The sequence below is a fragment of the Enterocloster aldenensis genome (assembly GCF_003434055.1).
Taxonomy (GTDB): Bacteria; Bacillota; Clostridia; order Lachnospirales; family Lachnospiraceae; genus Enterocloster; species Enterocloster aldenensis.
The window spans coordinates 1-115,343 of sequence record NZ_QVEX01000010.1 but is presented as its reverse complement, the minus strand read 5'-3'; the positions used below and the strand labels follow the sequence as shown (position 1 = coordinate 115,343).

Here is a 115,343-nt window from a genome sequence, read left to right as displayed (position 1 = left end):
CTTAATAATGTGGAGGAAATCCAGCAGGATTTTGCGGCCCGCTGCCGCCAGTGCAGTACGGTTGGCGGACTGTTCGGGCAGCTGAAACAGATACAGACCAGACTTCTGTCTGAGGCCAGGGACCTCCGCAGCAATGAGGCCGCCCGTCCTATCCGCATTGCCAAACAGTATGTGATGCAGCATTACCAGGAGCCCATTACCCTGGAAACCGTGTGCGAGGACATCGGTTTCAGCGTCAACTATTTCAGCACCCTGTTCAAACGGGAAACCGGGGAGGGATTTGCCAAATACCTTACCAGGGTCAGGATGGAGGAAGCCAAAACCCTTTTAAGGGAAACCAGCCTTCCTGTGGCTGAGATATGCGGGAGGGTGGGATACAGCGACAGGAAGCATTTTACCCATACCTTCCATAAGGACACGGGGCTTAACCCGGCGGAATACAGGAAGCTGTATGGATAGGTCTGGAAGACAGGGGCTGGGGCTGGCGGGATGGGCGGTGCCGGAATGGGAAGTGGCAGGACAGCGGTGCCGGAATGGGGGGTGCCGGAATGGGAAGTGGCAGGACGGCGGTGCCGGAATGGATGGTGCCGGAAGGAGGCATGGGATATGAAACGTTTTGAATATCTGTCAATCCGGGTCATGGCGCTGCTGGCGGCAGCGCTGTGTATCCATCTGTTTCTTATTGCCGTGCTTTTGTTTCTGGCCTTCATGGGCCATGCGCCCTTCTGGCCCGCCATCCTGTCCCTGGTCCTTCTGCTGGGGCTGCTATGGTGGTTTGGCGCCATGATCCTAAAGCCGTACCTTCACATGGAGCGGACCATGCGCCTGTTCCTGGACGGATATACCACGGCGGACCTGACCCATCTGTGCCAGACCGCGCCCACGCCCATGGTCTACCAGATGCTGGCCCATATGATGAAGATCATGGATTCCTCGGAACTGCTTAAGCTGAATAAACGTCAGGCCCAGTATCTGGCCCTGCAGAACCAGATTAACCCGCATTTCCTGTACAACACGCTGGAAAGCATCCGCAGTGAGGCGTTGATTGCCGGGCTTACCGGAGTGGCGGATATGACGGAAGCCCTTGCGGCATTTTTCCGCTATACCATCAGTAAGGTGGAAAACCTGGTGTCCGTGGAGGAAGAACTGGAGAACTGCCAGACCTATTTCAGGATCCAGCAGTACAGGTTCGGCTCACGGCTTGACCTGACCATTGAATGTGACCCGGAGGAGCGGGAAGAAATCTATGGCTGCCGCCTTCCCAAGCTGACCATGCAGCCTATCCTGGAAAACAGCATCATCCATGGAACGGAGTGCAAGATAGGCACAGGCCACCTGACCATCCACCTGGAGCGCAGCGGCAAACGCCTCCTGATCCGCATATCGGATGACGGCGTGGGCATGGATGAGGAGGTCCTGTCAAGGATGAATGAACGGCTGGGCAGGAGCGGACAGGCATTTGCCTCCCAGGGTTCGGAAACCAGGGGAGGAATCGCGCTTGTGAATGTGAACAACCGCATCCATCTGCTGTTTGGGGAGGAATACGGGCTTCATGTGTTCTCCATGCCGGGGGTGGGCACGGATGTGGAGATTAACCTGCCGGCCATTGCCAATGACAGGGAGCTTAAGAATAAAGAGGCTTTAAAATGAGGGAAGAAGTATACCGCATGGAGCGTGTGACGTACTGCGAACAGGGAGTGGCCCTGCTGGAGAATTTCAGCATGGCCATCTGGACAGGGGAGATACTGGGGCTTGTGCCGGCCAACCATTTTGGGTTATCCGCCCTGCTGCGGCTGCTGCGCCAGAACCTGCCCCTGCACTATGGATTTGTTTACTACAAGGAAAGGCTGGTCAATGACTGGCGTTTTCCGTGTACCGGCATGAACCGGGTCAGCACCAACCGGGTCAGCATCATCCAGAATCAGAGCTGCCTGGCAAAAGACCTGACGGTGGCGGATAACATTTTCGTGCTCAGGCCGGGCTTCCGCAAAAGGCTGATGCAGCCCGGGATCCTCCGGGAACAGATAAAGCCCTTCATGGAAGACATCGGTATGGAGATACCCGCAGATGCCTATATAGAAGACCTCAGTACATTTGAACGCTTTGTGGTGGAGCTTTTAAAGGCAGTGGTTGCCGGGAACCATCTGGTGGTGCTGGAGGATATCAGCACCTTCATCAGCGCGGCGGAGCTTGAAAAACTCAGCAGTATCCTGCGCCACTATGCAAAGCAGGGGATGTCGTTCCTTTATGTGGCAGCCCATTTTGAAGAGGCGCAGCAGATATGCGACCGCGCGGCCCTGATGCTCAACGGGCAGATCATAAAATGCTTCGGCGGGGCAGAGAAGCCCCCGGACCCATTTTTCCTGCGGTGCACCGAGGACTTTGACCGCCATGTGCGTGAGCGGATGGCCCGGCAGGACCGGACGGAGACGGGCCAGGACCATATAGTGTTCAGGATGGAAAACCTATACAGCGGGCTGGTGGAAAACCTCAGCTTTTCAGCCTGCAAAGGGGAATGCCTGGTGGTGCAGGATCTGGACAACTGCATGATACAGGAACTGGTATCGGTGCTGTCTGGCGGGACCAGGCAAAAGAGCGGCAGTATATGGATTAACGGGACCCTGTCAGGTGGGCTGAATGACCGCCGGGTGGGCATCATCCAGGAGCTGCCCGTACATACCATGCTGTTTCCCAATATGAGCTATCTGGATAACCTGTGCTTTACGCTGGACCACCGGATGAAGGGTGTGTGGGGAAGGGGGAAGATAAAAAAAAGCCTGCGCAGGGAATACGCAGGTCTTTTAGGGGAAGATGTATTTGACACGCCCATCGAGCGGCTGACCGAACGGCAGAAATATGATTTGATTTACACCCGTATCTTTCTCCAGGACCCGGATATCGTATTCTGCGTCCAGCCTTTTAAAAGTGCGGAGGTATCCCTGCGCATCCATATCATGGAACTCCTGGAGCGTTTCCTGAACCGGGGAATCCCGGTGGTGATCATGGCCGTGAACCTGGCTGATTCCCTGGCCCTGGCCGACCGGCTGCTGCGGGTGGGACGGGGCGGGACCGTGCAGGAGTACTGCAGGGAAGAATTCGCAGCCCTGCCCGTGAATACCCCTTGGCTGTATCTGTATCAGGAGGGGCAGGGCGGGACGGAGTATTGAGGACAGGGATGGGTCATGCCTTTGTCATCATCCCGCTTAATTCGGCCAGGTATCCTGCCCATCTTCGATAGACCGGAAGAAGTGTTTCGTATAAGGCATTGGCGTTTGGATCGGGCATGGAGAGGTCTTCGGTCCGGTGTATGTGCGGGATGCGCCCATATCCATCCCATAGGCCGCATCCGTTGGCTGCCAGGGCCGCGGCGCCAAGGGATGCGGCATTCTGGTCAATGTTGGTTTTCAGGACCGGAAGATTATAGATGTCCGCAAATATCTGGCGCCATATGGCGCTTTTGCTTCCGCCGCCGCAGATGAGCATTTCCCCGGTAATGGTGGTCTGGGTCATCAGGATATCCAGGGTGCAGCGCAGGGACATGGCGATGCCTTCCATGGATGCCCGCACCAGGTCCTCCCTGGTTGTGCTCAGGGATAATCCCATGAACCCGCCTTTCAGGCCTGGAGATGGCTCCTGGGCGCTGCCGCCGGCCAGGGTGGGGTTGAACATGACCCCGTTGCTGCCAGGTGGGACGTTTTCAGCCATACGGTTCATGGCATCATAGGTATCCGTACCATCCCCTAAATCCCGGCACAGGTTGTCACGGATCCAGCGGAAGGAATTGCCGGCGGAGAAGATGGAAACAGCGCATGTATAGTACCCCTTCCTGGCATGGGCAAATACAAAGGGTTTTGTATCCCTGTCCACAATGGGTTTTGTGGAAGTCACGGCAATCCAGCTGGAAGAACCAAGGGAGGTATAGGCAACACCTTCCTTTAACCCGCGTGCGCCCAGGGCCATGCATGTATTGTCAACCGCGCCGCAGGCAACCGGGGTGCCTTCTGCCAGTCCGGTCATACGGGCAGCCTCTGGGGTGACGGTTCCGATGATGGCGTCGCTGGGGCGGATTTCAGGGAACAGTTCCGGCCGGATTCCGGCCGCTTCCATGAATTCCGGCTCATAATCCCATTTTAAGAGGTTAAATACCCCAAATCCCGATGCGTAGGAAGGATCCGTGCACATGGTTCCGGTGAGCATGTAATTGATGAAGTCCTTGGACCCCAGGATTTTGTGGATCTGGCTGTACAGGCCGGGCCGATGCTTCTTCATCCACATCAGCTTTGTGATGGTGTAACACTCAGCCGGGTCCCCGTTGCCGGTGGTCAGGTACCATCTGTCATAATCCAGCTGCGAAAACAGTTCTCCTGCCTCTTCCTTTGCCCGCATGTCACACCAGATGGGCACCTGGTCTGCCAGAAGCCTGCCCATGCTGTCAAGAGGCACTGCCACCAGGCTGTGGCCGGAAAGGGCAACACAGGCAATGTCCGATGCAGATGAGCCGGATGTCAGGAGCAGCTTTTGGGTGGCGGCGCAGACATGGTCCCACCAGTCCATGGGACGCTGCTCCACAAAATGTTCCTGCGGAAAATACGTTTCATACTGGATGAACACGTCGGACAGGGAGGCCCCGTCTTCCGAAAACAGGGAGGCCTTGATGCCTCCGGTCCCCAAGTCATAAGCAATCAGCTTTTTCATATGAAAATCCCCCAATCTTACAGAACAGAATATAAAAAATCATTGGTTATTTTATCTGCCGGATACAGCCCAACCTGTTCCCCTGCCTTTAAAAGCAGGATGCGGTCGCACATGCCGATCAGCTCTGAAAAGTCAGATGAAATCAGTATGATGGAGGCGCCCCGGGCCAGCAGCGCGTTGTATATATTATAAAGCTCGCTTTTAGATGTCAGGTCCAGGTTGCTGGACGGCTCGTCAAATATGTAAAGCCTGGCATCCTGATACAGGGACCGGGCAATCAGCACCTTCTGCATCTCACCCTGGCTTAACTGGTCCACGGGAACACGGCAGGAAGGTTTGCGTATGCTCAGCCTGTCCATGTAATCCCGGGCATACAGGTCCAGGGTATGGTCGGAAATCATATAAAAACGGGCGGCCTTTTGCACGTTGGAAGAGGTGATGTTAAAGGTAAGGTCTTTTCCGGAGAACAGGGAGTGGCCCCCGCAGTCCCCGGGCAGGATGCTGATTGCGCCTGCCCGGTCCAGGGAAGGCGCATATACCAGGCAGCCGGAGGTGATGGGCCGTTCCCTTAAGATGGCATTGATGAGGGTGGTGCGGCCGGAGCCGACTACCCCGGCAATGCCCAGGATTTCCCCTTCCTGCAGGGTAAATGAGACATCCTTGATAATGCCGCTGGATAGGTGTCTGGCTGTCAGCAGCGGCTGTCCTGGCGTCCGTGCAAGCTTTGGATATGAAAAACTCTTCTTAAAGGTCAGGACCCGCCTGACAAAAGCCTCATCCCCCAGTTCTGCCCGGGAGTAGGACTCAGTGATCCGTCCCTGTTCCACCAGGGAAATACAGTCGCAATAGCGGATTACCGTGGAATACTCATGGGAAATAAGGATAATGCAGATGTTCTTCTGCTTCAGCCCCGTCAACAGATTCATGATCCGTTTTGTCTCTAATACGGTGAGGGATGCCGAGAATTCATCCATAATAAGGATCCTGGGCCTGCATAAAAGGATCCGTCCAATCTGAAGCAGGCATTGTTCTCCTTGGGACAGATGGTCCACGGATTGTTCCAGGTTAAGGTCCAGCCCCAGCTCCTTAAGGACCTGACGGCATACTGCTTCCTTCTTTTCCTTGGACGGGTTGAACAGCCGGTTGTGGAAAATAAGCTGCTCAATGCCCAGCAGAAGGTTGTCCATGATGCTTTTACCGGGAAAAAGCTGAAGGGATTCGGTCATGAGATAGATGCCGTTCCTGTGGGCAGAAGATATGCTGTGGATGTCCAGCTTCCTGTCATCCAGCCATATGTCCCCGGATATACGGGGAAGCATGCCCGCCAGGACCTTGGCCAAAGTGGTCTTGCCCTCGCCGTTGCTTCCGATAATGGCAGTAATCTCTCCGGAGGAAGCCTCAAAGTCCATATGGCTTTCCGGAAACGGGCCTGCACAAACATTTGTCATACGAACTACGAATTTATCCATAAACAGTCCTCATGAGGTTTATAAATTTAACGGCTTTAAATCATAGGAGGTAAATGTCCGTATTCCATGTTCAATGTAATACTGGTGGTATTCCTGCGGAATATGGTTGTTGGTCACCACAGTGGACGTATAAGTCAGATCCCCAAGACGGATAAAGGAACGCCGGTCAAATTTCTTGCTGTCAATGCACATGACAGTTTCATTACAGCGGCTTGATATGGCTTTGATGATGTCCAGGGCGTTCATATCCGTCAGGGTATATCCTCCTTCTATGCTGGCTGCATCCACGGAAAAGAAGAATTTGCTCAGATAAATGTGTTCCAGTTCTTTGTTCAGGTCCTCAGGTACCGTATACATGCCGGAGTTCTGCATCCGCCCCCCTAAGAACAGCAGTTGGGCTGATGCATTGCCTCCGAAGATATTGGCAACATAAAAGTTATTGGTCATGATATTCAGGTTCGGGCGCCTGGAAAGCGCCTTTGCGATATAGCTGCTGGTGGTGCCGGGACCAAGGAAAATCCACTCCCGTTCCTTGACTAGCTGGGAGGCGGCCAGGCCCACCTCTTCCTTTTCTTTATCGTACGGGATATTCAGGCTGTCCGTGTGCCCGGACTGGAACTGCTGTTCTGGAAATACCTCTGTATTTAATGTGGCTCCGCCGTGGTAACGTGTGAGGAAGCCGCTTTTTTCTAATTGTTCTAAATCATTCCGGATGGTTACTTCAGTTACATTTAAAAGAGTGCTGAGAGTGGCGACATCTATCTGTTTACGCTCGAAGATGATTTCTTTAATACGGTGTAGACGTTCTGCCTTAAACATTCATGCCCCTCCTTTTCAAATCATTTTTCATTATAAAGATAACATAAGAAAAGAAAAAATTCAACAAAAAAAGAAAAATAAAAACAAAAGAAAACGAAAAATATAAAAAGAAAAAAAAAGAAAAACCCTTGAAAAACGAAAATACATATGCTATAATGACGAAAACGAAGGAAGAAAGAAGAATTTCTTTAACGATTTGGCCAAATCAGTATCGTTTTTGTTAAAAAATTAACTTACCGGGATGCGAGGGGGATATCCGCAGATGTCCGGGGATAATAAGAAAGAGAGGGTTATCATGAAAAAAACATTAGCAGTTCTTATGGCATTGGCAATGGCCGCTTCCATGGCCGGCTGCGGCGCGGGAAGCCAGCCGGCATCAGGAGATACGGGGGCAAAGACGGAGGCGGCATCATCTGACCAGGAGAAATCCGGGACAGGGGACAAGGAAAATCAGGGGACAGAAGGTCAGGATACCGCAGAAGCCGGAAGAAAGTATAGGATTGGTTTTGCCAATGCTTCCATATCAAACAGCTGGCGTGTAAAGATGCGCGACATGCTGGTGGATGAATGCGACCGCCTGGGAGTGGAACTGATAGAGACTGATGCCCACGACGATGCAAATACCCAGAACAGCAATATAGAAGCCATGCTCCAGCAGGACCTGGATGCAATCCTGATTACGCCGTGTGTGGAAGATGCGGCCAATCCCGGTATCGAGGCTGCGTTTGAGACCGGAATCCCGGTTATCATTTTTGACCGCACATGTACCACGGAGGATTACACGCATTTTGTAGGATATTCTGATAAGCAGAATGGGGCGGAGTGCGCAAGGATGCTGGTGGAAGCCCTGACCCAGCGCTATGGGGAACCAAAAGGGAATATCATCGCACTGGACACCATGGCCGGTTCCAGCACGGATAACTTCCAGAAAGAGGGACAGGATTCCGTATTTTCACAGTATCCGGATATTAAGATCATTGCAAGGCAGTATACGGATTTTGAGGTCAGCAAGGGCAAGAGCTTCATGGAAGACTGCCTGGCAAAGTTTGGTCCCGGGGAAATCGATGGATTCATATCACAGGACGGCGGGGTGACCTTGGGCGCCGTGGATGCCATTAAGGAGGCTGGACGCGACCAGGAAGGCATCATTTTCACAAATGCAGATGGCATCAATGGTGTTGTGAAGATGATTAAGGATGGAAGCTGCGTGGGCCTGACCCAGTTCCCGTGTGCGGCCAGCGTGGACGCCCTTCATGTGGCCATTGACTGTATCGAAGGAAAAGGGCCTGAGGAAAAAGATGTGATGATGGATTCCATTGTGGTCACAAAGGACAACGTGGATGAATATCTGATGCCGGACGGGGATGATTATGACTGGACTTATTAGGTAATACGGGATATGACAGGAATATATGAATAATCGCATATACAGGGGGTACATAGATGCAGATTGGATTTTGTGTTGTAAATTATTCGGAAAAGCCGCTGGAGGAAGTCCTTAAGATAGCGGCGGACAATGGTTATGATTGTGTGGAACTGCCATCCTATGTGGGTAATGGACAGGTGGATGCCGAGGATATTTTAAAGAATCACAGGGCTGGGGAACTGAAGAAAATGGTGGAGGGTTATGGCCTGAGGATTGCTTCCCTGAGCAATCATGCGGATTCCCCGCTGATTATGGGACCTTACAGTGACGGGACTGTCTCTTCCTGCAAGGGAACAAGGGAGGAGAAAATCCGTTTCGGCACAGAAAGCATGATACGCTCCGCACAGCTGGCGGCAGAGCTGGGAGTTCCGGCGGTGGTTGCATTTTCAGGCATGGAAAACTACGGACATATCAATGACTGGCCAGAGCCCAATGGATGGAAGTATGAAGAGGAACAGTTTGCGTTAAAATGGGGCAGGGTCATGGATAAGTACAGGGAATATGGTATAAAGGTTGCATTTGAACCGCATCCCAACAACGTGGTTTACGATACCCAGTCAGCCCTGCGCCTTTTGGAGGTGGTGGATAACCACCCGGCATTTGCAATCAACCTGGATCCGGCCAATATCCTGTTCTCAGGGGTGAATATCCAGACATTTGTAGATGAGCTGAGAGGACGGATAGCCCTGGTGCATGCAAAGGACTGTGAGATAGTGTACCACAACCTGGCAAAAGGCGGGCTTAACATGTACATGCAGGACGGGTGGGGACGTCTGGACCGCTCCTTCCGTTTCCGTATACCGGGATGGGGCGATGTGGACTGGAAGCGCCTGATCAGCGAACTGTTCATCACAGGATATGATGGTGTGTTTAATTATGAGCATGAGGATGTTATCATGAGCCGCGGGGATGGCGTGAAGAAAACCATTGAATTCCTGCGTCCGCTGATGATTGACGCGCCCTACGAGGGACGCAGCGACGCGCTGTTCACAAAGTAAAGGAGAAGATTAGAATGAGGAAGATGAGGGCACAGGTTCTTACAAAACCATATCATTATGAATTTTCAGAAGTACCGGTACCGGAGATATCGGACGACGAAGTACTGATTAAGATTAAATACTGCGGGATCTGCGGTTCTGACTGGGGGTCCTATACAGGGAAATATGCGGACGAGGTGGCATGTCTGCCTTTGATAACAGGCCATGAATTTTATGGAACCATTGAGGAGGTGGGAACCAATGCGCAGGGATTAAAGCCCGGGGACAGGGTGACATGTGATATCTGTAAGCCCTGCGGCACCTGCTATCACTGCCGGATTGGGGAACCCCTTCTGTGTACGGATTTTAAGCAGATTGGAATCCATGTGGACGGCGGGTTCGCAGAATATGTAAAGGTTCCGTGGAAGAACGTATACGTGGTGCCGGATGAGGTGTCGGATGAAAAGGCTGCATTTGTAGAACCGCTTACGGCCTGTCTTAACGCATCCAGGAAAATGGACTGTGTCATGGGAAGAAGCGTGGTGGTCATCGGCGCAGGTCTCGGCATCATCCATGCATGCCTTGCAAAGCTGCGGGGCGCAGCGCCGGTGATTGTCATTGATGGCAATCCGGACCGTCTTTTGATGGCCAGGGAAATGGTGGCAGACCATGTCATTAACTTTAAGGAAACCCCGGATGTGGTGGAGGAAGTCATGAAGCTGACCAACGGCGTGGGAGCTGACTTTGTGCTGGAAGCAGTGGGGAACTCCAAAACCTATGAGCAGGCTTTCCAGATGGTCAGGAGAGGCGGGAAGGTGGAGGCATTCGGCATCTGTGCGGATGACGATTATGCCAGCCTGCCCCCGGTGAAATTCGTGCTGGAGGAAAAGAAGGTCAGCGGAAGCTGTGCCGGAATCGGATATGACTGGGGCGATGCATTGACACTGCTTAAATATGACCGCGTGAATCCCATGCCCCTGATTTCCATGATTGTTCCGCTGGAGGAACTGGAGGATGCGGTCAATGAAATCCGCAAGAACCCGAAACTGGTCAAAGTTCTGGTAAGCCCTGAGGCGAAAGAACGGGTCATACTTTATAAATAAGCCTATAAGGGGGACAAAACGAACATGAAAGAAAAAAGTGGATCCGGAATGGTGAAAAGGATACTGAACAATCCGGTCAGTGGTCCGTACATAGCGCTGATTATCCTGTTGGTAATTGCAAGCATCATATCACCTATCTTTCCGACATTTAAAAATATTACCAATATACTGCGGCAGGCCTCCATTGTGGGTGTGGTCAGCATCGGCATGACCATGGTGCTGCTGGTAGGAGGGATTGACCTTTCCGTTACAAGTACCATGGCAATTGCGGCCTGCGTGATGGCAAGGATGATGGAACCGTATGTGGCGGCGGGGGGAACCGGCATCTACATAGGACCTATCCTGCTGGTGTTGTTCTTTGGGTTTGTCATTGGACTGGTTAACGGCAGCATCATTGTATGCAGGGGCGTGGAGGCATTCATCATCACCCTTGGCACGGGCCAGGTACTGAAAGGCCTGAATTACATTTATACCAACGGAGCGCCGGGAGGTTCGGTTTCCAAATTCTGGTCCACCTTTGGTTCCAAGTCCCTGGGAGGAGTCATTCCTTACGCGGTGGTCCTTTATGCAGTCATCATGGTCATATTCATGATCCTGCTTCACAAGACCGTGTTTGGACGTCATATCTATGCCATCGGCAGTAATTCCGAGGCTGCCAGGCTCTCCGGCGTAAAGGTGAAGTTCCATAAAATCATGGCATACGGGCTCTGCGGCCTGACCGCGGCCATTGCAGGCGTAATGCTGGCTGCCAGGGTCCGGGTAGGCGAGCCCAACGGCAGCACGGGGTATGACATGGACGCCATTGCCGCGGTTGTCATCGGAGGCACATCCATGGCAGGAGGGCGCGGTTCCCTGATCTGTACCCTGGCCGGTGTGCTGATCATGGCGGTGATGAATAATATCCTGAACCTGCTGGGAGTGAATCCTTATCTTCAGATAGTAATCAAGGGTCTCATTATTCTGGTGGCGGTTTTGATTCAGAAGAAAAACAAATAATTTGAGGTGAGCATATGAGCGAATACGCATTGGAAATGCTTGACGTTACCAAGACATTTTCCAAAGTGACCGCCTTAAATCATGTGGACCTGAAGGTAAAGGAAGGAGAGATACACGCTCTTATTGGAGAGAATGGCGCAGGAAAATCAACCCTTATGAAGGTTCTGGCTGGTGTTTACCAGGCAGATAGTGGAACTGTACGCATTTTTGGGAAGGATATGCATTTCCATAAGCCTCAGGATGCCATTGATAAGGGGATTGCCGTCATATACCAGGAGCTGAGCCTGATCCCGGATTTAAATGCGGTTGAGAATCTGATGCTTGGACATGAGATTCATAAAAACAAGTTTATTAAAAAGAAAGAGGAAGAAGCATTTGCAAGAAAATGGCTGGACTTTGTAAGCGCGGGCACCATCCCGGATTACCATACGCCGGTAAGGAACTTAAGCGTTGCCCAGCAGCAGATGATAGATATTGCCAAAGCAGTCTCCTATCATGCAAAAATCATTGTCATGGACGAACCCACGGACAGCCTGACCCAGAAAGAGATTGACGTCCTGTTTGAAATTGTCCGGAAGCTGAAACAGGACAACATTACGGTGATTTACATCTCCCACAGGCTGGAAGAACTGTTTGAAATCTGCGACCGGATTACAGTGTTAAGGGACGGTGCATTTGTAGACTGCGCAAACATTGCGGATGTGGATAAGGACTGGCTTATCGGGAAGATGATTGGCCGGGACCTGAAAGACACGTTCCCGCCCCGCCGCAGGGTCCTGCCAGAGGAAGTGGTGTTGGAGGCAAGGGACTTAAGCGGGGAGCATTTCCACAATGTATCCTTTTCCCTTCACAAGGGGGAAATCCTGGGTTTTTCAGGGCTGGTGGGCGCTGGAAGGACTGAGGTCATGCGGGCCATATTCGGGGCGGACAAGGTACATTCAGGGGAGCTTATACTCTTTGGGCAGACCGTGCGCATCACCCACCCCTGCCAGGCCGTGGAACACGGTATGGGGTTTGCCACAGAGGACAGGAAGGCCCAGGGGCTGTTCCTGAATCAGACAATCAAGGATAATATTGCCATTGCCTCACCAAAACGCGTTTCCTCCAACGGATTCATGAAGGCAAAGGAGGAGACAAAGCTGGCAAACCAGTACATGCAGGAACTGAAAATCGCGGCGCCTGATATCTTTAAGGTCTGCAAATTCCTGTCAGGAGGCAACCAGCAGAAGGTGGTCTTATCCAAATGGCTGGCTTCCCAATGCAGGATACTGATTCTGGATGAACCCACCAGGGGAATTGATGTGGGGGCAAAATATGAGATTTACCTGCTGATGGATCAATTGGCAAACTCCGGGGTCAGCATCATCATGATTTCTTCGGAAATGCCTGAAATCATGGCTGTCTCGGACCGGATTATGGTCATGCATGAGGGGACGGTGACAGGTGAACTTTCCTTTGAGGAATATACGGAGGAGGATATCATGAAGCTGGCCAGCGGTGAGAAGCAGTCTGGGCGGGAGTGAAGGATGTTTGGATGAAATCATAAAAAGGAGAATTCATATATGGGATATAAAGAAACATTATTACAGCCGATTAAGATTGGAGGCAGGGAGTGCAGGAACCGCTTTTTTGCGCAGCCCATGGAGTGTGTGGACTCGGATGCAGAGGGCAATCCCACCGACCTGACCTATGAGCGGTATGAGAACCTATACAAAGGCGGGTTCGGCCTGGTGGACCTGGAGGCCATAACAGTAACCAATGAAAGCAGGGCCAGGAAGACACAGCTGGAAATCATGCCGCGCAACGAAAAAGCCCTTGAGAAATTCATACGCAGGCTGAAGGAAATAAATCCGGATGCCATGATAGTGTTCCAGCTGACCCATTCCGGGGAAATCAGCGAGCCTGAATTTTCCAGAAGGGTCTGTGTAAAGCCGGTTTATGGGCTGGAAGGTGACATCCTGACAGAAGAGGAAGTGGACCATATCATGGACCAGTTTACCCTGGCAGCGAAAATCTGCCGGAATGTGGGTGCGGACGGCGTGGACATGAAGCTGTGCCACGGATATCTGGGGTCCCAGATCATCCGCCCCTATAATGACAGGGACTGGAAATACGGGGGCTCTTGGGAGAGGCGTTCCGCATTTGCTTATGATTTGATGGAGCGGATCCAGAAAGCGGTTAATTTTGACAAGAACTTCCTTATCGGATCCAAGATGTCCATGTGGGAAGGCTTCCCGGGAGGATTCGGATCAGCCGGCCCGGATTCACCTCTGATGGACATGACAGAACCCATAGACCTGATTAAGGGGCTGGAGAAGATGGGGGCATCTTATTTTGTTGAATCCTTGGGCAATGTCCACTGCAGCATGAGTTTTATGGAAGCAGCCACCAATGACCCATATTTTTCCTACCTGCACATTTACTTTGCAGACCTTATGAAGAAGGCCCTGAATCCCGGGACCGTGGTCATCGGTTCACATTTTTCCTCCTTCCGCGGAGGGAAGAACAAGCTGCTGTCCATTGAACCGGAGAAATCCTCCCTGTTTGCAATGGGCGCCAGATGTATTGAGGACGGCATGATGGATATGGTGGGCTTGGGACGCCAGTCCTTTGCAGATCCCCTTACCCCGCTAAAGCTGATGGAGGGCCGGGAAGATGAAATCAAATACTGTACCCAGTGCATGAACTGCGAGGAACTGATGATACGCCAGCAGCCGGTGGGATGCGTGGCATTCAACAAGCCATATACACAGAGGTTTGTGGAAATACGCAAGAAGATGGGAAAGCTTACGGAACTGCATACCTAAGGAATGTTATAAAAATTCATATAGAAAGAAAGGCAAAGAAAATGAAAGAGTACAGAAAAGACGTATTAACAGTAAAGGATATCGCTTACATGATGGATCCCAGCGTTTTAAAGCTGGATACCACAATCAGGGATGTTGAGGCCATGGTGGAAGCCTGCAGGAAATATGACTTCGGTTCCTGCTTCTGCTGGCCCTGCTATTATCCTCAGCTGGTGGAGATGTTAAAGGGTACCAACACAGCATTTGGAACCTCCCTTGCATTCCCGTCCGGCCAGGAATCCACAGAAACCAAGGTGTATATGGCCCATGATTTCATGAAGCTGAACCCGGTGGAAAATGATATGGTCATGAATGTGGGGTGGCTGAAGGCCGGATTGTATGACAAGGTCCTGGAGGACATCAAGGCTGTCAGGGAAGCAACCAGGGGGACCTCCCTGAAAGTAATCATCGAAGCAATGGTTCTGACGGATGAGGAGATTGTAAAGGCATGCGAGCTATGTATTGAAGGCGGCGCAGACTATGTCAAGACAGGAACCGGGTTCTCAAAGGAGCCTACCAGCCTCCATCACGTGGAACTGATTAAGGCAACGGTAGGGGACCGTGCAAAGGTAAAGGTTGCAGGGGGCGTCAGGGATTTGGAAACTCTTTTAAAGATGTATAAAAGAGGCGCATGCAGATTCGGCATCGGACTTAGTTCGGCAGTGAAGATTATTGAGGAAGCCATTGCGGTGGGACATGATATTGATATGTCTGAAATTGATTGATGACCGGATTTTCAGTTAAGGAGAATAGGAATATGGGAAAACTTACAGGCAGGACAGCTTTGATCACAGGCGCTTCCCGGGGAATCGGCGAGGGGATTGCCAAGACTTTTGCAAAACACGGGGCCAGGCTGATTCTTTTAGATGTCTCCCCGGAAGCCAAAACATTGGCAGAAGAACTGAAATCCCAGGGATATTCCTGCGCAGCGGTCCAGGCAGATGTGCGTGATGCTTCCCAGGTGGCGGAGGCAGTTGAAGAGGGAATGCATCAGATGGGTGAAATCGACATACTGGTCAACAATGCAGGCGTGTGCAGGCTTGGGAATTTCCTGGAAATGAGTGATGGGGACAGGGATTTTCATATTGATATCAATATAAAAGGGGTATGGAATGTGACAAAGGCCGTGCTTCCCGGTATGGTAAAACGTGGGGATGGAAGGATCGTCATCATGTCTTCCGTAACCGGGGACATGGTAGCGGACCCCGGGGAGACAGCCTATGCCCTTTCTAAAGCAGCACTGGTTGGATTTACCAAGTCCCTTGCAGTGGAGTTTGCCGGTTCCGGCATCCGTGTTAACGCCATCTGCCCAGGATATGTGCGTACCCCCATGGCTGAGAGCATTGCCCGTCAGTCAGATCCTGGGAATCCGGAATCCATCCTGACAGAAATGGCAAAGGCCATCCCCATGAGAAGGCTGGCCGCCCCTGCAGAGGTAGGAGAACTGGCAGCCTTCCTGGCATCGGATGAATCCAGCTATCTGACAGGTACCCAGTCCGTCATTGACGGGGGAAGCACATTGCCGGAAAGCGTCAGCGTGGGTGTATAATATCATGATATTATCAAAGGGTATTGTATTTATAATGGCCCTGTTCCTGATTGCCGGCGGTTTGGATAAAATCGCCGGCAATCGCCTTGGATTAGGGCAGGAATTTGAAAATGGCTTCCACGCCCTGGGGCCGCTGTCCTTAACCATGGCAGGAATCACCAGCCTGTCACCGCTGCTGTCCGGATGGCTGTCCGGCGTGGTGGGGCCTTTGGCTGCAAAAGCAGGGATTAACCCGGCCATGGCCCCGGCCCTCATGATACCGGTTGACACCGGATGTTATCCGCTGGCCCATGCCATGACACCGGATGGGCTGATGGCTGACTTCGCGTCCCTGATAGTGGCGTCCATGCTGGCGGCCAGCGTGACATTCAGCGTTCCGGTGGCACTGTCCATTATCAGAAAAGAAGATTACGGATCCATGGCAATGGGCACCATGGCAGGCCTTATTGCACTGCCCGCCGGCTGTCTGGCCGGAGGCCTTCTGCTGGGACTGCCTGTGGACATGGTATTGCTTAACCTGCTGCCCGTAATCGGGGCAGCCCTGGTACTGGCAGCCGGGTTATTCTGGTTCCCGGATCAGACAATACGCTTTTTTGTATTGTTCGGAAGAGGCGTGGTAGTGGTCATTACCCTGGCACTGATAACAGCCGCCGCACAGGAAATAACCGGGATAACGGTTGTAAAAGGAATGGCACCTTTAAAAGATTCCTTTATAATCCTGGGGAGCATTGCCGTCATGCTGTCCGGCGCCTATCCCATGATGGCGGTCATCCGCAGATATCTGAAGGGACCTCTTGGCAGGGCGGGAAGATACCTGGGGGTTAATGAAACTGCTATGGCAGGATTCCTCTCTACCCTGGCCAACAATGTGCCCATGATGGCAATGGTAAAGGACATGGATGAGCGGGGTAAGGTGCTTAACTTCGCGTTTGCCACCTGCGCGGCATTTACCCTGGGTGACCATCTGGGGTTTTGTTCCGCGGTTGCACCGGAACGGATTGGGGCCATGGTGTGCGGAAAACTGGCAGGAGGCGTGGCGGCGGTGGGGGTGGCTTTATGGCTGGTCAGGGAGAGAAGGGGGAGCTGAGGTTTCCTCCTGGCGCTTCTGTTACTGCTTCTGTATCCATCGTCCATTATCTGTCGTCCATTCGGAATCAGATACTTTTATAATTAGGGAAACCGGTTCTGTCCCGGTTTCTTTTTGTTGTGGTTTAATCCCGGCTGTAGGGAAGCTGACAAAGGCCAGTGATATTCAGGCATTGAGTCATCATGGATATTCTTGCTTTAATTTTAGTATTACATTTGATATAATAAAACATATTGGGATTTGGAGAGGAAAATTGGGATTTATAGAGGTTGGAAGCATGAGAAAAATCAGTTTGTTTATTGCGATGAGCCTAGATGGATACATTGCGGATATCAGGGGCGGTGTTGATTGGCTGGAAGGGCAGGGAAGCAATAATGATGGGATGGATAGCTATTCCAAATTTGTAAAAGACATTGATACAATAATAATGGGGTGGAATACGTATCATCAGATTGTTACTGAACTTTCCCCGGACGAGTGGGTATACAGCGATTTTACAACTTATGTAATTACGCATAACGGGCATGCTTCCTCGGCAAACATCCGATTTACAGATATCAATCCGGTTAATCTGATAAAAAGGTTGAAAAAGGAGCCTGGAAAAGATATTTGGATTTGCGGCGGGGCTAATATTGTTCAGCAGTTAATGAATGAGGATTTAATTGACTGCTATTACATTACTGTAATCCCAACGCTTTTAGGCAATGGGATCCGGCTTTTTGAAAATGGGAAGCATGAAATTCAGCTGAAGCTGATTGACACACAATCATATAATGGTATGGTGGACTTAGTTTATGACCGAAGATAGGAAAGAACCAGTATGTTAGGAGAAAGAATATGAGAAAGGATATGAAAACAATTAGATTATTGTACCCTGATTATGTCAGCGGCGGCCTGGAAACATATTATTTTGGGGCGGAACTGCTGCAGTACATATTGCCGCAGAACGAAAACCAGCCGCTTGTGAAGGTGGATGTCATTCCTCCTAACGGCGGGGAAAAAGAAATAATGAATGGTATTGCTGCCGAAGATGAAGTCATAGCGGGCATTCAGGATGCGCAGGAAAAGCTGGCTACGGAGAAACCTGACCGAATCATCACCATAGGCGGAAACTGTATGGTTTCACTGGCTCCATTTGATTATCTTCACGGCATATATGGAAACGCCGGGATTATATGGATTGATGCCCATCCGGATGTCTCTACGGTAGATGACGGTTATCCCAATGCCCATGCCATGGTGCTGGGGAGCCTGATGGGACATGGCGCTGCACAGCTTTCCTCACATATGTTAAATAAAAAATTCAGGCCCGATGAAATTCTCTATGTCGGTCTGCAGCCGCTTCATGATTACCAAAAGAATTTTCTGGATGAGGCGGGTGTAAAATACAAAGTGCAGGACAAGGATTTTGTTTCGGATGATGAAATCAGGAATTTTATGTGCCGCTTTGACCATATCCTTATTCATTTTGACATTGATGTGCTGGATGAGCATTTTTTCCACTCAACCTATTTTGCCAATCCTGAACTGGTTGGCGATGGTGCAGGCGGCGGCAAGATGACAATTGAGAAACTCTCTCATGTGCTGAAGGTCATCACAGGGAATTCCGACGTGGTCGGATTTACGGTTGCAGAGTATCTGCCATTTGATGAACATAGGCTGCATAAGATGTTTTCTGGAATAAAACTGTTTACGGAGTGACGGTATTCCGGTCTGTCAAACTGGAAATTGAACGTTGCGGGAACAAATATGCATTTCAAATAAGACACAAATTATCCAGAGGAAAAACTAATGTTTATCAGGGCATATTTACAAATCATATCATTTCCGTTTGTGTTTAAGTGTTGGAAATCCCCGGGAAGTCAGCTTCCCCGGGGATTTTTTAATAATCCGGAAAAATGATCCGGTAATATTGGCAGGTTTACTTCGCGGCTTCCGAGAACTGCGTGGTCACAAGATCCTCGTAGGGCACGCGCTGGTTCAGCTCTCCTGCTTCCTGCAGAATATTCTCCAGAAGCTCAAAGCTGTCTTTTTCAAAGACCGTGTTATCCTTCCAGGTATCCTGGTCCTTGTAACGGCCAACAATGATAGCGATTTTGTCCACAGGGGTCTCCTTGAACTGGGGAGCAATGGTTTTGGCTATTTCCTCGGCGGAGTGGGAGTTGACGTAGTCCATGCCTTTCTGGATGGCATTCGTGAACTTCTGGATTAATTCCGGATTATTCTCCATATAACTCTTCCTGGCACAGTATGCGGTATAGGGCACATAACCGGATTCCGTTCCAAGGGATGCCACAACGGTTCCGCTGCCTTCGCTCTCCAGGGTAGTTGCAAACGGCTCAAATTCAACGGTGTAGTCAGCATCGTTGCTGGTAAATGCAGCGGCGGTCAGCCCGAAGTTGATGCTCTGGTCAATCGTAAGGTCTGTTTTGGGGTCAAGACCGTGTTTCTTAAGGATATACTCAAATACCATCTGGGGCATGCCGCCGGCACGTCCTCCAAGGACTTTCTTGCCTTTCAGGTTTTCCCATTTGAAATTATCTTCCGGCTGGCGGCCCACCAGGAAGTTACCGGCGCGCTGGGTCAGCTGGGCAAAGTTCACGGCGTAGTCCTGTGAACCTTCCTGATACACGTAAATGCTGGCTTCTGAACCCATGAAACCAATCTGCGCGTCACCGGAGATAAGGGCGGTCATGACCTTGTCTGCCCCTGCGCCGTTGACCAGGGTCAGGTCAATGCCTTCCTCCTCAAAGTAGCCAAGTTCAATGGCCGCGTACTGTGGGGCGTAGAAGATAGAGTGGGCCACCTCGTTAAGGACCAGGGGCGTGCTGCCGGAGGCAGCCCCGCCCGGAGTTTTTGCACAGCCGGTAAGGGCAGCGGCTGCCATGGCTCCTGCCAGTAGGATGCTTATAAATTTTTTCATAGATACTCCTTGTGTTTGTTGGGGTTTAGTATATTTTATTAGGAGGGACGGGCGGGGGTGAGGGAAAAATTGAAAATGTAAGTATAAACAAGGGTATATATAGGTGAAAAGTGAAATCCTGTGGTATAATGTTGTAAATATATGTATTTGGAGACGTAAATCAAGCTATAGATATTCCTGGTATATGATTTGCCGGATACATTGCAGGGGGAAGGAAAAATGCAGCTTCCATATTCAGAAACAATCGATATTATATATTTAGCCAGATTGTTTGATAAAAAAAGTGAATCATATAAATTATTCTGGTTTCTTGCCATTGTAGACAAGGTCAGTGATGGAAAATCCTATTTGACATATGATGAGTTGATTAACTGGATGGTTGCGGATGCATGGTATATGGTTACGGAATTCAGGCTGAATCTGGGACCGTCAGATACCCTGGAAGCCCTTGTGAAATACATATATCAGGTAAGCGGTCTCAAAACCAATGAAAAAAAGGATGTAATACTCTCTTTTTTAAATGGGTTTAATGATAAAAACGTGGCTGAAATGAAACGGACTATAATACAGAATGTTCCGTACAGACTTCAGGCGCCTTTTACAAAACAGATAACCAATGATATGTGGAAGGGGTCCAGAAAGAAACTGGCAGAGAATTTAAATCGTGAAAAACGTTTAATATATTATTTTACAGAACTGGCCGGAATGAAGACTGCCATCAAGATCCAGCCGGAGTGGTGTGACTATATTAGTAAGAATAAGGAGATATTAAGAGGCTGGGTGCGGTATAATCTGATTATGTATCTGCAAAGACGGAATCCAAATGTGCCGGGAATTGCAGAGAAACTGGATGTTCCGCGAAAAAGGCAGATGAATCTGGTCATCCAATATTGGAAGAAGATTATTGAAATAAAGCCGGTTGATGAAATTTATCTAAACCAGCCGCTTACCAGCCAAAATATTTCCATTGACCATTTTGTTCCATGGTCTTATGTGGCACATAATGAATTTTGGAACCTACATCCAACAACAAAGAGAATTAACAGCAAAAAAGGGAATAACCTGCCGGACTGGGACATATATTTTCCGGCGTTATGTAGAACAGAATATTTTTCTTATAATATGATGTGGGAATATGAAGTGGTTCATGAAGCATTTGAAAAATGCAGGAATGTGCATATCAATAGCGATGAGGTTTATATGAAGCTATATAAACCTGGTCTGAATAAGGAAGAATTTTGCACTAATCTGGAGAATATCATGCTTCCTGTTTATAAGTCTGCCCAGAATGCTGGATTTAAAGGATGGGATTTGAAGAGCAGTTAGTGGATTACGAAGAGAAAAGAGCCATTGGCTAATTAGCAGGATGAGAGGAGCGATAGTAAAGGGATGAATGATTCATTGGAATATTATAATCTGCATGCAAAGGAATTTTTTGATAACACAAGGGATGTTGAATTTACAGAGATGCAGGACCGGTTTCTGAAATATTTGAATCCAGGGGCCAGGATACTTGATTTCGGATGCGGATCAGGCAGGGATACAAAGTATTTTCTGGGCAGAGGCTTTAAGGCAGAAGCAGTGGACGGCTCAGAGGAACTGGTTAAGATAGCAGCGGAGTATACCGGCGCCAATGTCAGGCAGATGTTCTTCCAGGATTTGAATGAAAATGAAACGTACGATGGAATCTGGGCCTGTTCATCGATTTTACATCTCACATACAGTGAGTTGGCTGAGGTGTTTGTGAAAATGGCCCGTGCCCTGGTTCCGCATGGGATTCTGTATACATCGTTTAAATATGGAACGGATGAAAGGGAACGGAACGGGCGTTATTTTACGGATATGACTGAGGATAAGATGAAAGGGCTGTTGGATACTGTGGATGTATTTTCAGTTGAGGATATGTGGGTGACATCTGATGTACGACCGGGGAGAGATGAAGAGAAATGGCTGAACATGATTTTGAGGAAAAAATAAGAGGAGCAGATAATATGCAGTTTGATATCGGGTCCTGTGATGTGATGACAGGGGGAATGGATAAAAACCGTTTCCTTTTGTACCAGTTAAAGCTCAGTATGCTCAAGGCAGGGCATATAGACATCATTGTGTCATTTCTCATGGAGTCAGGTGTGAAGATGATACTGGATGATTTGGAACAGGCTCTGGAACGCGGTGCGAAAATCAGGATACTAACGGGCAATTACCTTGGGATTACGCAGCCCGGGGCATTGTATCTGATAAAGGATAAATTGGGGGACCAGGTGGAACTGCGCTTTTATAATGATAGGGGCCGTTCATTCCACCCCAAAGCTTATATTTTCCGCAATGGAGATTGGGGAGAAATCTATATAGGTTCATCCAATATATCTAAGAGTGCGCTTACATCAGGAATTGAATGGAATTATCATTTTGACAATAGACGTGATGCGTATAATTTCAGACAGTTTTATGATACATTTGAAGATCTGTTTTATAACCATTCCATCATTATAAATGACCAGGTCCTGAAGCAATATTCAAAGGAGTGGAAAAAACCAGCGGTCCAGCGGGATTTGGAACGGTATGACAGTCTTGTCAACGAAACGGACCGTGTGGGAGGATTTGAACCAAGAGGAGCGCAGATTGAAGCCTTGTATGCATTAAAATGCAGCCGCAGGGAAGGAGCGAAGAAGGGTTTGGTCTATGCGGCAACCGGTATAGGAAAGACGTATTTGGCAGCTTTTGATTCCAGGACTTATGAAAACGTCCTGTTTGTGGCGCACAGGGAGGAAATATTAAAACAGGCGGCTGAGAGTTTCCGTAATGTGCGGAATTCGGATGATTATGGATTTTTTACCGGTCAGGAGAAATGCATTGGAAAGTCGGTAATCTTTGCATCGGTATCAAGCCTGGGAAAACCGGCTTATCTGAATGAAAGGTATTTTCCCAGGGATTATTTTGACTATATCGTGATTGATGAATTCCATCATGCGGTGACGGACCAGTATAAACGGATTATGGAATATTTCAGGCCTCAGTTCATGCTGGGACTGACCGCCACACCAGACAGGATGGATGGAAGGAATATATATGAATTATGCGATTATAATGTGCCCTATCAAATAAACTTAAAGGATGCGGTTAATAAAGGCCTGCTGGTACCGTTTCATTATTATGGCATTTTTGATGAGACAGTGGATTATTCCGGGATACATATGGTAAAGGGCAGGTACGCGGAGGAAGAACTGACAAGGGAACTGCTGGTCAACAGACGGTACGATTTAATTTACAACCACTATATGAAATACCGCTCAAGAAAGGCGTTAGGGTTCTGTTGTTCCCGTAAGCATGCGGAGCAGATGGCAAAGGAATTCTGTCTTAGGAATATCCCGGCGGCCGCAGTGTACAGCGATTCAGACGGTGAATACGCGGAGGAGAGGGGCGAAGCCATAAGAAAACTCAGGGATGGTGAGATAAAGGTAATTTTTTCAGTTGACATGTTCAATGAAGGACTTGATATCAGTGAGATTGATATGGTCATGTTCTTAAGACCCACAGAATCACCGGTTGTGTTTTTGCAGCAGCTTGGCCGGGGACTGCGTAAAAGCAGGAATAAGGAGTATCTGAATGTACTGGATTTCATAGGAAATTATGAGAAGGCAGGTTCTGCACCATTCTTGTTAAGCGAAAGGCCATATTCCAGTGCAGAGGCAGAACGGATGCAGCAGCAGGACTTTGAATATCCGGATGAGTGTGTGGTGGATTTTGATATGCGGCTAATTGATCTGTTTCATGAGATGGCGAAGAAAGGGGTTAAGAAGGAAGAACGGGTCAGGGGAGAGTATTTCCGTATTAAAGAGCAGCTGGGCGGAAGGGTACCTACCCGGATGGAACTGTTTACTTATATGGAGGATGAGATTTTTCAGCTGAGTGCAGGCCTGAAGAACAGCCCGTTTAAGCATTATCTGAGATATCTGGACGGGTTGGATGAATTGGGGGATAGGGAGCGTATTATTTTCCGGGGGATTGGGAATGAGTTCCTGGAGTTGCTGGAAACCACCCAGATGTCAAAATCATATAAGATGCCGGTGTTGATGGCCTTTTATAATGATGGGGATATTAAGACGGCAATCAGTGAAGATGATATTTATCGCAGTTATATGGAGTTTTATGGTACGGCAAATAACTGGAAGGATTTAGAGAAAGATAAAGGGACCAGTGATTTTAGGTCATGGGATAAGAAACGCTGTGTCACCGAGGCATTGAAAAATCCGGTAAAGTTTTTGCTGCAGTCCGGTAATGGTTTTTTTGTGCAGCTGGAGGGGGCGGTGCTGGCATTAAATCCGCAGCTTCATGAGGCTGTGGGGCTGGATGGGTTTGCGGAGCAGATGAAGGATGTGATTGAGTACCGGTCGATGGATTATTATAGGAAGCGGTATGAGAATGAATATTTACATCTAACATGAGTAATAGTAAAATTTTATCAGGGGATTTTAAATATGTAAAGCTTTGCGTTATATGTGCTGAAGATTTACAAAGTAATATATAGAAATGAAAGAGGAACTGTCATGCACATCCTAATTGCCGAAGACCATCCGGACCTCCGGAAAATCCTAACTCTTTACCTGCAAAAGGAGGGTTACCAGGTATCCGTTGTATCTAACGGACAAGAAGCCATTACCTATCTGATGGAACGCTGTGGTCTAAAGAAGGAAGCCAAAAATAACTTGGGATTGACCTTTTCGAAATCCCCCTCATCACATGCACCCGCCACCCTCCCCGACCTCCTGATCCTGGACTGGATGATGCCGGTCCAGGATGGCATCCAGACCTGCCGTGAAATCCGGGCCCTGAACCTTCCAATTAAAATCCTGATGCTGACTGCAAAGGGAGAAACAGAGCATGAAATCCTGGGTTTAACCAGCGGGGCAGACGACTATGTGCGTAAGCCATTCGACATCAAGGTGCTTCTTCTGCGTATCAAGAAGCTTTGCCGTCTGGAAGGTATCCTGTGCTGCGGGGACATTTCCCTGAACCAGGAGACCTTTGAGGTAAGGAAAGGCAACATTCCGGTTGTATTGACCAGGACGGAATATGAACTGCTCCGTTATTTCCTGACCAACCAGCGCATCATCCTGACCAGGGAGCAGCTGTTAAACCAGGTATGGGGGATGGACTTTGAGGGCGACAGCCGGACCGTGGATACCCATATCCGCAGGCTTCGCAGGAAAATCGGAGAGGAGTATATAAAGACCCGCATCGGAATCGGCTATGTCATTAGTGACAGGAAGGATTAAATATATAACGAAACTTACAGACAAGTACACGAACCAGTATATGGCCACTTATCCGGTCAGACACAAACAGAAAACCAGATATATGAATAAATTATGGAAAAAGTTCATCTACGGAACAGCGTTGATTATGGCATTCACTCTAATCCTATCCCTTGTAGTGAACTCAAAGATTGTAGGGAAATACTACCTGCGCAGTCAAAAACATTATATCCAGGACATTGGCAGTCAGCTAATCACCCTTTTTGAAAGCGGTACAACGCCTGAAAATGCTGTTAGGATTCTGGAAGAACAGGAAAAGGTCCTGGTTGTATATTCAAGCAACACATCGGACAGTGAAGCCCTCAGCAATGAACTGCGCGAACAGTTCCGGCAAAAGGGGTTAGGTTTCCAGAAGTTCTGGCTTTGGGAACAGGATTACCAGGATGCGGTAGAACACGGCATGAAGCTACGCCTTTATCAGCAGGAAAAACTGAAGTATGGGATTCTGGCTGAGTACATGTTTACAGATAAAGGCATGTTTGCCATTGCCGCGGTGGTTCCCAATACCGAGGAAACTGTTGGCATATTGAATCAGTTCCTGATTATCCTTCTGTCCATTTCATCCGTGGTTGCAGTAGTCCTCATGTATATACTGGTTAGGCACATTACCAACCCATTAAAGGAGATGGAGGAGTTTTCACGCAGGATTTCCGGGCAGGATTACGGCAGCAGGCTGGTAATCCATACTAATGATGAACTGGAGACAGTGGCCGACAGTATGAACCGGATGAGCCAAAGTATTAAGGAATATCAGGATATGCTGCTTGGGAAGAACCGGCAGATGGAGGCGCTGCTGGACAATGTGGCCCATGACCTGAAGACGCCCATCTCGCTGATTGGCACCTATGCGACAGGGATGCAGGATGGGCTGGATGACGGGACATTTTTAGACACCATTATCCGCCAGAATGCGAAAATGGCCCGGCTCACAGAACAGTTAATGGGGTTGTCACGGATTGGGCAGAAGAAATATTCGGAAGAGACCATTGCCCTTGACCGCCTGCTGCAGGACCAGGTTGAGGAACAGAGGATATCTGCCGTTCAGAGAAATCTCGGTATTTCCACATCCATAGAACCGGACCGGTATATCCGGGGAAATGCAGAACTGATTTCAACTATTTTTTCCAACCTGCTGTCCAATGCAATTAAATATGCGGCAGAGTCTGGGCCTGGGATTGAAATACGTCTGTATGGAAATGACGCTGGTTGTCATTTTACCATATCCAACCAGCTGCAGGCAGGGAATCTGGATTTAGACAGAATATGGGAACCATTCTATGTCGGGGAGTCCTCCCGCAATCAAAATCTGTCCGGTACCGGGCTGGGGCTGCCTATTGTAAAAAAGATTGCAGAACAATGCGGTTATGGGATAAATTGTACCGCAGAAGACGGGAGAATAAAAATTACGGTTATTTTTTAAAACCTGGTTTTGTCAAATAAATGTAACATCCCCTTATTATACTGGGTCTGAAGTATAAAAATGATAAGGAGATTGACATGACAAAACCAGGTTTGTTATTCCGGGGGGCATGCATTCTATTTGCGGTATGCCTGACCGGGTGCGGGATTCATAATCCCATTGCAGACAGTAAGGGGACGGATGCGGTGAAGGTATCCGCCGTCCTTCGGGAACAGGAAGAAGATTCTGATTTTGGGAAAGCCATGGGCATGGCATTTGAGTATGAGGTGGATTCGGAAACATTTGCGATTGAACTGTTTACAGCGGATGGTTCAGTGCGCGCAGCTTTACCGCTTCAGGAGAGGGCGGTGGAAGATTACCGGAAAAAGGGCGAGGAAGTCTCATGGCGGTATCAGGAAGATGGGATTGCTGTCTCCGTTAGCCCTGAAGACGATTACCTCAGTGTTATGATTACTTCGGAGACAGACCGTGACAACGCCTTTACATGGCCGGAAATATCTGCGTACAGCTATTATTTCCCATTTGGTGAAGGAAAGCGGGTTCCGGCAGATAATTCGGTCTGGAAGGATTATCTGGCGGGGCAGATAGGCCAACCTGCTTCGTCCTTTCCGGCGGATTTTGCAGGTCAGCTGGAAGAATCCAACACAACAGCCCAGGTCAGTCAGCCTAATCCGGCAGGACAATCCTATCCGGCAGACCAGTCCAATCCTCCTGCCAAGGAATTTTCTGTCCTTGAACAGTTTTCCATGCCTTTTTGGATATCATCCGCTGGAGATTACGCGGTCCTGTTCATAATGGAAGACCCATTCCACACGAAAATAGGTTTCAGACAAAATCCGGATTTGACATTTTCACTGAATAATGAGTTTCCGGCTATTGATACGGACAGGACAAAGCAGTTCCGCATCTATCTTACAGACAATGACCCTGTCTCTGCGGCGAAGCTCTACCGCAAGTATGTGAGGGAAACTGACTGGTTTATCACATTGGAACAAAAGGCAGAATCTAATCCGATGATAAGGAAGCTTTACGGCGCACCATTCATATACCTTTGGGGCGAGCGGCTCATTTCCCCTGAGGACGTGAACTGGCCGGCCTTTCGTACCGCAATAGGGTCGCTGTTCATGAATTACCTTACATCATTTTCATCCCAGGTGGAGAATGGAAATGAAATCAAAGCAGTTTTGGATGAAATCCAATCTCAGGATTATGTTGCGGACTACCAGAAACATCTGGTATGCAGTTATCTCAGCGGAGTATTGAAACTGCCGGAATTCTATTCGCAGCTTTCTTCACTACCTTATGAATCGTTCTACACACCATCCACCGCCCCGCCCGATGCGCCGTCCACTGCACCCTCCGATGCGCCGTCCGCCCTTTGGCATGCATTTACCACATCCTCCCCTGAATTGACAGCGATTCTGGCTCCGGGATATGAAAACCTGAACGAATCCAATCAAATCCAGGTTAACAAATATATCCTGTCCGCAAACCTTCCGGATGTATTCGGCAATCCCTCCAATTGGATGGACCAGAATACGGTGGAACTAATCCGGCAGCTGAAGACGTCCGGCATCAGCCAGGCGTGGATTGGGCTTAACAGCTGGGAACAGGCCTATGCGAAACCGGAACTTGTGGAGGAGGCGGTAGGCCAGGGCTATCTTATTGGCAGCTATGATTCCTATCACTCCATACATGAGCCGGGCAATGAACAGTGGGTTACGGCCAGATTCGGGGATACATCCCTATATGACCGCGCATCGGTGGAGGATAGGGATGGAGGGAAAATAGAGGGATTTAAGGGTGTGGGGCGAAAGCTGAATCCGGTTCTGTCACTTCCTGCTGTACGGGAGCGGATGCTGGAAATCATGGGCAACGGACTTCCTTTTAATTCCTGGTTTATTGACTGTGATGCCACCGGGGAGATTTATGATGATTATGCGCCAGGCCATATTACCACGCAGCAGCAGGACCTGGCGGCCCGGCTGGAGCGGATGGCATATATCCGGGATACCTACGGCATGGTCATCGGTTCTGAGGGAGGCCATGATTTTGCAGCTTCTACCATTGCATTTGCACATGGAATTGAGATGCAGAGTTTTTCGTGGATGGACGATGATATGAAGGAAAACAGGGACAGTGAATATTTTATAGGAAAATATTATAATCCGGACGGTGGGGTGGCGGAGCATTTTTCCAGACGGATTCCTGTAAAAAGCAGGTACCGGACACTGTTCACCGACCTAAGATATGATGTCCCGCTGTACAAACTGGTCTATAATGATTCCGTGATTACCAGCTACCACTGGGATTGGTCAACCTTTAAAATCAAAGACCAGACCGGAACGCGCATGCTGCGGGAAATCCTTTATAATGTTCCGCCCCTTTACCATCTGGATGCCGCCCAGTGGGAAAAATATAAGGATGATATAGTAAGACATAATGCGGTATGGTCTGAATTCAGCCGGAATGCCGTCACACAGGAGATGACTGGTTTTCGATATCTGAAGGAAGACGGTTCCGTGCAGATGACGGAATATGGCGATGGAATACAGGCAGCAGCAAATTTTAATGATGAACCTTTTATTTATGGAAATCAGGAGATTCCGGGTAAGTCGGTTTTAATCAGGATGGATGGGAAGGAAACCGTTTATACACCTAAAACGGCGCCGGATAATGCATAACTACGGAGATGGAGGATTCATAAAGGTAGCGCTGGATGACTTAAAAAGACGGCATTGGATAAATCCAAAAGGCGGTGTCGGATAAATCCAAAAGACGATATAGGATAAATCCAAAAGACAACGCCGGATGACTCATAAAAAACTCCTCATATAACTCATAAAGACAGGACGGAGTTCATCCCATTCGCACAGAATTGTAGTTTCATATAAGTTTCTCCTTTTCATTCCATTGTTTTTGCGGTAAAGTAAATAAAAAAGCACTCCATTGCATGTGTTAAAGTGTTCCTTGTACGTCCGGCTTTATACGTTCAAACCACGATGAAGTGAGACGTGCATGGAGCAGGAAGGAATGTTGAACCACACCAGGGCGCGGGGGAGCGGCAAGAGATAAAGGAGGAGGCTTTATGGCTGGATATATAATGACTCTTAGTGATATTGATTCTCTTACATATTGTGTAAAGACAGGAACATACAGTACTAATCTCGGTACGCCAAAGGGGAATTGGATGACGTATCATGAAGGGACATTTGCTGACTATCTTAGCATGAAACCAGGTGACAGCATCTATTTCTTTATTAAGAGGAAAATATACGGCATTGGAAAGCTGATTGAAATTCATTCGGAGTGCAGGTTCTTAAATTATATTGGTGCGGACAGGCCGGTCGATTATTCAAAGAAAAACTATAAGAAACTGGAACCGTTGTTGGATGAGGGAACTGCCAATAACCGCTGTTTGTGTGTGTTTGAGCCATCACCGCTTTTCTTTTTAAATGGAGTGGATATGGATGATGCATTAAACAGCAATCCGGACAGGTTCCGCATGCTTCGGGCGATGTGGAAGGTTTCTTTTATTAAAGTGGATGATGATGAAAATCAGGCATTGATGGATATTATTTTGAAAAGAAATGAGGAAGACCTGCTTCTTAATAAAAATGCATATCCATTTTCGAAAGTATTACATAATCAGATTAGGGATAAAAATACAGAACAGTACAAGCTGACAGCAGATAACATACTTATGTCATGTGCTAAAGGAAGCAAGATTAATCATGAAATGGCAATTGAAGCCGCGTTGTGTGAAATCCTGTCAGGAGATAACAGTACTCCGATGGGAAAGTGGGACTATATATCCCATCAGGTGGTTGCCTCACCGTTTAAGGCAATTGAGTATATGGATAAGATGGACATATTCGGATACAGGTATATTCCGGGATATAAGACTAAATCCAGGTATCTGGTAGTAGAGATAAAAAAGGGAGAGGCGGCAGATGATGTCATTGGACAGATAATGAAATATGTGGATTGGATTCAGGGAGAATACGCATATGGCGACTATTCCATGATTGAGGCATATGTAGTGGCGTCAGGGTTTTCGGATTCCGTCAGACAGAAGAGGGACCGGGAATGTGTAAGACACTATACAAAAGGCTGCCGGCCTGCCATACCATGTATCTGGTCGTCCGTGAAATTGGTTGAATATGAATTTATTGACAATAAACTCAGTTTGAAAGAAGTATAAAGTGCGTGTAATATAAGTGCTGCTTATTGCATGATTTCGGATGTCCGCTGCCTGTTACCTGTTACCGGACATTCGCTGTTTGATTCCTTCATACTGCTGCGGATGGGATTTCGAATAAAATTATTGTAATAGTCGAGGCGAGTTCCTATGCTGAAAAAACAACACGCCGGGACTTGGGAACAAGGTTGTCTTTATTGACGGGTATCAGGGATTCATCTATCCAAAGAAAGCGTTAATCTGCGAGGTAAGGGATTATATACTGAAGTCCATGGAAAAGAATGAGCAGGGAACGATTATCCGACAGACGGCATTTCAACCGCTGTTTTAGGAAACATGCAGGGGAGGATTCCAGGAACTATCTGACAGATATAGGGATAAAGGGGCCATAAAGCTGTTAAAAAACGGGTTACAAGGAAAATAAGGCGGCTGAGGCTGTGGGGTATAAGAATGTACGCCGGATTAACGAAAATTTTAAAGGGAAATATGAGCAGAGTCCAAGTGAATACAGGGAACACCATGGGAGAAATAGGGTGTAAAGGTACGGGGCGGTTGGGAAAGGCAGCAGGCAGGAGGAGCCTGGGATTTAAAGCCCAAGGATTCGGAGTCCAAAAATGCAGAGTCCAAAAATGCAGAGCCCCAAAATATGGGGCCCAAGAATATGGACTCCTGGGAACCCAAGTACTGCGGCTTTCGGAATCATGTTCCGGTGTTACGCGATGTGGAGCCGGCTTTTCCAATGCCATGCCATCGGGTGTATTCCGTTTCTTCCCCATGTCCGTATTCCTGTTATTGACCGTCCTGTTTTTAACAATCACGCTGTCCGCCTGTTCCGTCCGTACATTACCCTCCGGTGAAGACGGTGCGGTCCATAAAACCTATACCGGACAAGCTGCCAGAACAGAGGAGGCTTCCAGCCAGGTCAGACTCCGTCTGGTCTATTCCGCTGATGATTTGAAATGGAAAAGCGTGGTTGAAGACACGGCAGAGGCATTCATGAAGGCGAATGAGGACATCGAGTTGGAATTGTACTGTATGCCGGAAAATAAGAACCGGCCCTATATTGAGTCCCTGAAAATATTGGCTGCCCAAAAGGAATTCTTTGACATTGTGGAAATGAGGGAGACATCTGCCCTGGCTGCCGCAGGACTTTTGGCGCCGGTTCCGGAGGCTGTTTCTGTCCTGGTGGAGAATCCTGGCACATATGAGGGGGTGTGTTATGGTGTGCCATTGTATGCAACTACGCTGGGAATTATTTACAATAAAGATATATTTAAGGGCCAGGGGCTTCTTGCACCTGACACATTTGAGGATTTCCTCCAAATATGTGAAACGGTAAAGGAGGCGGGGTATGATCCTCTGGCCCTGGGGGCGGCTGATGTGCGTCATATGGAATCCTGGGGGAATTATCTGTTCAGGAATTATATGGTTACAGAAGACGGAAACGTGCAGTGGACCGCGAAACATACCCGGCAGATGCTTGCCGATTACCGGAATCTTGCGGAACAGGGATATATAAACCCGGCATACCGGAATGTATCCGACAGTCAGACAGCCCAGTTGCTGGCATCAGGACAGGCCGCCATGGTGTATGCCGGTCCCTGGATGCTGACCCGGATAGAGGACCTGAATCCGCAGATACATCTGGGATTTTTCTTCCTGCCCGGCAAAGACGGGATTACCTATGCGGTTCAGGAACGCAGGGCAGAATGGGGGATATCCGCGGCCACTGCCCGGGACAAGAACAAGATGGAAGCAGCAAGACGTTTCCTTAAGTTTTATTATTCAGAAGGAATTTATGAAAATGTACTGGAAACCATGAATGGGGATTCGGTGACCGTGCGTCCTGTCCGAGGAATGGATACGCAGGATCAGGCAATCATAAAGGCGGCTTATTCCGCGAATCCGGTCCGAACCGGGGGAGTGACGGATTATGCTGAGGTCCCCGATGGATTTTTTACCTACTTTGCCCAACGGCTGGTGGATACCCTCTGGGGGGAGGAGCGTACGTCCTATCTGGCGGATGACCTGACCCGCAAGTGGGAGAGGGAGGCGCCATGATACGGAGAAAGAATCGTGGTTTTTATCACCTGGCCCTGTCATATATCTGTTTTGGGCTGGTGCCCACGCTGATTGCCGGCGCGGTTCTGTTTCACAGGTTTAAGGGAAACATGGAACAGGCCATACTGGATGATATGGGCCGCATGGTCAGTTACGCGGCACGCAATGCGCAGGAAATGGTGGACGAAAGCAGCAGTCTTACCAGGCGTATGTACGACATTTATACAGAGGATGGCAGACTGCTTTACCAGCTTCTGAAAGATACATCCATGGAAGACCAGGAAAAACGCACCCAGATGGCTTTGTTCCTAGAGGAAATGCTGGAAGGGGACAGCAGAATCCGCACAGCAGCCTTTGTGGATAGGGAGGGCAGGATATATTATGTCACCAGGAACACGCAGAAGGTGCTGGATGAAGACGCTTTCCGGCAGTGGATATCCCAGCAAGGGTACAGCGGGGAGAATTTTTCCGTGTATCCTACCCATGTGGACAGCTATTTCACGGATTCCGGGAACCCGGTCATAACCTTCCGCAGAAGTTACCAGGATCTGACATCCTTTAAGACCATTGGAATCAGCTTGGGAAACCTCTATCTGGACCTGGACCTTGGAAAGCTGGCCTCGGCGCTTCGGGATGTGGGCATGGGAATCCACGAGACATTTTCCATCATCAACGGAAATGGAATCTGCATCTACAGTATGGATGGCCCTGAGATTGGAAAGCCGCTGGAACCAATGATGCCCTGCCTGTCTTCCATGACGGGAATCAGGGGAAGCCTGACCGATGCCGGTCAGTATGTGGTGTATGAACGGATGGAAAGCAGCGGCTGGATTGTGGCGGCCCAGGCCGGTAAAGATGCTGTCATGGGCAGCTTATACACGACCGGACAGTATATCTTAATATTCTTAACCGGTTCATTCCTGGTGCTGGTGTACCTGTTTTCCAGTTTGGCAAAACGCGTCTCAAGGTCAGAGGGGCTGCTGGAACAGGGAATGATGGAGATACAGACAGGCAATCTGGGAAGCCGCATCGACGTGGGGGACAAGGAAGATGGAATCAGTGTCCTGGCTGCCGGATTTAACAACATGGCCCGGGAACTGGAGTCATCTATGAAGAAGGTGTCTGATACCCTGGGGGTCATCCGAATATCAGCCATGAAACATGAGGATAAAGAAACCGCCGGAATCGCAGAAAGCCTGTCCCGACAGATGGAGTACCTGATTGGCAGCTACAGCTGTATGGTTCCGCTGGAAAAGGAAATCGGCAACATACGGGAGTATTTCCACATCATGCAGATACAGTATGAAGACAGAATCCAGCTGGAAGTCAGCGTGGATGAGGATGTGATGGATGCAATCATCGTTAAAATGAGCCTGCAGCCTATTGTGGAAAATGCGGTTCAGCACGGTCTTATGCCCAAGACAGGAGACGGTACCGTGCGTATCGAGGCCCGCCGTAAGGATGAAATCCTGGAGATTACTGTCATGGATGACGGCGTGGGAATGACAGAGGAGATTCTTGCGGCCCTGAAGGACGGCCTGGACCAGGATGAGACGGGCGTACAGACTGGCAGCGGGGAGACACATGGAGGAATCAGGAATGTGCGTGACAGAATATGCAGGAACTTCGGGTCAGGATATGGACTGGAAATCATGAGCACTGAGGGGACGGGTACGGTTGCGGTCTATTGTCTGCCGTTGATACTGGAATAACCCGCACTAAATGCCTTATTGTTTTGCTGGTCTGATTTTCCGATAGCGCAGGAGTGGGAAACCCAGCCTAGAGCCTGCTATGCCTCTGTTTTCACCTGAACACTCAAAACCATTTGTTAAGGTTGTATCAAAGCAATCTTTCTGTTAAAATAAACCCATGGAATAAATTCAGGAATATATCAAACAAACAGGGGAGAAAGAGCAATGGACTATAAGATAATCGTATTGGATTTAGACGGTACTCTGACCAACCGGGACAAAATCATCACGCCCAGGACCAGGGATGCCTTAATGGAGGCCCAGAAAGCAGGAAATATCGTGGTTCTGGCATCCGGACGCCCCACACCCGGCGTGGAGCCGCTGGCAAGGGAACTGGAGATGGACCGCTTTGGCAGTTACATATTGTCCTATAACGGGGGCATGATTACCAATTGTAAGACAGGAGAGACTGTGTTTTCATCCCTTCTTCCGTTGGAAGCCAACGGGAAAATCATAGGCCTGGCAAAAGAGCACCGGGTGGATATCCTGACCTATGAGGGGGAAGAGGTCATCACCAACAACAGGGAATGCCCTTATGCAATCTCTGAATCCAATATTAACCATCTTCCGCTGCGCCAGGTGGATGATATGGAAGCCTATGTGGATTTTCAGGTACCCAAGTTCATCATGCTGGATGATGGGGACTATCTGGTGACTGTGGAACCAAAGGTAAAGGCTGCAATGGGCCGCGACTTCAGCGTATACCGTTCCGAGGAATATTTCCTTGAAATCATGCCAAAGGGCATAGACAAGGCACAGTCCCTGGCCCGTCTCCTGGACATCCTTGGCCTTAAGAAAGAACAGATGATTGCCTGCGGAGACGGATACAATGACCTGACCATGATTAAGTATGCCGGCCTTGGTGTGGCCATGGAAAATGCAGTGCTGCCTGTAAGGAATGCTGCGGATTATATCACTGCTTCCAATAATCATGACGGCGTCGGCCTGGTGGTGGAGAAATTCATGCTGGGACGGGGGTAGGTTGAGGCGTGCGGTGAAATGCCGGGGACATGCAGGCTGCGTATGAACTGTGCTGTAACATGCCAGACACACATCGGTCTACGTCTGATATATGCTGTAATCAGGTACCTGCATGCTGCACACGGTGAAACTTTACATTGAAAAAGTGTTAGGATGTATGGACTTTCAAACTTTAATATGTTAAAATGAGTGGGTATGAGGCATGGGACATGTACGGATGGTATCCAGACATGCCAAAGGCCTGTGTCCCTTTATAGGGGGACATTGATTCCACAACTACATGCGGCGGGGATGAACGTGGACCGCATAAATTATAAGGAGAGAGAACCAGGACATGAACAAAAAGATTAAAACGGATGCAGTGGATCATTTATTTGATGCCATACTGACACTTAAGAATCCAGAGGAGTGTTATAAGTTCTTCGAGGACGTGTGTACGATTAATGAACTTTTGTCACTTTCACAGCGCTATGAGGTTGCCAAGATGCTGAGGGAGGGCAAGACCTATCTGGAGATTGCGGAAAAGACAGGGGCGTCCACGGCAACCATCAGCCGCGTGAACCGTTCGCTGAACTATGGAAGCGACGGGTACGATATGGTGTTTTCAAGGCTTCAGGTAGACAGCATTGTTCCGGAAAAGGAAGACGGCAGATAATGAAATTGGATGCAGGGGATTGTGGGCTGTCCTGTAACCGGCAATGAGCCGCGATATGAATCATGCGGACATATATAAAACGGATATCACGGTATATCAGCCGATATACTGGATATCCGTTTTTTAACTCCTGCTGTCCGGATCCGGCGTCTGTCCTGGCTTACTTCTTCCGCGGCGGCGTTGCCTCCCCGCGCAGCTGGTCTGCAATCATCTCAATCATCTGCGTCTTCAGATAGACATCAAAGGACAGTTCGCATATAAAGGCAAAGAGCTGCAGGTATTCCTTATCTTCTTCATCCACCGATACGTCCTGAAAGGTTTTGCGGGAGCGGGCGAATTTGCCGGTCACGTCTTTCATCAGGCTGCCCATCTCGCCTTTTTCAAGGGTGAATACCTCTGTATAGATATCTTCCAGGGACAGGGGAGAATCCTTGCCGGTAAAGTGTCTCGATGTGATGGGGCGGAACAGCTCCTCAATATCATTAAAGGATAACAGGCTCTTAAAGTAATAAATGAATATCAGCATGAGCATGTGGTCCTTGGAATACTTCTTCTTCACTGGCGGGGGGAGCAGGTTGTTCTTGGCATAATTGTTAATCATGGTCTTGGTCAGGACCTTGTCTTCTGGATGGCGCCGCATGTCCTTTAAATGGCTTTCCATGAAGGTGGTAACCTGGTCCATATATAAATCAATATCAGGTATCTCTTCCGGCTTAACATGGGACAGACTTCCCAGATAGCCCAGCAGATCCCGAACACGTTCTTCATTTGTCTTCATCTGTCAGTCACCTCTGTCTTAGATATCACATTGCTATATCTATTATATAGTATTCAATACTAGATGACAAGGGGCAAATGCCAGAACATGGCAAAATACTTTGACGGTAGCAGAAAACGCCATATTATGTTATATTGTATGTCAGAGGAATTTGCAATCAGATTGAAAGGAATAAGTATGCGGGACGATATTTGCAGGGAAGCAAAACAATTGATACAGAGTGCCATGGAAGGTTATATATCTGGTAATCCGGAGGTACTGGCCAGATTGCTTACATATTGTTCGCCTGATGTGCTTGTGATTGGCACAGGACGGCATGAATTCTATCTTGGTCTGGAGGCTCTGACAGAAGGGATGAGGAAGGACCAGGAGGAAGCGGATGGAATCAGCTTTGTCATCAGGGAAGCGTGGTATGAGGCAAAGCTGATTACGGAAAACAGCTGTGTAGTCTATGGTGAATTTAAGGCCCGGGAAAAAGATACGGACGGGAAGGAAGTCATCATTGACATGGATACAAGGATTACGGCAGGGCTCCACCGGGATGACAGCGGCCGGCTTGTGATTGACAGCCTGCACCAGTCCGTGCCCTATATTTACCAGCAGGAAGGCGAATACTATCCAAAGACCATAGCGGACCAGGCAGCCGCTGCCCTGGAGCGGACCGCCATTCTGGAGCGGACCATCCAGCTGGACTCCCTGACCGGCCTGTACAACAGGAAGTATACGGAAATGCACATAACCAGGCTTTTGACCAATGACCATGAAAGCGGCCTGATGTTCGTCATTGACATGGACGACTTTAAGAAAGTCAACGATACCCATGGCCATCTCAAGGGGGATGAACTGCTGAAGGAAGTAGGGGCAGCTCTTATGGATTTTGTCCCACCCCCCGGCATTGCAGGCAGGATAGGAGGGGATGAGTTCATGATTTTCATGCCAGGTCCCATGGAAAGGGAACAGGGGGAAAATAAAGCCCGCATCCTGATTCAGTCCATCAGCCGGATCCTCCTAAGGATGGGGCTGGACCAAAGCTGTTCCATTGGGATTACACAGATAAGGAAGGACGGCGGGACATTTGACAGGGCCTACCGGAAGGCGGACGAAGCCCTGTACCGTGCCAAGACCAGCGGTAAGAATATGTTCTGCTGGCGGGATGGGGACGGGGAAGAATGGGGATGCAGGAACGGCGAAGAAGGAACCATACCCTAGGGCCTGGTTGAAAATTCATTCCCGCCATCTGCCCTAAGGAATCCACCATAGGTACCCCTTAGGGCAAAGCACGCCCCACTTCGCGGCATATTTGGTCCCAATTCGGTCAACGTAGCCCGCTACGCCGCCCTCATCGGGACCAAATCTCCCACAAAGTGGAACGCACAGCTGACAGAAAGCAATTTTCAAACAGACCCAAGGGTCTTAAGTTGCACAATGAGGCCTGTAATGGTATACTTATACATCTGACAGATTGAATGAAGAAATAAAGGCGGTACATATAATATGAGTATTTACGATACATTAAATCCCATGCAGAAGGAGGCTGTGTTTCACACCGAAGGTCCTCTTTTGATTCTTGCCGGAGCGGGCTCGGGCAAGACCAGGGTGCTGACGCACAGGGTGGCTTACCTGATTGATGAGAAGAATGTGAACCCCTGGAATATACTGGCCATTACATTTACCAACAAGGCGGCAGGGGAAATGAGGGAGCGTGTGGACCAGTTGGTAGGTTTTGGGGCCGAGAGTATCTGGGTGAGCACATTCCATTCCACCTGCGTAAGGATCCTGCGCAGGCACATAGAATGCCTGGGATACACGACCAGCTTTTCCATCTATGACAGCGATGACCAGAAGACATTGATGAAGCAGGTATTTAAGAGCCTGGACGTGGATACCAAGCAGTTTAAGGAGCGCTCCGTGCTGGGCGTGATATCCTCGGCCAAGGATAAGCTGATCATGCCTGAGGAATTCCTACTGAACGCAGGGCAGGATTTCCGCCAGAAAAAGGTGGGGGAGATATACAAGGAGTACCAGAAGCAGTTAAAGAAGAACAATGCCCTGGATTTTGACGATTTGATTGTCAAGACCGTGGAACTGTTCCAGAATAATGCTGAAGTGCTGAATTATTACCAGGAACGGTTCAAGTATATCATGGTGGATGAGTACCAGGACACCAACCAGGCCCAGTTTAAGCTGGTGAACCTGCTTGCGGATAAGTACAGGAATCTCTGTGTGGTAGGTGATGACGACCAGTCCATTTACCGGTTCCGCGGGGCCGATATAGAGAATATCCTGAGCTTTGAGTCAGCATTTCCAGGTGCCAAGGTCATAAAGCTGGAGGAGAATTACCGATCCACCCAGAATATCCTCAATGCGGCCAACGGTGTTATCCGCCATAACCGCGGGAGGAAGGATAAGACCCTGTGGACAGCCAATGGGGAAGGCAGTCTGATTCGGTTCAAGCAGTTTGACATGGCCAGGGAGGAAGCGGATTATGTGGCCAGACAGATACGTGACAGTGAATTTTCCTATCAGGATCAGGCAGTGCTCTACAGGACCAATGCCCAGTCCCGTCTCATAGAGGAACGGTGCATTTTCTATAATGTGCCTTACCGGCTGGTGGGAGGCGTGAACTTCTATCAGCGAAGGGAAATCAAGGACATCCTGGCCTATCTCAAGACAATTGCCAATGGCGTGGATGACCTGGCCGTGCTGCGCATCATCAATGTTCCCAAACGCGGTATCGGCGCAACCACCATGGGCAAGGTGACTGCGTTTGCATCTGAGCACGGCATGAGCCTCTATGGGGCGTTAAAGGAAGCACGTCAGGTTCCGGGGCTGGGCAAGGCTGCCGAGAAAATCCTTAAATTCATAGGGCAGATGGAGAGTTTCAGGGCCAGGGCAGAATCTGAGGATTTTTCCATCCGGGATTTGATAGAAGGAATCATGGATGAAACCGGATACCAGCAGGAACTGGAGGCAGAGGGCGAGATTGAGGCCCAGACGCGCCTTGAGAACATCGAGGAATTGGTGAACAAGGCGGTAAGTTATGAGGAGGACAGCGAACACCCTACTCTGGACGAATTCCTGGAGCAGGTGGCGCTGGTGGCTGATATTGACAGCATGGATGAGTCCGAGGACCGTGTGACCCTAATGACGCTCCACAGCGCCAAAGGCCTGGAATTTCCCAAGGTATACCTGGTGGGTATGGAGGACGGCCTGTTTCCCAGCATGATGTCCATTAATTCAGATGACCGGACTGACTTGGAGGAGGAGAGGCGTCTGTGTTACGTGGGCATCACCAGGGCTAAGAAGGAACTGGTGCTGACCTCGGCCAGACAGCGCATGGTCAACGGCGAGACAAGATACTGCAAGCCAAGCCGGTTCCTTGAGGAAGTGCCGGAAGGACTGTTGGACGAAGAACGCCTGGAGCCGGTGCTTGGAAGCTATGGCAGCCGCGGGAACGGTGCAGGACAGGCAAATGCCTCAGGCTTTGGCAGTACTGCAGACGATGCAGGGCTTCCGTGGAACCAGTCCGCTGCCTCAGGACGGGTAAGCACATTTGGCAAAGGGTATAATGCCTATGCCTCAAAAACATCGCTGCCATTTGACGGTTTTGGCATCGGTCCGGCAGGACAGGGCAGCGGGGCGGGATCTGGTGTCCAAGGAAATGGCTCCGCCGCTGGCAGCAGCATGGGGGCGGGATCTGGCGCAGGTCATGGTATGGGCGCAGGTCATGCCGGAAAGGCTGGTTATGGCGTAGGCGGAGGCTGTACTGGAAAGGCTGGCTATGGCGGAGGCGCTGGTCATGCCGGAACTGGTGGGAAACCGGCTTTTGGCAAGGCATTTACGGTTGAAAAGCCTGCTTCCCTGAATTACAGGGAAGGAGACCGGGTAAAGCATATTAAGTTTGGGGAGGGAACCGTCAAGTCCATAAAGGATGGCGGGAAAGACTATGAAGTAACCGTGGAATTTGATACTGCGGGGCAGAAAAAAATGTTTGCATCCTTTGCAAAATTAAAAAAGGCATAGGACAGCCGGTTAAAAACCCCCAGGATAAAAATTCAAGAAATTGGGATAGTAAAAAAGGGACTTCCATGGTATAATAATTAAAAATATGTATCTGAGCTTTTTGCTTGCATATAAGAAAGGACGTGGACCGGATGAACAGGTTTGACAGAGACAGATTCGATGCAATGGGAAAAGAGGCATTAAGCCGTGTAGAAGAATTGATGAACTCCAGCAGGATCAATGAACTGCTTCACAAAAGAGAGGAAGATGAGAAGAAGAAAAACTGCATCCTTTGGGTGCTGGCCATCATCGGCGCAGTAGCAGCCGTGGCAGGTATCGCATATGCAGTGTACCGCTTCTTTACACCAGATTATCTGGAAGATTTTGAAGACGACTTTGACGATGATTTTGACGATGACTTCTTTGAAGATGAGGAGCCGGAGGAGAAAAAGACTGAGAAGTCCGAATAGAGATTATGGATTTAGGAGGGACCGTCGCTTGGGTGACGGTCCTTTCTTTGAAGGTAGGGAGGCATATGGCGCATTTGGGGGCTGGTTTGGAAGTGGGGGGTTTTTGGTGGGTGGGTGGTGGGTTTGGAAGTGCTAAAAGTGTTTAAAGTGCTTAAATGCCTGAATGTTAAAAATGCTTGAATGTTAAAAATGCTTAAATACCTAAAATGCTTAAATACCTAAAATGCTTGCATACCTAAAATGACTACATGCCTAAAATGCTTGCATCCCTGAAATGATTTCCTTAATCGTGACATCTGGATGTTTATACCGATTCCTCTTTTGGGTGGCCGATTTCCACTGGATTGCTTTTTGTGGACAGCAGTTGATGCATGCAACGCAGTGTTCACATTGATGCCGGAATTCCAATAATCCATTTTTTAAGATAATATTGTGGTTAGGGCATATGTTTTGGCAGATGCCGCATTGTATACATGTATCGTCAACATGGAATCCCTGGTCATGGTTGACCTTCACATCTGTATATATCCGGTAGAACAATTTATCCAGGACAGAATCATGAAAGGGTGCATTACAGATTCCCGCAGCAATTTCATCGGCAGCCAATTCAGCCAGTCCGGCTGCTTCCCTTAACCTTTTTTCTGCAAGATGGACCCTTGGATTATATTCCTCCACGAAATTGGCCACAGCCTTGATTTCCCTGCCATAATTCAGTTTCAATCCCTTGTTTACTAAGAGTCTGTCCACCTGCCCCAATACACCCCCGTGCAGTTCTCCGTAAGTGGGTACTGCAAACATGTAGGGGGAATCCTGGCTTACGCGCAGCTTATCTATGAATTCCCCCACTGTCCTGGGAACACCCCAGAAATACGTTGGGAATACCAGCCCTATTTTATCTGCCGTGCAGAGAATTCCTTTATTTTTTGTCATGGGCAGCATATCTGCCCCCAGCGACTGTGATATGATTGCGGCTGTCTTCAGACTGTTCCCGGTTGCTGAAAAATAGTAAATAACTGTTTTCATATAGGTTCTCCTTTTTCTATACAGGTTGTTTTTAACAATTCCATACCATGAACTAACCTGATTATAACATGGTACACTGAAAATAAAAGTACTTAATTTTTTTGATGTACATTGTTTTGTTGTAGTATTAGCTGTATAATTAACCTGGAATGAGGTGATATGGATGAGAAAAGAAGCGGTTGTACCTGAACGCTGCCAAACAATTGCTGTGATGCAAAGAATCATTGGAGGAAAGTGGAAGCTGGAAATCCTGTATTATATTGGTTTTGAGAATGTCCACCGTTTTGGCGGGCTGCGCCGCCACATAGGAGGGATTTCCGAGTCATCACTGACCACGCAGCTGCGCGAACTGGAAGCGGATGGATTTATCCACCGGCATGATTATAAAGAAATCCCGCCCAAAGTAGAGTATTCCCTGACCGAACTTGGGAAAAGCTTTATGCCGGTAATGGAATATCTGAAGGCCTGGGGAGAGGAAAATTTAGGAAAATGACAGTTACAAGGAAGGTTCTGTTGATTATAGGGCCTTTTCTTTGGGCTTTCCTGTCATGTGGGTGATTTTGTGCGAGGAACCGGGACTCAGTATGGATGGGATGGGGAATGGATGGTGCGGCAATGAGTGCAGCAGTGGGGTGGAAGTGTATGTAGCGATGGGTGCGGAAGCATATACGCAATGAGTGGGGCAGCAGGCCGGATATGATAACTTGATGTGTTTTTAAGGACATGATATAATGAGACGATGAAAAAATGGAAGACGCAAGTGATAGAGCAGGAGAATTATAACAGAAACGGAGATAACGGAATGAAAAAAGGCGAGATTTATGAAGGAATTGTGGAAAAGATAGATTTTCCTAATAAAGGAATCCTTATGATAGATGGGGAACGTGTGGTGGTGAAAAATGCAGTTCCGGGGCAGAAAATCCAATGTGTGATTACAAAGAGGAGGAAAGGTAAATCCGAGGCAAGGGTGTTGGAAGTTTTGGAGCGTTCACCTCTTGAATTGCCAGAACACGCATGTCCTCATTTTGGTCTGTGCGGAGGCTGCATTTACCAGAGCCTTCCTTATGAAGCACAGCTGAAAATCAAGGAAGGCCAGGTGAAATCACTCTTAGACAGCGTAGTGGAACCAGGCAGCTATGAGTTTATGGGAATCAAGGCCAGCCCGCTGGAAAAGGGATACCGCAACAAGATGGAATTTTCCTTTGGGGATGAGGTAAAGGACGGGCCGCTGGCCCTGGGAATGCACAGGCGGGGAAGTTTTTATGATATTGTCACAACACCGGACTGCCAGATTGTGCACCCGGACTTTTGCCGGATCCTGGTGGCTACAAAGGAATACTTTGAGGAACTTGGGACTGCATTTTATAAGAAATTGCAGCACAAGGGGTATCTCCGTCATCTGCTGGTGCGCAGGGCCGTAAAGACAGGCGAAATCTTGGTGGACCTGGTTACCAGCACCCAGAGAGAGTATTTGGGCGGCAGGGATGAGGCGGCTGTGTTATCTGAGTGGAAGGAACGTCTGCTGTCCTTGCCTGTTGACGGGAAGTTTGCGGGAATCCTTCATACGGAGAATGACTCCCTTGCCGATGTGGTACAGAGTGATGCAACCCATATTCTTTATGGACAGGACTATTTTAATGAGGAACTGTTGGGACTTCGGTTCAGGATTTCCCCATTTTCCTTTTTCCAGACCAACTCCATGGGGGCGGAGGTGCTGTATGACACGGCCCGCGGTTTTGTAGGGGAGACAAAGGATAAGGTAGTGTTTGACCTTTACAGCGGCACAGGCACCATTGCCCAGATACTGGCGCCTGTGGCTAAAAAAGTGGTGGGAGTGGAAATCGTTGAGGAAGCGGTAGAAGCAGCAAAGGTGAATGCCGGACTCAACGGGCTGGATAACTGTGAATTTGTGGCAGGGGATGTGCTGAAGGTGATTGACGGCCTGGAGGATAAGCCGGATTTGATTGTGGTGGACCCGCCAAGGGATGGAATCCATCCAAAGGCATTGGGAAAGATAATTGAATTTGGGGTGGACCGGATTGTATATATTTCATGTAAGCCTACCAGCCTGGTCAGGGATTTGGTGGTGCTGCAGGAGAAAGGATACCGGATGGAGAAGGGGTGCGCGGTGGATATGTTTCCTGGGACGGGGAATGTGGAGACAGTCTGTCTTTTAAAGAAAATATAAATGGATAATAAGATATATTAACCTCAAACTGGTGAATACTTTTTAAAACAGCTAGATGAAATATAATGGTGATTTTGAGAAAAGGGTTTGTAAAGAGCGGATTGTGATTTAGATAATGTGATTACGCATTTAAATTATAGGTTGAGAGAACTATTTATTGAGGAAAAGAAATTATGACAAACAAGAAGAAAGAGATTACAATACACTGCTCAGCCGCAGAGTATTTAACATATGTAGCATCTACAGGTAGTAACTCAGATAGTTTTGAGATGCGCTATGAAGACGAGAACATTTGGCTGACGCAGAAAATGATGGCAACCTTATATGATGTTTCTGTATCGGCAATCAATCAGCACCTTAAAAGGATATTTGAAGATAATGAGCTGGTAGAGGAATCAGTTATTAAGAAATACTTAATAACTGCCTCGGATGGTAAATCCTACAGTACGAAACATTATAACTTACAGGCAATCATTGCCGTTGGCTTTAAAGTGAACAACGACCGCGCCGTAAGATTCCGCAAATGGGCTGGTCAGATTGTAAAGGATTATACAATTCAAGGATGGACGATGGACAAAGAGCGCCTGAAAAAAGGGCATATGTTCACCGATGAATACTTTGAACGTCAGCTTGAAAATATTCGTGAGATACGCCTGTCCGAGCGAAAATTTTATCAGAAGGTTACAGATCTCTATGCCACAGCGTTTGATTACGACAAAGATGCCAAGACTACCCGGCAGTTTTTCAAAATGGTACAGAATAAGATGCATTGGGCCGTACATCGGCATACAGCAGCGGAATTGATTGTAGAGCGTGCAAATGCCGAAAAAGAACATATGGGCCTGACAACGTGGGAATCAGCGCCAGATGGGAAAATTGTCAAAGCAGATGTTACTTTTGCTAAGAATTATCTGAGCGAAAAGGAAATGTCCTATTTACAGAGAATCGTTTCACTATATCTCGACTATGCGGAGTTACAGGCGGAACGAAGAATACCGATGAGTATGGAGGATTGGGCAAAGCGCCTTGACGGATTCCTGGAGTTTAATGGAAATGAACTTCTTATGGGGCCGGGAAAAGTCAGTGCAGAGCAGGCAAAGCTTCATGCAGAGACGGAGTTTGAAAAATATCGCATTGTTCAGGATCGCTTATTTATGTCAGACTATGATAAGTATTTGTTAGAATTAGAACATCAAGCGGACCAAAGTGACATGTAAAAATAATTATACCGTTTCCGCTTGGGGATAATTATGCCCTCCCGCCATCATTATCATCCACTCAACAAATTGCGAAGTCTGCGTGGAATTGTGTCGAAAATGAGGAAATAGTTTATTGCTGAAAATAGAAAATGATAGATAAAAAATTTATCACTCATTTGATTACCCATATGTGATATAATTAATGGGTGATAAAGAGGGTAATAAAGTTGGCCGTGCAAGGGAAAGCAAGAATGAGTAATGTAATGGAAGATATTAATGAATTATGCCAATATGATTCAGCATATGAATGGTTTGAGTTTAAAGAAAATTGGTATAAGCCGGATGAACTGGGAGAATATAAATCTGCTATTTCCAACAGCCTATTCACGGGAACGGTATATCAGAATTTGATCTGGTAAGGAAAATCTTATGAAGTTCCCGGAAAAGGAATCATATTTATTTAATATATTATATGGTTTTATCGAACGGATTGGCCCCAATAAGTCTGGATATTGGAAAGTAGTGAATGTGGATATTTAAAAAGGGGAAGATTTTTGATGTAATACGGTGCCTATCCACTGCAAGTTTATCGTCCCGTTGCAGCAGAAAGGGTGAGGTGGGGAGGTGATTGAGTCGAAATCGGTGCATGATTTTAAAAACTGTTCTAGCGGCTTTTGCAGTGTGGATGGCGTCCTGAAATATCTACGGAGAGTGGAGGCTGATAAGGAAATCAAGTAGAACTTTAATCGGCTACACCGGGACAGAATGATAAAATAAAGAAAAACACGAATGAACTCATGAAAACAGGAGGGGGCAATGGTACTGTTTGACAACGCCGCATATGAGTACTTTTTTAATCCGCTTTGTTGTAAGAATAAAAAAATTTACTATGAATGCATCTTACAACTCATGGAAAAATCAAAATCGATTCCACTTCTCTACGAGGCAGACGCCAGGGATACGTTAGTTCTCTATTTCAGGAATTGCGCCTATGTAGTTGAGGATGAGGAGAATGGCGGAGAGGCTGAGGCGCATATCAGCGGCAGAAAAACGGAGATGGAGAATGCAGGCGCCATTTTAAGATATTTTAGACATTGTGGTTGGCTTTCGGAAAAAGAGATTGGAAGAAACGGAGATAATATCGCTACGGTCACGCCCTACTGCCGAAAGATGATTGATTCCATAGAGCGAATTTTCAATCGCGACAGCAGCGCTGTATTGACGAACCATATTTTTTCAATTTATGATATTTTACATTCTGCTTTTATTGTAGATCATGGAAGAACGCACCGGCCATATTCGAGTATTCTCGTTCCGACGGTGGACAGCGTATCAGATTTGAAAAATGAACTTCTCATGCTGAAGGACAGCATCCGCTCTATTATGCGGATGGTCATTAAGATGACGGAGACAAATGAATTAGGACAGTTCATGTTAAGAGACGAGATAATGGAGTCTTTCTTTCATGACTATTTTTTTATAAAGAAGGATGGTTTGATTCCGGGCTATATTGAAGAAATTGAAAAGATGCTTCGGAAAATCAGAAAAACAGAAGTCTATGAGAACATGATAAAAGAGTATCAGAGTCTCCATCATGTAGATGAAATCAAAGCTCGGGAGCAGGTGGACGGTCAGCTTAATCAGGTCAGGAGTTTTATTAATTATGACTATGTCAAAGAGGTGGATTATATTGATAAAAAAATCAACACCTATTACAGCCTTTATTCCACTAGGATCCTTATGGTGCTAAGCAATAGCATTAATATGCAGACCTATTTAAACGATCTGCTGATGACAATGAAGGATTATGGCGAGGATGAAAGGAGAGAATTTCTGGAGAACGTTTCCGGCTGTTTTAATTTGCAGTCCTATAAATATATCGGCAGAAAATCCATCGAGCGGAGGCGGAAGCGAAAACCAAATACGAAGAGTGGGGCGATTCTTACCAGTTCTTTGACGGAGGAGGATAAAGCAAGGCTTACGAGAGAACTTTTATATGAGTATCCGGATCGGTATGGGGTCAGACAAGCTGCCGGTTATTTTGATGAATTATTATTAAAGAAAGAAAGCGTCATACCGGATAAAACCATAATTCGGACCAGGGATGACGCTATGATGATGGCCGCTGGCATCATTTATTCCGGGAGCGGTGAATTTCCCTTTGAAGTGGATTTTTTAGATGGGATTATTGAAACAGAGGTGGCAACCATCAGTAAGATTAGAATAAAAAGGAAAAGATAAATGAGTGATATCAAATTAAATATTTCCATAAAGGAAGAAAACACGATTTGGTTTAAACGCTGCATCCGAAAGCTTCTGGATTCTACCTTTATCGTGGAGGAGAAGGATGAAAAGCTGTATGCATTTATTTCAAGAGAATCCAATCAGCAGGATATCTCGGACTACCTTCGTATGATTGGGTTTGATGTGCTGGTTGATACCAATGTGAGAATTGCGATGCTCAAACCTCATGAAGCCGACGAGGAGGCGGTAGGACTAAAACGCGCCAATGTTGTTTCGTTTACCACGGAACAATACCATCTGCTTCTTGTGCTGTGGGAGGTCTATTTGGAGAATCTTGGTTACAGCGACGGGAATCTGGTGCTGCGGGGGGATTTAATTGATAAGATGAAAGCCTATGAGGTGGATGTGGATAAGACGAAGCTGTCTGCAGCAATGAAGCTGTTTAAAAAGTATAATTTGGTTGACTATGATGTAAAAGATGAATCCGAGGATGCGCTGATTACATTATATCCATCTCTGCAGTTCGGCTGGGATATCGCCCAGTTCCAGACGGTAACAGCAGAATACAGGAAGAATGCTCCTGATGGGGCTGGGGAAGAACCAACGGAGGGTGGCAGAGAGGAAGAGGAGGACGGGTAATGGTAGAGCTGAAGCAGGTTCGCCTGATTAATTGGTACGGATTTAGCCAGATCACGGTTCCGGTGGGCTTCTTTACTCTGATTGCCGGAAAGAATGGAAATGGAAAATCTGTTTTTTTGGATGCCATTAAGTATGCGCTGTATGGTGATACTGTGTTCAACAAATCAACGGAAAATAAAGGCAGCCGGACGGTGCCTTCTTACACCAGGGGATTGCTGGATGCGACGGCCGGCACCTATATGAGACCGGCGGACAAGATGCCCAACGTATACACCCACATTGTCCTTGAGATGGAGGATGCAAAGCTTGGGAGTCGCTTTATTCTGGGAACAGTCATCGATACAGATGCCGGCAATGGGTTTAAGACGCAGAGATATATTATTGAGAAACAGACCTTGGCTCAGGTGGCTCATATCTATGAGCAGGACGGACAGATGCTTCCATACAGCACGGCGGAGCTTCAAAGGACTTACGGCCTTAAGATGATGGACGTAAAAGAGGGCCTTTCCAGGTTCATGCAAAGGACAGGCTTGCGGCTGAATGAGGAGCAGCTGGGAGCCTTCCGGCGTAAGCTGCGCAGTATTATGTCCTATGACCCCAATGCCAAAATCGACCAGTTTATCCGTGAAAGCGTACTGGAAAAAAAGAAGGTTGATTTTTCTAAATTAGTGGATGCGAAGAATAACATAGATACCCTGACAGCTAATTTTGAGATTATTGATAAGGAAATCCGGGAACTGGAAGAGATTATTGCACGGTTTGACGAGCTTCAGAGAGCAAAAAATGTTATTTTGGCAGATGATATAAAGATTGCTTACAGGGATTTCGTCAACAGTAAGAAGAGGCTGGAAGAGGCCTCTAGAAATATGGATATTGCAAAAAGACAGATTGCCGAGGATGAGAAGAGGCTGGAGGTCATTGCGGCACGGGAGAAAGAGACAAGAGAGGCATATAACGCTGCAAAAACTCAGCGGGATTCCATGGATTGCGCGAAGGCAATCGCGGACGCTGAGGAGGCTTTCCAGAAGGCGCAGAAGGAAAAGGAACGCTTACAGAAAGAGAAAGAAGCGCTTTGCGGCTTTCAGACAAAAATCAGCGAGCTGATGGCATGGTTTGTAAAGGAACAGTACCAGGTGCCGGGACAGGAAATTCTTTCCTCCTTAACGGAAGAAAGCGTGACTAAGGTTCAGAAAGAAAGCAGCGTGGCTGATTTCCTGCGGGAAATCAAAAGCCGCAGAGATGAGATTCTTAGCCAGGTGACAAGAATTAAGGACGCGATACGGGAAAACCAGGGGGAGCAGGAGCGGTGTCAGAAGATTATTGATGACTGCGAGGCCAGAAAGACGACTTTTTCGGAGATACCGGACTCGGTTGCCTTAAAGAATGAGATTAACCGTGAGTTTGAAAAAAGAGGAATCCAATCAGAGGCCAGATTTGCGTGCGAATATGTGCTGGGCCTTCAGAATGAAGACTGGCGGGATTCCATTGAAGGATATCTGGGGAGACGAAGATACACGATTCTTGTGGAGCCGGAATATTACGATATTGCGGACGATGTGCTGAATGCATCAAAATATAAGTATGCCCATCTGTTCAACACAAAGCTTTTGATGAAGAAACAGGTGCTTCCAGAGGAGGATTCCGTTGTTCAGTTTATCGAGGTGAGAAATCCGGTGGCGAAGCAGTATTTCAATTATCAGCTGGGCAGATTTCATGCCGTTGCCATGGACCAGGTGAGAAATCATGAAAACGCCATGTCAAAAGAAGGAAGAGTATCTGTCGCCATGGACAGTTATTTCCTGAATTTTCATAATATCAGATTTTACTGCCTGGGCCAGGAGTCTATAGAGATAAACCGGATTAAGGCTGTGAAGTGTCTGGAACATTTGAGACAGTCCTATGGGGAATATAAGGGCCGGCTGATGGAGGAAACGGGGAAACAGTCCTATCTGGACACGGAGATGGAGTTTTTTGCCGAATACAATTATGATGCCTGCAGGGAATATAAAGAGGCTCTCCTTGACTGCGCCAGAAAAGAAACAGAACAAAAGGCATTGGAGGAAGCGCAGACGCATAATCAGGAATATATGGAACTTTCCCAGAGAGTCGGAGTCCTGCAGGAGGAGCTGCAGGCTGTTGAAGCTGAGCGAAGTAAGGTGTATGAGAATAAATCTGAGATGCAGACCTTGTATATGACGAATAAAAACAGTTATGAAGCGGCAGATGAAAGGATGAACGCCGTTCAAAAAGATTTAAAGAAATATGAGGCCGCAAGCTATGCCGTTTATGCGAAGGCAGTGAAGGATTATGACCGGTTCGCCGCCAATGGAAAAACCGGACAGGGCGGCATATTAAAGGACAGAGCCCGAGCCGAGCGTAATTTAAAGGAAGCCGGTGAAAATCTGCGGGGCGGTCAGGCAGCTTATAACGCATCCAGGGCAACCCATAACCAGTTGCCGATGACGGACGGCGCCATCGCGGCTTATCAGGCCAGAAAATCCCGGATTTGGATGGATGACAGGGAGGAAATACAGGTAAAACTAAAAGAACAGACGAGACGCTATGAAGATATTTTCAAAAATGAGTTTGTCCTCACGGTGTTAAAGTCCTGTGAGACGGCCAGAGATGATTTAAAGCTAATCAACGCGGAGCTGGCGCGGCTGGAGTTTAAATCCCAATATGCATTTGAGGTTAGGTATGTAAAGGACGGCTCCCGCTATGAGAAAATACTGGAGTATGCAAGGTATTTAAAGGAGCGGGAAGAACTGGGAACCGCGTCCGGACAGATGACCTTCGATGCCTTGATCTCCTATTCCGATGATAAGGGGGAGGAGCTGGAGCGTGACATGAAGAAGATTATTAATCAGATTGTGGAAAGCAATGATAAAGAGCAGATTGAACATTATGCAGACTATCGGAACTATATGACCTATGAAATCCTTTTGACCAATGATGTGCTTACCAGGGCGAAGCTTTCCAGACAGTCCGGCTATAATTCAGGCGCAGAGGTGCAGATACCGTACATGCTGATCTTATTGTCTGCCCTGCTTATGATTTATAATGATAAAAGCAGTTCGACCAGACTGGTGTTTATTGACGAACCCTTTGCCAAAATGGATCCGACCAATGTAAAGATTATGATGCGGTTCATGAAGGAGCAGAAGCTGCAGATGATTTTTTGCGCACCCGATAAGACGGAACTGATTGGAAATGAGTGTGATGTGATACTGCCGGTGCTCCGGACCAGTCCGGATCTGATGGAGATGGGGATGATTGAGATACATAAAGGGGCATAAAATCTGACTTATGAAGAATTTAACCTACGAAGAAAAAATATTGACCTCTCTGGTGGAGAACTATCGCAAAAGCAAAAAAGACACCGGTGATAATAAGACAAATCGGAGAACACGGCTCAAACCAGAGAAGTTATACAGAAAATACAATGCCAATGATGGAGACTTTGCGGAAATTTCTAAAATTAATCAAGCGGTGGAGCAGCTGTCTAAATGGGGATTTATAACCAGTGCGGCTGAAACCTTTGGAACGCAGTTGAAGTACATTTATTTAGTGGATGAGAAGATTCAGGAGATAGAGAAGTACCTGGCCGATCAGTATGGTTATATATCGAAGGATGCGAAGGTTGAGAAACTGCAGAATTTGATTGAACGGTACCAGGACGCTTCCGCTATCTGCAAGAAAGAATGTGGGAAGTTGTCCGCGTGTATAGAGAATCGGAAGATTCCGGGTAATATTGACGAGCTGGATGATATTCTGAAGGCGGTCGCTTTTATCGAGAGGAACCGGGAGGAACTGTATATCCGGGAGGTTTCCGTAAAGGTGTATGGAGATTCCAAGTATTTTGAAAATGAAACCCTGCAGCCTGTCTGCCGGCTGCTTCGGGACTATTCAGACAGAAAACTTGAGGAGGAATTGCCGGACGAAGTTCTGCTGGATTATCATATCGCAAAAGAACCGCAGAAGCTTTGTGTGAAGGGAAATGCGGTAATCCACATTTCCGGAAAAGAAGTCGATATCAGTGGATTTGCAGAAGGTGTGGAGTTTCTTGCATCAGAATTGACTCATATTCAGTCAGTCAGAATTAACGCGCCGAAGTTCATGACAATAGAAAACCGGACGTCCTATCTCAGATATCATTCGGATCACGCTGTCACCTTTTATCTGGGAGGGTATACCAACCGTTATCAGAGAGATTTTATTAAGCTGGTATATGCATCGAATCCTAATGTCAGATACGAACATTTCGGAGATATGGATGCCGGCGGTTTCTGGATTCACCATAATTTGTGTGAGGTCACCGGAGTGAGGTTTGAGCTGTTTGGCATGTCAATCCGTGAACTGCAAAACACGGAGCATGCCAGATGCTTACATCAGCTTTCAGAAAATGATCGGGTCAGACTTTTGGAATTAGGAAGGATGGAGCCCTATGCGGAGGTGGTCGATTATATGCTGGAACAGGGAGTGAAGCTGGAGCAGGAGATTGTGAGTTTGGATTTGATGAGGGGGAGGTAAGCGGGTGAACTTGCGGCGCTGGGCGGAAGCATGACCTACGGCATGGGCAGTTTTGATCCGGCGGCGCTGGTTTCCGCGATAAGGGAAGGCATGAGCAGCGTGAACGGATCCGGGGATATCGTGATACCGATTTATCTGGGAGGCACGATGCTGGACGAGGTGATTGTGAACGCGCAGCAGAGGAGCAATCTGCGGAGCGGCGGACGATAGGAAGGAGGCAGAGGAATGGCTTTTATACAGTATCTGAATTTTGACGGGGAGGACCTTCCCCTGCCGGATTCCTATGAGGTGGAACTGAAGGACGTGGAGGCGGATTCCGGAGGGGAGACCGAGGCGGGGACGAAACAGAGGGATGTGGTCAGGACAGGGGTTGTGACGATCACGGTGAGTTTTTCCGTGTCCCCGGCATGGCTGAAAAAACTGACGGAGTATAAGAACCGGGACAAGATACAGGTGAGGTATTTTGACACGGAGACGCTGGATGTGAAGCAGACGGAGATGTTTGTGGAAGGGTTCAAGGCGAAGCTGGAGAAGGATATGAGTTATAAGGGGCTGTGGAATGTATCTTTTACTTTGAAAGCAATGTAATGCAATTCTGAAAAACAATTATAATCAAAATTAAGGTTGCCGATGCAGCCACTTAAATGTTATTCTGTAACAAATATGACAAGAAAGGTTCAAAGAGTGTTTTTTGAAGAAGTATAAGCTTATTGTGCGATAGCAATGGCTATTGCAAATACAAAATTTATGCTATAGCCATTGCATCCTAAAAATTTTTAGGAGGAAGCATATGAGCTATGTTAATGCAGATGATGTTTTGCCAGAATGTTTGATATGGGAAATTCAAAAATATATCGATGGTCAAATTATTTATATTCCAAGGAAAGATGAAAACACAAAATCCTGGGGAGAAAAAAACGGAACCAAAGATAGACTGGCAGAACGTAATCAAAAAATAGTTGAACTTTACTATTCAGGCCAGACTATTACTAATTTGTGTGAGTTATTTTTCCTGTCGGATAAAACAATCCGTGGAATAATACGCAAGTATGAATCCTCTGCAAAGGAAGATAATGGGGGATTCAAAGATGAATAGGGAGAACAAGCGAAAGTTATATGAAAAAGGCTACTATAAAAAGCATCCATGCAATGAAATATTTGTTTGTAAGAATTGCGGCAGAACAGTAGTTCCAGAAGGCGCTGGAAGCAATCACAGAAATCATTGTCCCAATTGCCTATATAGCCTGCATGTGGATATTGAACCAGGTGACAGAGAATCTGAATGTGGGGGACATATGGAACCTGTGTCTGTATGGGTTAGAAACAAAGGTGAATGGGCGATTATTCACAGATGTAAAACGTGCGGAACGCTTAGTTCCAATCGAGTTGCTGCTGATGATAATCCGATGAAGCTTATGTCCATTGCAATGAAGCCTTTAGGACAGCCGCCTTTTCCTATCGAGAGAATCGAAGAAATGACCAGAATGATGGGTGGAGAAGGTAGCTTGTAATAATCAAATAATGATGGCTATAACAGGAGCATCGGAGTAATCCGGTGCTCTTTTACGCTTTATAGGAAACTTCGCAAATTGGCAAAGATGGTGTATAATAGACTGGAAATAAAAAATGGCATAGCAAAAGAGCGAAGATATGACTTCGCCATGACGTTGTCTATGTAGTTTTTTGTTTTTTGTTTAGACTGCACTATCTGACGGTAGAGAAAGAAACAGGAATATGGAGCTAACCGTATCCCATGACCTTCCAATAGCGTTCAAATAGTGCAGTTTTTTTGTGGTAAACTTCTAAAACCAACATAGAAGTGCCACACTTCGGGCATCTGAGCGGATTATAGCCAAAGGCCAGTGGGACGTGATTTTGAGGCGGAGACCATTCACCAGAAATGGTGTACGGATATTACCTGCATCCATGTGCAGAAAGAAGGCTGGACTTATCTGGCTTCCGTGATGGACTTATGCAGCCGTAAGACCATCGGATATGCCTATGGCACATCCATGACAGCTGAACTGGCAGTGGAGGCAGTAAAAAATGCCTGCCTGAATGTCAGGAATACGCAAGGCATCCTCCTCCATAGTAATCTGGGAAGTCAATACACAAGTCAGGCATTTGAGAGTTACCTGCACAGCCAAGGGATACTTCATTCAGCCGTAAAGGGAATCCCTATGACAACGCCTGCATAGAATCTTTCCATTCTGTGTTGAAAAAGGAAGAAGTCTATCTCCACACATATCGAGATTCCAAAGAGGCTCGGAGAGCAATCTTTGAGTACATAGAGGGCTGGTATAACCGCAAAAGGATTCATAGTGCTATCGGCTATATGACGCCACAGCAAAAGCCAGTTCATTGAGGTTTTGGGAAGTATGGGAAACATCAAAGGGTTTACGGATGACAGTGCCGCCAGGCTGCAGGACTGCAACGGTGCTCTTGCCTTTTGAAACATCAATACCTACTGCGTTGTACATTCTTATGTACCTCCTGAATAATGAATTTGCATGGATTCCAGCATTCCTCATTGCCGATTCAATCTCCTGGGGTATCAAACGAACGTGAGAGGTAGTTCAACCTGCATAAATCGAACGGCTGCAATGACAGGCTGGCTGACAGGCTTTCGCACGGACGCTGATGGTCCTAGGAGGTGTCGTCAGACCGATGCCTAATCATTATACAGCTTAAACAATGAGAGGATTAAGTCCCAACTGGTTGTTGGGTACTGAAACCCTACACTTATATATTAGGAGGAGGTAGAGGATGACAGCCAGCTTAAGGATGACAGAAAGGATCCGAAGTTAATTGCAAATCTTGTAAAGGATGGTAACTTTGGGATGCCGTATCTTCCTGAAAAAGTGTATGCGGATATGCGCAGGCTGACCATGTTCAGAGACCAGCTGAATGAGGACAGAATGCGGAATATCAACCGTCTGCACAGGGAAATGAAGATTTATTTTCCAGAATACAAAGATGCTTTTGGAAAGACAGACGGACTGTTCTGTCTGGAGGTTTTGCGGATTGCGCCATTTCCGGAGGATTTACTGAAACTGGGAGAAGATGGGATCCGTCAGATCTGGCGCGAGGCAAAGCTGAGAGGACGCGGATACAGCAGAGCCGGAGAGATCATAAAGTATGCCAGTGAAAGTGTCGGGTTAAAGGATGGTATTGAGGCGGGTAAGACAGTCACCAGATGGTTTGCAGAAAAAATCATGGAGCTGGATAAAAAGCTGTCAGAAACAGAGGGGGAACTCATGCAGAAATGCAGACAGATTCCTCACGCAGAAAAGATTCTTGAAATCTCTGGGATTGGAGAATCATCCACCTCCGGTATCAGTTCTTCCGAATGCCTGGATCTGTCCAGTATCCCTCCATAGATATCCGGCACGGGATGGAAGTAGTACAGGGTATTTTTCACATCGGAATGCCCCATATACCGCATAAGGTAAGGAAGCATAACATTCACGTTTCTTCCTTCCCTCAGCCAGCGATTCATGTTGGCATAGACAGAGTGATGGCGGAAATCATACGCGCGTATGCTGATACCGGAACCTCTCTTCTCCGGAAAAGCGGCATACCAGAAACGCAGGAAGTTCTGCTGCAGCCAGCTGGCGCCGTATGGATGGTCTCCCCTGTTCGGGAAGAAAGTCGCGCGGTCCGGGAACAGATGGCTGATCCGGCGGTCATAGACGGTTAAGTATTCCGCAGGTTCTCTTGAAATATAAACCCTCCGGCTCTTCGGTCCTTTCGACTGGATGATATCAAGACAGCCTTCATCAAGATGTCGCATTCCCTGAAAGACGCAACGATCTCTTCCTCCGTAAAAGAATACGGCTGGACCGGCGTGGGAAGATGCAGCCTTCCGGACGGGATAAGATACGCCTTGATGCCGCGGGCGGCAGGATACCTGCCGAATTCACGCAGGGACGCAGCCGCGTTATAAAGGCTTCCCGGGGTATCCTGGAGCTGTTTCCATAACAAACCGGGCATATCTCTTTAGATAATAAGCTCCGGTCTGGTATTGATAGCCGTTCGCTCTCTTATAGGAAACAAACTGGTCGATCAGTTCCAACAGGGACTCATTGTACATCTGGAATACCCCCTTTCCCGACAAGAGGGAGTGGGGGCGTACACGCCGCCAGACTTATAGCGTCAGTTGAAAGATATACGGATACAATGTCCGGATCCCTGTGCCCGGGAGCTGCTGAGATATCTGACATAGGGATACCCGCCCGGAGCATGGAAGACGCAGCGTGATGCCTTGTCATCCGACTCCCCACAGGCCGCTCTTCCTTTTTAATCCCGGCAAGTTCCTCCAGTTTTTTCAGGGTCTCATAAATGCTTCCTGTACCCAGACGTCCAAACGGTGCAAAAGTCCTCAAAAGGACATAGTCCGATTTGCCCTGCGGACGTTCATTCAGGATATAATCCGCGATATCATTTCCGTAAGAAGCCCTCAATGGAAGGGTAAGCGTTTTCTTTGTCTTATTCTGAATAATGGAGATACAGTCCTTTCTCCAGTCGGTATCTTTCAGCTTCAAAGAACAGACATCAATCCCCCGGAGCCCTGTTTCCGGGAGGAGCCTGCAGACAGCGGTATCCCTCTTAGTCAGCCCCCCTGATGAGAGCGTGGATCTGAGTGCCGCAAGCTCCTTACCATTATAGATTTCCATGATCTTTACTTCCCGTGGCAGATGCACCGGTATCGTCCGTCTTTGTAAAGGGTCAGGAAAAAGGTACCCACATCATTTGTTTGGATATCAGATAACTTCCCATATCCGTTTTTTTGGCAAAAAAGCAGAAAATAAGTAACAATTCGTTTATATCCAGATATCGTATTGGGGCTGAACTCTTTCTGTGCCAGATATCCAACAAAGGATTCCAGTTCCAATCGGAATCCTTTATTCATAAGTTTTCCGGATGTGCTGTCAGTATCCTGCCTTCTCCAGTCAACGGCTCCTGTCCGTGCAGGTGACAGGAGTAGTCTGATGCAGCGTTTCCGGTGAGTCAGTTCTTTTTGCGCCCATTTTTCACTGCAGCTGACCGGTCTGTCCAGGAAAGCTTTCATAAGTAAATGCCAAAACGGATAACAACATGGAACTGAATGCACAAAGGAACTGGCATATAAGTACAATGACAGACAGTACAAGAGTTATGGGGAACAGCAATATTTTCAGCAGTATTCGCATAATAAAGACCTCCTTTTTTGAGATAAGCATAGCAGGTCATTTTTTATCTGTCCATGATACGGATTTCAAATTGCCGCCAGTCGGAGCATGATTTCCTCAGCAGCACCCCAAAGTCTGTCATAGCTTTTTCTCAAATCCTCTATGTCATCACCATACATACTGCTGTTGCATCAAGCCCAAGCTTTGCGATATGGCTCATTAAACCTTTAAGAGCAAGAGTATGCTCGTTGCCAGAGGCAGCATAGCTTAAATACATGGTAAAGCCCTTGATAAAACCCTTATATTTTTCAATGCTTTCGGGAAAATGCTTTAACAGGTTATCTTCCAAACGGTATTTTGTGCTCTGGTGATTGGCTTTTAAAAGCTTCAGTGGTACCACTTCAATATCCAAGTCCATTTTTTCCTTTATCAAAGGGTTGCCTGCACACAAAGCCTTTATTTCGGCATAGGAGAGTGCAGCTTCGTCAATGTACTCACAGGAGCGAACAGGAGATTTTGATGTCATAATCTGCCTGATGAATTTTTGCTTGTTTTCTACCATTTGCCAGAGGTAGGCATCAAAGGTGTCCTCTGTGACATGGCGAAAGATTTTAACTTGTTCGTTTTCATTGCCTTGACGGATAATTCTGCCAGAGCGTTGGGTTAAATTCCCTGGTCGCCACGGACAGTCGAGGTCATGGAGAGCCACAAGACGGTCTTGCACATTCATGCCGGCACCTCATTTGGCTGTATTGCCAAGCAGAACACGAACATCGCCGCTACGCACCTTTGCAAATAACTCCTTTTTGCGAGCATCGGTATTGGCATCATGGATAAAAGCCACCTCATGGGCAGGCACACCATTTGCAATGAGCTTATCCTTTATATCTTCATAAATGCTAAATTGTGATTTAGGGGCTGTTACATCGTTGGGTAGGGCATCTTCAAGGGCATGGAGTTCCATACCATTGATAGCACTGTTGCATGCCTTTGCTACTTTGTCAGTTTGATGTTTGCCCTTCGGGGTAGAGAGGTCTCAGAACAAAAGTTGCGTCAGTTTTTCCTCCTTGCTGTTCTCCCATATATTCAGAATGTTGTTGACACAGGTGTTTACTTTACTGTTATCATCATCGGATAGCAGGGGATTTATCACCCTTTGGTCAAGCCACAATTTTCGCTCATCGGAGGTTACTTTCAACATATTGTCGATAGAAGGGTCTATGCGATTATTGTGTATTCTGGCAGCTCGTTCTGAAAGCTCCTGCACCAGTTCCTACTGTATTTCCGTGGGCTTTGCAACCACTGTTTCATAAATGACCTCGGGAGTCGGTAAGTTCAGTTCATCGGCGGTTTTGATGTCTGCCGCTTCCTTAAACATTGACATAAGCTCTGGCAGATTAAAGAAGCTTTATGAAGATGTCCCTTCATGATTTATACAGGTAGCTTTGAAATATATTCGCTTTTCAGATGCTCCATAAATATCCTGCCAGCCAGGGCCATCTCGCGGCTGTAAGTAATCCCAATCTCCACTGTCTGTTCCGGGATAAGAGGGAGAATCTTTACATCACCGATTCGGTCCTTACTGTTCATGTAATTATTAAGACCAATCCCAAGACCGGCCTCTACCATTTGCCAGGATGCATAACTGTCTTTTGACTGAATCTGTATGTTTGGCTTAATTCCGTATTTATCCAATATCAGCGCGTTATCCGTCACATATTCTGAGTTCGAATCAATGTAGTTTTCTTTTGCGAATTCTTCAATCGGGACCCCCTTAAGGCCGGCAAGCCGGTGTTTTTCCGGGACCCATACCATCATGGGATCTCTGCATAAAAGAATCCATTCATCAACCTCATCTCTGTGGCTGACGATTGCCATATCCAGCTTATGGTTTAATACCTTATTCACCAGGTCTGAACTGTATCCGGAGGATAACTCCATACGGATTCCCGGGTATTTCTCATGGAAGTCCTTTATGCATTCTGACAGCCATCGGTAATACTCACTGTATGCGGTTCCTATGGTTACATTACCTACTTCCATACCGCGAATCTTTGCTGCCATCTGAAGACATTCCTCGTCACTTCTGATGTAATCCCTGATGACAGGAAGCATCTTTCTGCAATCGGCCGTCATGGATGCTCCCTCTTTTTTGCGGATTAACAGCGGAAATCCAAGCTCATCCTCCAATGATGTCATCATCCGGCTGATGCCTGAGGGGGTGTATCCCATCTTATTTGCAGCAGCAGAAATACTTCTTTCCTCAATAACGCAGATTAGCGCCCTTGCTTTCTCAACATCCAAAACCGTATCCTCTTATCCTTGATGTTTTGTCAAGGATTTCGTGATTTATTGTCGCTTTTCTTAAAGAACATACCATATTATAATAAATATGTCAAATAATTAAGAGGAAAACAGCTGAGTATAGGGCGTTTTTCATGAAAAAGGTAAATGGAGGGTGTTCAAATGAACAGGGAACAATTTGTAAAACACTATGCAGTACAGAGGAAAAACTCGGTGTCTTTGAAATGGGATCTTCTCGAACAACGCTTTGGTGACCAGGATTTAATTCCGATGTGGGTTGCGGATATGGACTTCCGCACTCCGGAATGCATTACAGATGCTCTGCACCGCAGGGTTGCACATGGCGCATATGGATATGCGTACATTCCGGAAAGTTACTATGAGGCATGCTTTGACTGGATGGAAAGCCGTTATGGATTCCGGCCAGAGAAGGAAATGCTCCGCCTGACAAATGGTATTGTCGCTGCCATGTATTATTTTGTAAATGCATTTACCCATCCGGGTGACAGTATCATTATTAATACTCCGGTATATTATCCCTTTGCCGGCGCAATCAGGGATTGCGGACGTAAGGTTGTATCCTGCGATATGAATTACAATCACGGTCATTTTTCCATTGATTATGATAAGTTTGAAAAGGATATTGTAGAGAATGATGTAAAGATGTATTTCCTCTGTTCACCTCATAATCCCTGCGGACGTGTCTGGACCGAGGATGAACTGGATCATGTGCTTTGCATCTGCCAGAAACATGACGTGATTGTATTTTCCGATGAAATCCACCAGGATTTTACATACGGAAATCACAAGCAGATTTGTGCGGCCGCAGTATCCGGCGGAAAATATGCCAACAATCTAATTCTTGCATTTGCGAGTTCCAAAACCTTCAATATTGCTGCATTGGTACATGCCAATATCATCATTCCAGGTGAATCGCTCCGTGCAAGGTATGACGCATATGCAGCACAGAATGTTCAGGCAGACTGGAATATCATGGGTATTACGGCGGCCGAAGCAGGATATGTTAACGGTAGTGCATATTTGGAGACATTAAAGGATGTGATTAGCGGCAACTATGATTATTTAAAGAAAGAACTGGCGGAAAAAGCGCCAGGGATTATTGTATGCGATATGGAAGGAACCTATCTGCCGATGCTGGATTTAAGAAATATAATTGATGTGGAGCATCCCACAAGGGAACCTGTGAGTTTGAACGGTAAGGCGCCAGTCAACCGTGATGTATATGATTTTGTTCAGGTAAAATGCCGCCTGGCCGTAGACTATGGCGAGTGGTTCGGAGAAAAATACAGTGGATTTTTCCGGTTGAATCTGGCTACAACACCGGAAACAGTCAAAGCCGTTGTTGACAATATCATAATTGCGTATCGTGAAATCATGAATCAATAGTTCGGGAGGGAAGTTATGAAGGTATTGAAAAATTACAAGGATTCATTATTGCTTTTATTGGGAATGCTGGTGGGCGGTATTGCCGGGAAGCTGATTGGACCGGGAATTGCCGTGGTAGAGCCGATTGCATCTACGTTTCTGAACCTGTTATTCTGCGTTGTAGTACCACTTGTATTTGTTTCTATTGTGTGTTCCATCGCAAATTTAAAGAGCGGAAAAGAAGCTGGGACATTGCTGTCCTGGACAGCTGTATTTTTTGTCGCAACTGTTGTGATAGCAGCGATTGTGTTTACTGTTTATTTTGGAGTGATTGACGCGGCAAAAGGAGCCGCGCTCCCGGCGGATGCCATTGCAGAGGAAATGAAGGAAGTCAGGATTGACCTGGTCGGTCAGCTGACGGTATCAGATTTCAAGGATTTGTGGAGTGTACAGAAGCTGCTGGCCGTAGTAGTATTTGCGCTGATTACTGGGTTTTCACTGCGCGGCCTGGGAGAAAAAGGCGAGCCATTGCTGAAGATTGTAAACTCCCTGAATGCACTGATTGCAAAATTCATTAACTCTATTATGAAGTTTGCTCCGGTTGGTCTTGGGTGCTACTTTGCTGTATTCATGGGTACCAGCGGCGGCAATACAGCCGGACCATTGATGAAGATTGGAATCGCCACCTGGATTGGAACCCTGGTTTATATGGCGGCAGCCCATAGTATTTATGCGTTTATTGCAGATGGGATGAGGGGAGTTGCAACCTATTGGAAATGTATGGTAGCCCCATTTTTAACCGCCCTTGGAACATGTTCTGGAGCAGCCAGCGTTCCGGCCAATGTGGAAGCCGCCAGAAAGGCAGAGATGGATGAGGATGTGGCCAGTATTGTTATGCCACTGGGATGTAACCTGCACAAAGAAGGTACAGCAATCATGGCGGCAATGACCGTATCGTTTGAGTGTGCAATGCTGGGGCAGAATTTCTTCTCACCGCAGATTTTAGGAACCTGTATTCTGATGGCTGTGGTATATCCTTTTGTTGCCGGAGCAATTCCAGGCGGCGGTCCATTCCTACTGTTCTCTGTATTCGGATGGCCCATGGAAACATTTGCAGCCGTTATGGCTCTCCATACCATAACAGACGCCCCCACGACTGCGATTAATGTAGTTGGAGATTTAAGCAGCGGAATGCTGATTCAGAAGATGGTTGCCAAATCAAAAAGGAATGGAAGGTCCTGATAAAACATATGTTTTTTACCAGTTTTCTTACAAGTAGCATATGTATGATTCACCAAAGCGGTGCCGATTCTTTAAAGTCAAGGGTTGACTTCCTCAAACGGGCCGTGAGCCCTTTGGATTTTGACTCGGGGGTATGTCCGTGAATGATGGACAAGATATCCCTTAGGGGGTGTTTCCTGCGGGATTAGGGCTGCCGGGGGATAGCCTGAACGGGATTACAATGTCGATTTAATCCAACGTTATTTAGTTAATATTTGATATTCCTATGGTTAGATTCCGTTATAAGAGGAGTCTAACCATTTTTAAAATAATGAAGATGTCTGTTTCCAAATGTTCGGCCACTCGCGCTGCTGATTGCTTTTATGAGGTTGAACCCCTTGAATTGAGACAAATTTTCTGACTGGTGAATTTCCTCACAACGTTAAAGAATCAGCCTTTCTAAAACCTCAGTATACCATTGGTTATGGAAGCTTCCATTCCTATTAGCTTGATTTTATAATACAGGAAGTCAAGTTCATACACCAAAGCCAGTTAGTTAATCCGGGATAAGAAGGGACATTATAAATTAAAATGTTGTTGATATTATAAGTGTCGACAAGTATTCGACAATATAATATTAGCATTAGTAAATCCAAGTAGTGGATATGGCGATGATTACACAAAATGACACATATGTTTCTTTTTAGTGCATTTAATAATTATGATATAACATATAAAAAACAAAAAATTATAAAAAAATATGTGCAGAATACACAAAAAACATTGTATATATATAATAATTGACAGCGGTAATATATAGAGTTATTATAAAATCATAAACGGGACACGTGTACCGAAAAATTAAACCATGAAGAGGAGAGAACAATGAGCGAGGCAAAAAAAGCAATGGAAAAGAAAAGTGACTATGCGGAAATAAAAGACGCATTTTCAAAGTTTATCAAGTCATGGGAAACAAATAACATGGATGGGCTGGATGAGGTGGTTGCTGTTGATACATACGCGAATTTCAGCATATTTGGGGAGTCCTGCAGCAGGGATCTTCTGAAGAACAACCTGAAGACAAGGACAAGAAAGACAACCTATTCCAGATTCCTCATTAATAATTATGTCTGCCTGATTGAAGGGAACAGGGCCCAACAGTCGGCGGGTATCTCGGCATTGATGTCGGACAGTTCAGGCGCGGAATATGCTCACTATTGTTTTAACGGTTTATTTGCCAACAGCTGGGTTAAAACTGAAAAAGGCTGGCAGATGCAAAGTATCCGTTTTGATCTTCTGACAGATGACGCAAACATCCTTACAAGAGATGAGACAGGATTTTTTATTACAGTGAAGGGGACTGGGGATTTATCTTTTGTGGAAAACTGGGCGCCTATTATTGACAAGAACGGATTCTATTTTGGCACAAGGCTGAACGCAATCTGCGCGGAGTACGATGCACCATGGAACGTAATTAAGAACAGGGATAACATTGGGACAGACGAAGAGCAGATTGAAGAGCTTTTCTTTAAATATTGTTTCGCGATTGATACGGACAGCTTCGGATTCTTTAAGGATGTCTGGACCGATGATGTGGTTGCGTACCTTCCGCCGCTGGGTATCCATGATAAGAGGGGAATTACCAATGTGCTGAAGCTTAATAAATCCGGCTCCAGACGCTGCCTGCACATGGGAAGGGTTAAATCGATTGATGTCCATGGGGATACTGCGGATATTGTTATTTACCATATGGATAATACCATGATTAATCCGCCGTATACCATTTCTAAAGAGACAGAAAGGCTGGATATCATCGGTTCACGCTGGCGCATACAGGCCCGCAGGGAAAATGGGGAATGGAGATTCAGTAAGTTTTTCTATGAATACGGACCATTTGTAGAAGGTGAATTTAAATAAAATATCTGCGCGTTAGTTTCACAAATACGGAATGAGGTTATACATTATGAGAAAAGTAGTCATTGTCACCGGAGGAACCAGTGGAATCGGTTTCGCGGCAGCCAGGAAATTCCTTGAGGAACATGCCGTCGTGGTTGTTGCCAGTCTTGATCCGCAGGATATAGTTGACGCCGCGATGCTGGTACTTAAAAAGGAGGGGGATGCGGATTACCACGATTTGGATGTAACGGATGAAAAGAGTTGCGCTAAGCTGGTAAATGATGTTATAAATAAGTATGGAAGAGTGGATGTTCTGATTAACGCAGCCGGAGTAAGGGGACAGGTAGGTCCTCCCTTAAAGACAGATTTTGCGGATTTTGAACATACCATGCAGGTGAATCTGTCTGGAACTGTCCGGATGTCCACGATTACAGCCGGCCGCATGAAGGAACAGGGATCAGGAACCATCATTAATATAAGCTCAATCAGCGGGACCATGGTTACGGCAGAGGATTATGGATACCATTGCTCCAAGAGCGCGGTGGATATGGCTACTAAGGTTCTGGCCAGGGAAGTTTCTCCTTTCGGCGTCCGGTGTCTTGCGGTTGCGCCGGGAGGCGTGAAGACGGGGATGAATTCCTCTGATTGGGAAAAGCAGGGAGCCGGGTTACATATTAAGGAACGCCTGATAGGGGCCAGGGAGGCTGCGGAAGCAATCTGGCTTATGACAACAGATGAGGCATCCGCCATCAACGGCTCAGTATTGATGATGGATGACGGATACACTGCTTTTAAGGGTATTTACTAAATTTGGAATGAAGAGTGATAATATGAAAAGTGGAAGCGTAACAGATAAATTTAGAGAAACAGATAAAAGGATACTGGTGATTGCCAGAAGGCTTTTTGCGCAAAATGGCATCGTGAACATTGAGATGAATGATATATGCAAAGAGCTGGGATGCAGCCGCAGTACGTTATACCGGCACTTTTCCTCAAAGGAGGCAATCCTATTCAGTCTGACAAGTGAATCTGTTATGAAAATTATGGAAGCAGCCATTATCCCTCCAAGGATGACATTTGAGAATGGCTACGAGGCCCTTGTGTGGCAGTTAAAAGCACAGGTGACGTTTATGATGAATAATGTGGATGAGATAATTTTCATGCGCGATTTCGATTATTTTTTCCCGCGGTTCATTCCTGTTACCAAAGAGGCTGTGCAGTTTGAAAAGGAAATCATGTCTACCAGGGGAAGGGAAGAGATGCTGGGCAATATCTTAAGAGGACTTGAGGATAACAGTATCCAGCCTTTAGAGAACCCGGAATTGACATTGTATACCCTGATTAATGCATGCATCGCCATGGCGCAGCGCATCCTGCCCAGAGAAGGGGTTTACAGAAACGAACTGGGGTATGGACGGGAGATGCTGGATTTACAGGTGGAGCTTCTGTTATCCGCGTTAAAGCGGCCATGATGGTAAGCTGACACTGAAAGAATGAAAGGAACGGCCAGATAACTAATATCTGGGATATTTTTTACCATAAAATGGGACATATGTCTCAAATAAAATAAAAATATGAGATATATGTACTAAAAAGTAAAGGATGGGACATGAAAAATATAAAACCTGTAAAAACAGCTGTGATTGGCTGCGGTATGATAAGCAATATTTACATTCGTAATCTTAAGGATCTTTTCCACATCATTGATCTGACTGCGGTCTGTGATATCAGGCTGGAGAGCGCGCAGGAAAAAGCGGCTGCCTATGGGATTGAAACGGTTATGACCATGGAGGAAGTGGCGGCTTCGGATGAAATTGAACTGGTGGTGAATCTTACAGGACCTGGAGCGCATTACAGTGTCATCAGGCAGATGTTGGAAGCGGGAAAGCATGTCTTTACAGAGAAAACACTTGCGGTTACGTTTAAGGAAGGAAAGGAACTGGTAAGGCTGGCTGATGAAAGAGGGCTGTACCTGGGAGCCGCGCCGGATACTGTCTTAGGCGCAGGGCTTCAGACCGCCAGAAAGGCGATTGACGCAGGACTGATTGGCAAGGTAACTTCCTGTTTCGCCAGTATAAACAGAAATCATCCCCTGCTTTCAGAGGCATTCCGCTTCATACAGAACGGTCCGGGAGGAGCATTTTCCATGGACGTAGGGGTGTATTACGTGGCGGCCCTTCTAAGTCTGTTAGGGCCGGTCGACAGTGTCAGCGGATTCTCGGCTCCAGCCCCTGTACATGAAAAAGAGTTTCTTTTTATGGATAATAAGGAAAGCTGGCAGTTGGAAGGGAGTAATCTGATGACAGCAGCTTTGCGGTTCAGGAACGGAGTACTGGGAATGCTGCATTTTAATGGTTTAAGCATCAATAAGGAGATGCCGATGATTTATATCTACGGAACTGAAGGTATTCTTCAGATTGGTGACCCCAATACATTCTGCGGGGAAGTAAAGCTGATACGGGAGATTGGAGAGCCGTGCCTGCTGCCATTCACCCATGGATATGATGGAAGCGTTATCCTTGACAATCCCACTGCTTATGAGCAGTCATATGGCCACCGGGGAGTGGGAGCGGCGGAGATGGCCTGGGCCATGCGTCTTGGCAGACAGAGCCGGTGCAGTAAGGAATTTGCATTGCATACGCTGGAACTTATAAGCGGGATTGACCACTCCTCCAGGGAGGGGAAAACCTGCGGGATGACAACGGACTTTACCTTCCGGCCTTTAAAGACCGGTTATAATTCAAGGACATTTGGCGGCGTAATGAGGGCGGACGCGGAACGATCTCTGATGGAATAAAAATAAAATGCGTACAGGTCACTGGGGTGACATGAAAAAGGAGGAAAATAAGATGGCAAAAATCAGGACAAAACAAATCAGGCAGATTGGGATTCTGGTGCGGGATTTAGAAAAAAGCGTTGCGGCATTTGAACGTTTTCTGGGAATGAAGGCAGACTTCGTGGGGGTAACGGAACCATATGAAGTGACTGGCCAGGAACTTTGGGGCAAACCATGTTATGGGCGCTGCCATCAGGCGTTATTCAATTTGGAGAACATCCAGATTGAACTGGTATCCCCGTATGGCGAGGGGGATTCCGTATGGAAAGAGTGCCTGGACAGAGATGGGGAAGGACTTCACCATCTTGCCTTTAAGACGGACAATATAAAAGAGGCTTTAAAGGACGTCGAGGACAGAAGCAATGCAAAACTTATGCAGTACGGAACATGGCCGGATTTTCCGAAAAATGGCCAGTACGCATACATGGATGTCCATTCCGAAATAAAAACAATTGTGGAGCTGCTGGAAGCGGATGAAGGGGAAAACTGGGACGAAATCGGAGGAAAATAGATTCACCCGGCGATTACGGAGATAAATGGAGATTCCAATGAAAGAGGACAGAATTGTATTAATTACAGGCGGCACAAGGGGAATCGGCCTGGAGACAGCGAAGCGGTTCCTTGAATATGGAAATAAGGTGGTTGTTGCCAGTATCGATGATGAGGAGACGGTTCAGGCCGCTCTGGATGAACTGGGGCCGTTAGGAGAAGTTACATATTTTAAGCTGGATGTGTCAGATGAGAAAAACTGTAAAGAGGTAGTCGATAAGACAGTGCAGATGTATGGCGCAGTGGATGTTCTTTGCAACATTGCGGGCATTGTGGGGGAACTCAAAACCCCTCTGGAGGCAGACCTGCAGAAAGTGAACGATGTCATCCAGGTGGATTTGATGGGGACAATTTACATGTCGGTCCATGCAGGCAGATACATGAAAGAAAAGGGAAAGGGAGTCATATTAAATACCAGTTCCATCTGCGGTTATCTTGCGACCAATGTCAGCGTTGGTTATCATGCGGCAAAAGCAGGCGTGAACCTGGTGACGAAGGTCTTCGCAAAGGAACTTGGCCCTTATGGCATCCGGTGTGCGGCGGTGGCTCCTGCAACCGTGAGGACAAGGCTTATGGATCCTTCTATCGAAGAGGAAGCAAGAACCTTCCATATGAAACAAAGAGTGGAGGAACCGGAAGAAATCGCGGGCGTATTCCACCTGCTTTCTCTGGACGAAGCGTCTGCGATTAACGGAACCACAGTCATGGCAGAAGACGGTTTCTGCTCATTTAAAGGAGTATGGTAACCCATGAAAGATAATAATCCAGAAGTATTAGTAAAAGTTGAGGGCATCAGTAAAACCTTTGGCTCCACGAAAGCATTGGCGGACGTCCATCTTGAAGTCAAGAAAGGGGAAGTCCGCGGGCTGATTGGTGAAAACGGTTCGGGGAAATCCACGCTGGTATCCATGATAACCGGAGTAAATAAGCCGGATTCCGGTAATATGTGGTACAAGGGTCAGGTACATAAACCGGCGTCGCTGCTGGATTCCAGGAATAAGGGAATCAGTATCCTGGTTCAGGAGTCCGGCACTATCAACGGATTGACGGTAGCGGAGAACATGTTTTTGGGAAAGGAAGCATCCTTTGGGAAAGCGGGGATGGTCAATATCAAGGCAATGACTGAGAAGGCCCAGCAGATACTTGGGGATATGGGAATTGAGGATATCAAGGCAGGAGATCCGGTGGAGGCTTATTCCTTTGAAGAGCGTAAGCTCATAGAGGTTGCAACTGCTCTGGGAACCCATCCCGAGCTGCTGATTGTGGATGAGACAACCACGGCTTTGTCCCAGAAGGGCAGGGACCAGATTTATGATATCATCCGGAACAGCAGCAATGAGGGGCGGGGGGTCATCTTTATCTCCCATGATCTGGACGAGCTGGTCCTCCTGTGCGATAGTGTAACCATCCTCCGCGACGGACATTATGTGGATACCCTCAGGGGGGATGACATTAATGTTGATAAGATGAGGACATTGATGATAGGACGGGACCTGACCGACCATTATTACCGTGATTCCCAGGAAGAAAGCCATGGGGAACGGGTTGTCCTTGAAGCAAGGAATGTTTCTTATGGTGAGAAGTTTAAGGATATCAGCTTTCAGCTGTTTGAAGGGGAAATTCTTGGTATATGTGGTTTGACGGACTGCGGGATGCATGATCTGGCCAAAGGTCTATTTGGGGGGATGAAGCTGGACAGCGGCCAGGTAATTCTTCCGGATAAAAATGTTGTGATTGATAATACCACCACTGCCATTGAAAACGGCATTGGCTACATGCCGAAAGACAGGGACAGGGAGTCCATGTTCCTGGGAGCCAGTATTGAGGATAATATTATCCTTCCGTCATTGGACAACCTGAAGGTGCGCGGTCTGATCCGTAAGAAAAAGGCAAGACGTCTTGCGGAGGAGATGGCGAAGAAGCTTTCTGTGAAAATGAGCGGGGTGACACAGCTTGCAAAGGAGTTGTCCGGCGGTAACAAGCAGAAGGTAGTTGTTGCAAAGTGGCTGGCCAACAATTCCAATATCTTCATCATGGATTGTCCCACCAGGGGTATCGACATCGGCGTAAAGTCTGCAATCTATGACCTGATGACCGAATTAAAGGAAAATGGCAAATCAATGATTATGATATCCGAAGAAATGCCCGAGGTTCTGGGCATGGCAGACCGCGTACTAATCATGAAGGACGGGCGGATATCTGGAGAATACAGCCGTTCGGAAGGGCTTACAGAGAGTAAGATTATTAAGGTGATGATTTGATGCCGGTAAAGGATGATATCACATAATTTCAGAAGGAAAAGATGAGTAAAAACTATGAATGAAAAGAGAAAAAAAGAAAAATTTGATTTAAAATCAGCGGTTCCGTTTATGGGATTTATCATTATCTTTTTGCTCTTCAGTCTTACGACTGGCGGAAGATTCCTGACAATTTCCAATATAGAGACATTGATGATACAGGCTGCTCTTGTAATCGTAGCAAGCGTTGGAGCTGCTTTTGTAATGGCCCATGGCAATCTTGACTTTTCCCTGGGAGGCGCCACGGCCATCAGCTGTATGGCCGCAGCCCTGGCAGGGAGGATTTCCCCGCTCCTGGTGCTGCCGGTTGGAATGATTGCAGGTGTTATTTTAAGCCTTGTAAGCGCGTTTGTACATACGCAGATGCATGTGCCGGCCTTTGTGGTTGGAATGTGTGTCATGATACTTGGAAAAGGGATGACCCAGACACTGTCGGCAGTTATTATCATGAATGCCCCGGCGTCCTTTTCCAGACTGAATGTGGCGTGGTTTTATGGGCTGGTGGTGCTAATTGTTTTCGTGGCCGGATACATTTTGATGGAACACACGAAAATCGGACAGTACAACAAGGCAATTGGTTCAAACGCGGAGGCCGCGCTGCTTAGCGGCGTACCGGTAAACCGATATAAGACATACGCGTTTATCATGAGCGGCCTGTGCATAGGAGCCTGCGCGTTCCTTACCCTAATCCGTTCAGGAGGGGTTTCCTCCACCTGCGGACAGAATCTGGAGACCAACACCCTGATTGCGGTTGTATTAGGCGGAATCCCGCTGTCGGGAGGCACCAGATTAAGACTTTACAGTGTTCTGCTTGGCGCGTTTTCCTTCTATATGCTGAGCAACGGACTTTCTATTTGGGGTGTCAATCCGGATTTGGTGAATATTGTGAAAGGCGCCGTATTTATACTATTTGTTTACTTTACTTATGACAGGAACAGCAGCGCGATTGCTATTTAACCAATGAATTGAAAAGGAGAATGAAAAATGAAGAAAGCATTACTACTTGTACTTGCACTTTCTGTAATGGCAGTTTCCATGCTGGGAGGGTGTTCCGGCACAGCGCCTGCCAGCAGCCAGACAACGGAGAACGCGGCAGAAGACGTGGAGAACCTGGACAATGGCGGGGATAAGACAATCGGCGTTGTATTTTACAGCAAAACAGATGCCTTGGGTTCCGTTGTCTATGCATTGGTAAACGAGGCAGCGAAAGCATGGGGCGTGAATGTGAAATGGGAAATCGGCGGCCTTGACAATGATACACAGCTTAACTCAGTGCAGAATCTGATTTCCGGCGGCGTGGACGGAATTGTTATTATCCCGCTGGCAGATACCGTTACTCAGAAGACATCTGAAATGTGTGAAAAAGCTGGTGTATATTTCTCCCTGTGTTTCCGTGATATCATTGATGATACCATCCGGCAGCAGGTTACGGCCAATCCATATTTTGTTGGTATGACCTTTGAGGCTGACTATGACGCGGCAAAGGAGATGGTGAAGATAGCGGCTGACGCGGGGCATAAAAATGCAGGGGTTGGATATAACTCCCCCACGGTTCCCTTTGAGAAGCAGGTTACAGCCGGTTTTAACGATGGTATGGAAGCATATGGAGTCAATAAAATGGCAGAGTATACTGTTTCAGATACCGGTGACGCAAATGTGACAATTTCCAATATTGAAAATTTCCTGGACGCTTATCCTGACATGGATATGATTCTTTCGGGAGCAGGATCCCAGGGAATGGCGGAAGCTACCGTACAGCTTCTGGCCAATACGGGCGTGAAACTGGTGACAAGGGACTTTTTCACAGGAATGGAAGACGCCTTCAACAATGGCACCTTGGCTGTGGCCTGCGGCGGAATGGCTCCGGACGCTCTTTACAGCTTTGCCATGTGCTATAACGCCGTAGCGGGAACTCCGCTGTCGGATTCCTATATCTGCTGCCAGCAGAAGTATATCTTCCTTACAAGCGCGGAGGAGTGTAAGACATTTGAAACCTATTTTGGCTCTGATCTGTCCCATGTAGGAGATATCTATACGGAAGAGTACCTGAACACATTGGTAAAAGCGAATAATGAAAGCCTGAATGCAGAGACCCTTCAGCAAATCATGGATGAATATTCCATGGAATGGATTCTGAAACAAAAAGGAGTTTAATATGGATAAGGTTGCAAAAAATGTGGTTGCAGCATTGAAAACTATTTCCCTGCCGGTTCTTCTGATTGTGGTTATGAAGCTGATATTCCCGGAGAATATCGGTCTGGGAACGTTAAAAAACATGGTGTACCAGTCGGTGCCTGCGGCCATTCTGGCCTGGGGGGTCAGCTATAATATGAAAATCGGGAACTGGGATTTCTCGGTAGGAGCGGCCGCGATGATTGCCGCGATTGTAGGCGGCAATCTGGCATCCATGCTGGGACTGGGGCCGGCTGGAATGTTTGTACTCTGTACGGGCACAGGCCTGCTTTGCGGCTGTATCACAGGCACGTTGTATTACCTTCTTAAGATTCCTACCTTAATTGTATCCCTTGGCATGGTTTACCTGATGGAAAGCCTGTCGGCCATTATCTTTGACGGAGCCGGAGTTTTTATTACAGGGGAATATGTGGCTCTGGGCGAAGCGGTTCCCATGTTGTTATTTGGGGCGGCTGTGCTTGTGTTCGCAATGTTCCTGTTTTACGCAAGACCCTTCGGCTACCATGTACGCGCGGTGGGTAACGGGGCGGCAATCGCTGCCCAGGAAGGCATTGATATTTACAGAGTTAAATTTAGGGTTCTTGTAATCGCCAGCACATTTGCAGGGCTTTACGCCTTTGCTACACTGGCAAGGACCGGGGTGTGGAAGGCGTCTTCATCGCCAATGAGTACCATGGGCACCTGTTTTGACGCCATGATGTGCGTGTTTATCGGCCAGGCCCTTGGGGCTGCTACCAATCAGTTTATTGGTATCTACTTTGGCAGCGTAACCCTTCAGATGGTAAAACTGCTGATTATCCTTCTGGGTATCAAGAGTACGTTTACGCAGGTTATCATTTCCATGATTGTACTGGTGTTTATGTGTATATCCACGCGTGCGGATTATAACAATAAGCTTCAGCTTCAGAAGGGAAGGGTGGCCGCCTAAAGGGGAGGCGTTGGATTTAAAAACGAGGAGATATGATATGAAAATTTGGAAAATCGGTATCGTGGGCTGTGGAAATATTGCGGAGACAGTTTATATCCCACAGATGGAGAAAATTAAGAATGCCAGGATTGTCGCTGTCTGCGACAGCAATCGGGAACGGGCGGCGCAGATAGCGGAGAAATTCGGAATTGACCAATATTATGATGATATCGATGAATTTCTGGCTGAATCAGAAGTTGAAATCTGTATGAGCGTCTCATCCATCATTGGACGCCATGAAGTGAATATGAAGATTCTGGAGGCGGGCAAACATCTGTATTCACAGAAGCCATTTGCGCCGGATGTGAAGGCGGCAACGGAACAGATAGAACTGGCCAGGAAACGCCATGTGGTCCTTTCAACGGCCCCGGTCCATCGGAACCGCCCTGAAATCCGTCTTGCAAAACAACTGATTAACGAAGGTCTGATTGGACATCCTTCCCTGATTAAGATGGACGTTACCCACGGCGGGCCTGAATATTACCAGTACAGGGATACCGACCCATCCTGGTTTTATAAAAAGGGGGCGGGCGCCCTTCCTGACCTGGGAGTCCATGGGATTGACCAGGTAGTGGCCCTCATCGGTCCGGTCAGAAGCTTATGCTGTATGGCAACTGTGTCTGAGCCGAAACGCACCATCCGATCCGGCGCCCTGGACGGACAGCAGTTTGACAGCAGTGAACTTCCGGACAATTATCTTATTTCACTGGATTTTGGCAACGGCACCCTTGGAATGGTGAATACGGGCTTCATTGAGAAGGCCAATGTCCATCCGGGAGCGGGAATTGAAATTTATGGAGATAAGGGCACCATCGCAGTTGACGGAGGCATTGGCTATACCGGTACCGCCGCCGTCCATGTGTATGTGGATCAGCCGGAGCTCGGACTGCGCGGCTGGATTGACCCGCTGCCGATGAAGGATCAGCCCCAGGAGGAATATTTCCAGGCCCAGGTAATTACGGATTTGATTGACGCGATTGAACAGGGGCGTCCGCCAAGACTGTCACCGGAACATTCGCGCCATGTAATTGAGGTTCTGGAGGCCATTGAAAAGGCGGCAGAGACGGGAAACAGAGTGAGCCTTACAACAACGGTCTGACAGGAGGAAGGCATGGAGCGGATATTTAACGGACTTGCCCATATAGGGCTTTTTACAGATGATTATGAAATGACAATGCATTTTTATACAAAACAGCTCCCCTTTGGAATCGTGAAGGAAACCGTGGAAGACCATCCCGGGGACATCAGCGGATATTATCCCATGAAGTGGGCGTTGATAGAGCTGGATGGCCTTTATCTGGAAATCATGCAGTGTGCCAACAAGGCATGTGTGGAAAACGGCGTGGCGGGAACATTCAATCATCTGGGAATCAGTGTCAGCAACCTGGAACAGGCAATTGCTGAATTAAAAAGCAAAGGAATAGAGGAAGAAAGATTTGAGCCGGTGGTCGTGAATGACCAGCTGTTTCCGGGGCATGTTTACCGCTCCTGCCGGCTGAAAGGAGCCAATGGGGAAATGATTGGACTCTATGAAATGGATAATCATGTCTTCTTCAATTTTTAACAGTGACAAACTGTAAGGGATGGAGAGAATAGATGGGAATTTTATGTATTGACGCAGGCGGTTCTTTCCTGAAACACACGGTGTTGGATGAGGATCTGGATGTAACAGAGGTAAGCAGTGTTGCCACTCCGCGGGACAATCTTGACAGCTTTTTACATGTAATCAGAAGCGTCTATGAAATGTATCAGGGTATTTCGGGGATTGCAATCAGTATACCGGGAATCATTGATGTGGATAGAGGATTCATGTATACAGGAGGTTCCCTGGATTATATCCGGGATATCCCGATGAAAGAGAGAATCAGCGAACTTTGCGACGGCCTGCCGGTATCGATTGAAAATGACGCAAAGGCAGCGGCGACCGCGGAGCTGTACGCGGGTGTTTTGAAAGAGGCAAAGAACGGTATTATCCTGACCCTTGGCACCGCAGTGGGAGGAACGGTGATTGTAGACAAAAAAATCCTGCGGGGAACGAATCTCTTTGCAGGTGAAATATCCTATGCGATTTACCAGGACGATGGGGTAAGGGATGACAGCTGGGATATAGAAAGCAATATGTGGGGCTGCAGAAGTATTCCGGCCCAGATTGTTCGCGCTTACGGCGACGCCGGCCTGCGGTGCGAGGAAATATTTGAACGGCTGGCAAACGGAGACGGACTGGCGGACAAGGCTGTGCGTACCGCGGCCAGAGACGCGGCATTGCTGGCCCATAATCTGCAGTGCATCTTTGACCCGGATGTGATTGCCTTTGGAGGAGGCATCAGTATTGAAAGCAATTATATCCGGCTGATCCGGGAAGAGGCCAGGAAGATACATATGCTGTTCCACGGGGTAGTCCCCATGCCTCGGATTGAAGCGTGCCGGTATTATAACAACGCGAACCTCATAGGCGCGTACTACGCATTCCGGAATATGGGGAAATGTAGTAACAGCGTAAACATCTTTAATAGGAAAGAACTGATGCAGGCATGAAAAGAGAATATAACTGGGGAATTATGGGGCCGGGATTCATTGCAAATAAGGTGATGCCCAGCTTTTCCATGGCGGAAGGTGCCAGGGTCCTGGCAGTGGGATCCAATACAAAGGGGAAGGCAAAGGCGTTTGCCTGCAAATGGAAGATTGAAAGGGCATATGAGAATTATGATGACCTGGTGCGCGACCCGGACATAGATATTATTTATATCACAACACCGAACGCGTTTCATTTGGACCATGCAAAGCTTGCAATGGAGCATGGAAAAAACGTATTGTGTGAAAAGCCCTTTGCCTTAAATGGGAAGGCGGCATCAGAGATGAAGGCGTGTGCAAAGGCGAACCATGTCTTTTTGATGGAAGCCATGTGGACGCGTTTCATACCGGCGGTAGTGAGGGTGAAAGCGTTGGTTGACCAGGGAAGCATAGGAGAAGTCCATCAGATTGTATCGGACTTCTCCTATGATTATCCTTACGACCCACAGAACCACCTTTACGACCCGAAGGCAGGAGGAGGAACCTTGCTGGACGGCGGGATTTATCCTCTTTCTTTTGCCGGGTATCTATACGGCGCGCGCCCAAAGGAATACTTCGGATATGCAAACCTTAGGAATGGGGTGGATGTGCGGGACAGCGTTATCCTGCGGTTCCCCCAGGGGCAGATGGCATCCTTTATCTGCGGCGCGGACACTGCGTCACCCTGGGACTGTGTTATATACGGATCGAAAGGCCGTATCCGCATACCGTCTTTTTTCGTGGCGGTTGAATTTGAACTTAAAGATTATGAAACCGGAGAAAGAAAGTGCTACAAAATGCCCTATGAGGGACTGGGTTACCAGTACGAGCTGAATGAAGTCATGAACTGTATTAATCAGGGCAAACTGGAAAGCAGTATCATGCCGCTGGAGGAATCAGTGGATTACATGAATATCATGGATGAGCTGCGGAAAAGCTGGGGAGTCATTTATCCGGGAGAAGAAAGGTGACGGTAAAATCAGTATGAATCTGTTAAAACAACCAATTAAGGCAGGAAACATCCGCTTATCATCCCGCCTTGTCATGGCTCCAATGGAGACGGGAAAGGCGGAAAACAACCGGGTAACTCCGGCGCTTCTCCGGTATTATGACGAAAAATCCAGAGGCGGATCTCTTGGACTGATTGTTACGGAGCACTGTTATGTGAGCCCGGAAGGGCAGGCGGGGAGAAAACAGCTGTCTGCCGCGTCGGATGATTGTATCAAAGGCCTTCGGGAGCTGGCGGATACCATACACCAAAACTCGGTGCCGGTAATCCTGCAGCTTAGCCATGCAGGCAGCAAGACGGACCGTCTTCTTACGGGGCTTAATACCATCAGCGCCAGCGCCGTGAATATACCGGGCCGGGCAGCCGGGGCGGATTTGCCAAAAGAAATGACACAGGCTGATATAGACCGGGTAACTGCGTGTTTTGCGGCGGCGGCCGTCCGCGCAAAGGAGGCTGGATACGATGGCGTAGAGATACATTCTGCCCATGGATACCTGCTGAATCAGTTTTATTCTCCTTTAACAAATAAAAGGGTTGGATATTACGCGGGAACGAATCTGGCCGGCAGGACCCGTCTGCATGTTGGGATTATTGAAGAATTACGAAAAGCAGCCGGGCCTGATTTCCTGATTTCCGTCCGCCTGGGGGCCTGCGATTATATGGAGGGCGGCTCCGGGAAGGAAGAGGCGGCAACGGTAGGTAAGATTTTCGAGATTGCCGGAGCGGACATGATCAGCGTGACAGGCGGCATGTGCGACTTTGTGCGGCCAGGCCATCAGGAGCAGGGATGGTTTTCAGAATTGTCTGAATGCATAAAAAAGGAAGTGGGGATTCCGGTCCTTCTGACAGGCGGAATTACGCAAAAGGCCGCGGCCCAACGGCTGCTTATGGAAGAAAAGGCAGACCTGATTGGAGTAGGAAGGGCTATCCTGAAGGATTCCACGCTTCCGGAACAGTTTTTAAAGGATGAAGGAGAGGGGGCGGGAGTATGAATCAAATGAGGTTTCCTGCGGATTTTATGTGGGGAGGCGCTGTGGCCGCCAACCAGTGCGAGGGCGCGTACCAGGAGGATGGAAAAGGCCTGTCTATCCAGGATATCATGCCAAAGGGAATCAAAGGCGCGCCCACGGATGCGCCGACCGCGGATAATCTGAAGCTTGTGGCAATCGACTTTTACCACCGGTATAAAGAAGACATTGCTTTGTTTGCGGAAATGGGCTTTAAGGTTTTCCGCCTGTCAATCGCGTGGAGCAGGATCTTTCCAAATGGGGATGATGCAAAACCCAATGAAAAGGGACTGAAGTTTTATGATGATGTATTTGACGAATGCCGGAAATACGGAATGGAGCCGCTGGTTACGATTTCCCACTATGAGACGCCTTTGCACCTTGCCAGGGAGTATGACGGATGGCGCAGCAGAAAGTTGATTGAACACTATATAAATTTCTGCCGGGTGGTTTTTGAGCGCTACAGGAGCAAGGTCAAATACTGGCTGACATTCAATGAAATTAATTCTGTCCTGCATCAGCCTCTGATCAGCGGCGGCATTCTGACGCCCAGGGAGAACCTGACGCGGCAGGACCTGTATCAGGCAATCCATCATGAGCTGGTGGCATCGGCCATGGCGGTGAAACTGGCCCATGAGATGATGCCGGGAGCAAAGGTTGGCTGTATGATTCTGGCGATGCCCACCTATCCGCTGACCCCGAAGCCGGAAGACGTACTGGCGGCCATGAAGGCGGAACAGAAGAATTATTTTTTCGCGGATGTGCAGGTCCGCGGGAACTATCCAAAGTATCTGGACCGCGATCTGGCGGCAGAGGGCGTGAGCATCAAGATGGAGCCGGGGGATGAGGAAATCCTGAAAAACACAGTGGATTTCATATCCTTCAGCTATTATGTCAGCGTGTGTGAAAGCGCGGATCAGATGGAAACAGGAGAAGGGAACCTCATAGGAGGTATCTCCAATCCCTACCTGAAGGCCAGCGAATGGGGATGGCAGATTGACCCGCTGGGGCTTAGGATTGTGCTGAACCAGTTTTATGACAGGTACCGGAAACCGCTGTTTATCGTGGAGAACGGTCTGGGAGCCACGGACCGTCTGGTGCAAAATGAGAAGGGGGAGTGGACGGTCAACGACGATTACCGTATCGATTATATGCGGCGCCACCTGGTGGAAGTGGGCGAGGCCATAAAGGACGGGGTGGAGGTCATGGGGTATACCGTATGGGGATGCATTGACCTGGTCAGCGCCTCGACCGCAGAGATGAGCAAGCGGTATGGAATGATCTATGTGGACCGCAATGACGATGGAAGCGGGAGCCTGGAACGGTTCCGCAAAAAGTCATTTAACTGGTACCGGCGGGTCATTGAGACCAATGGGATGAGCCTGGTGGAAGATTAAACGGCTTCTTTGAACAGGAGGAAGACAAGATGTATGAAGCATTATTTGAACCATTAAAAATTGGAAAGCTGGAGATTAAGAATAGGTTTGTAATGCCGGCCATGGACAGCCATTATACCACGGCGGAACACCAGTTTAGCAAACAGGCCCTGAACTATTATGGAGAGAGGGCAAAGGGGGGGTTTGGCCTTATTATTACGGAATATCTCTGCGTAAGTGAGGAAGGTCTGGCCAGCAGGACCCAGGCGGGAATTTATGATGACTGCTTTATTCCGATGCTCACGTCCCTGACTGACCGGATACACCGCGAAGGAGGCTTGGTTTTTGCCCAGCTCCATCACGCGGGCCGTCTCCAGGGAGTTGGAACAACCGTGCTACCCGCCGTGGGGGCCAGTCACCTGACGGCACCCGGAAAGGCGGAGAACGTACATGCGTTGACAGGAGAGGAAGTCAGAACGGTTATCCATAAATTTGTCAAGGCGGCAGAGCGTGCAAAGCAAGCGGGGGTTGACGGTGTTGAGATTCATGGCGCCCATGGTTACCTGCTGGCCCAGTTTTTATCCAAAGGCGTAAATAAAAGGGTAGATGAATATGGTGGCAGCGTTACCAACCGCGCCCGTATTGTCTGCGAAATGATATGCGCGGTAAAGGCCGCGTGCGGAAATGATTTTCCGGTATGTGTCAGGACCAGCGGAGAGGAAGGATTTCATGGCGGAAACAGTATTGAGGACGCAGCCGCCCAGGCCATGCTGTTTGAGGCAGCGGGAGCGGATGCGGTCCATATCTCCTGTGGAGATCCAATCCAGCCGTATTACACAAAAACCGCATTTAATATGGAAAATGTCAAAAAGGTTAAGTCTGTATTGGGAATTCCGGTCATTGGAGTAGGCAGGATCAACGATCCATCCCAGGCTGCCGGTGTTCTTGCTTCCGGCAGTGCTGACTTTGTGGCATTAGGCCGTCAGTCTATCTGTGATCCGCATTTTCCCGTAAAGGTCAGGGAAGGAAGGCTGAAGGAACTATATACATGCACAGGCTGTCTGCAACGCTGTTTTTATAGCGAGTCCTTTGAGGAAGGAAACGGCACTTCCTGCATGATGAATCCGTTCAGCGGAAAAGAGGGAATCTGGAACATCAAGACGGCAGACCAGAAGAAGCGGATTGGCATTGTGGGTGCTGGGCCGGCTGGCCTTCAGGCGGCATGGATACTTGCAAAACGGGGGCACCAGGTTAAGGTGTTTGAAAAGGAACAGACAGCAGGAGGCCAGTACCGTCTGGCCAGCATCCCTTCTATGAAGCAGGATTTAGGCAAGACCATCAGTACATATCTGGAATTCTGTAAAAAGTATGGAGCCGAAGTGGTCTATGGGGTAGAAGCTGACCTGGGATGTTTGAAACAGGAGGGATTCGACCTGGTCATCCTGGCTGTGGGGGCAGTTCCCCTAGTGCCATCCATTGAAGGAGTTGATGGTGGGCAGGTTTGCCTGGCACAGGATATCTTAAGATGCGAGAAGCAATTTACAGGAAAGAAACTGATGGTACTGGGAGCCGGGCTGGTGGGGGCCGAAACAGCGGAATTTCTCTGTGAACAGGGGAATCATGTGACCCTGGTGGATATGTTAAGCCAGGCCGCGCCATCGGCTCCGAAGAAAGTGCGGACCAGATTAGTCAGCCATCTGGAAGCGCTTGGCGTATGTTTTGTCCTTAACAGCAGGGTTTTAAAGATTAACAGGGATGGGATTGAGTATACCCAGGATGGAGTAACAAAACAGCTGACCGGATATGATGCAATGATTCTTGCATTTGGAGCGAAAGCTAATACAGAACTTTATGAGCAGATGGACGGTTTGGGAATAGAGGCGTATCGTATTGGGGATGCTCTGGCAGCCGGGGACGCGAAGAAGGCAATCTATGAAGCAACGCAGCTGGCGTTGGGACTGTAATAGAAACGAATCTGGACGACGAGGAAATTATGGAATAGTCAGGAAAAAGAGTAGTAGCACAATGGGAATCGGTTTGGCGGTGGCGGCAAGGTTACTGAGAGAAGAGTAAATTGTGAGTATCACAAGCTGCCGGGAAAAAAGGAAGAAAAAGAAGGAGAATATGCGGGTAACTTCAATAGCATAGTGGGCACTTTTAAAAGACCGGTTAGGGAACCAATAACGTATAGTCTCACAAAAACAGGATAAGGATTCTAATGCCAAGTGTTTCTGATTTCTTGGTTTAGAATCCTTATCTTATTTCTGAAGGGAAAAAAGGAGTGATTATTATCTGCCATAACATGAGACACTATATATAGGTATAGTTATTAGATAACGATATTAGCATAATCCCGCCGGGCATCCACAATGGCATATATAATCACCATATAGTCCCGTTCCCTTACTTTATAAAAAATCAAGTGGTTTTCAATGATTACCATACGGAACCCCATTCTGCGTAAAGCGGTGTGTTTCGCTTTTACGCCATGGTAAGGCTGCTCTGCAAGCAGTTCAATGGCATGTTCTATTTTGCCTAAATAGGCAAGGGCGATGTCTGCGTCCCCTGAATCTTCTGCTATATAGAAAAGCAGGTACCATAGCGCCTGTCAGCAGTATCAGTTCGTATTATGTCATATATCATTTATATTTCCTTGCTAGGAGGGCCTTTCTGATATCATCAAATGTATCCTGGATTGGTGCGGTTCTTCCATCATCTACATCATCCTGTGTCTCAACCAACATATTCAATAACTCAAGTTCAGATTTCATTTTTCCATACTGTGCATGTCCCATGAGTACAGTGTCTTCATGGCCATTGACTGTTATGAAGATAGGTTCCCCTGTTTCCCTTGTCATAGAAGATAATTCTTGATATCTGTTTCTTAAATCAGACGAAGGTCTTATTGATTCCCTATTGTCACCCTTTTCATATCGTAATATTAGCATAATTTTGATATACATACAAATTGGGATCATGGATTGGATAATAATTGTAGACTGATATATTGAGGATATGAGAAATCAGGACATAATGTCGATATGGCTCACTTTTATCCAGATATTATACTGATGTCCCCCCAATTTATTACATATTCCACACCTGCCGACATGGTATAATACATAACGTGCTTTTCACTAATTGTTAACCCAAAGAAGCTGATACAAGTGGGATGCTTTGGTACATCAGCAGTGAAGACACATTTCAGAAGTGCCTGAAGTCAATAAGCTTTTTTAGTTGGCAGCTGATGGAAAAGCATTATTCTTAGGTACTAAAGAGGGGATAATAGGAGGAAGTAATATCTGTTATAGAACAACAATAAATTGCGAAAGCATTGTGCTTTTGTCCAAACATACTGCTATCTAATGTATTAAAGTAAATCTAAAACTGTATGAACTGGAGTTCTGTAAGCAATAGTAGAATATTTGGGACAGAAGGAATTCCGTAAATTAGATAATTAAATATATGAATGAAAGAGGCAGAGATATATGTTGTGTAAAGTCCTGGTGGACAGCGACATGGGCTCTGCTTCTCTTATAGAAAAACGTAATTAGATTGATGTGGAACTAGAGATGGTGGGATATGAGCAGTAAAGCGCGGTTTAATAAGTTATATAGTATATGAAACTTGTTTTCTGATGTTTTTTTGTATGATCAATTCTATAATTATAACTTATGGGAAAGAAATGAGTAATTATATTTTAATAGATGGTGGGATTGGAAGAGAATGCTACAGACAATTAGTTAAATTTTCAAAAAAATTGTAGAGGAAAAAAGCAAAATTAATCTTTTGATTTTAACGCATACAGATTCAGATCAAATAAGTGGTATTCTTAAATTATTTACATCTAGAGAGTTTGATTTTAATATAGTGAATGAAATGTGGTTTAACTATGGAACCTTTTTAAATAAAGCTTTAGATAGAGACATAAGAAACGATAAAAATGTGATTTACCTCCAAGATGAGGGATAATTCAGTTTAAAGGGACTGCTACTGCAATACATAGAAAACTTATAATCGTGATTATAGTATTTTATAATAAAAGTACAATACACCCAGACCTAACTCTGTCTTTTATCCATCATTATTATCCACTCAACAAATGTCGAAGTAGTAATAATGATGCGAAATTGTGTTTTGAAAGGGAAACAGAGGGGTTAAACCACAAGACATACTGGCCTTTGGAAAGAAACCGAGGAAAAATCAGGCCAAAAGGCCGATTTTTCCCCCAATTTTTGCCTTTCATAGATATGGGACCGGGTAGTGAGGTTATGGTGTAAAATGTCAGGTCAGCCAGAGACTGAACATTGGATATTTTGTGGATGGAGTTGAAACGGATGCTTGGTATGACCCGATACGGCGAGGATGCAGCACATATTGGAAACTGGAATTGATAGTGAGGTGTTTATCAATGGGAAGTAATAATGAGTATATACAGTTATTCATGGAATATGAATCTGATGATATGCCTATGGTATATTTTTATGAAGTCAATTTGGATGATGACCGCTTTGCCTTAAGAGCCATAGAGGTCTTTGTGAACAGGATGGTAAAGATTTATAAAGATTTATATTGTGATGTTATAGAAGCGTGTCCAATCCCAACAGTTGATGAACTTAACGCAAAGGTTTGGGGGGGAAGGCTTTTATGCAATCATTATTTCTAAAGAAAAATTTGAGGAAATATGGAATACTGGAATCTATAGCGGAAGCCTGATTGCTGCTTAACTTCCTTTTTGTCGGAAAGTTGAACCAATCGGAAGCAATGAAAGGGTATTATAAATGAATCTATTGGAATGTCTAAATGAAAAGATACAGATAATTGGTGGAACTCCTTTCGATGGAGGGGAAGATATAGTCAGAGAATTAGCAGAGACTTCTCCCATCTTGTTGCCGGAGGATTATATTGATTTTCTAAAGATGATTTCCGGAAATACAGATGATGGGAATGTTGGCTTAGAGCTTGGGATAAAGATAAAAGATAATATTTACTCCATGCAAATTTATTCGGCACAACAGGCATTAAAAATGCGACCAGAATACGAAGAAATATATTCTTACACTGATAGCAACGGTATTATTGACCAGATTTGGCTGATTGGGAATGATTTAGGTGACCTGCATTATTTTTACGGACAGGGTAAAGAAGGTTTTGGACTTTATGTGGCAGAAGATAGTGCAATATATTTTGAAAATGCTGATAAGATTGCCGATACACTGACTGATTTTCTTGTTAAAGGAATTGGATTTAACACGGCTTTTTGGCTTCATTATTCATAATCAGCTTAAATTATTAATTCAAGTTTACAGAAAAGAAAGAAGTTATCGGCTTACATAAATTTAAGAGACAATCAAGTATGATTATACACAATAAAAGTGACCGGCAGTATTGAATCTGTCTGGTCATTTTTGTTAATCAGAAGCTAGTACTCCATCCGACCAGAAACGATACTGCCAGCACTGCCTAGTGTGTTAGGACAGGGCGTTAATAAGTAAATGCCATTTGTCGTGACAGCCTTCCTTTTATGTTTGCTGTTTTTCACAGCGGCGGCATTTTTCCTATGCTAATCTAAGTTTCGTCTGCTAATATAAAAATATATTTTACCTTTTTACCTGCAAAATGCGAAATTTTCACACTTATATGGTATCATTATCAAAATGAAATCATCTTTCCCAGGGAGGACGTTATGAAGCTGCTTTATGCCGAGGATGAACGCTCGCTTTCCGAAGCGGTGGTGGACATCCTGTCTTACCACAAATATATTGTTGATGCCGTGTATAATGGGGAGGACGCCTATGATTATGCCGTGTCCGGCGATTATGATGGAATCATTCTGGATATTATGATGCCCAAGAGGGATGGAATCGAGGTTCTTTCCGCCCTGCGGAACAACAGATGCAAAACGCCGATTTTGCTGCTGACCGCTAAGACGCAGGTGGATGACCGCATCCGGGGACTGGATGCAGGGGCGGACGATTATCTGCCCAAGCCCTTTGACATGGGGGAGCTGCTGGCCCGTGTCCGTGCCATGCTGCGCAGGCGGGAGGAGTTCCGCCCGGATTTGCTGTCCTTTGGCGATTTGACGCTGAACATTCAGTCCGGCACGCTTTCCTGCGGCAATACGGATTTTGTGCTGCCCAAACAGGAATACCGGCTTATGGAGCAGCTGATGATAAACTACAATATCTTCCTTTCCTCGGAGGATTTGCTGATTAAGGCGTGGGGGTATGATGCGGAAACGGATATCAACAGCGTCTGGCTCTATATTTCCTATTTGCGCAAACGTCTCCTGGCCATGGAATCAACGGTGGAGATTGTGTCTAAGCGCAATATAGGCTACCGGTTGGAGATGCCGTCATGAAAAAAACGCTGAGAAAAAAGTTCATTGTCTTTGCCATGTCCGCGGTCACCATCCTGCTGGTGGTATTGGTTGGAGCCATCAGCGGCCTTAGCTGGATTATTTTGGACAGCCAGTCAAGCGTTGTTCTGCACACCCTTGCCGGCGGGGGAGGAAAATTTCCGCCGGTGGAACCGCCCAGGCCAATGCCCTTTGCCCCGCCCATGGATATGGACATCATCCAGTCGGCCCGTTTTTTTATGGTGCGCACGGCCCGGGACGGAACGGTTCTGGATGTGAACATCGATCATATATCATCTGTCAGCGCGGAGCAGGCAGCCCAATATGCCGGGCAGATTACCGGTGCCTCGGGCAAGATTGAAGGGTACAAATATGAAGTAAAGCAGTCCGGGGCAGACCGTTTGATTTTCTTTATGGATATATCCGGCCAATTTCGGATGTGTGTGATGGCCCTGAGCATTTCCTCTGCCATTGCCCTTATATGCTGGCTTGTGATTCTTCTGTTTGTTATCCCGCTTTCCGGGCAGGTGGTCCGTCCCATCCTGGCAGGTATGGAAAAGCAGAAGCAGTTCATCACAAACGCCGGCCATGAATTGAAAACACCCCTTGCAATCATCCAGTCCAACAATGACGCGGCAACTCTGATTTACGGAGAAAGCAAGTACAGCAGAAACATCCGGCTTCAGACCCAGCGGCTGAATGTGCTGATGACAAATCTTCTGACGCTGGCCAGGCTGGACGAGGAAACGAAGCTGCCCACAGAACGGGTTGATATAAGCGGGCTGATGAACGGGATGCTGCCGTCCTGGGAAGATGCCGCGGCAGAGAAACAGATTTCGCTGTCCGTAAAAATCCAGCCCCATGTTTTCATGCAGGCGCACAGGGATACATTTTCCCAAATGATCTCCATTCTACTTGACAATGCGGTTAAATACACCCCGAAGGATGGGATAATCCGTTTTTCCGTGACGGGCGATGGGGGACATATTGTAATTGCAGAAGAAAACACTTGCGATACTCCCGGCAATTCTGACCCGGAACGGCTCTTTGAGCGGTTTTTCCGGGGGGACAGCGCCAGAACCCAAAGCAGCACAGTCTCCGGGTATGGGATTGGCCTTTCTGCCGCCCGTGCCATTGCACAGGCATTTGGCGGAACGCTGACAGCAGAGTACACAGAGACCGGGACCATCCGCTTCACTGCCCGCTTTTAATACAACTTCACAAAATATTCACAGACCTTCCCGCAAGGATTCACAAACGGGAAGGTCTTTCTAATGTTGCTCATAGGTTAGGGTTTTATAATGGCTGCATAGAAAGGAGGAATGCTGCATGCAATACAGACATGAAGTAAAGCATGAAATCAGCAATCTGGATATGCTGATCCTGCGGCAAAGGCTGAGGGCGGTGATGGCGCCGGACAGCCATGCCATAGACGGACAATATGAAATCCGAAGCCTGTACTTTGACAATCCGGACGACAAAGCCCTGCGGGAAAAGCTGGACGGCGTGAGCCGCCGGGAAAAGTACCGGATTCGTATGTATAACAATGATCCGTCTGTAATCCGCCTGGAGCGGAAGTTCAAATGCAGCGGACTGGGGTATAAGGAGTCCGCCCTGCTGACCCAGGCCCAGGCTTGTCAGATTGCGGGCGGTGATATTCACTGGATGGCTGCCAGCACCGATGAAGTGATCCTGAGATTTTATACCTGTCTTCGCAATGAAGGCCTGGCGGCAAAGGTGATTGTGGATTACACCCGTGAGCCTTTTGTATTCGTCCCCGGCAATGTCCGTGTGACGCTGGATTACAATATCCGTACCGCCCTTGGCTGCACGGATTTCTTAAATCCTGATTGCATCACTATACCGGCTGCCGGTTCCCCCTGTATCCTGGAAGTGAAATGGGACAATTATCTGCCGGATGTGGTCCGCGACATGGTGCAGCTTGGGGAAAGGCACGGCACGGCCTATTCCAAATATGCTGCCTGCCGCGTGTATGATTAAAAATAAAATGGAATAAGGAGAACCCAAACCATGACTTTTAACGATATATTTAAATCCAGCTTTTTAGAAAAAGTATCCTCTATCAGTGTCTTTGACATGATTTTGACCATCCTGCTGTCCTTTGGCGTTGGTCTGTTCATTTTCCTTGTTTACAAGAAAACCTACCGGGGCGTGATGTATTCCGCAGGCTTCGGCACCACTCTGATTGCCTTGACCATGATTACGGCAACGGTCATCCTTGCCGTGACTTCCAATGTTGTCCTGTCCCTTGGTATGGTGGGCGCTCTTTCCATTGTCCGTTTCCGTACCGCCATCAAGGACCCGCTGGACATTGCGTTCCTGTTCTGGGCCATCGGCGCAGGTATTATTCTGGCAGCGGGCATGATTCCTCTTGCTGTCATCAGCAGTGTCTGCATCGGTATCATCCTGCTGGTATTTGTCAATAAGTCTTCTAATACGCATCCCTACATAGTGGTGCTCAGCTGCACGGGCCATGACGTGGAAATGAAGGCAAAAGATTTCCTCTCCAAAAATGTAACCAAAACAACCATTAAGAGCAAATCCGCTGTTAAGGGCGCTATCGAGCTGAACATTGAAGTGCGGCTTAAGGATGATGATACTGATTTTATCAATATCCTTTCGGAAATGCCCGGTGTCAACAGCGCGGTGATTGTTTCTTACAACGGCGATTATATGGGGTAAATTATGTCAGGAAGCAAACATTTTGACCGCATTGCTGTGATTGTCATGGCCTTGATGTTGGTTCTGACCATTCTGTTTATGAATGGCGCGGCCCTGGGTATCGAGGCAATGGCGCACACCATGGGATATGAAAACAGGTTATTTGACAACACAAAGGTTCACTCCGTTGATATTGTCATGGACGACTGGGATGAGTTTATTGCCAATGCCACCAGCGAGGAATATTATATGGCCAGCGTGGTAATCGACGGTGAATCCTATAAAAACATAGGACTCCGTGCCAAAGGGAACACCTCTTTGTCAATGGTGTCATCCCTCGGCAGTGAGCGGTACAGCTTCAAAATTGAATTTGACCACTATGACAGCACCAGGACCTACCATGGGCTTGATAAGCTGAGCCTGAACAATCTGATTCAGGATTCCACCATGATGAAGGATTATCTGACCTACACCATGATGAACGGATTCGGTGTGAATTCCTCTCTGTGCAGCTATGTCTATATCACGGTGAACGGCGAGGACTGGGGGCTGTACCTGGCGGTGGAGGGTGTGGAGGAATCCTTCCTGGAGCGCAATTACGGTTCGGATTACGGCGAACTTTATAAGCCGGACAGTCTGGGTTTCGGCGGAGGCCGGGGCAATGGCGGGGATTTTGACCCGTCTGCCATGTTTGGCAGCCGTGATGGCGGGAACGGCTTTGATTTTGGAGGAACAGATACAGATTCAAGGGAATCCGGCGTATCTTCCGGCAGATTTAGTCCGCCTTCCATGTCTGGCGGTGGGATGCCTGATATTCCTTTTTCCGGGGGCGGCGGGTTTGGAATGGGCTCCTCCGATGTGAAGCTGCAGTACATTGACGATGAGTTGGACAGTTACTTAAACATCTGGAACAACGCCAAGACCTATATTACCAAAGCCGACCAAAAACGATTGATTGAGTCCCTGAAAAAGCTGTCCGATAACCAGGACATTGCATCTGTTGTGGATATAGGGCAGGTTATCCGCTACTTTGTAGTTCACAATTATGTCTGCAATGACGACAGTTATACAGGCATGATGGTCCACAACTATTATCTTTATGAAACGGATGGCCGGCTTTCCATGATTCCGTGGGACTATAACCTGGGCTTTGGTACATTTGGCGGCGGAAACGCAACGAGTACCGTCAACACGCCCATTGACACCCCGGTGTCCGGCGGTTCTTCCGACCGGCCAATGCTGAATTGGATATTTGAAAGCGAAGAATACACGGCGCTGTATCATCAGTATTTTGCTGAGTTTTTAAACAGTGTTGATATTCAGGGAATCATCAATAATACCTATGATCTGATTCAATCCTATGTGGAAAAAGACCCAACGGCTTTTTACACCTATGAGGAATTTGAACTGGGCGTGGAAACGCTCCGCCAATTCTGTAATTTGCGCAGCAGCAGTATTTCCATGCAGCTTGATAACGGAGAGACAGCCGATAATATGAGTTATGTGGACGCCTCGGCCATCACTCTTTCCGACATGGGTTCCATGGGCGGCGAAGGCGGCAGGGGCGGCGGTATGGGCGGATTTGGCGGGGATATGTCAGGTATGCCGGAGGGCTTTACCGGAGAAATGCCGGAGGGCTTTGGCTCATTTAACCTGCCGGAGGGCTTCAATCCATCTAATCCCCCGGATAATGCTTCGGGAAATTTCCCGGGCCAGTTTTCCGGCAGCCAAACAGAAGCCACTCCCTCTGAAGCCTCCGGTACAGCAGGGGATAACAATACCAGCCGGCCCGCAGGGGGCGGCAGGCAAATGACCGGAGATGATTTCAGATTTTACCTGGATGGAGCCGAGAGCCCTGCATCCAATCAGACCGGCTGGATCTGGATTGGAGCTTCGGCGGCCGTGCTTGCCATTGGTCTGGCCGTGGCGAAGATATATAAACACTGATTTCGGTAAGTTTTGACAACCTTTGAATTATTTTTATAAGGAAGGACGGCGAATAAATGATGAAAACAAAATGCATCCCTCTTGTTGCAGCCATATCCGCGTTATGCCTGATGTGGGGGTGTTCCCAATCCAATTCCCAGGCAGGCCATGATGTAAGCCAGGAATCCCCTGGTACAGTACAAACAGAGAATAGAAATGCAGTTGAATTGGTCAGCAACATTACAACAACCCAATATTTTACAGATGATAAGGTGAGCAATGATGACATTGAGACGATTCTGATGGCTGGAATTAACACTCCCAGCGCCATGAATGGCCAGCCTTGGCATTTCTCGGTCATAACCGATGCTGCCCTGCTGCAGCAAATCTCTGAGGATATGAGCAGCGGTATGCGTGTTGGCAGAGGTACACCTCCGGACGGAGCAGATATGCCTGATGGCAAACTGCCGGAGGATGGGGAACTGCCAGAGTATGGGGAACTGCCAGCGTATGGGGAACTGCCGGACGGATTTGATGCGGACGGGGACAGGGATTCTTCCCCCCCGCCAGATACAACAGCCGGAGGAAATCATGCGGCCACCGGCAGCGTATTGAAGGCCGGAATCGCAGATGCTCCTTTGGTAATTGTTGTTTCCTGTTCAGATGGTTCCGAACTGGATGCAGGCCTGGCCTGTCAAACTATGTCTGTGGCTGCACAGCTTTTAGGGTATGGAACAAAAATCATTTCCTCCCCCACATTGGCAGTGAACGGAGAAAACCAGGCAGCCTATCGGGAACAGTTGGGTATTCCGGAGAATCAGGCAGCGGCAGCGTTTCTCCTGATTGGTATGGAGGATACATCCATGGATGAAAGCGCTGACGCCTACACCAGCGCCACACCCCGTAATCCTTTGGACGAAATGGTTACTTATGTTGAAGGCCAATAATGTCAAAAAGATTGGTTGGACATAGAACCTTAAACAGAGTCGTGTTGAGATGGCGGTATTGATGGTACTTGTGGAATGATATGGCAGGTTATACTTTTTTGTAAAGATAAAGGGGACTGTCGTAAAGTGATTTTCTTATACAAGATGTTGATGGCGGATTGTGAAGCGGAAACTATATCTTGCTTTGACTTTACATTTCGCCACAACTAGTCAACATGCCGGTAAGTGGAAGCAGAATCGGCCTATATCTGGCTGCCATCTTCACAGGCAGGGCTAACGAGATTAATGTATGCACCTGGATAAGTCTGACTGAGTAAAATATTTTATCCATAAGAAGGAACAGCTGACGGAAAGCAATTTTTAGACACTCCCTGGTGTAGTACTAGGCCCAGGGAGGCTTTACTTTTTGGATTTTTGTGCATGCAGCTAAATGTGTAAATTTACAGTTAAAATTACAGCGTTTATTATTTCAGGAATTATCCGAAATTCAGGAACCACCTTGGAGATGGTTCTTTTTTTTGTACGCAGGACAGCATGAACCTGCATGGCCATATATCTGTATACTACTTACAATCCTATTGTGATGATTCCTTATGTCCGGAAGCGTGAGTGAGGAATGATGACCGTGGGAAGCATTTGCGGGTGGAATGACAAAAATGAGGTTCCATGCATTATCCATGCAGGGGATATCACCAGGCTGGATGGAATTAAATTGCTGCTTAGTGATATAATCTGCGGTGTCTGGCCCCGCCAGGACCTGTCTGTTGCGGGAAAATGTTCCCGGAGCATTTAGCAGCAGATACGCAAGCATCCACCCCAGCGGGGAACCCAGGTCCCCGCCGGCTGTTTTCAGAAACGTGGTACGAACCCAGGCACCTGTTTAAAATCAGGTATTATCCAATATTCAGGCAATACCGGTGTGGTGTGATTCCCTTATACCGTTTAAATGTTTTGATAAAATAGCTTACGTCGCTAAAACCACATCGATAGGCTACCTCTGCCAAGGTTAAATCAGAGGTACTTAATTCGCTGCAGGCGCGCTCAATACGATAGTAATTCAGATAATCAATTGGGGTTCTGTGAATGATGGAATGAAAATAACTGCAGAAATATTTGGGAGACATCCCGGCAATTCTGGATAATTCATTCAGTGTAATGGTCTGCCCGTAATTACTGTCTATGTATTCCAGCACGGGTTTGAGCTGCATCATCTTCCTGGAGGATTTTGTATCATCAGCCTTATCCTGATAAAGCTTTTTCTGGTAGATGATTCCAAATATTTCAAATAAAGTGCCCATGGTTATCAGTTCGCTTCCAGGCTCACTATGCTGCATGGATCTGAAAAGATGGCCGATGATCCGATGCAGGGAACGGTTGCTTTTTGTAAAATGATTCTGGACAATAATCTGATGCTTTGTAATGAGCCGGATATAAAAGCGACAGGTATCTGTGTGCATGAGAAGACGCTGGATATCAAACACAATACATTCATAAATACAATTTTGCGGCAGACCGCCATGAATAACCCCCTCGTTAATAAAGATGATATCCCCGGCTTTGGCTTCAAGCTCTTCATCATCTAACTTTAAATAGAGGATTCCCTCTAAAATCCGGATGATTTCCAATTCTTTGTGACAGTGGAATGGCATGTTATAGCGGGGATGGTGCTCATCTACATGGTAATATTCAATAGGAAAGTCCGGAGTCCCGTGCTGCTTTTTTTCATTATAGTCCAAATAGTGCATATTACCCCCTCTCTAAAGTGTAAAAATCACTATAAACGCGTGGAATTAAATTGCGCAAATAGGTAAAATGACCAATAAAGTGAATATTGTCATATTTTTTGCCATTATATCACAGCAAATAGCTGTTTATCAATAGTATAATACAATTACGCAAAAAGAAGACAAAAATATAATGAGAACACAAATTAAAAAGAACACAAATTAAAAAGAGCACGATTAAAAAGAGCACGATTAAAAAAGAGCACGATTAAAAAAGAGCACGATTAAAAAAGAGCACAATTAAAAAAGAGCACGATTAAAAAAGAGCACGATTAAAAAAGGGCACAATTAAAAAAGAACACGTTTTAAAATAAGCACAATATAAAAATCAATACGATTTAAAATGGATACAATCTAAAATCAAAAGGAGGAAACACTATGGCAGCAAACAGATTGATTGGGGCTTATCCGGTTATTGGCATCAGACCCACAATAGACGGAAGACAGGGGTATATGAAAGTAAGGGAATCCATGGAAGAGCAGACCATGAATATGGCCAAAAGCGCGGCGGCCCTGTTTCGGGAAAACCTGTTTTACAGTAATGGGGAACCGGTAAACGTAGTGATCGCGGATACCACCATTGGACGCGTGGGGGAAAGCGCGGCCTGCGCGGACAAATTCCGCAGGGCTGGAGTGGATATTACCCTGACTGTGACCCCATGCTGGTGTTACGGTGCAGAGACAATGGACATGGACCCGCAAACAATCAAGGGTGTGTGGGGATTTAATGGAACGGAGCGGCCCGGCGCCGTATATCTAGCCTCTGTACTGGCTACCCATGCGCAGAAGGGGCTTCCGGCCTTTGGTATCTATGGACATGATGTCCAGGATGCGGATGATACAAGCATACCGGATGATGTAAAAGAGAAACTTCTCCGTTTTGGGCGTGCCGCAGTGGCAGCCGCTACCATGAGAGGAAAGTCATATCTCCAGATAGGTTCTATCTGCATGGGAATTGGCGGCTCTATCATAGACCCGGCATTCATTGAGGAATATCTGGGAATGCGGGTGGAATCCGTAGATGAAGTGGAATTAACCCGCCGTATGAGCGAGGAAATATACGATAAAGAGGAGTTTGAAAAAGCCCTTGCCTGGACAAAGGCGAATTGCAAGGAAGGCTTTGACAAGAACCCTCCCGAAGTCCAGAAGACCCGGGAACAGAAGGATAAGGATTGGGAATTCGTGGTAAAGATGATGTGCATCATCAAAGATTTGATGAATGGGAATCCCAACCTGCCGGAGGGGAGGGAGGAAGAGCGGATTGGACACAATGCCATCGCCGCAGGCTTCCAGGGACAGAGGCAGTGGACGGATTTTTATCCCAATGGTGATTTCGCGGAGTCCATGCTGAATTCCTCCTTTGACTGGAACGGCGCAAGGGAGCCGTACATACTGGCTACGGAGAACGACGCATTAAATGGGCTGGGAATGCTGTTCATGAAGCTGCTCACCAACAGAGCACAGATTTTCGCGGATGTACGTACTTACTGGAGCCCGGAGGCTGTTAAGAAGGCGGCCGGATATGATCTGGAAGGGGTTGCAAAGGAAGCAGGCGGTTTCCTGCATCTGATTAACTCAGGAGCCGCCTGTCTGGATGCCACTGGCAAGGCCCTGGATGAAGATGGACAGCCGGTCATGAAGCCGTGGTATGAGGTGACGGCGGAGGATCAGAAGGCGATTATGGAAGCAACTACATGGAACGAGGCTGATTTTGGGTATTTCAGGGGCGGAGGTTATTCTTCCAGATATGTAACAGAAGCCCAGATGCCATGTACCATGATCCGCTTAAACCTGGTAAAAGGACTTGGGCCTATGCTGCAGATTGCAGAAGGCTGGACAGTGAAACTGCCGGAAGATGTAACTGATATCTTATGGAAGAGGACGGACTATACATGGCCGTGCACCTGGTTTGCTCCCAGGGTGACGGGCCGGGGAGCATTTGCCTCTGCATATGATGTGATGAATAACTGGGGCGCCAACCACGGTGCAATCAGCTACGGACATATCGGGGCGGACCTCATTACACTCTGCTCAATCTTAAGGATTCCTGTCAGCATGCACAATGTGCCTGAGGAAAAAATATTCCGCCCCGCGTCCTGGAATGCATTTGGAATGGATAAAGAGGGGCAGGATTTCCGCGCCTGTGCTGCTTATGGGCCTTTGTATAAGTAAGGCGGTGTGTCTATGAACCATAAAAATGTACTGGCAGTGGATTTCGGCGCTTCCAGTGGAAGGGTAATGCTGGGGAACTTTGACGGGAACCGGATATCCATACAGGAACTTCATCGTTTCCCCAATGATCCGGTTATATTAAACGGGACCATGTACTGGGATTTCCTGCGGCTGTTTTTTGAGGTGAAGCAGGGACTGATTAAAGCAAAGAAGTATGGAAAGATTGACAGCATCGGCGTGGATACCTGGGGCGTGGATTTCGGCCTGATTGACAAGGAGGGGAATCTTTTAGAAAACCCGGTACACTATCGGGATGCCCGGACCGTGGGAATGCTTGAAAAGAGTTTCAGTAAGATGGATAAGGACCGTTTTTATCAGATTACGGGCAGCCAGTTTATGGAAATCAACACGGTATTTCAACTTATGGCACTGATGGAAAAACGGCCCGGGCTTCTGGAGCGGGCTTCCAGGCTTTTGATGATGCCGGACTTATTTAATTATTATCTGTGCGGGGCGCAGGTCAGTGAGTATTCCATCGCGTCCACCACGCAGATGCTGGATGCCCGAACTAAAATGTGGTCAAAGGAAGTATTGGAAAGCCTCGGTATCCCGGAAAGGATCCTGGGCAGTATCGTTCCGTGCGGAACCAGGCTTGGTCTCATGAAAAACGGGATTTGCCAGGAGCTGGGGATTGAGCCTGGGGAAGTGATTGCTGTGGCAGGACATGACACGCAGAGTGCGCTTGCGGCTGTTCCTGCCAGGGATAAGGATTTCATCTTCATCAGCTGCGGAACATGGTCGCTGTTTGGCACGGAACTGGATGAACCCGTTATCAACGGATTGTCAAAGAAGCTCAATATCACGAATGAAGGCGGTTGTCAGGGGAAGATATCCTTCCTCAAGAATATTATTGGTTTGTGGCTGATTCAGGAAAGCAGGAGACAGTGGATCCGTGAGGGAAAGGAGTACGGTTTCGGACATCTGGAACAAATGGCCGCGGATGCGGAACCGTTTAAAGCGCTGATTGACCCTGATGCACCAGAGTTTGTTCCGGCCGGAAACATTCCTGAGAGAATCCGGAGGTTCTGCCGTGAAAGCGGACAGAGGGTGCCGGGGAATGAGGCGGAGCTTGTAAGATGTATTGACGAGAGCCTGGCATTTAAGTACCGTATGACATTGGATGAAATCAAGATGTGTACCGGAAGGGAGTACCCGGCGATTCATATGGTGGGCGGCGGCACACAGAGCCGGCTCCTCTGCCAGATGACGGCCAATGCGTGTCATTGTCCGGTGATTGCCGGCCCGGTCGAGGCTACCGTACTGGGCAACGCAGCCCTCCAGCTGCTGGCGGCAGGAGAACTTAGGGATCTGGATCAGGTGAGGAATGTCGTAGAGGCTTCCGCCAAGGTAAGCATCTATGAGCCGGAAGATACAAATCAATGGGATCAGGTGTACGGCCAATATAAAAAAATGTTTGCCGCAGACGGAGAATCATATCTGTGAGACGGTAACACATGAAGGACCCAAGGCCAGGTCAGCCTGGCAAAGAAGGAGGTATTATGAAATTAAGCTATATGGAACTAAGGGAACAGATCTGCGATGTGTGCCATAAGATGTGGCAGCTGGGCTGGGTGGCAGCCAATGACGGTAACGTGTCCGCCAGACTGGATGACGGAACCTTTCTTGCTACCCCCACCGGAATAAGCAAAAGTTTTATTACACCGGAAAAACTGGTTCGTATCAATGGGAATGGTGAGGTGTTGGAAGGCCTTTCCGGATACGGGCCATCTTCAGAGATTAAGATGCATCTGCGCTGCTATAAAGAGCGCGAGGATGTAAATTCCGTACTTCACGCCCACCCGCCTGTGGCCACCGGATATGCGGTAGCCAATGTGCCGTTGGACGAGTACTCCATGATTGAGACGGTAATTGCCCTGGGTTCGATTCCTGTAACACCTTACGGAACCCCTTCCACTTATGAAGTACCGGATAATATTGCGCCTTATCTGGGGGAACATGACGCAATGCTCCTTCAGAATCATGGGGCCCTTACCGTTGGGGCAGATGTGATTACTGCCTATTACCGTATGGAAACACTGGAACTCTTTGCAAAAATCAGCCTTAATGCCAGGATGCTGGGAGGTGCACAGGAAATATCCAGGGAAAATATTGACCGCCTTATCTCAATGAGGAAAGGATATGGAGTCACCGGCAGGCATCCCGGTTATAAAAAATACAGTAAACAGGGGGATGGCCCATGCTAAGGGGAATACCTCATATCTTATCTCCTGAACTGCTGAAGATATTATGTGAAATGGGTCACAGCGACCGGATTGTAATTGCTGATGGGAATTTCCCGGCAGAGTCCATGGGCAGGGATGCCCATGTCATACATATGGAAGGCCATGGCGTGCCGGAGATACTGGAAGCAATCCTCTTGCTTTTCCCCCTGGACACCTACGTTAAACATCCTGTCTGCCTGATGTCGGTGATGGACGGGGATTCGGTTGAAACACCAATCTGGAACCAATACGGGACATTGGTGGAAGCATTTGACAGCAGGGGCAGAAGCGCCATCGGCCATATGGGGCGGTTCACATTCTATGAGGAGGCAAAGAAAGCTTATGCCATTATCGCCACCAGCGAGAAGGCGCTTTATGCCAATATCATGCTGCAAAAAGGGGTAGTTACCGACTAGTGTGCTGACACCTGTAAATGGGTACCGCCAAAACAGTGCAATTAGTAAAGAAATGGAAGGTGATGATGTGGGAGAAGTAATTCTGACCATGAAAGACATTGATAAGTCCTTTGTAGGGGTACATGCGTTAAAAAATGCCTGTCTGGAACTTAAAAAGGGCGAGGTCCATGCACTGATGGGTGAGAATGGCGCCGGAAAATCCACCCTCATGAAGATATTGACAGGAATCTACAGCAAGGACAGCGGTGTTATTATGTATGAGGGGCGCCAGGTGGAGTTTAAAAGTCCCAGGGAAGCACAGGACGCCGGCATTGTAATCGTACATCAGGAATTAAACATGATGAACCACTTAACTGTGGCCCAGAATATCTTTATCGGCAAAGAAAAGATGAATGGAAAGCTGATTAATGACCGCAAGATGGTAGAAGAGGCTGAAAAGCTGTTCGGATTACTGAATATCAGGATTGACCCCAGGGAAACAATGGGGAGACTGACGGTCGGGCGCCAGCAGATGTGCGAGATAGCCAAGGCAATCTCCACAGATGCCAAGATAATTGTATTTGATGAACCGACTGCTGCGCTGACAGATTCAGAAATCAGCGAGCTGTTTAAAATCATCCGTGACCTAAGGGCCAAGGATATCGGGATTATATACATTTCCCACCGCATGGATGAGATTAACCAGATTACTGACAGGGTAACGGTCATGAGGGACGGGGAATATGTGGGTACGCTGATAACCAGGGATTCCACGAAGGACGATATCATCCAGATGATGGTGGGACGCACGGTGTACGAGGAGCCTAAGAGCTTCAGCAATGTAAAGCCGGATGCTCCGGTGGTGCTGAAGGTTGAACACCTAAACGTTGGAAATACAGTAAAAGATGTAAGCTTTGAACTTCGCAAAGGAGAAATCCTGGGTTTTTCAGGTCTCATGGGAGCTGGAAGGACGGAGACAGCCAGGGCTATCTTTGGTGCTGACAGGAGGGACAGCGGTGATATCTATGTGAATGGAAAGCGGGTGGATATCAAGAACCCACAGGATGCGGTTGAGGCCGGAATCGGATATCTGTCGGAGGACCGCAAGCGCTATGGTGTGATTATTGAGAAAACGGTGGCCGAGAACACCACAATGGCTTCCCTGAAGGCGTTCTGCAAAGGCCTGTTTATTGATAAGAAAGCAGAAAAAGAAACCGCAGAACAATATGTGGAGGCATTAAAGACCAAGACACCATCCGTGGATCAGCAGGTACGCAACCTGTCGGGGGGAAACCAGCAGAAGGTGGTCATTGCTAAATGGCTTACCAGGAACTGCGACATCCTGATATTTGACGAACCCACCAGGGGAATTGACGTGGGAGCCAAAAGCGAGATTTATACATTGATGAATAATCTTGTAAAACAGGGAAAGTCCATCATAATGATATCCTCTGAACTGACGGAAGTGCTGCGGATGAGCGACCGTATCCTGATTATGTGTGAGGGCCGTAAAACGGGAGAGATCAGCATAGAAGAAGCTACCCAGGAAAAGATCATGCATGCCGCAACACTGAGAGATTAAAGGGGAGGTTAAAGATATGTCGGATAATAAGAGTCAGGTAAAAAAGGAGCCGGGTGGATTATTCAAAGCCATCGGCACTCAGAAATTGGTGGCAGTTATTGCGTTGATTGTATTATTCATGTTCTTCTGGATTTTTGGGGACAATTTTGCAAAATACAGTACACTGGTCAGCATTTTTGATTCTTCCTATTATATTGGTTTTATGGCTATAGGCGTAACATTTGTAATCATCACCGGAGGAATCGACTTATCCATCGGTACGGTCTGTATCTGCTGTTCCTTGATTTCAGGAACACTGTTTACAAAACTGGGGCTTCCTATGCCGCTGTGCGTTATTCTGGCCATCCTGATGGGAGGGCTGTTCGGACTTGCCAATGGACTTATGGTATCTGTCATGAGGCTTCCGGCCTTTATTGCCACACTGGGAACCATGATGATTACCAGAGGCCTGGGTTCGATTGTGACAAACACGGCCACCGTGACCTTTCCGCAGGCTTCGGCTCCGGGCGGCTCCTTCAGAGGCATTTTTAAATTAAAAGGGGCAGGGCTTCCGCAGGCAGGTATCCCCACGGGATTCATACTGCTGATTGTACTTGCAATCCTAATGGCAATCCTGCTCAACAAGGCGCGTCCGGGACGTTATATATTGTCCCTGGGGAGCAACAAGGAGGCGACCCGGCTTTCCGGTGTAAATGTGGTAAAGTGGGAGACTTTGGCTTATGTCATAAGCGGTCTGTTTGCCGGGCTGGCAGGCGTGTCTTATGCAGCAGTATATTCCACACTCATGCCTGGAACCGGAAATGGATTTGAACTGGATGCAATCGCAGGAGTTGTAATCGGCGGAACATCCCTGGCAGGCGGCGTGGGGTCCATAGCAGGTACGTTGATTGGTGTTTTTATCATGTCTGTTTTAAAGACTGGCCTTCCTTTTGTGGGAGTACAGCCGCATTATCAGCTTCTGATTACTGGATTTGTATTAATCATAGCCGTATTTGTAGATGTTTTAAATAGAAGGAAACAGGGGAAGGACTAATACGCAATTGTTAATAACCCGCAAAGCGGGATAAGATAAGGGAGGTCTATTTATGAAGAAAAGATTATTTAGTACAGTCATCTGCGCAGCAATGGTGTCCACAATGGTAATGGGCTGCTCCAGCGGATCCAGTGCGCCTGCCACGACAACGGCCGCAGCAACAGCTGCTCCGGAAGCAGAGGTAAAAGACACGACGGCAGCGGATACAGAGGCAGCCAAGACAGAAGGTGCCGTGGATTACAGCGATGTCACGGTTGAAATTGTGGCAAAAGGCTTCCAGCATGATTTCTGGAAAGCAGTAAAGATGGGATCGGAGCAGGCTGCAAAGGATTTGGGGCTTAAGTCCACCAACTTTGTGGGGCCGGCCAGCGAAAGTGCGGTGGCTGAGCAGATTGAGCAGCTGAACAATGCGGTCAACAAAGCCCCAAGCGCCATCTGCCTGGCGGCTTTGGATACACAGGCGGCACTGGATGCCATCTCCAATGCCCAGGCAGCAAATATTCCGATTATAGGGTTTGACTCCGGTGTTCCGGATGCCCCGGCAGGCGCCATTGTAGCAAATGCAGCTACGGATAACTATGCGGCAGGCGGACTGGCCGCGGAGAAATTGTATGAAATGATTAAGGATAAGGTCACGGACCCGGCAGAAGCAGTCAGAATCGGGGTTGTCTCCCAGGATGCCACATCCCAGTCCATTGGGGAACGGACCGGGGGTTTCATAGACAAGATGTGTACCTTGATTGGCGAGGATAAATGTTCGGTAGTAGGCCATGATAAGTATAATAAGGCAGTTGACGGAGCAAAGGTAATCATCGATGTAGGCATTCCGGCCACCGTGGATGATGCGGCTTGTGTGACAGTGGCCAATACCCTTCTGAATAAAAATGATCTGATTGCCATTTATGCGTCTAACGAATTTACAGCCAAGAACCTGGTGACGGCCAATGAGAGCCTTCAGGTACTGGGTAAGGATAAAGTAATCGGCGTTGGATTTGACTCTGGCGCCATCCAGCTTGATGCTATCAAGAGCGGCGTCTTAGCAGGCTCCATCACGCAGAATCCGGTCCAGATTGGATATCAGGCAGTTACCCTGGCCGCCAAGGCGGCCAAAGGAGAACCGGTAGAGGATGTTGACACCGGTGCACTGTGGTACGACAGCACCAACATGGATTCAGCGGAAGTCGCCCCGTGTCTCTATAAGTAATATTTTATTGGCCGGCTGCTTAATCATGACTTGATTAGGCAGCCGGCCCTACATTTATCGGTAAAATAGATGGGATTATTAAATTCAGTCTATTGTAGTGTCTGCTCCTTTTTGATATACTTATAACAGAATTCACAACGGAAATACGAAGAAGGCAGGCAAATCGGTTTTGTTATGAGGAGGGCCCATGAACAGATTATCAGATAGACTGAAGGGTGCAAAGCTGACACCGCAGCAGCGGAGGATAGCAGATTATTTTTTTAAAAATCAGGAACGGATCGGCAACATGTCATCCATGGATGTGGCGAAAGAAATCGGGGTCAGTGACGCGTCCATCATACGTTTTGCCAGGGCAATCGGATATCTGGGCTTTACAGATCTGAAGAATGACATATATAATTCCCTGATTGGGGAAACCAGTGCATCTGTGCGGAATATGCAGCTTTCAGAACGGTTTGATGTGCTGACGGGAAGGTACCAGGAGGATGATATTTCAGGCGCGTTTGTGGAGATGATGAATTATAATATTACCAGGACCTTTCAGCAGAATTCTTTAGAGAGTTATGAGACATTAGCTGATATGATCATCCGATCCAGGAGGAAATATGTGGCGGGACTCAGAGGATGTATAGGGGTATCCTGCCACTTTACAAGACTGCTGGGATTCGCAATTGAGGGAGTGGTACAGTTGCCCGGCAGCAGCGAGACAGAAGTGTTGGGAGCGCTGCAGGATATTGATTCAGAAGATATATTCATACTATTTTCCTTTGCACGTTACTATAAGATTGATATGCTGCTGGTGAATATGGCCAGGGAACATAAGGCCAGGATCTGCGTGGTTACGGACAGCCTGATGGCGCCCATGGTCCAATATGCGGATATTGCCCTTTTAGTGGAAACATCGCATATGAGTTTCTTTAACTCTGCCATCGGAGTTGATATGATTGCAGAATACATCATAACCCTTGTATGCCGAAAAAATAAGGATGAGTATAGAAAGCGGGCAAAAGAGCGTGATACCATGACCGAGGGGTTCCGTCTGGTATTGTAAAATATATGAACGGATTGTTAACATTTTGTAGTGAGACGACAAAACAAGCTGAATTTTCCCGGCTTGTTTTTTTTGTGTCAATCTTTTGCGCTTATCCGGAATAAAAGAATTCATATGAAAGATAATGCCACATCCTGCAGGTGATGATAGGGTCAGCGCAGCTTACCCCTGTGTCAAATCTCCTGCAAAGTGGAACGCACAGCCAACGGAATGCAATTTTCAAATACACCCCAGTGCTCCGCTGCCTTCCACTACCCTTGCGGACTGACAGGATTTTCAACAATGGTTCTGCATTTGATAACAGGGGGAGCGCCGGATATTATAAAGAATTTTAAAATACACGTTCAGAGATATAAAATGAGGTTGTTGTGATTGCTACAATATTTTATATTGTTAAAAAATATACTACAATATAAGTATTGACAGTAGTGCATACAACAACTATACTTATTGTACTGAGTTAAAAACATACTACAAACAATCCGGACAATTGTAGGATACACAACTTCTAAAACATAAGCAAAATTGAAAAAAGGAGATTGGAAATGCTTATCTATTTAAGTGAGTACATCCATCCGGATGCGGTCCGTTTAATTAAGCAGCGTGCAGAGATAACAGATAGTTTTGACCGCATACAGGATATTGATGGAATCATATTACGCGCCGTAAATATAGGACGGGATATCATGTCCCGTGCCGTAAATCTAAAAGTGATAGGGAAACACGGTGTAGGGTGTAATACCATTGATCTGGCCGCTGCAAAGGAATTAGGGGTTCCCGTAATTAATACACCCTTTGCCAATACGAATTCCGTGGCAGAATTAATTGTGGGCCTGATGCTGGATATAAGCAGGAACATATCGGTGTGTGATAAAAAAAGCAGAGGGGAAGGGTTTTCATGCATCGCGCCGCCGGAGATGACAGGAATTGAACTGACAGGCAAGGCCGTCGGACTTGTGGGAATGGGGAATATTGCCAGGCGCATGGGGGAAATCCTGAAAAATGGTTTCAATGCCAAACTGATGGGATATGATCCGTACTGCTCTAAAGAACAGGCGGATTCCTATGGGATTGAAAAGTTCGAGGATTTAAACCGTATGTTAGAAGCATCAGATATCGTAAATATCAGTGTCCCACTGACGCCTTCCACAGAGAATCTGATATCATCAGGGAATTTGAATCATTTTAAGAAAAGTGCGATTCTTATCAATGCGGCCAGGGGAGGCGTGGTAAACGAGGAAGATCTGTATCAGGCATTAAAGCACAGGACGCTCAGGGCCGCTGCATGTGATGCGTTTGTTGAGGAGCCGCCTAGCGGAAAGAATAAACTGATGACACTTGATAATTTCTGTGCAACACCCCATATCGGAGCCAACACAGAAGAAGCACTTTACCGGATGGGGATGGAGGTCGTGGAAGAAGTATTGAATGTAATAGATGGGAAAGAAGCGAAAAACCGTGTGGTATGAATGAGGAGGATAGGAAAATGAACAAAACAGGATGTGTGATTGTTAAGGATTTTAAGCGCCCGGAAAGGGAACTGGTAGAGCGGTTTGCAGGTGTGGCGGTGGCTAATCTGGATGACTGCATGAACCGTATCTCGGCTGTCCATGAGGACATATGCCCGGTTAATAAGAGCCGTCTGCTTGGAACTGCGTTTACCGTTAAGGTACCGGAAGGCGATAACCTGATGTTCCATGTGGCCATGGACCTTGCAAAACCCGGGGATGTGATTGTAATTGACGCGGGCGGTGATACAAGGCGTTCCATCTTTGGGGAATTGATGGTTACATATTGCAGGAAGCGCGGCATTCATGGTATTGTGGTAGACGGGTCCATCCGGGATGCAGGCGCGATGGAGTGCCTGACAGACTTTGCGGTATATGCCCGGGGCGTGACGCCGGATGGTCCTTATAAAAATGGGCCAGGGGAAGTGAATACACCAGTTGTCTGCGGTGGGAGGACCGTATATCCAGGCGATATTGTTCTGGGAGATGAGGACGGTGTCATATTCATCCGGCCTTCTGAGGCAGAGGAGCTGCTGAAACAGGTTGAGGCCATTCATGAAAACGAACAGAGGATCATTGATACAATTGAAAAAGAGGGTACCTATATCCGGCCATGGGTGGATGAAAAGATGAAATCCCTTGGCGTTGAATATGTGGAATATATGGAATTTTAAAACGGGGTAATTTAAAATATTGGGGGTAATGCTATGTTTACTACGGCAGTAAATGAATTGATGTATCTGTTTCTTTTTTTGCTTGCAGGTGTTGCCCTGCGTTCCGTGGTTAAACCGCTGCGCAAGCTATACCTGCCGTCAGGGCTGATTGGCGGAGCGCTTGCATTGGTCATGGGACCGCAGGTACTGGGACTCATTAAAATCCCGGAAAACTGGTCCAGTATGGCGTCTCCGATGATTAATATTGTACTGACAACCACCCTTTTCGGCATATCAATCAGCGTTTCAAAGATGAAATCCTTTGCAGGGGCAATCAGTTCCAACCTGCTGTCCTATTTTTCACAACTTGCAGTTGGGATCCTGGCAGCATTGGGGCTTCAGAAAATATGGACAGGACTTCCGAGGGAGTGGGGGGTCATGACTGTTTTTACTTACTGGGGCGGCCATGGGGCAGCAACCTCTTCGGGAACCCTGTTTGAAGAACTTGGGATAGAAGGCATGCTGAGTGTCGGCCTGATTCTTGCAACGCTGGGGTTGATTGTTGCCATGGTGGTGGGAATGGTATGGGTCAACATCGGCGTGAGAAGAGGTTGGGCAAAGGCTTTGCCGGATGCAAAGAACAAGGGCGATGTCAGGAAGAATGATTATATACCAAGGGATAAGCAAAAGCCCCTTGGGCACGCAACGGTTGCCTCTGACTCCATTAATGGTCTGGCGCTGCAGATGTGTTTTGTATTCCTCAGCATGTGGATTGGAAGCGTGATTTTCGGCGCTATCGCAAAAGCCATTCCAGGGGCCGGCAATATCCCATCCCTTCTGTATGGTATTGTGGGCGCAATCATCGTGTGGTTTGTGTTACGGAAAACCCACCTGGATAAATACGCTGATACGGACACCATAGACAATATTGGGGGAGTAGCCCTTGAAATCTGTATCTGTTCGGCAACGGCAACCCTGGATTTGAATTTCTTCGCTAACAATCTGGCGCCAATCATGCTTCATATGTTAGTGGTAATCCTGCTTATGTCATTTGTCTGTATGGTCCTGATGCGCCGCTGGTTTGGTGAAGACTGGTTCCCGCTGGCCTTAATGTTTTTCGGCGCAGGATGCGGGTCGACCCCAAGCGGGCTTGCTCTGGCACGCTGTGTGGATCCGGATGTTAAAACCGAAAGCTGGGAAGCATTCGGAGTGGCCCAGGGATGCTTTGTCCCTGTCACATCTACCTTGGTTGCCATACTCCCGGTAATAGCAATCAACAACCTCTGGATACTGGTAGGCATCGGGACTGCCATATCCGCAGCGATGATTGCATTTAATGAAATGATTATCAGGAAGAGGTAAGCGGCAGCTGCGGGGGAACTTCAAGGGAAAGAAGGGAAAGCAGCATCCGGACAGTAAATCAATACAAAGAACAGAAGAATAAAGGACATCCCCTGGTTTGGGTTTTGAACCAGGGGATGTCCTGTTTGATATGGGAGATAGGATATCGAGATGTTATCGATGCTCTTAGGCTTTTCACTAAATGATTTGTCCGGTTTCAGGTGGGCGAAAGTTTCAAGTATTTTATTGGATGCATATTTCAACTTATTTGGTCTCAATTAGGTCAACGCAGCCCGCCACATCTACCTTATCATAACTACATTTTCCATAAAGAAATGGATTCTTAAAAAATGATTTTCCGATAGATTGATAATAGCGTATCGGATTTTCGATATTCGTTGAAATCGCTTTACGGGTATCGAACGATATGATAAGATAAAAATAATTGTTGAGAAGGGAGCGGTTGGATATGGATGTCACACGTATAAAAGAATTACGAGATAGGGAGGGAATGACCCAAAAGGACGTTGCTGAAATGATAGGGGTGTCGCAGAGCACATATAGTACATATGAAAATGGAATAAACTATCTGAACGCGGAAAGGCTTGAAAAGCTGGCAAATATATATGGAGTCTCGGTGGACTATTTATTAGGAAGGGATTCCGAATTTAAAGGAGATACGAATGAAGACAAGTAGTGAGTTGCATAGACTTATCCTGGATATTCTTTCTGACGGAAAAGAGCATGTTTCTAGTGAACTTTTTGAAGAGATGGACAAACGATTGGGGGGGGAGGTGGAACATAAAAAGATAAGTGACTCTTTATATTATATGGGGTCTAAAAAAGGATGGATTGTATCAGAGGGGACAGGGAAAAGTAGGATTTATAAAATAAAATACGAGGTAAACAGTGGAGAAAGCATGAAGGAACAGAGTTGGCTGGATAAATATATAAAAAATGTTAAAAAGGTCGTAAAAGATGGAGATACAGTGATTAGTGCACTCAAACCAGAGAATCTCCTTAAAAGTGAGAAGGTATATATGGAATATAGACGAATTTATGAAGTGAATGAAATATTAAAAAAATTGGTTGATGAATTAATGAAGAATGAGGTGGAAAAGAGTGGTGCTAAGAGTCAGGGCGGTGAGGTTTGTACTATAAATGAAATATCGGAAATGAGGCCTGAATGAGGAATATAGGCAGCATACCTTTTAGGCATTAAGGCTAAAAAAGACAGGTTTGATTCCTTTGGCGTGTTGGATTAGATTCAATGTTTTGAATACCTGGCGCGATGGAAATCACCAGCGGTTCTATTGTTCTCTGAACAGAAGGCGTGGAATCTGAAAAACAGATGGAAATGCTGAAACAGAGTGGCTATGACTATATGCAGGTCAATGTACTCGAACACATCATATCCTGGTTGAGGTTCGGACATTTACTTCAGGGCTGGATGATGGACAAGGAATGTCCAGAAAGAGGCACGTGTCCATCGATGGATATTTTAACAGGAATTTTCCTATTTAGAGAGAATCGATTATTTATGTCGGACTATGACACGTATTAGACCTATTGTCGAATGATACATCGAGGGAAAGTTAAAACTGAATGGACTGGAGGGCTAGTAATAAAAGTCATACAAGAAATTAAAAAGATAATCTTCGTAAATGATAGGTGGAAGAGTAGATGCAAGGCAGATGACAGACTTACTGTAAGGGCAGTATTTTGTAGATGATTATAAAAAATGGATATCAGAAATAAGCAATCGTTTTAAGTCCAGACAGATTAAGGCATCTACTAAAGTAAATGATGTTCCCAAATTCATCTTGCATATCAAGGGGGCTTTCCCGGAGGGGATATTGGACGGGACGGAAACCGGCATCACCATGACAGATGCATTCCGCAATTATGTGACGGCAGAGAAGAACGTTGCCCCGGATAAGGACCGTATCCGGTTTAAGGCTTTATAAAACCTGTTTCTAACAGTCATCCATCATGGCAATGACGCAGCAGATGGCGGCTGGGGGAAGAGCGGTCCGATGGGCCTGTTCAGAGAGAAAAAGGAGTGGTTAGATGATTCGGTTATTTGAGTTTGGGGATTTGGACAGGATTATGGAAATCTGGCTGGAGGGAAACCTGACAGCCCATCCATTTATCAAAGAGGAGTATTGGAGGCAGAATTTTGAGACAGTCCGCTCCGCACTGCCAAAGGCAGAGGTGTATGTGTTTGAGGAAGATGGAGAGGTCCAAGGGTTTATCGGAATGGATGCAGATTACATTGCCGGATTATTTGTGGCGGAGGGACGTCGGGGGAAATAAAACTTGAAACGGTCGGGGAGCGGCGCAAGTGTCAGCGCCGCTTCTTCTCCTTTTCCAGCACTCTCTTTGCAATCATAACAAAATTCAGTTTAAAATTATCTTCTGTATCATTGACGTCCAGGCCGGTTTTTTCCTTCACCCTGTATAACGCGTTCTGGACTTCCTCCTGGCTGATGTGCAGCGCCGCGGCAACGGCAGGAGCCTGTTCTTTACACTTGTAGTATTTTCCCAGTATTGTCTGTTCCTCTTCGGTCAGCCGCAGTAAAATGGTACTGATTAAGGACTGCCCGTGAGCCAGGACCATGGCATTGATGGCGCTGTATATCTCCATTCCGATGAAATCCAGGACACGGCGTTCTTTTTTGAATTTTTCTCCGGCATTAACAGCCCGCAGGCTGTTTTGGTATGTGCGCTCAATGCCGGTCAGGCCATTTTCGGATGTGCCGATGCCGATACGGATAAAGACGTCCGGCAGGTTCTTTTTTAAAAGATCCAGGGCCTCATCGCATGCCCTGGTGCTGGCGCTTGATAATTCTTCCTTGGTGTGTGCGGCCAAAAAAAGTGTAGTCCCCTTATCACATGTCATGAACTGGGGGGAATCAATGGACTTATTTAAAGGACCGCATAACACAATTGGGGTCAACAGTTCCATTAATGCACGCTTATCTTCGTAGGAGACAATCATGTCAGAGGGATAGAGGAAGGACATTGCAAGAAAGTAGTCCTTGTTCACATCAATTCCGAATTTCTTTCCAACAGATTCCATGAAAGCAACGTCCTCGTAAAAATGAATGGTGATATCATTCAAGTATGAGGAAAATGTAATGTTGGTATCATTTTTGTTCATAAAGCATATCCTCCTTGAAATTGTGGGAAAATAATGAAACATGGTAAAATAAAACTGAACTTAATTGGGAAAGTCCTATAATAAAACATCATATTAGGAAAGTCAAGAGCAAAAAGAAAGTTTATTAAAAACAACAAATAACTGCTTGGGAATTTGTCAGAAATAACAAAAAAAGCAGATGGTGGATATCTGCTCTGTTCGGCTGCTGTGCCATTGGCAGCGGGCTTAATACCAGGGAGAAGAGAAGGAATCGCATGAATCAATGGATAGTGGGAAAATCTGCCAACCGCATGGAAATCAAATTTTATGCGGCTGGCAATTTCTTTCCATACGGAATTGGTTGGTTAAGAGCTGGGGGTCATTGGGCTTTTGCTTATACCAGCCTATATGGTCGTCAGTGTCATATGTAGTTAATTCATAATGGCCAAAATATCGGTATGAATATCATGGATACAACAGTGATTAACACCGTCATACCAAGTCCTGGTTTGAAAAAGTCCATGAATCCCAGGTTGCCGGGGCGGACTACAAGGGTGTTGGTACCTGAGCCAACCGGTGTCAGGAAAGGACAGGAAGCAGCCACGCAGATGGCCACTGCGATGGATGCAGGATTGATATCCAGGGCAAAGGCTATGGGGATGAAGAGCGGGGTTACCAGCAGGGCGGTTGACGTGTTCATCATGATATTGGTAAGCAGGCAGGTCAGGATAAAGATGACAAAAAGTACGGCGGTCTTGCTGGGGTGTTCCCCTAAGAGCCGGATGGCTCCGTTGCTGATCATTAATCCCGCCCCGCTTACGTCCATTGCCTTTGATACCGCACTCATGCCCCCGACAATGAAAATGGTGGACCAGTCAATGGCCTTATAGGCTTCATGTTCTTTTATGCATCCGGTTAATATCATGATTAAGGCGCCTGCGGTTGCAACAAGGTGCATGGGGAAGGAACTGCTGTTAACAGACATTGCAATCAGAACAACCGCAAGTATGACCAGACAGAGAGAGGCTTTTAATCGGCTGAATCCATGGGAATCGGATTCGCTGGACTTACCGGTAAATTCCATAAGATAATCCTTATCGGACTTATCTCCCTGGGTAAGGAATTTCTTGCCAATGGTGAGAAAGTATAATATGCCGAAGATGCATATGGGGAGGCCGACCTTACCCAGTTCCAAAAAGGTTAAAGGGGCAGCGCCAAGAGATTCCAGCTGTCCATTGACAACCACGTTGCTGGCAGCTCCCACCAGGGTCAGGTTACAGCCAAAGCTGGCTGCAAAAGCCAGTGGGATCATCTGGCGGGATACGGATACGCCGGCTTTCATGCTGATACCGATTACGATTGGCAGGAGCATGGCCACAACGGCAACCCCGCTGCAGATGGAAGACAGGATGGTTGCTACCAGAACCGTGGCTACCAGGATTCCATTTTCGGATGTGCCGGTTACTTTAACGATTATGTTGCTCATTTTTTCAGCAATACCTGTATGGAACAGCGCGGAGCCAATTACCATCATTGCGGCCAGCAGTACAATGGTGCTTCCTGAAAAGGCGCTGAACAGGTTTTCTTTTGGAAGTACTCCTGCTAATACCAGAGCCACGGCTCCCAACATGGAAGTTAGGGCCAATGGAAGTTTATCTGTTACAAAGAAAAATGCCATGATTGTAAGTACGATGAGTGAAATGATTGCCGGTGCCATATGCTACCCCCTTCTCCCTTGACTAGTATGTTATGTATTCGCAGCCTAATTCCTGAAGCTTTTCATCTACCCATGGACGGCAGTAGGTTCCGTCCTTATCCATGGTTTCCTTAATCCCATTTTCCTTAATTAATACCGCGTCTGCCTTGTCTGCCAGTTCTTCTGCCTCATCCGGACGGATTATGATAATGCCGTCTGCATCGCCGACTATGATATCACCAGGATGTACAATCTGCCCCCCAAAGGAGATTGTGGTACCTATTTCGCCGGGACCATTCTTGTAAGGGCCATTGGGATTGATACCGCGGGCATAGACCGGAAAATCCATCTGGGAGAGTGTATCAAAATCCCGGATCGTACCGTCAACGATGACGCCTGCAAGTCCCCGGAGTTTACAGTAATTAATCATCAACTCACCGAAAATGGCGCGATTGTCCATACCTCCTGCGTCAATTACAATGACTTCCCCGGGCATGGCCATATCCATTGCCTTATGGAACATCAGATTATCACCCTGGGGAACCTTTACGGTAAATGCAGTGCCCAGAAGTTTTGCTTTATTCATAGGGCGGATATCCTGGTGTACTGCTGCCAGGCGGTTCATGCAGTCATCAATATTTGCCACCGGCAGATTCTCAAAGCGTTTTACTAAAGCCGCAGACGGGCGCTTATATCCGGTTACAATCCGGCATCCGATATTTTTACTCATAATTATAATTCCTCCTGTATCCGATTATTTTTTATGATTAGAAGCTGGTTTAATTAACTGTATGGAATCCGTCAATTTTACTCTTGACGCCCTTGTTTGCTATGTACACCGATTGGATGCTTTTTTTATTTAACACGGAATCCACAAGGTCAATGGAGAGCTGAATCTGGTTCTTCTGTGCGTGGTCCCCATAAAACGCGCTGTGGCAGGTAAGGACGGCCTGCTCATTTCTGATTAAGGGATCATTTGCCGGTAACGGCTCCGTTTCAAACACATCTAAACCGGCAAAGCGTATTTCCCCATGGTCCAATGCCCAGTTAAGGTCATCCTGGTCAATGAGCCCGCCCCGTGCGATATTCACAATCATGGAATCTTTTTTCATCTTCGCAAATGCCTCACGGTTAAAGATATGATGGGTTTCAGCGGTCAGCGGGGCATGGATGGATATAATATCCGACTGCCCTAACAGTTCATCAAAGGAAACGATTTCCACATCATAATTTTCCCTGATATCTTTGTTTATGTAAGGATCGCAGGTAATGACTTTTGTGCCGAACCCATGATGGAAAATATCATACAGAGGTTTGGCGGAGCCACCGAAGCCATAAAGCCCTAATACCAGGTCTTTTGGGTTGCGGGGAACAGGACCGCCTGCTTTGGGCCATTGACCTGTGCGTATCCTGCGGTCGTAGAAGCTTACATTACGCAGAAGATCCAGTATCAGCGCCGATGCGTGAATGGCAAGCTCCTGTACGCAGAATCCGGGCATATAAAGAATCAGCGTCCCGGCCTTTGTGGCAGCTTTAAGATCTACTGAGTTGACGCCAATGCCGAATCGCTGTACGGCCTTCAGCTTAGGTAATCCCTCCAATACCTCCTTTGTGATAGGCGGATTGCCTGTTCCCAGTATGACATCCGCATCTTTACAGTTTGCGATGATTTCATCCGGCGTGGTGTAATGGGCCAATCGCAGGGATATTCCGTTTTTTGCATACTCTTCTTTGATATACTTCTGGTTTTCCAGACTGACGCTGCCGTAGTCACGGTCAACGATTACTGCGTTCCACATAGTTTGCCTCCGATTTTTAAAGTATGGAATCGTTTCAATAAAGCATACATTTCTGTGACGGCCGTCATCCATGTTTTATATGAAATCTAGTTTTATTATAATGGGACCTATACATTTTGTCCAAGATACGTTATTCTATATACTATATAACCTTTTTGGAATAAAGTCTGGAGGGTGGGATGGTATTTAAAAATTTTGAATATTTTATAGCGATAGCAGAGGAAGGTAGTATATCTAAGGCAGCGGAACGTCTGTATATTTCCCAGCCATCCCTGAGCAAATATTTAAAGCGCCTGGAGGAAAACTTTGGAGAGGAACTGTTCTGCAGGGAGTCCTATCCTTTAAAACTGACAAAAGCAGGAGAATTATATTTATCTTATGTGAAAGAACTGACAAAAAAGGAGACGCGGCTTCTGGAGGAACTCTCATATTTAAGGAACAGCGAGGCGGGGGATGTCTGCGTAGGCGTGACCGTGTGGAGGTCATCCATACTTATGCCGGTCCTGCTTCCTGTGTTTAAGTCCCGGTATCCATATATTCATGTCAGTATTGAGGAGGGGTCACATCAGCATATGGCAACCATGCTGGAATTAGGAAAAGTGGATTTTTCTATTTTCCATCTTCCGAACAGCTATCATAATTTTACATTTGAGCATCTGATGTTTGAAAAAATATTATTCTGTGTGAACAGGGACAACCCGCGGCTGTCCGATATGGAAATCTGTGAACAGGGCGGTGTGAACCGGATGGCCCATGAAGAATTTGGCAGGTTTGCTGAGGAAGGCTTTATATTACTGAAGCAAGGTCAGAACATAAGGGATATTTCGCAGAATTATCTGAACAAACTGGGATTGCGGCCCAATATCATATTGGAGACTTCCAACATCATGACGGCAATGAATATGGTGAAAGCGGGGATGGGGGTTACCTTTGTTCCGGAAGCAGTCCTTTCCATACATGGTCAGAATGAAGGACTCTGCTTTTTTGAACTTGATGAACCGCCGCTCCAATGGGAAGTCGGCATTGCCTACAAAAATGGTCTGCCATTGAAGAGACAGGCCAGACTGTTGGTGGAATGCATGAAGGAGTTATTATAACAGGTATATCAGCTTCCCTGCCATTGTCTGGCGGAACATAACTGAAAGACAGGACTGGGCAGGCAATCTGCCGGGCGGCATCGGACCGCCAGACACCCTATCGAATCCCATACCTATCCGAAGTTCACATTCAAGGGGGAATCAGTGATTGCCGCCATCAGCAACAATTTAATAATAGGGAGGGGGATGGTTCGCAACAACGTTGGAAATCCCTTATTCCGAAATCGATTCAGTCCAATCGTGCAACATAGGCGGTTTTGTCCAGCTGATTCCCACTGGTATTAAGGTAACGCTTAAGGATGGAAAGACCCATAAACTATCAGTTACAAAACGTAAGGATATACCTGCATTCCTTCAGTCAAAATTATAAAGAGAGAACCATTGACAGCATGTTGCATACCTTATGGCATGGATAGGATGGCATAATCGCTTTGTTATGTATTCTATTCAAAAGAGATACGATCCTTCCAAATATAAGCGAATAAGGACGGTCAGTATGATTAGGACAGTTAGGGCGTTCGGGCAGAACGCCCTTTTTTTGATTTATGGGCTTTAGCCTGTTGAGTATGTCGGAGTTTTTCG

Annotated in this window: 103 protein-coding genes and 7 pseudogenes (1 of these 110 running past the window's edge); 89 read left to right on the top strand and 21 right to left on the bottom strand. The window is 47.2% G+C overall.

The window, feature by feature from the left end; all coding sequences use genetic code 11:
• The 4 genes in view from DWX59_RS18680 to DWX59_RS18670 are tightly spaced (each overlapping or abutting the next) and all read left to right on the top strand, a layout consistent with a single transcriptional unit that may run on beyond the window.
• Nucleotides 1-459, top strand: the 3' end of a protein-coding gene (locus tag DWX59_RS18680; RefSeq protein WP_117560764.1) for a response regulator transcription factor. It extends 1,131 nt beyond the left edge of the window; 459 of the gene's 1,590 nt are visible here — the last part of the coding sequence; the start codon falls outside the window, past its left edge; it ends in the stop codon at nucleotides 457-459.
• Complete coding sequence (locus DWX59_RS28810) at nucleotides 452-610, top strand: hypothetical protein (protein WP_166460264.1); 159 nt, start codon at nucleotides 452-454, stop codon at nucleotides 608-610. The genes DWX59_RS18680 and DWX59_RS28810 overlap by 8 nt, the downstream gene beginning before the upstream one ends.
• The gene (locus DWX59_RS18675) at nucleotides 607-1,650 is read left to right on the top strand and encodes a sensor histidine kinase (protein WP_117560715.1); all 1,044 of its coding nucleotides are present in this window, start codon (nucleotides 607-609) and stop codon (nucleotides 1,648-1,650) included. The genes DWX59_RS28810 and DWX59_RS18675 overlap by 4 nt, the downstream gene beginning before the upstream one ends.
• Entirely contained in the window at nucleotides 1,647-3,167 is a 1,521-nt protein-coding gene (locus DWX59_RS18670; RefSeq protein ID WP_117560714.1) for an ATP-binding cassette domain-containing protein, read from the top strand. Before DWX59_RS18675 ends, DWX59_RS18670 begins: the two co-directional genes overlap by 4 nt.
• A gap of 13 nt (nucleotides 3,168-3,180) precedes the next feature.
• Here the strand turns inward: DWX59_RS18670 and DWX59_RS18665 are convergent, their stop codons facing one another.
• The 3 genes from DWX59_RS18665 to DWX59_RS18655 are packed head-to-tail and all read right to left on the bottom strand — an operon-like array spanning nucleotide 3,181 to nucleotide 6,983.
• Nucleotides 3,181-4,695, bottom strand: a complete 1,515-nt coding sequence (locus tag DWX59_RS18665; RefSeq protein ID WP_117560713.1) for a xylulokinase — start codon at nucleotides 4,693-4,695, stop codon at nucleotides 3,181-3,183.
• Nucleotides 4,696-4,712: 17 nt separating this feature from the next.
• The gene (locus tag DWX59_RS18660; protein ID WP_117560712.1) at nucleotides 4,713-6,164 is read right to left on the bottom strand and encodes an ATP-binding cassette domain-containing protein; all 1,452 of its coding nucleotides are present in this window, start codon (nucleotides 6,162-6,164) and stop codon (nucleotides 4,713-4,715) included.
• A gap of 18 nt (nucleotides 6,165-6,182) precedes the next feature.
• Nucleotides 6,183-6,983, bottom strand: coding sequence for a DeoR/GlpR family DNA-binding transcription regulator (locus DWX59_RS18655; RefSeq protein WP_117560711.1), 801 nt, complete (start codon nucleotides 6,981-6,983; stop codon nucleotides 6,183-6,185).
• 295 nt (nucleotides 6,984-7,278) lie between these two features.
• Between DWX59_RS18655 and DWX59_RS18650 the strand changes: the two genes are divergently transcribed.
• The 11 genes from DWX59_RS18650 to DWX59_RS18600 all read left to right on the top strand — a co-directional run bounded on the left by DWX59_RS18650 (nucleotide 7,279) and on the right by DWX59_RS18600 (nucleotide 18,668).
• On the top strand, nucleotides 7,279-8,370 hold the full coding sequence (locus tag DWX59_RS18650) for a substrate-binding domain-containing protein (protein ID WP_166460263.1): 1,092 nt from the start codon (nucleotides 7,279-7,281) through the stop codon (nucleotides 8,368-8,370).
• Nucleotides 8,371-8,426: 56 nt separating this feature from the next.
• A complete protein-coding gene (locus DWX59_RS18645; protein ID WP_117560709.1) occupies nucleotides 8,427-9,407 on the top strand; it encodes a sugar phosphate isomerase/epimerase family protein in 981 nt (326 codons plus the stop codon).
• Nucleotides 9,408-9,421: 14 nt separating this feature from the next.
• Entirely contained in the window at nucleotides 9,422-10,489 is a 1,068-nt protein-coding gene (locus tag DWX59_RS18640) for a zinc-dependent alcohol dehydrogenase (RefSeq protein ID WP_117560708.1), read from the top strand.
• Nucleotides 10,490-10,513: 24 nt separating this feature from the next.
• On the top strand, nucleotides 10,514-11,485 hold the full coding sequence (locus DWX59_RS18635) for an ABC transporter permease (RefSeq protein ID WP_117560707.1): 972 nt from the start codon (nucleotides 10,514-10,516) through the stop codon (nucleotides 11,483-11,485).
• Nucleotides 11,486-11,499: 14 nt separating this feature from the next.
• Nucleotides 11,500-13,008, top strand: coding sequence for a sugar ABC transporter ATP-binding protein (locus DWX59_RS18630; RefSeq protein WP_117560706.1), 1,509 nt, complete (start codon nucleotides 11,500-11,502; stop codon nucleotides 13,006-13,008).
• Between the two features lie 39 nt (nucleotides 13,009-13,047).
• A complete protein-coding gene (locus DWX59_RS18625; protein WP_117560705.1) occupies nucleotides 13,048-14,292 on the top strand; it encodes an oxidoreductase in 1,245 nt (414 codons plus the stop codon).
• A gap of 41 nt (nucleotides 14,293-14,333) precedes the next feature.
• A complete protein-coding gene (gene deoC / locus DWX59_RS18620; protein ID WP_166460262.1) occupies nucleotides 14,334-15,056 on the top strand; it encodes a deoxyribose-phosphate aldolase in 723 nt (240 codons plus the stop codon).
• 32 nt (nucleotides 15,057-15,088) lie between these two features.
• The gene (ucpA, locus tag DWX59_RS18615; RefSeq protein WP_117560703.1) at nucleotides 15,089-15,880 is read left to right on the top strand and encodes an SDR family oxidoreductase UcpA; all 792 of its coding nucleotides are present in this window, start codon (nucleotides 15,089-15,091) and stop codon (nucleotides 15,878-15,880) included.
• Nucleotides 15,881-15,884: 4 nt separating this feature from the next.
• The gene (locus DWX59_RS18610; protein WP_147325832.1) at nucleotides 15,885-16,967 is read left to right on the top strand and encodes an ethanolamine utilization protein EutH; all 1,083 of its coding nucleotides are present in this window, start codon (nucleotides 15,885-15,887) and stop codon (nucleotides 16,965-16,967) included.
• A 277-nt stretch (nucleotides 16,968-17,244) separates the two neighbouring features.
• Nucleotides 17,245-17,775, top strand: a complete 531-nt coding sequence (locus DWX59_RS18605; RefSeq protein WP_117560763.1) for a dihydrofolate reductase family protein — start codon at nucleotides 17,245-17,247, stop codon at nucleotides 17,773-17,775.
• 29 nt (nucleotides 17,776-17,804) lie between these two features.
• Nucleotides 17,805-18,668 (top strand): arginase family protein, encoded by an 864-nt coding sequence (locus tag DWX59_RS18600; RefSeq protein ID WP_235845108.1) that lies wholly within the window; start codon nucleotides 17,805-17,807, stop codon nucleotides 18,666-18,668.
• Between the two features lie 220 nt (nucleotides 18,669-18,888).
• Here the strand turns inward: DWX59_RS18600 and DWX59_RS18595 are convergent, their stop codons facing one another.
• Entirely contained in the window at nucleotides 18,889-19,890 is a 1,002-nt protein-coding gene (locus tag DWX59_RS18595; protein WP_117560701.1) for an ABC transporter substrate-binding protein, read from the bottom strand.
• Between the two features lie 219 nt (nucleotides 19,891-20,109).
• On the opposite strand from DWX59_RS18595, the gene DWX59_RS29055 reads away from it, so the two are divergent.
• From DWX59_RS29055 to DWX59_RS18535, 11 genes are all read left to right on the top strand, one after another.
• Nucleotides 20,110-21,216, top strand: a complete 1,107-nt coding sequence (locus DWX59_RS29055; RefSeq protein ID WP_173906186.1) for an HNH endonuclease domain-containing protein — start codon at nucleotides 20,110-20,112, stop codon at nucleotides 21,214-21,216.
• A 63-nt stretch (nucleotides 21,217-21,279) separates the two neighbouring features.
• A complete protein-coding gene (locus DWX59_RS18585) occupies nucleotides 21,280-21,867 on the top strand; it encodes a class I SAM-dependent methyltransferase (RefSeq protein ID WP_117560700.1) in 588 nt (195 codons plus the stop codon).
• Nucleotides 21,837-24,335: a DEAD/DEAH box helicase family protein gene (locus DWX59_RS18580; protein ID WP_117560699.1), complete on the top strand. Its 2,499-nt coding sequence runs from the start codon at nucleotides 21,837-21,839 to the stop codon at nucleotides 24,333-24,335. The genes DWX59_RS18585 and DWX59_RS18580 overlap by 31 nt, the downstream gene beginning before the upstream one ends.
• A gap of 102 nt (nucleotides 24,336-24,437) precedes the next feature.
• Nucleotides 24,438-25,166 (top strand): response regulator transcription factor, encoded by a 729-nt coding sequence (locus tag DWX59_RS18575; RefSeq protein ID WP_117560698.1) that lies wholly within the window; start codon nucleotides 24,438-24,440, stop codon nucleotides 25,164-25,166.
• An 82-nt stretch (nucleotides 25,167-25,248) separates the two neighbouring features.
• The gene (locus DWX59_RS18570; RefSeq protein WP_117560760.1) at nucleotides 25,249-26,625 is read left to right on the top strand and encodes a sensor histidine kinase; all 1,377 of its coding nucleotides are present in this window, start codon (nucleotides 25,249-25,251) and stop codon (nucleotides 26,623-26,625) included.
• A 77-nt stretch (nucleotides 26,626-26,702) separates the two neighbouring features.
• A complete protein-coding gene (locus DWX59_RS18565) occupies nucleotides 26,703-29,309 on the top strand; it encodes a glycoside hydrolase (protein WP_235845107.1) in 2,607 nt (868 codons plus the stop codon).
• A gap of 506 nt (nucleotides 29,310-29,815) precedes the next feature.
• On the top strand, nucleotides 29,816-30,829 hold the full coding sequence (locus tag DWX59_RS18555; RefSeq protein ID WP_235845106.1) for a PDDEXK family nuclease: 1,014 nt from the start codon (nucleotides 29,816-29,818) through the stop codon (nucleotides 30,827-30,829).
• A 741-nt stretch (nucleotides 30,830-31,570) separates the two neighbouring features.
• The gene (locus DWX59_RS18550; protein WP_235845105.1) at nucleotides 31,571-32,887 is read left to right on the top strand and encodes an ABC transporter substrate-binding protein; all 1,317 of its coding nucleotides are present in this window, start codon (nucleotides 31,571-31,573) and stop codon (nucleotides 32,885-32,887) included.
• The gene (locus DWX59_RS18545) at nucleotides 32,884-34,599 is read left to right on the top strand and encodes a sensor histidine kinase (protein ID WP_117560697.1); all 1,716 of its coding nucleotides are present in this window, start codon (nucleotides 32,884-32,886) and stop codon (nucleotides 34,597-34,599) included. Before DWX59_RS18550 ends, DWX59_RS18545 begins: the two co-directional genes overlap by 4 nt.
• A 204-nt stretch (nucleotides 34,600-34,803) precedes the next feature.
• Nucleotides 34,804-35,619, top strand: coding sequence for a Cof-type HAD-IIB family hydrolase (locus DWX59_RS18540; protein ID WP_117560696.1), 816 nt, complete (start codon nucleotides 34,804-34,806; stop codon nucleotides 35,617-35,619).
• 334 nt (nucleotides 35,620-35,953) lie between these two features.
• Nucleotides 35,954-36,274, top strand: coding sequence for a YerC/YecD family TrpR-related protein (locus DWX59_RS18535; protein WP_117560695.1), 321 nt, complete (start codon nucleotides 35,954-35,956; stop codon nucleotides 36,272-36,274).
• Between the two features lie 160 nt (nucleotides 36,275-36,434).
• On the opposite strand, the gene DWX59_RS18530 is transcribed toward DWX59_RS18535, so the two are convergent.
• Complete coding sequence (locus DWX59_RS18530) at nucleotides 36,435-37,052, bottom strand: DUF1836 domain-containing protein (protein ID WP_117560694.1); 618 nt, start codon at nucleotides 37,050-37,052, stop codon at nucleotides 36,435-36,437.
• Between the two features lie 225 nt (nucleotides 37,053-37,277).
• Here DWX59_RS18530 and DWX59_RS18525 point away from each other — a divergent pair, with 225 nt between their 5' ends.
• On the top strand, nucleotides 37,278-38,261 hold the full coding sequence (locus tag DWX59_RS18525; RefSeq protein ID WP_235845104.1) for a diguanylate cyclase domain-containing protein: 984 nt from the start codon (nucleotides 37,278-37,280) through the stop codon (nucleotides 38,259-38,261).
• A gap of 33 nt (nucleotides 38,262-38,294) precedes the next feature.
• On the opposite strand, the pseudogene DWX59_RS30080 reads toward DWX59_RS18525, so the two are convergent.
• Nucleotides 38,295-38,393, bottom strand: a pseudogene (locus DWX59_RS30080) (DUF6783 domain-containing protein); the annotation flags it as partial.
• Here DWX59_RS30080 and DWX59_RS30075 point away from each other — a divergent pair.
• From DWX59_RS30075 to DWX59_RS18515, 3 genes are all read left to right on the top strand, one after another.
• On the top strand, nucleotides 38,349-38,510 hold the full coding sequence (locus DWX59_RS30075; RefSeq protein WP_319638814.1) for a DUF6783 domain-containing protein: 162 nt from the start codon (nucleotides 38,349-38,351) through the stop codon (nucleotides 38,508-38,510). The pseudogene DWX59_RS30080 and the gene DWX59_RS30075 sit on opposite strands and share 45 nt — an antisense overlap.
• Nucleotides 38,511-38,546: 36 nt before the next feature.
• Complete coding sequence (locus DWX59_RS18520; protein ID WP_117560693.1) at nucleotides 38,547-41,075, top strand: ATP-dependent helicase; 2,529 nt, start codon at nucleotides 38,547-38,549, stop codon at nucleotides 41,073-41,075.
• A 131-nt stretch (nucleotides 41,076-41,206) separates the two neighbouring features.
• Nucleotides 41,207-41,524, top strand: coding sequence for a hypothetical protein (locus DWX59_RS18515; RefSeq protein ID WP_008722130.1), 318 nt, complete (start codon nucleotides 41,207-41,209; stop codon nucleotides 41,522-41,524).
• A gap of 252 nt (nucleotides 41,525-41,776) precedes the next feature.
• On the opposite strand, the gene DWX59_RS18510 is transcribed toward DWX59_RS18515, so the two are convergent.
• Nucleotides 41,777-42,547 carry an EFR1 family ferrodoxin gene (locus DWX59_RS18510; RefSeq protein ID WP_117560692.1) on the bottom strand — a complete coding sequence of 257 codons (771 nt, stop codon included), beginning with the start codon at nucleotides 42,545-42,547 and terminating at the stop codon, nucleotides 41,777-41,779.
• Nucleotides 42,548-42,710: 163 nt separating this feature from the next.
• Here DWX59_RS18510 and DWX59_RS18505 point away from each other — a divergent pair, with 163 nt between their 5' ends.
• The 13 genes from DWX59_RS18505 to DWX59_RS18455 all read left to right on the top strand — a co-directional run bounded on the left by DWX59_RS18505 (nucleotide 42,711) and on the right by DWX59_RS18455 (nucleotide 54,858).
• The gene (locus DWX59_RS18505) at nucleotides 42,711-43,040 is read left to right on the top strand and encodes a winged helix-turn-helix transcriptional regulator (RefSeq protein WP_117560691.1); all 330 of its coding nucleotides are present in this window, start codon (nucleotides 42,711-42,713) and stop codon (nucleotides 43,038-43,040) included.
• A 309-nt stretch (nucleotides 43,041-43,349) separates the two neighbouring features.
• Nucleotides 43,350-44,735 carry a 23S rRNA (uracil(1939)-C(5))-methyltransferase RlmD gene (rlmD, locus tag DWX59_RS18500; protein WP_117560755.1) on the top strand — a complete coding sequence of 462 codons (1,386 nt, stop codon included), beginning with the start codon at nucleotides 43,350-43,352 and terminating at the stop codon, nucleotides 44,733-44,735.
• 173 nt (nucleotides 44,736-44,908) lie between these two features.
• The gene (locus DWX59_RS18495; RefSeq protein WP_117560690.1) at nucleotides 44,909-45,952 is read left to right on the top strand and encodes a virulence RhuM family protein; all 1,044 of its coding nucleotides are present in this window, start codon (nucleotides 44,909-44,911) and stop codon (nucleotides 45,950-45,952) included.
• 233 nt (nucleotides 45,953-46,185) lie between these two features.
• Nucleotides 46,186-46,353: a hypothetical protein gene (locus DWX59_RS28560; RefSeq protein ID WP_207660444.1), complete on the top strand. Its 168-nt coding sequence runs from the start codon at nucleotides 46,186-46,188 to the stop codon at nucleotides 46,351-46,353.
• Nucleotides 46,354-46,558: 205 nt separating this feature from the next.
• Nucleotides 46,559-46,672 (top strand): DUF7695 domain-containing protein, encoded by a 114-nt coding sequence (locus DWX59_RS30360; RefSeq protein WP_431834426.1) that lies wholly within the window; start codon nucleotides 46,559-46,561, stop codon nucleotides 46,670-46,672.
• Nucleotides 46,673-46,750: 78 nt separating this feature from the next.
• Nucleotides 46,751-48,175 carry a Wadjet anti-phage system protein JetA family protein gene (locus DWX59_RS18490; RefSeq protein WP_117560689.1) on the top strand — a complete coding sequence of 475 codons (1,425 nt, stop codon included), beginning with the start codon at nucleotides 46,751-46,753 and terminating at the stop codon, nucleotides 48,173-48,175.
• Nucleotides 48,176-48,817: a DUF4194 domain-containing protein gene (locus tag DWX59_RS18485; RefSeq protein WP_083425360.1), complete on the top strand. Its 642-nt coding sequence runs from the start codon at nucleotides 48,176-48,178 to the stop codon at nucleotides 48,815-48,817. It begins immediately after the preceding gene.
• Nucleotides 48,817-52,113: an SbcC/MukB-like Walker B domain-containing protein gene (locus tag DWX59_RS18480; RefSeq protein WP_117560688.1), complete on the top strand. Its 3,297-nt coding sequence runs from the start codon at nucleotides 48,817-48,819 to the stop codon at nucleotides 52,111-52,113. The genes DWX59_RS18485 and DWX59_RS18480 overlap by 1 nt, the downstream gene beginning before the upstream one ends.
• Before the next feature lie 271 nt (nucleotides 52,114-52,384).
• Nucleotides 52,385-53,347, top strand: a complete 963-nt coding sequence (locus DWX59_RS18475) for a Wadjet anti-phage system protein JetD domain-containing protein (RefSeq protein ID WP_235845103.1) — start codon at nucleotides 52,385-52,387, stop codon at nucleotides 53,345-53,347.
• 42 nt (nucleotides 53,348-53,389) lie between these two features.
• On the top strand, nucleotides 53,390-53,557 hold the full coding sequence (locus DWX59_RS28805) for a hypothetical protein (RefSeq protein ID WP_165641923.1): 168 nt from the start codon (nucleotides 53,390-53,392) through the stop codon (nucleotides 53,555-53,557).
• 15 nt (nucleotides 53,558-53,572) lie between these two features.
• A complete protein-coding gene (locus tag DWX59_RS18465; RefSeq protein WP_117560685.1) occupies nucleotides 53,573-53,935 on the top strand; it encodes a hypothetical protein in 363 nt (120 codons plus the stop codon).
• 202 nt (nucleotides 53,936-54,137) lie between these two features.
• Nucleotides 54,138-54,443 (top strand): helix-turn-helix domain-containing protein, encoded by a 306-nt coding sequence (locus DWX59_RS18460; RefSeq protein ID WP_117560684.1) that lies wholly within the window; start codon nucleotides 54,138-54,140, stop codon nucleotides 54,441-54,443.
• Nucleotides 54,436-54,858, top strand: coding sequence for an RNHCP domain-containing protein (locus DWX59_RS18455; protein WP_117560683.1), 423 nt, complete (start codon nucleotides 54,436-54,438; stop codon nucleotides 54,856-54,858). Before DWX59_RS18460 ends, DWX59_RS18455 begins: the two co-directional genes overlap by 8 nt.
• 229 nt (nucleotides 54,859-55,087) lie before the next feature.
• Here the strand turns inward: DWX59_RS18455 and DWX59_RS30355 are convergent.
• A pseudogene (locus tag DWX59_RS30355) lies at nucleotides 55,088-55,210 on the bottom strand (IS91 family transposase); the annotation flags it as partial.
• On the opposite strand from DWX59_RS30355, the gene DWX59_RS18445 reads away from it, so the two are divergent.
• Together DWX59_RS18445 and DWX59_RS29410 are read left to right on the top strand one after the other, a co-directional pair.
• Entirely contained in the window at nucleotides 55,210-55,545 is a 336-nt protein-coding gene (locus tag DWX59_RS18445) for a DDE-type integrase/transposase/recombinase (RefSeq protein WP_235845102.1), read from the top strand. The pseudogene DWX59_RS30355 and the gene DWX59_RS18445 sit on opposite strands and share 1 nt — an antisense overlap.
• Before the next feature lie 14 nt (nucleotides 55,546-55,559).
• Nucleotides 55,560-55,712 (top strand): IS3 family transposase, encoded by a 153-nt coding sequence (locus tag DWX59_RS29410; protein WP_235845101.1) that lies wholly within the window; start codon nucleotides 55,560-55,562, stop codon nucleotides 55,710-55,712.
• On the opposite strand, the pseudogene DWX59_RS18440 reads toward DWX59_RS29410, so the two are convergent.
• Nucleotides 55,699-55,827, bottom strand: a pseudogene (locus tag DWX59_RS18440) (IS110 family transposase); the annotation flags it as partial. The gene DWX59_RS29410 and the pseudogene DWX59_RS18440 sit on opposite strands and share 14 nt — an antisense overlap.
• 303 nt (nucleotides 55,828-56,130) lie before the next feature.
• Here DWX59_RS18440 and DWX59_RS18435 point away from each other — a divergent pair.
• Nucleotides 56,131-56,727: pseudogene (locus DWX59_RS18435) on the top strand (IS110 family transposase); the annotation flags it as partial.
• 316 nt (nucleotides 56,728-57,043) lie between these two features.
• On the opposite strand, the gene DWX59_RS29050 reads toward DWX59_RS18435, so the two are convergent.
• From DWX59_RS29050 to DWX59_RS18410, 5 genes and pseudogenes are all read right to left on the bottom strand, one after another.
• Nucleotides 57,044-57,340 carry a hypothetical protein gene (locus tag DWX59_RS29050; protein ID WP_165641967.1) on the bottom strand — a complete coding sequence of 99 codons (297 nt, stop codon included), beginning with the start codon at nucleotides 57,338-57,340 and terminating at the stop codon, nucleotides 57,044-57,046.
• Nucleotides 57,341-57,429: 89 nt separating this feature from the next.
• A complete protein-coding gene (locus tag DWX59_RS18425) occupies nucleotides 57,430-58,023 on the bottom strand; it encodes a tyrosine-type recombinase/integrase (protein ID WP_117560681.1) in 594 nt (197 codons plus the stop codon).
• A gap of 5 nt (nucleotides 58,024-58,028) precedes the next feature.
• The gene (locus DWX59_RS30070; RefSeq protein ID WP_165641966.1) at nucleotides 58,029-58,259 is read right to left on the bottom strand and encodes a site-specific integrase; all 231 of its coding nucleotides are present in this window, start codon (nucleotides 58,257-58,259) and stop codon (nucleotides 58,029-58,031) included.
• Nucleotides 58,260-58,678: 419 nt separating this feature from the next.
• Nucleotides 58,679-59,923, bottom strand: a pseudogene (locus tag DWX59_RS18415) (helicase-related protein); the annotation flags it as partial.
• A gap of 26 nt (nucleotides 59,924-59,949) precedes the next feature.
• Nucleotides 59,950-60,822, bottom strand: a complete 873-nt coding sequence (locus DWX59_RS18410) for a LysR family transcriptional regulator (RefSeq protein WP_117560679.1) — start codon at nucleotides 60,820-60,822, stop codon at nucleotides 59,950-59,952.
• A 162-nt stretch (nucleotides 60,823-60,984) separates the two neighbouring features.
• Between DWX59_RS18410 and DWX59_RS18405 the strand changes: the two genes are divergently transcribed.
• From DWX59_RS18405 to DWX59_RS18315, 20 genes and pseudogenes are all read left to right on the top strand, one after another.
• Entirely contained in the window at nucleotides 60,985-62,229 is a 1,245-nt protein-coding gene (locus DWX59_RS18405) for a MalY/PatB family protein (protein ID WP_117560678.1), read from the top strand.
• A 15-nt stretch (nucleotides 62,230-62,244) separates the two neighbouring features.
• Nucleotides 62,245-63,450, top strand: a complete 1,206-nt coding sequence (locus tag DWX59_RS18400) for a dicarboxylate/amino acid:cation symporter (protein WP_117560677.1) — start codon at nucleotides 62,245-62,247, stop codon at nucleotides 63,448-63,450.
• 864 nt (nucleotides 63,451-64,314) lie between these two features.
• On the top strand, nucleotides 64,315-65,346 hold the full coding sequence (locus DWX59_RS18395) for a nuclear transport factor 2 family protein (protein ID WP_117560676.1): 1,032 nt from the start codon (nucleotides 64,315-64,317) through the stop codon (nucleotides 65,344-65,346).
• Nucleotides 65,347-65,392: 46 nt separating this feature from the next.
• Nucleotides 65,393-66,133 carry an SDR family NAD(P)-dependent oxidoreductase gene (locus tag DWX59_RS18390; protein ID WP_165641965.1) on the top strand — a complete coding sequence of 247 codons (741 nt, stop codon included), beginning with the start codon at nucleotides 65,393-65,395 and terminating at the stop codon, nucleotides 66,131-66,133.
• Nucleotides 66,099-66,326: pseudogene (locus DWX59_RS30065) on the top strand (TetR/AcrR family transcriptional regulator); the annotation flags it as partial. The gene DWX59_RS18390 and the pseudogene DWX59_RS30065, both read left to right, overlap by 35 nt.
• A 33-nt stretch (nucleotides 66,327-66,359) precedes the next feature.
• Nucleotides 66,360-66,797 carry a hypothetical protein gene (locus DWX59_RS18385; protein ID WP_235845100.1) on the top strand — a complete coding sequence of 146 codons (438 nt, stop codon included), beginning with the start codon at nucleotides 66,360-66,362 and terminating at the stop codon, nucleotides 66,795-66,797.
• A 137-nt stretch (nucleotides 66,798-66,934) separates the two neighbouring features.
• On the top strand, nucleotides 66,935-68,122 hold the full coding sequence (locus DWX59_RS18380) for a Gfo/Idh/MocA family protein (protein ID WP_117560673.1): 1,188 nt from the start codon (nucleotides 66,935-66,937) through the stop codon (nucleotides 68,120-68,122).
• A 52-nt stretch (nucleotides 68,123-68,174) separates the two neighbouring features.
• On the top strand, nucleotides 68,175-68,672 hold the full coding sequence (locus DWX59_RS18375; RefSeq protein ID WP_165641963.1) for a VOC family protein: 498 nt from the start codon (nucleotides 68,175-68,177) through the stop codon (nucleotides 68,670-68,672).
• A gap of 37 nt (nucleotides 68,673-68,709) precedes the next feature.
• Entirely contained in the window at nucleotides 68,710-69,456 is a 747-nt protein-coding gene (locus DWX59_RS18370; protein ID WP_165641962.1) for an SDR family NAD(P)-dependent oxidoreductase, read from the top strand.
• A 3-nt stretch (nucleotides 69,457-69,459) separates the two neighbouring features.
• Nucleotides 69,460-70,971, top strand: coding sequence for a sugar ABC transporter ATP-binding protein (locus tag DWX59_RS18365; RefSeq protein WP_117560670.1), 1,512 nt, complete (start codon nucleotides 69,460-69,462; stop codon nucleotides 70,969-70,971).
• 54 nt (nucleotides 70,972-71,025) lie between these two features.
• The gene (locus DWX59_RS18360; RefSeq protein WP_117560669.1) at nucleotides 71,026-71,964 is read left to right on the top strand and encodes an ABC transporter permease; all 939 of its coding nucleotides are present in this window, start codon (nucleotides 71,026-71,028) and stop codon (nucleotides 71,962-71,964) included.
• Nucleotides 71,965-71,991: 27 nt separating this feature from the next.
• Nucleotides 71,992-73,161, top strand: coding sequence for a sugar ABC transporter substrate-binding protein (locus tag DWX59_RS18355; protein ID WP_117560668.1), 1,170 nt, complete (start codon nucleotides 71,992-71,994; stop codon nucleotides 73,159-73,161).
• A 1-nt stretch (nucleotide 73,162) separates the two neighbouring features.
• Nucleotides 73,163-74,128 (top strand): ABC transporter permease, encoded by a 966-nt coding sequence (locus DWX59_RS18350; RefSeq protein ID WP_117560667.1) that lies wholly within the window; start codon nucleotides 73,163-73,165, stop codon nucleotides 74,126-74,128.
• Between the two features lie 37 nt (nucleotides 74,129-74,165).
• Complete coding sequence (locus DWX59_RS18345; RefSeq protein ID WP_117560666.1) at nucleotides 74,166-75,266, top strand: Gfo/Idh/MocA family protein; 1,101 nt, start codon at nucleotides 74,166-74,168, stop codon at nucleotides 75,264-75,266.
• 12 nt (nucleotides 75,267-75,278) lie between these two features.
• Nucleotides 75,279-75,731, top strand: a complete 453-nt coding sequence (locus tag DWX59_RS18340) for a VOC family protein (RefSeq protein ID WP_117560665.1) — start codon at nucleotides 75,279-75,281, stop codon at nucleotides 75,729-75,731.
• 32 nt (nucleotides 75,732-75,763) lie between these two features.
• Nucleotides 75,764-76,702: an ROK family protein gene (locus tag DWX59_RS18335; protein WP_117560664.1), complete on the top strand. Its 939-nt coding sequence runs from the start codon at nucleotides 75,764-75,766 to the stop codon at nucleotides 76,700-76,702.
• On the top strand, nucleotides 76,699-77,688 hold the full coding sequence (locus DWX59_RS18330) for a Gfo/Idh/MocA family protein (RefSeq protein ID WP_117560663.1): 990 nt from the start codon (nucleotides 76,699-76,701) through the stop codon (nucleotides 77,686-77,688). The genes DWX59_RS18335 and DWX59_RS18330 overlap by 4 nt, the downstream gene beginning before the upstream one ends.
• A gap of 13 nt (nucleotides 77,689-77,701) precedes the next feature.
• Complete coding sequence (locus DWX59_RS18325) at nucleotides 77,702-78,718, top strand: NADH:flavin oxidoreductase (protein WP_117560754.1); 1,017 nt, start codon at nucleotides 77,702-77,704, stop codon at nucleotides 78,716-78,718.
• Nucleotides 78,719-78,723: 5 nt separating this feature from the next.
• Nucleotides 78,724-80,130 (top strand): glycoside hydrolase family 1 protein, encoded by a 1,407-nt coding sequence (locus DWX59_RS18320; protein WP_353626706.1) that lies wholly within the window; start codon nucleotides 78,724-78,726, stop codon nucleotides 80,128-80,130.
• Nucleotides 80,131-80,159: 29 nt separating this feature from the next.
• Nucleotides 80,160-82,073, top strand: a complete 1,914-nt coding sequence (locus DWX59_RS18315; RefSeq protein WP_117560661.1) for an NAD(P)/FAD-dependent oxidoreductase — start codon at nucleotides 80,160-80,162, stop codon at nucleotides 82,071-82,073.
• Nucleotides 82,074-82,438: 365 nt separating this feature from the next.
• Here DWX59_RS18315 and DWX59_RS29405 read toward each other — a convergent pair whose 3' ends face one another.
• Entirely contained in the window at nucleotides 82,439-82,639 is a 201-nt protein-coding gene (locus DWX59_RS29405; protein ID WP_235845111.1) for a type II toxin-antitoxin system RelE/ParE family toxin, read from the bottom strand.
• 109 nt (nucleotides 82,640-82,748) lie between these two features.
• The gene (locus DWX59_RS18305) at nucleotides 82,749-83,057 is read right to left on the bottom strand and encodes a type II toxin-antitoxin system prevent-host-death family antitoxin (RefSeq protein WP_117560753.1); all 309 of its coding nucleotides are present in this window, start codon (nucleotides 83,055-83,057) and stop codon (nucleotides 82,749-82,751) included.
• A gap of 1,370 nt (nucleotides 83,058-84,427) precedes the next feature.
• On the opposite strand from DWX59_RS18305, the gene DWX59_RS18300 reads away from it, so the two are divergent.
• From DWX59_RS18300 to DWX59_RS18265, 8 genes are all read left to right on the top strand, one after another.
• Nucleotides 84,428-84,775, top strand: coding sequence for a hypothetical protein (locus tag DWX59_RS18300; protein WP_235845098.1), 348 nt, complete (start codon nucleotides 84,428-84,430; stop codon nucleotides 84,773-84,775).
• Nucleotides 84,776-84,890: 115 nt separating this feature from the next.
• Nucleotides 84,891-85,388: an SMI1/KNR4 family protein gene (locus tag DWX59_RS18295; RefSeq protein ID WP_117560660.1), complete on the top strand. Its 498-nt coding sequence runs from the start codon at nucleotides 84,891-84,893 to the stop codon at nucleotides 85,386-85,388.
• A 407-nt stretch (nucleotides 85,389-85,795) separates the two neighbouring features.
• Nucleotides 85,796-86,470, top strand: a complete 675-nt coding sequence (locus DWX59_RS18290; RefSeq protein ID WP_117560659.1) for a response regulator transcription factor — start codon at nucleotides 85,796-85,798, stop codon at nucleotides 86,468-86,470.
• Nucleotides 86,467-87,678: a sensor histidine kinase gene (locus DWX59_RS18285; RefSeq protein ID WP_117560658.1), complete on the top strand. Its 1,212-nt coding sequence runs from the start codon at nucleotides 86,467-86,469 to the stop codon at nucleotides 87,676-87,678. The genes DWX59_RS18290 and DWX59_RS18285 overlap by 4 nt, the downstream gene beginning before the upstream one ends.
• Before the next feature lie 118 nt (nucleotides 87,679-87,796).
• A complete protein-coding gene (locus DWX59_RS18280) occupies nucleotides 87,797-88,468 on the top strand; it encodes a polyphosphate polymerase domain-containing protein (RefSeq protein WP_117560657.1) in 672 nt (223 codons plus the stop codon).
• Between the two features lie 30 nt (nucleotides 88,469-88,498).
• Nucleotides 88,499-89,170: a DUF4956 domain-containing protein gene (locus tag DWX59_RS18275; RefSeq protein WP_117560656.1), complete on the top strand. Its 672-nt coding sequence runs from the start codon at nucleotides 88,499-88,501 to the stop codon at nucleotides 89,168-89,170.
• Between the two features lie 3 nt (nucleotides 89,171-89,173).
• Nucleotides 89,174-91,096 carry a CotH kinase family protein gene (locus DWX59_RS18270; RefSeq protein ID WP_117560655.1) on the top strand — a complete coding sequence of 641 codons (1,923 nt, stop codon included), beginning with the start codon at nucleotides 89,174-89,176 and terminating at the stop codon, nucleotides 91,094-91,096.
• Nucleotides 91,097-91,152: 56 nt separating this feature from the next.
• Nucleotides 91,153-92,022 carry a nitroreductase family protein gene (locus DWX59_RS18265; RefSeq protein ID WP_117560654.1) on the top strand — a complete coding sequence of 290 codons (870 nt, stop codon included), beginning with the start codon at nucleotides 91,153-91,155 and terminating at the stop codon, nucleotides 92,020-92,022.
• An 893-nt stretch (nucleotides 92,023-92,915) separates the two neighbouring features.
• On the opposite strand, the gene DWX59_RS18260 is transcribed toward DWX59_RS18265, so the two are convergent.
• Nucleotides 92,916-93,767 carry an AraC family transcriptional regulator gene (locus tag DWX59_RS18260; protein ID WP_117560653.1) on the bottom strand — a complete coding sequence of 284 codons (852 nt, stop codon included), beginning with the start codon at nucleotides 93,765-93,767 and terminating at the stop codon, nucleotides 92,916-92,918.
• 417 nt (nucleotides 93,768-94,184) lie between these two features.
• On the opposite strand from DWX59_RS18260, the gene DWX59_RS18255 reads away from it, so the two are divergent.
• From DWX59_RS18255 to DWX59_RS18190, 14 genes and pseudogenes are all read left to right on the top strand, one after another.
• On the top strand, nucleotides 94,185-95,978 hold the full coding sequence (locus DWX59_RS18255; protein ID WP_117560652.1) for an L-fucose isomerase: 1,794 nt from the start codon (nucleotides 94,185-94,187) through the stop codon (nucleotides 95,976-95,978).
• A gap of 12 nt (nucleotides 95,979-95,990) precedes the next feature.
• Complete coding sequence (locus DWX59_RS18250) at nucleotides 95,991-97,481, top strand: rhamnulokinase (RefSeq protein WP_117560651.1); 1,491 nt, start codon at nucleotides 95,991-95,993, stop codon at nucleotides 97,479-97,481.
• Between the two features lie 56 nt (nucleotides 97,482-97,537).
• Complete coding sequence (locus DWX59_RS18245; protein WP_117560650.1) at nucleotides 97,538-98,242, top strand: class II aldolase/adducin family protein; 705 nt, start codon at nucleotides 97,538-97,540, stop codon at nucleotides 98,240-98,242.
• Entirely contained in the window at nucleotides 98,236-98,676 is a 441-nt protein-coding gene (locus tag DWX59_RS18240; protein ID WP_117560649.1) for an RbsD/FucU family protein, read from the top strand. The genes DWX59_RS18245 and DWX59_RS18240 overlap by 7 nt, the downstream gene beginning before the upstream one ends.
• Before the next feature lie 67 nt (nucleotides 98,677-98,743).
• A complete protein-coding gene (locus tag DWX59_RS18235) occupies nucleotides 98,744-100,237 on the top strand; it encodes a sugar ABC transporter ATP-binding protein (RefSeq protein WP_117560648.1) in 1,494 nt (497 codons plus the stop codon).
• Between the two features lie 16 nt (nucleotides 100,238-100,253).
• Nucleotides 100,254-101,270, top strand: a complete 1,017-nt coding sequence (locus tag DWX59_RS18230) for an ABC transporter permease (protein WP_117560647.1) — start codon at nucleotides 100,254-100,256, stop codon at nucleotides 101,268-101,270.
• Nucleotides 101,271-101,322: 52 nt separating this feature from the next.
• Nucleotides 101,323-102,474 carry an ABC transporter substrate-binding protein gene (locus DWX59_RS18225; protein WP_117560646.1) on the top strand — a complete coding sequence of 384 codons (1,152 nt, stop codon included), beginning with the start codon at nucleotides 101,323-101,325 and terminating at the stop codon, nucleotides 102,472-102,474.
• A 187-nt stretch (nucleotides 102,475-102,661) separates the two neighbouring features.
• Nucleotides 102,662-103,525, top strand: coding sequence for a MurR/RpiR family transcriptional regulator (locus tag DWX59_RS18220; protein WP_117560645.1), 864 nt, complete (start codon nucleotides 102,662-102,664; stop codon nucleotides 103,523-103,525).
• A 545-nt stretch (nucleotides 103,526-104,070) separates the two neighbouring features.
• The gene (locus DWX59_RS18215) at nucleotides 104,071-104,994 is read left to right on the top strand and encodes an NAD(P)-dependent oxidoreductase (RefSeq protein WP_117560644.1); all 924 of its coding nucleotides are present in this window, start codon (nucleotides 104,071-104,073) and stop codon (nucleotides 104,992-104,994) included.
• 17 nt (nucleotides 104,995-105,011) lie between these two features.
• On the top strand, nucleotides 105,012-105,707 hold the full coding sequence (locus tag DWX59_RS18210; protein ID WP_117560643.1) for an RraA family protein: 696 nt from the start codon (nucleotides 105,012-105,014) through the stop codon (nucleotides 105,705-105,707).
• 33 nt (nucleotides 105,708-105,740) lie between these two features.
• Nucleotides 105,741-107,048, top strand: coding sequence for a sodium/glutamate symporter (locus DWX59_RS18205; protein ID WP_117560642.1), 1,308 nt, complete (start codon nucleotides 105,741-105,743; stop codon nucleotides 107,046-107,048).
• Between the two features lie 448 nt (nucleotides 107,049-107,496).
• Nucleotides 107,497-107,724, top strand: a complete 228-nt coding sequence (locus DWX59_RS18200; protein WP_117560641.1) for a helix-turn-helix domain-containing protein — start codon at nucleotides 107,497-107,499, stop codon at nucleotides 107,722-107,724.
• Nucleotides 107,711-108,217, top strand: coding sequence for a hypothetical protein (locus DWX59_RS18195; protein WP_117560640.1), 507 nt, complete (start codon nucleotides 107,711-107,713; stop codon nucleotides 108,215-108,217). Before DWX59_RS18200 ends, DWX59_RS18195 begins: the two co-directional genes overlap by 14 nt.
• 880 nt (nucleotides 108,218-109,097) lie before the next feature.
• Nucleotides 109,098-109,340 (top strand): annotated as a pseudogene (locus tag DWX59_RS18190) (GNAT family N-acetyltransferase); the annotation flags it as partial.
• A 34-nt stretch (nucleotides 109,341-109,374) separates the two neighbouring features.
• On the opposite strand, the gene DWX59_RS18185 reads toward DWX59_RS18190, so the two are convergent.
• The 4 genes from DWX59_RS18185 to DWX59_RS18170 all read right to left on the bottom strand — a co-directional run bounded on the left by DWX59_RS18185 (nucleotide 109,375) and on the right by DWX59_RS18170 (nucleotide 113,664).
• Nucleotides 109,375-110,190, bottom strand: coding sequence for a CdaR family protein (locus DWX59_RS18185; RefSeq protein WP_117560639.1), 816 nt, complete (start codon nucleotides 110,188-110,190; stop codon nucleotides 109,375-109,377).
• A 415-nt stretch (nucleotides 110,191-110,605) separates the two neighbouring features.
• On the bottom strand, nucleotides 110,606-111,886 hold the full coding sequence (locus DWX59_RS18180) for an SLC13 family permease (RefSeq protein WP_117560638.1): 1,281 nt from the start codon (nucleotides 111,884-111,886) through the stop codon (nucleotides 110,606-110,608).
• Between the two features lie 22 nt (nucleotides 111,887-111,908).
• Nucleotides 111,909-112,595, bottom strand: coding sequence for an RraA family protein (locus DWX59_RS18175; protein ID WP_117560637.1), 687 nt, complete (start codon nucleotides 112,593-112,595; stop codon nucleotides 111,909-111,911).
• 49 nt (nucleotides 112,596-112,644) lie between these two features.
• Nucleotides 112,645-113,664, bottom strand: coding sequence for a C-terminal binding protein (locus tag DWX59_RS18170; protein WP_117560636.1), 1,020 nt, complete (start codon nucleotides 113,662-113,664; stop codon nucleotides 112,645-112,647).
• Between the two features lie 179 nt (nucleotides 113,665-113,843).
• On the opposite strand from DWX59_RS18170, the gene DWX59_RS18165 reads away from it, so the two are divergent.
• A complete protein-coding gene (locus DWX59_RS18165) occupies nucleotides 113,844-114,761 on the top strand; it encodes a LysR family transcriptional regulator (protein ID WP_117560635.1) in 918 nt (305 codons plus the stop codon).
• The last annotated feature ends 582 nt before the right edge of the window (nucleotides 114,762-115,343 follow it).

What these genes read in the sequence shown, in the direction of transcription:
- DWX59_RS18280 (WP_117560657.1), top strand. Translation starts at nt 87,797, where the DNA reads ATGCAATACAGACATGAAGTAAAGCATGAAATCAGCAATCTGGATATG.
- DWX59_RS18320 (WP_353626706.1), top strand. Translation starts at nt 78,724, where the DNA reads ATGAGGTTTCCTGCGGATTTTATGTGGGGAGGCGCTGTGGCCGCCAAC.
- DWX59_RS18600 (WP_235845108.1), top strand. Translation starts at nt 17,805, where the DNA reads ATGAGAAAGGATATGAAAACAATTAGATTATTGTACCCTGATTATGTC.
- DWX59_RS18630 (WP_117560706.1), top strand. Translation starts at nt 11,500, where the DNA reads ATGAGCGAATACGCATTGGAAATGCTTGACGTTACCAAGACATTTTCC.
- DWX59_RS18530 (WP_117560694.1), bottom strand. Translation starts at nt 37,052, where the DNA reads ATGAAGACAAATGAAGAACGTGTTCGGGATCTGCTGGGCTATCTGGGA.
- DWX59_RS18455 (WP_117560683.1), top strand. Translation starts at nt 54,436, where the DNA reads ATGAATAGGGAGAACAAGCGAAAGTTATATGAAAAAGGCTACTATAAA.
- DWX59_RS18390 (WP_165641965.1), top strand. Translation starts at nt 65,393, where the DNA reads ATGAGAAAAGTAGTCATTGTCACCGGAGGAACCAGTGGAATCGGTTTC.
- DWX59_RS18295 (WP_117560660.1), top strand. Translation starts at nt 84,891, where the DNA reads ATGAATCTATTGGAATGTCTAAATGAAAAGATACAGATAATTGGTGGA.
- DWX59_RS18555 (WP_235845106.1), top strand. Translation starts at nt 29,816, where the DNA reads ATGACGTATCATGAAGGGACATTTGCTGACTATCTTAGCATGAAACCA.
- DWX59_RS18335 (WP_117560664.1), top strand. Translation starts at nt 75,764, where the DNA reads ATGGGAATTTTATGTATTGACGCAGGCGGTTCTTTCCTGAAACACACG.
- DWX59_RS18655 (WP_117560711.1), bottom strand. Translation starts at nt 6,983, where the DNA reads ATGTTTAAGGCAGAACGTCTACACCGTATTAAAGAAATCATCTTCGAG.
- DWX59_RS18345 (WP_117560666.1), top strand. Translation starts at nt 74,166, where the DNA reads ATGAAAATTTGGAAAATCGGTATCGTGGGCTGTGGAAATATTGCGGAG.
- DWX59_RS18385 (WP_235845100.1), top strand. Translation starts at nt 66,360, where the DNA reads ATGAAAATTATGGAAGCAGCCATTATCCCTCCAAGGATGACATTTGAG.
- DWX59_RS18315 (WP_117560661.1), top strand. Translation starts at nt 80,160, where the DNA reads ATGTATGAAGCATTATTTGAACCATTAAAAATTGGAAAGCTGGAGATT.
- DWX59_RS18525 (WP_235845104.1), top strand. Translation starts at nt 37,278, where the DNA reads ATGGAAGGTTATATATCTGGTAATCCGGAGGTACTGGCCAGATTGCTT.
- DWX59_RS18210 (WP_117560643.1), top strand. Translation starts at nt 105,012, where the DNA reads ATGAACAAAACAGGATGTGTGATTGTTAAGGATTTTAAGCGCCCGGAA.
- DWX59_RS18350 (WP_117560667.1), top strand. Translation starts at nt 73,163, where the DNA reads ATGGATAAGGTTGCAAAAAATGTGGTTGCAGCATTGAAAACTATTTCC.
- DWX59_RS18535 (WP_117560695.1), top strand. Translation starts at nt 35,954, where the DNA reads ATGAACAAAAAGATTAAAACGGATGCAGTGGATCATTTATTTGATGCC.
- DWX59_RS18270 (WP_117560655.1), top strand. Translation starts at nt 89,174, where the DNA reads ATGTCAGGAAGCAAACATTTTGACCGCATTGCTGTGATTGTCATGGCC.
- DWX59_RS18650 (WP_166460263.1), top strand. Translation starts at nt 7,279, where the DNA reads ATGAAAAAAACATTAGCAGTTCTTATGGCATTGGCAATGGCCGCTTCC.
- DWX59_RS18360 (WP_117560669.1), top strand. Translation starts at nt 71,026, where the DNA reads ATGAATGAAAAGAGAAAAAAAGAAAAATTTGATTTAAAATCAGCGGTT.
- DWX59_RS18400 (WP_117560677.1), top strand. Translation starts at nt 62,245, where the DNA reads ATGAAGGTATTGAAAAATTACAAGGATTCATTATTGCTTTTATTGGGA.
- DWX59_RS18670 (WP_117560714.1), top strand. Translation starts at nt 1,647, where the DNA reads ATGAGGGAAGAAGTATACCGCATGGAGCGTGTGACGTACTGCGAACAG.
- DWX59_RS18220 (WP_117560645.1), top strand. Translation starts at nt 102,662, where the DNA reads ATGAACAGATTATCAGATAGACTGAAGGGTGCAAAGCTGACACCGCAG.
- DWX59_RS18645 (WP_117560709.1), top strand. Translation starts at nt 8,427, where the DNA reads ATGCAGATTGGATTTTGTGTTGTAAATTATTCGGAAAAGCCGCTGGAG.
- DWX59_RS18215 (WP_117560644.1), top strand. Translation starts at nt 104,071, where the DNA reads ATGCTTATCTATTTAAGTGAGTACATCCATCCGGATGCGGTCCGTTTA.
- DWX59_RS18175 (WP_117560637.1), bottom strand. Translation starts at nt 112,595, where the DNA reads ATGAGTAAAAATATCGGATGCCGGATTGTAACCGGATATAAGCGCCCG.
- DWX59_RS18185 (WP_117560639.1), bottom strand. Translation starts at nt 110,190, where the DNA reads ATGAACAAAAATGATACCAACATTACATTTTCCTCATACTTGAATGAT.
- DWX59_RS18520 (WP_117560693.1), top strand. Translation starts at nt 38,547, where the DNA reads ATGAGTATTTACGATACATTAAATCCCATGCAGAAGGAGGCTGTGTTT.
- DWX59_RS28805 (WP_165641923.1), top strand. Translation starts at nt 53,390, where the DNA reads ATGGGCAGTTTTGATCCGGCGGCGCTGGTTTCCGCGATAAGGGAAGGC.
- DWX59_RS18285 (WP_117560658.1), top strand. Translation starts at nt 86,467, where the DNA reads ATGAAAAAAACGCTGAGAAAAAAGTTCATTGTCTTTGCCATGTCCGCG.
- DWX59_RS18260 (WP_117560653.1), bottom strand. Translation starts at nt 93,767, where the DNA reads ATGCACTATTTGGACTATAATGAAAAAAAGCAGCACGGGACTCCGGAC.
- DWX59_RS18380 (WP_117560673.1), top strand. Translation starts at nt 66,935, where the DNA reads ATGAAAAATATAAAACCTGTAAAAACAGCTGTGATTGGCTGCGGTATG.
- DWX59_RS18205 (WP_117560642.1), top strand. Translation starts at nt 105,741, where the DNA reads ATGTTTACTACGGCAGTAAATGAATTGATGTATCTGTTTCTTTTTTTG.
- DWX59_RS18460 (WP_117560684.1), top strand. Translation starts at nt 54,138, where the DNA reads ATGAGCTATGTTAATGCAGATGATGTTTTGCCAGAATGTTTGATATGG.
- DWX59_RS18305 (WP_117560753.1), bottom strand. Translation starts at nt 83,057, where the DNA reads ATGCTAATATTACGATATGAAAAGGGTGACAATAGGGAATCAATAAGA.
- DWX59_RS18665 (WP_117560713.1), bottom strand. Translation starts at nt 4,695, where the DNA reads ATGAAAAAGCTGATTGCTTATGACTTGGGGACCGGAGGCATCAAGGCC.
- DWX59_RS18565 (WP_235845107.1), top strand. Translation starts at nt 26,703, where the DNA reads ATGACAAAACCAGGTTTGTTATTCCGGGGGGCATGCATTCTATTTGCG.
- DWX59_RS28560 (WP_207660444.1), top strand. Translation starts at nt 46,186, where the DNA reads ATGAGTAATGTAATGGAAGATATTAATGAATTATGCCAATATGATTCA.
- DWX59_RS18245 (WP_117560650.1), top strand. Translation starts at nt 97,538, where the DNA reads ATGAAATTAAGCTATATGGAACTAAGGGAACAGATCTGCGATGTGTGC.
- DWX59_RS18240 (WP_117560649.1), top strand. Translation starts at nt 98,236, where the DNA reads ATGCTAAGGGGAATACCTCATATCTTATCTCCTGAACTGCTGAAGATA.
- DWX59_RS18550 (WP_235845105.1), top strand. Translation starts at nt 31,571, where the DNA reads ATGCCATCGGGTGTATTCCGTTTCTTCCCCATGTCCGTATTCCTGTTA.
- DWX59_RS18510 (WP_117560692.1), bottom strand. Translation starts at nt 42,547, where the DNA reads ATGAAAACAGTTATTTACTATTTTTCAGCAACCGGGAACAGTCTGAAG.
- DWX59_RS18610 (WP_147325832.1), top strand. Translation starts at nt 15,885, where the DNA reads ATGATATTATCAAAGGGTATTGTATTTATAATGGCCCTGTTCCTGATT.
- DWX59_RS18570 (WP_117560760.1), top strand. Translation starts at nt 25,249, where the DNA reads ATGAATAAATTATGGAAAAAGTTCATCTACGGAACAGCGTTGATTATG.
- DWX59_RS18515 (WP_008722130.1), top strand. Translation starts at nt 41,207, where the DNA reads ATGAACAGGTTTGACAGAGACAGATTCGATGCAATGGGAAAAGAGGCA.
- DWX59_RS18505 (WP_117560691.1), top strand. Translation starts at nt 42,711, where the DNA reads ATGAGAAAAGAAGCGGTTGTACCTGAACGCTGCCAAACAATTGCTGTG.
- DWX59_RS18425 (WP_117560681.1), bottom strand. Translation starts at nt 58,023, where the DNA reads ATGGAAATCTATAATGGTAAGGAGCTTGCGGCACTCAGATCCACGCTC.
- DWX59_RS18180 (WP_117560638.1), bottom strand. Translation starts at nt 111,886, where the DNA reads ATGGCACCGGCAATCATTTCACTCATCGTACTTACAATCATGGCATTT.
- DWX59_RS18225 (WP_117560646.1), top strand. Translation starts at nt 101,323, where the DNA reads ATGAAGAAAAGATTATTTAGTACAGTCATCTGCGCAGCAATGGTGTCC.
- DWX59_RS18595 (WP_117560701.1), bottom strand. Translation starts at nt 19,890, where the DNA reads ATGAAAAAATTTATAAGCATCCTACTGGCAGGAGCCATGGCAGCCGCT.
- DWX59_RS18585 (WP_117560700.1), top strand. Translation starts at nt 21,280, where the DNA reads ATGAATGATTCATTGGAATATTATAATCTGCATGCAAAGGAATTTTTT.
- DWX59_RS18330 (WP_117560663.1), top strand. Translation starts at nt 76,699, where the DNA reads ATGAAAAGAGAATATAACTGGGGAATTATGGGGCCGGGATTCATTGCA.
- DWX59_RS18405 (WP_117560678.1), top strand. Translation starts at nt 60,985, where the DNA reads ATGAACAGGGAACAATTTGTAAAACACTATGCAGTACAGAGGAAAAAC.
- DWX59_RS18540 (WP_117560696.1), top strand. Translation starts at nt 34,804, where the DNA reads ATGGACTATAAGATAATCGTATTGGATTTAGACGGTACTCTGACCAAC.
- DWX59_RS18660 (WP_117560712.1), bottom strand. Translation starts at nt 6,164, where the DNA reads ATGGATAAATTCGTAGTTCGTATGACAAATGTTTGTGCAGGCCCGTTT.
- DWX59_RS18395 (WP_117560676.1), top strand. Translation starts at nt 64,315, where the DNA reads ATGAGCGAGGCAAAAAAAGCAATGGAAAAGAAAAGTGACTATGCGGAA.
- DWX59_RS29050 (WP_165641967.1), bottom strand. Translation starts at nt 57,340, where the DNA reads ATGCCCGGTTTGTTATGGAAACAGCTCCAGGATACCCCGGGAAGCCTT.
- DWX59_RS29055 (WP_173906186.1), top strand. Translation starts at nt 20,110, where the DNA reads ATGCAGCTTCCATATTCAGAAACAATCGATATTATATATTTAGCCAGA.
- DWX59_RS18640 (WP_117560708.1), top strand. Translation starts at nt 9,422, where the DNA reads ATGAGGAAGATGAGGGCACAGGTTCTTACAAAACCATATCATTATGAA.
- DWX59_RS18375 (WP_165641963.1), top strand. Translation starts at nt 68,175, where the DNA reads ATGGCAAAAATCAGGACAAAACAAATCAGGCAGATTGGGATTCTGGTG.
- ucpA (WP_117560703.1), top strand. Translation starts at nt 15,089, where the DNA reads ATGGGAAAACTTACAGGCAGGACAGCTTTGATCACAGGCGCTTCCCGG.
- DWX59_RS18325 (WP_117560754.1), top strand. Translation starts at nt 77,702, where the DNA reads ATGAATCTGTTAAAACAACCAATTAAGGCAGGAAACATCCGCTTATCA.
- DWX59_RS18255 (WP_117560652.1), top strand. Translation starts at nt 94,185, where the DNA reads ATGGCAGCAAACAGATTGATTGGGGCTTATCCGGTTATTGGCATCAGA.
- DWX59_RS18290 (WP_117560659.1), top strand. Translation starts at nt 85,796, where the DNA reads ATGAAGCTGCTTTATGCCGAGGATGAACGCTCGCTTTCCGAAGCGGTG.
- DWX59_RS18635 (WP_117560707.1), top strand. Translation starts at nt 10,514, where the DNA reads ATGAAAGAAAAAAGTGGATCCGGAATGGTGAAAAGGATACTGAACAAT.
- DWX59_RS18195 (WP_117560640.1), top strand. Translation starts at nt 107,711, where the DNA reads ATGAAGACAAGTAGTGAGTTGCATAGACTTATCCTGGATATTCTTTCT.
- DWX59_RS18495 (WP_117560690.1), top strand. Translation starts at nt 44,909, where the DNA reads ATGACAAACAAGAAGAAAGAGATTACAATACACTGCTCAGCCGCAGAG.
- DWX59_RS18200 (WP_117560641.1), top strand. Translation starts at nt 107,497, where the DNA reads ATGGATGTCACACGTATAAAAGAATTACGAGATAGGGAGGGAATGACC.
- DWX59_RS18575 (WP_117560698.1), top strand. Translation starts at nt 24,438, where the DNA reads ATGCACATCCTAATTGCCGAAGACCATCCGGACCTCCGGAAAATCCTA.
- DWX59_RS18250 (WP_117560651.1), top strand. Translation starts at nt 95,991, where the DNA reads ATGAACCATAAAAATGTACTGGCAGTGGATTTCGGCGCTTCCAGTGGA.
- DWX59_RS18265 (WP_117560654.1), top strand. Translation starts at nt 91,153, where the DNA reads ATGATGAAAACAAAATGCATCCCTCTTGTTGCAGCCATATCCGCGTTA.
- DWX59_RS18465 (WP_117560685.1), top strand. Translation starts at nt 53,573, where the DNA reads ATGGCTTTTATACAGTATCTGAATTTTGACGGGGAGGACCTTCCCCTG.
- DWX59_RS18485 (WP_083425360.1), top strand. Translation starts at nt 48,176, where the DNA reads ATGAGTGATATCAAATTAAATATTTCCATAAAGGAAGAAAACACGATT.
- DWX59_RS18165 (WP_117560635.1), top strand. Translation starts at nt 113,844, where the DNA reads ATGGTATTTAAAAATTTTGAATATTTTATAGCGATAGCAGAGGAAGGT.
- deoC (WP_166460262.1), top strand. Translation starts at nt 14,334, where the DNA reads ATGAAAGAGTACAGAAAAGACGTATTAACAGTAAAGGATATCGCTTAC.
- DWX59_RS18340 (WP_117560665.1), top strand. Translation starts at nt 75,279, where the DNA reads ATGGAGCGGATATTTAACGGACTTGCCCATATAGGGCTTTTTACAGAT.
- DWX59_RS18675 (WP_117560715.1), top strand. Translation starts at nt 607, where the DNA reads ATGAAACGTTTTGAATATCTGTCAATCCGGGTCATGGCGCTGCTGGCG.
- DWX59_RS30070 (WP_165641966.1), bottom strand. Translation starts at nt 58,259, where the DNA reads ATGAATAAAGGATTCCGATTGGAACTGGAATCCTTTGTTGGATATCTG.
- DWX59_RS18605 (WP_117560763.1), top strand. Translation starts at nt 17,245, where the DNA reads ATGAGAAAAATCAGTTTGTTTATTGCGATGAGCCTAGATGGATACATT.
- DWX59_RS18355 (WP_117560668.1), top strand. Translation starts at nt 71,992, where the DNA reads ATGAAGAAAGCATTACTACTTGTACTTGCACTTTCTGTAATGGCAGTT.
- rlmD (WP_117560755.1), top strand. Translation starts at nt 43,350, where the DNA reads ATGAAAAAAGGCGAGATTTATGAAGGAATTGTGGAAAAGATAGATTTT.
- DWX59_RS18480 (WP_117560688.1), top strand. Translation starts at nt 48,817, where the DNA reads ATGGTAGAGCTGAAGCAGGTTCGCCTGATTAATTGGTACGGATTTAGC.
- DWX59_RS28810 (WP_166460264.1), top strand. Translation starts at nt 452, where the DNA reads ATGGATAGGTCTGGAAGACAGGGGCTGGGGCTGGCGGGATGGGCGGTG.
- DWX59_RS18365 (WP_117560670.1), top strand. Translation starts at nt 69,460, where the DNA reads ATGAAAGATAATAATCCAGAAGTATTAGTAAAAGTTGAGGGCATCAGT.
- DWX59_RS18275 (WP_117560656.1), top strand. Translation starts at nt 88,499, where the DNA reads ATGACTTTTAACGATATATTTAAATCCAGCTTTTTAGAAAAAGTATCC.
- DWX59_RS18580 (WP_117560699.1), top strand. Translation starts at nt 21,837, where the DNA reads ATGGCTGAACATGATTTTGAGGAAAAAATAAGAGGAGCAGATAATATG.
- DWX59_RS18230 (WP_117560647.1), top strand. Translation starts at nt 100,254, where the DNA reads ATGTCGGATAATAAGAGTCAGGTAAAAAAGGAGCCGGGTGGATTATTC.
- DWX59_RS18625 (WP_117560705.1), top strand. Translation starts at nt 13,048, where the DNA reads ATGGGATATAAAGAAACATTATTACAGCCGATTAAGATTGGAGGCAGG.
- DWX59_RS18370 (WP_165641962.1), top strand. Translation starts at nt 68,710, where the DNA reads ATGAAAGAGGACAGAATTGTATTAATTACAGGCGGCACAAGGGGAATC.
- DWX59_RS18170 (WP_117560636.1), bottom strand. Translation starts at nt 113,664, where the DNA reads ATGTGGAACGCAGTAATCGTTGACCGTGACTACGGCAGCGTCAGTCTG.
- DWX59_RS18545 (WP_117560697.1), top strand. Translation starts at nt 32,884, where the DNA reads ATGATACGGAGAAAGAATCGTGGTTTTTATCACCTGGCCCTGTCATAT.
- DWX59_RS18490 (WP_117560689.1), top strand. Translation starts at nt 46,751, where the DNA reads ATGGTACTGTTTGACAACGCCGCATATGAGTACTTTTTTAATCCGCTT.